The sequence below is a fragment of the Flagellimonas iocasae genome, assembly GCF_042682725.1.
GTDB classification, from domain to species: domain Bacteria; phylum Bacteroidota; class Bacteroidia; order Flavobacteriales; family Flavobacteriaceae; genus Flagellimonas; species Flagellimonas iocasae.
Genome location: NZ_JBHUHU010000005.1, coordinates 576715 through 692057, shown reverse-complemented (window position 1 = coordinate 692057; position 115343 = coordinate 576715). Strand labels below are relative to the sequence as shown.

Genomic DNA, 115343 nt, shown 5'->3' with positions numbered 1-115343 from the left:
TGAACATATCCGTGATTTTTATATTGGTGTGGTATTTCTACAAGAAGAACATCATTATAAAGGTGTAGTCGTCTGTAAAAAAGAATTTCATAGACTTTTGATTGGTCGATAGAGCGTTTTACCAGTTAATCTTTGGCACGTAACCAGTGGATTAATTTCTCTGTTGCAGAATCTTCTTTGGAAGCGTTGATGTGGGTAGTGAGGTCTGCGTTCCTTCCCTTTTTCGTATAGATTCCAAGTGGGAATTCAAGAAGGCTGTCTATTTTGTACCTATCAGCCGGGGCGCCGTCCGCCGAAACCGGGTCTATTACGGTGATGCTCCTTGGAAACAATGACGCCATAAGGTCCGGCAGATCATATTTTTCTAATGCCCCTGGAACGGTAAAAGGAATATAGTCGGTTTTATAAAATTGGGTCGATGTAATGTCTGAATAGCTTAACAAAGATTCAACCATGGCCACTTTTTCAATACGCTTGTCAAAAGCCGCGGCATGAAGCAATTCGCCTCCCAAGGGCCCAACAGCGATTGCTGAAACCTTCCCATCGGGTTTCAGCACATTTTTACTAAAGTGCAAGACCCGTATGATATCCTCGGCCCTAAGTCCCACGAAGGATTTTCCAACGAGCATGGCGCCAAACCATTGGTTGTACGACACTCCTTCAATATAAGAGTCGCCTTTTAAGTATCCCGGTCCCAGACTGCCAATCCCGGGTAAATCTGCCAAGACAATGGTGTAGCCCTCGTTTAAGATTTGGGTAATCGCGCTATCTTGTTTAATGGCATGTTCCATACCTGCACTGTCAAAATAAAGTATGGTCTCATTTTTTTGATTTTCCAATGGTTTGAGCACCAAGGAGGGTATTTTGTAATCTCCGCTTCCCTGCAATAGATATTTTTCCATGGTGTGGTCCGGGTTCACAAACCTTCCAGAAAATATTTCTTTACCAAAATCAGTTGGGGCAGTAAAGCCTGCAATTTCTGCTGCACTTGCCACAACTTCGCTGGCATGGTTGTCAAAATCTTTTCGTGAGCTTTGGCGTGCAGCCTCCTGATCCTTAACCTTGTCCTTGTTCAGTTCATAAATACTTTTTGTTTTGAAGGAAGTGGTCAATTGCCCTGTTTTGGTTACTTGGAGTTCCTTGATGGTGGGAACTTCTACATCGATGTCCTCTGGACTTCCGGGGTTGTTCAGTTCCTTTTGAAAAAAGGCGTACATGGCTTTCCTGTTCTTGGTTGTGGATGAATGGCGATCATCATCCTCAACCATACGCAGGTTTTCTGGTTTTCCTAGAGTAGAGTACATATTTTGGGCTTCTTGGAAGGTTTCCCGAGCTCCTTGAATACTAAAAAAGTCGCGTGTGGTGCTAATAATCAGTATAGGTTTCGGGGCCCTTGCCTCAATAAAATCACCATGATCTAAACCCTTGGCTATCATTTGATATAGATTTTGCTCGGCACATTGCGGCCCTATGGTTCGGTAGATGTACTCATAACTGGTGATGTAGCATTCCGGTGCTGTAGCCAAGATTCTATCGTCCAAGGCACCCACATAAGCAGTTAAATTGCCTCCGCCAGACCTTCCGGTCATACCTATTCGGTTTGGATCCACTTCTTTTCTGGAAAGCATATAATCTATGCCCCTGATAACGTCCCAAATAAAATAATTCCCAGTGGAATACCCAGAAATCAAGCACTGTGCTCCAGCAAAGGAATGTTCGTGGTCAGGATATTTCACTTCGAATCGACCTGCTTTTTTACCCCAATACTCATAACGTTCTCCTTGACCCATGGGGTCGATAGTGAATACAACAAACCCTTTTTTCACCAAGTTTATGATGATATGTTGATAGGTAGGCGATCTAAACCCTTCAAGGCTGTGCCCACACGCATAGAAAATAGCGGGGGCATTTTTCTTTACCCCGTCTGGAACATATAACGCCCCGGTGACATAATACTGGGGAAGCGATTCATAGATTACTTTTTCAATCCGGTAGCCATCTCTTTGCAAAACCTCTGTGATTTGTGGATTTAAAGGCGTCTTTTCGGGAAATGGCCCTGCCATTTCCAGCAGTTTCTGTTTTACGGTCGATTGTCTGTTCAGCCAATCCTGCGCAGTCTTTAATTTGTCGATTTTGTCTCTTCTTTCGTTCAACTGGTCGTAAGCCAGGGTACTGAAATGTTTGAACAGCGAGTTTTCTATATCTGAATACGATTCCCAGTATTCAAAAAAATCTATTTCTTCTTCTTGGGAGTGGGTTTTTGGAAAAAACAGGTTGAAGCATATCCAAAGTATAATGCAATGTTTCATGACGGGATGCTATGGTTCGGCAAACTCCAAATCAAAATTGATCGTAATGTCATTGCCAGTTTTTATTTGGCCAAACATGGCCGTTGGAGGTTCGATGTTGAAGTCACTTAGTTTCATGGGCAACCCACCGGACAAGGATATCTTTCTGTTGTTGTAAAGGGCTTTTACTTGGGTTGATATTGTTTTTTCAACTCCGGCAACCTTCAAAACTCCAGATAGGTTTTTTAGAACAGTGCCATTCATATCAATCAAGTCAAATTCCACTGGGTTGTTTGCTGTAAAAGTGATGGTAGGGAACAATTCCTTTTTAAGGGCTCGGTACATTTTATTGTTCATTGTTTTTCCTTTGCTGCCCTGGATATCGTTAACAAAAAGATTGACGGATATATGGGATAGTTGACCAGCCTTGATCTTATCGTCAGTTACCTTTTTGGCCGTGACTGTCATTTTCCCGGTTTGATTTTTTACATCCACGGTCCAATCATGCAAGGTGGAAGTGCCACTTACGGTTATGGAAGAGGAGTTCTCCAATTCATAATCTTGCGAAAATCCGAGTATGGAGCATAAAATAAATACCAGACTGGTTGCATACTTTACATATTTGGGACTAATTACCATAACCATATTATTTTTTACCGGGTTTTACAATTTCGTATGTGCCATTTTCATTGGGCTTATGAACGGACTCTGAATCCCAACTCATATCTTGAGGGACAATACTCTCTGTGGATTTAAGGAGTTCCTCCATGGTAATACGTTGGCCGGTTTCCGCTGCCAATCTCCCCATAATGGTGGTTAGCGTACTCTTGGCCCCATACTCCGTGTCATTGTAATGGACATCGTTTAAAATAGCATTGATAAACTTGTTCTGTACTTTTTGAGAATCGCCAATGTTCGTCCTGTCCCTATAATTCCAGAAGGTTTTGCCTTTATAATCCTTAAATTGGAATCTTTCATTGGCAATTCCTTTTGTGCCCCTTATTTCCCAACCCATTTTATTGGCACAGTTGTTCATGTTTCTGCATTGGGAGTGCATTTGTATGCCGTTGGCATATTCGTATTCTATGAAGAAATGGTCATAGGTATTGCCTTGTTCAATTCCAGAAAACACCAATCTTCCCCCATTTCCCAAAGCTTTGACTGGAAAATCATCCATGACCATGTTCATTACATCGATTTGATGAATGGCCTGTCCGGCCAATTGGCCGCCCCATAGCCAGGTAAAGTATCTCCAATTTCTAACCTGGTATTCCATTTCGGTCTGTTGTGGCTCTCTAGGGATTATTCTGGGTTCCACCACATTGTAATAGGTGTTTAAAGAAGTGATTTCCCCAATTTCCCCATTTTGAATTCGTTCCACCATTTCCTGAACGGCATTGGAATATCTAAACTGAAGCCCAACAGAAACCACCAGATTCTTTTGATCGGCCAGTTTCCCCACTTCTATTACCTTATGGTATCCGGGGACATCAACGGCCAATGGTTTTTCAAGAAAGGTATGTTTTCCAGCGGTCACAGCTGCTTCAAAATGGGCAGGTCTGAATGGAGGTGGAGTGGCCAGCAAGACAACATCGCAAAGTTCAATCACTTTGGTGTACGCATCAAATCCCACAAATTTCTGGTCCTCGCCAAAATCACATTGATCTGGATAATTTGTTTTGAGTCTTTCGTGCAGTTGATCCACCTTGTCTTTGAACGTATCGCCAATGGCCACTACTTTGGTGGAAGGGGAAACGTTCAACGCCTCAAAAAGGGCGCCGGAACCCCTGCTTCCGCATCCAACAAGTCCAATTTTAAGAACTTTGGAGTTGGCGCCTTGGGCGTGTAGCTGACTGGGCAACATACCAAGTAAGGTGCCTCCAACAGCCGCCGAGGCACTTTTTTTAATAAAATCCCTTCTTCCGTTCAATTTTTCGTCTTCCATTTCCATTCAACCTGATTGTTATAGTCTTTGTTATTCATCCAATACAATTTGCCAAAACTTCTGGGCTTCTTCCTCCGAGGGTTGTTCAACAGGGCTTACCAGTCGAAATCCAATGTATGAAGAGTCTGTGTACCACCAGAAACTTTTTGGGATTTGAGGGTCGTTTTTTTGAAGATATAAGCCCGATTCACCCCTTTTTGTGGGAGAAATGTTTTCTAAGTCATCGTACCAAGATCCTCCTCTGTATACCCTAGGGTGAAGTTTTGTTGGTATGTTCCAAGGATTTTCCGCAATGCTGTCCTGAAACTTTTCATAATATGTTGCATTATACTCGTCCAATGTCCATTCGCATACATTACCCAAAATATCGTATAGACCGAAAGCATTGGGTAGTTTCTCACCAACTTTTGCATACTGATAGTCGCTGTTTTCATAGCTCCATATGTATTGATCCAGCACATCTGTCTTTTCACTAAAAAAATCTTCGGTATCCGCCCCTTTTTTGCACATATACTCCCATTCGGCCTCTGTGGGCAATCTGTAGAATCTTCCAGTAACTGTGGAGAGCCATTTACAAAAGGTGAGGGCGGCATAGGGAGACACATTTACTACAGGAAATCCATCCTTGCCCATTCCCAGACTGGGGTCTTCAAAGGGGGGGCTGGGGCGGGTAATGGCATCCACTTTCTGTAATGTTTCATCGGGGAGGGAATCAAAAACTGTTTTGTTTTCCGCTAAGAAAAGGTCAAAAAGCTCCCAAGTCACCTCATATTTTCCGGCCCATAAACTATCTATTTTTACCAAATGGTCTGGGCTTTCATCAATGTTCAGTGAATCGCTGCCCATAGTATAGATGCCGCCTGGGATGGCCATCATATCAAAAGATACTTCCGTGCCAGGAATTTTCTGGGTGTATACACTGCTGGAATCCAGTTTGGCAATTGTTTGGGAAAAACCATACTGTACAGAAGCAGCAAAGACAAGTGTCAAGATGCCTAAAAATCCTTTTGGAAGAGGTGTCAATTTCAGCATATTTTTTTTGAATCTATATATCAAATATAAGGGAAATAATGAATTTATAAGGTTTTGAAAGTTTTATTTCTTACAAAATACTTAATTACTATACTTTTTGAAATTTGTTTTGTAGTTTTAATTTCGAATACCTTGTCAAATTTTTATTTATAGAAGGATTGTCCCAAGAGGAATGAATATGCTCCGATTGACTCTTTTTGTGCTATGCACACTAACAAATACCAGTGGCCTTAGTGGTCAGGATTTGGAGCAATATAGCTTCAGTAGGCCTGCCATGGGTACCCAGTTGAATATTATTCTGTATACCACAACTGCCCATAAAGCGAATGAGGTGGCTCAGGCTGTGTTTGAAAGAGTGGATCACCTCAATTCTGTATTCAGCGATTATGACCCAGAGAGTGAAGTAAATCTTCTGTGTCAAAAAAGTCAATCGAATACATGGGTTCAAGTCAGTGATGATTTGTTTGATTTGTTGCACTTATCCAAGAAGATTTCCAAATCAACCCAAGGTTCTTTTGATGTGACACTGGGAAAATACACCCGATTGTGGCGGCAGTCCAGAAAGGAAAAGAAGCTTCCTTCAGTGGATAAACTTATTGATCGCAAGGCGTTTGGGTATCAAAATATACGTCTTAGAGCCAAAGACAAGTCTGTAAAGATCAAAAACCCGGAAATCCTCATTGACTTTGGGGGAATTGCCAAAGGCTACACTGCACAGCAACTGTTGATGTTATTGAAACAGAACCATATTCAACAAGCATTGGTGGATTTTGGAGGGGATATCACCACAAGCGCTGCGCCGCCAAATAAGACAGGTTGGCACATTGAGGTCAACTATAGCGAAGGGGAAGGAGAGGTCTCGGAAATTTTGTCGGTTCAAGATTTGTCAGTGGCCACATCGGGTGACAGGTATCAGAAAATCAAAGCAAATGACAACACTTATTCCCATATCATTGACCCAACAACGGGACTGGGAATTACCAAACCTGTTCAGGTCACGGTGATTGCAAAATCTGGGGCATTGGCCGATAGTTATGCGACCGCATTTAATGTTATGGGGCTGGAGCGAATCAAAAAGTTTCTAAGAAAGCCGAAGAACCAAAATGTCCATACCTTGGTTTCGTATGTTGAAAACAACATATTAAAGGTTTGGAAATCTCCAAAGTTTGATACGTTTAAAGCTGCTCACCAATAAATGTCCTAAATCGAAAATACAGGTTTCCCAAAGAGTATTATTCTTTAAAAAGGCTGTTGTAATGCTCTAGTTCAAGGAATATTCCACCACTTTCTTTAAAGAAATCCTCTCCTAAAGTGAACGCCCCATTTTCAACCTGATTCCATGAAGCATTCCCCCTTGGGTGATATCCTATCATGGTTTCCCAGTTTCTGTAGTTTTGGCCACCATTGGTTTCCAGTAAGCCCAAATCTTGTCCGGGAAACGGTTTCAAGCGGGAGGCAATGCACTTGTTCCAATCTACCAAGACTGGGTTTACGGTCAAATCGGTGCAAAAACAAGGGATGTTCCTATCATGGGCCAGCTTAGCTATTTTTATGGTCATGCTCAGTGTTTTTCCCATGGGTTTTAGCGCTATACCGGTATACCCCATTTCAATCCGTTTTAAGGCATCTGTATCGGTATGGGCACTCTCATCCGCTGCTATTCTTACACCCAGGTCGGAAACGTCTACATCAAGCGACTCGGGAAATGGTTCCTCAACAATCGCTATATGGTCCAGAACCTTTATTTTTTTGCAGTGATCCAGCAATCGCTTTAGGGTATCTTTGCTTTCATAGCGCCCGTTTGCATCCAAATAATACACGATTTTCCTGCCCGAATCGGTTTTGGCAGCTGAAGTGCCAAAAATATTGTGGATTTGCTCCATCCTCCGCATATCTTTTTCCAGCATTTCTTGCTGTGAACCTGGTGCCCCAATTTTTATTTTGATGAAAAAATACCCCTCATCCTTTAATGCTTCAATATCAGAAACAGATGTGGAATACGAGATGGAAGGAATACTGGCTATTTCCGTGTTCTTATGGGAAAAAGCGGCTTTATATTTATTGGGAATAAGGTCTATAAATGATGTGATATTGTTCTGTTTGGCATATAACATCCAAGCGGAATTATCAATGGAAGTAAGGGCGTTGAGCGCAAAAGTTGTTCTTAAATCAGCATTATTGGTAATTTTGGTGCCATAGGCCCAGACTTCGTCCAATATATCTTCTACCATATGGATTGGGGTCTCAAAAGACTGCCCCTCTATCATTTGCAATGCCCTGCAGGTTAGATTGTACATAGCAGAATTACTGCCGCTTTCTCCCCACGCAGATGTTACTCTGGAGTCTGACCAAAGTGGGCTGTGTACCCCAAGGCCAATCGTTTTGTTTCCTAAAGTGTCCTGTAATTGGGCAACCACTTGCCATAAACGGGTAATATACCCCCCTTTGAATCCGTATGAATGGATCAAGGGTTCTCTTTCAAAGGTTGTCTTAAAGCTGTCTATGGACAAAGGTCTTTTAAATGTGCTTCCGTGCCCATGTGCTTTCATCAGGTTGGTTAACCCCAAGGAGGCAGCCCCAGTGGCCAATGTGGCTTTCTGTACAAAATCTCTTCTGGTCACATTGTTTTTTTGGTTCATTTTTTGGTGCTTTTGTGATTGACAAAGCCAATCGGATTAATGGTTTTCTTTTTAAGGAGTTGTTCCCAATATATCTTCAATGGCAATCCAATTGCCTTTTTCCTGCTCACTTTTTTGTGCCGCATCCATAAAGGCAAACAATTCTATGGTCTCACTGGGTTCTACGGGTACTTCACCGGTATCAAAATAGTGGAGAATCGCTTCAATCAGCGGCAGTGAGCTCTCGTATTTTCCTAGATAACTGACGCCTTTATCGCCAAAGGCTTGACCACCATATTCTTGCATTTTATTTTTAAGCCCGCAGTAGGTGCCAATTTTTCCATCTCCCCAATCGCCGATCACCATGTGATATTGTTCCGTTACCAAGCTTCTTACCCGTTTGCAGCCTTGTTGCATTGCTGTAAAAAGCAGTTCTGCCCCATGTACGCCATACCAATACAATCTTGGCTGCGTGGGCTCATAACTTATTGGAGCATAAATTTGGGCACCTTGCACGTTGCCGATGGAGCCGTTTCTTACCTCTTTTGCCTTGGTCAAGAATCTAACGGACGATGAAGAGAAGGTAGGCGTGTTGTACTCTTTTGACAATGCAAAGATCTTCTTCACTTCATCTAATGATGCTGCCATGGGCTTGTCTATAAAAACCCGTTTTTTTGCTTTTAAGATTTTTTCTGCCTGCTCCAAATGCAACCTCCCATCAACTGTGCACAGCAGAACATAGTCCACCTTGCCCAAGAGATCGTCAATGGAATCGACAATTTCCACACCCATTGATTTGATTTGGGCGGTAAATTTTTCAACTCTGTCAACACTTGGGGGAAAATCTCGGCTTACTGTGGTAAATGCGGTGGTGACTTTATAATCGCTCCCCAAGCTGTTGATGATTTCTACAAATTGGGGGCTGTGGGACGTATCCATACCCACCAAACCAATAGGTTTACTAGTGTTTGATGTGGGTTTAAAGTTGTTTCCCATCATATTGGGCCCCAATACTAAGGTTCCAGCACTAATAATGGATGTTTTCTTTAAGAAATCCCTCCTTTTTCTTTCCATGGTTCTATATATAGTTTAACTCCCTGATTTTTCTATTTCGGTTACTCCATGTACCGATTAAAAACTCGCTCTCGATGCTAAAAGAATAAACCCCTTGCTCTTTTCGCACAGTTTTTAAGATTCTTTCCAGTACATAAATGTTTCCATTTCCATTGGGAGAACCAATGTGTTGAAATACAGTGTGCCACTAATTGCGAGCAATCTGGTCTGGAATCATTCCTTCATTACATCAGACATGGTTCCGAAATACCTTACGCAACTTATACGAGCTGCATGAAGGTAATAAAATTAATATATTAAAAGATACTTTTCTTTATATACTTACGAAATGAGTAAATATTACTTATATTTGGTTACATATATCAAAAGACATGAGTACAGAAAACAACCATCGGAGGGAATTTATTAAAGGGTTAGGTGTTTTAAGTGTGGGGGTGGCATCTGGATGCATCGATGCGAAAGATGTTGAAGAACCCAAGGCAGGATATACTGCACGGCCCAAAAATGCCCAATACATGGGTGATTTTGCTGCTGCTCCCTTAGACAAAGTACGTTGTGCCTTTATTGGCGTAGGCGATAGAGGCTCGGGTCACGTTGCTAGGATACATCAAATAGACGGTGTTGAAGTAGTTGCCATAAGTGATCTGTATGAAGATTTGGCCAAAAAAGCCAAAGAAAGCTGTAATAAGAATGGAGCCACCAAGCCTGAAGATATTGCCCTGTATTATGGCGGGGAAAATCTTTGGAAGAAGATGCTCCAAGAGGTTACGCCAGATGCTGTTTTTGTTTCCACTCCGTGGTCCTTGCATGCGGAGATGGCGATTGCGTCCATGGAGGCGGGAGCACATGCATTTGTTGAAGTGCCCATTGCAACCACTCTGGAAGATATGTGGAAGATAGTTGATGCTTCAGAAAGAACGCAAAAGCATTGCATGATGATGGAGAATGTCAATTATGGCAGGGAGGAATTGTTGTACCTGAATATGTGCAGGCAAGGTGCCATTGGTGAATTGCTCCACGGAGAAGCAGCCTACATCCACGACTTAAGGTTTCAAATGGAAGATATTGAAAGGGGGACAGGGTCGTGGAGAACCCATCACTATGCAAAGCGCAACGGAAATTTATATCCAACCCACGGATTGGGTCCGATAGCACAGTACATGAACTTGGCAAGGGCCGAGGACAATTTTGCACGACTGGTTTCATTTTCCTCACCTGCGATGGGTAGAAAAATGTATGCAGAGAAATATTACGATACTGACCACAAGTGGAATCAGTTGGATTTTAAAGGAGGGGATATCAATACCGCCATAATTAAAACGACCTTGGGAAGGACCATACTGGTACAATGGGACGAAACTAGCCCAAGACCCTATAATCGATTGAACTTGATCCAAGGCACCAAAGGCATATTGGCTGGATTCCCCACAAGAATTGCCATACCTGAAAAGGTTAAAAAAGTGGGCAACCACCATGCTGAATGGTTCAATGAAGAGGAGATGGGAAGAATTTATGAAAAATATGAGCATCCATTATACAAAAGGCTGGGGGCCTTGGCCAAAAAGCGAGGAGGGCACGGTGGCACAGATTTCATGATGTCCTACCGAATCATAGAATGTTTAAGAAAAGGCACCCCATTGGATCAAAATGTATATGAAGGATGCTTCTGGAGTGCCGTAGGGCCATTGACCGAAGCTTCTGTGTCCCAAGATGGAATGCCGCAAGATTTTCCCGATTTTACAAGGGGTGATTGGAAAAATACCAACCCATTGGACATCATCCTTTAACAAGGCAATATTCCATTGAAATGTCTAAAGCAGTACCAGAGCGCATATTATCCATTGATGTCTTCAGAGGGTTTACCATGTTTTTGCTGATAGGCGAGTTCACTGGGTTCATGGGTTTGCTTTTGGATGATGGTTTAAAGGGCAGTTTTTTATATGCCTTGGGAGAACAGTTTCACCACCATTCATGGAATGGGCTGCATTTTTGGGACTTGATCCAACCCTTTTTCATGTTCATTGTTGGATTGTCCTTGCCCTTTGGGGTTTACAACCGTCAAAAAAAGGGGCATAGTAAGCGGCAAATATTCAAGCACGTACTAAAACGCTCAGTTATATTACTTTTTCTTGGTTGGGCATTGTACTGCATCCCTGCAGGGGAAATCACATTTTACTTTCAGAACGTTTTGGCCCAGATTGGGGTAACATATTTGATAGCTTATCTGATTATTGACAAAAGCACGGTATTCCAGATTTCATTTTCCGTGGGTCTCTTGGTATTGACCGAGGTGATATATAGATTCTTCCCTGTTGAGGGATTTGATCAGCCCTTTGTCTTCATGAAAAATTTTGGCACTTGGCTGGATATGCAATACGGAGGTGCATCAAACGGAGGCTGGGCAGCCTTCAATGCCATGCCAACGGCAGCACACACCATTTGGGGCGTACTGGTAGGAAAACTTCTTATGGGAAGCGAAGAGTCCATGCGTAAACTTAAGATCATGGTGTTGTTCGGCACGGCCATGGTAATTGGCGGGTACTTACTAGACCCTGTCATTCCGATTATCAAAAGAATAGCTACATCATCGTTCGTTATTGTGAGCGGGGGTTGGTCAATCTTGGGGATTGCCCTTCTTTATGGGTTGATTGATGTCCTAAAACTAAAGGGAAAATATACATGGTTTTTCAGTATAGTGGGGATGAACTCCCTCTTTATCTACTTGTTTTCGCATGTGGGTGGAGCTAAACTTGTTGAGCGGGTGTTATTCCCTTTTTCAAATGCAATTTTTACACCTTTTGGAGATTTAGCCGCTCAGATCCTGACCAGCTTCTGTGTCTGGATTTCCCTTTGGGGAATTTGCTATTGGATGTATAAAAAGAGATTATTCATAAAAATATAAACTATGGACCAAAACAAAATAAATCTGGACAGAAGGAGCTTTGTACGTGTAAACGCCAAAGCCGCAGCATTACTCTCATTGGCTCCCTCATTTGCCTTAGCAGCACCTAAAAAGGAAGGGGCAAGATTGCGGGTGGCCATGGTTGGGACCGGGATTAGGTCCTTGAGGGCTTGGGGCATTGAACTGGTGGAACCTTACAAGGAATATATGGAAATGGTGGGGCTTTGTGACATAAACGAGAAAAGGGCAAAGAACTTCGGGGAGATTGTAGGGTTGGATGCCAAAATATACCCTGCTGATAAATTTGATGGGATGGTAGCAGAGCAAAAACCGGACATGGTCTTGGTAACCACTACAGATAGTGCCCATTCCGAGTACATCATAAGGGCTATGGAACTAGGCTGTGATGTAATTTCGGAAAAACCCATTGCCATAGATGAAGTGCAATGTCAAAACATTTTGGATGCCGAGAAAAAGTATGGTAAAAAAGTTTATGTAGGCTTTAACGTCAGGTACATGAACGATTCCGTTGAAATGAAGCGTGTTTTGGATTCGGGGGCACTGGGTAAAATCATTTCGATAGAATTTCAGGAGTATTTGGATACGGACCACGGGGCTTCTTACTTCCGAAGGTGGCATGGGAAAAATAAGTATTCAGGATCATTGTTTGTGCATAAATCATCCCACCACTTCGATTTGGTCAATTGGCTATTGGATGCCGACCCTATTCAAGTAAGTGCCATGGGGAGCGTAAGTTTTTATGGCTCCAATAATGATTTTAGGGGGAAGAACTGCCGCAATTGCAATTATACGGACCAATGTGATTTTTATTGGGATATCACAAAAAATGAGACTTTAAAAAAGCTCTATGTCGATTGTGAAGATGTTGATCAGTACTATAGGGATGGATGTGTTTGGGATGAAAAAATCGACAGTCCAGATTCGGGCTCCGTTTTGGTACAATATGATAATGGTGCATACTTAAACTATACCCTAAATGCCTATTTACCCTATGAGGGGCAATCTATCAGCTTTTCAGGTGAAAATGGAAGACTGGATGTTCGGATATACTACAACCAACCTTGGTCTGATGAGGTAAAGACCGAGTTTAGATTAACAAAGGACAAGAAAACCTTAAAGGCATGGACCATAAGTCCTGATGTGGGCGCACACGGTGGAGCCGATAAAAGGGTCAAGGACAATTTGTTTAAACCCAATACGGAAGATGCCAATGGGCAAAGAGCTGGAAGTAGGGCAGGGGTGCTGTCCAGCTTGGTAGGTATTGCCGCACTAAAATCCATTCAGCAAGGCAAGGCCATAAAAATAGATGACCTTATAACGTTATGATTACCTTAAAGCTTGGTAAGTGGCTATTCGTACTTTGATGAACATTTCCCTCGCTGAATAAGAACTTCTGTCCATAATTAAGCCGTAGAGATTGTTCTTGTGGTCTATCCAAAACAATGTGGCATGGTAACCGCCCCAGCCAAAAATGCCTTTTGGGGATAAGCCCCCATCTCTTACGGGGTCAGTAAGGTTGTACAAGGAAAACCCGGTTGAAGCACCAATAAATGTACCCTTGTCAAGTTCAGGGTTAATAGGTGTATTCATCAAGTCTATTGAACTTGGACTCAATATTTGATGGCCTTTAAAAGTCCCTTTGTTTAGGAGCATTTCACAAAAATTACCATAATCTTTTGTAGTGGACACCAATCCAGCTCCACCAAAATGTAGCTTGGGTTCCTTGGAATATGTTAATTCATTGTACTTGTGCTTATAGAAACCGGTAACTTCGCCCTCTGTCCATAAAAGAGGATGTAAGCGTTTTAGTTCTTCATCGGTAAGGTGGAACTTGGTATGGTTCATTTCCAAAGGAATAAGGATGCGCTCCTTCATGAAATCATATAACGATTTTTTTGAGATCACCTCAATAAGTCTTCCCAAGATGGATGTGTTGATTCCATACAAATAGCGGGTGCCGGGTTCAAATTGTAATGGGATGGATGCCATGGATTTGGAAAAATCCTCCAGGTCTTGGTACCAAAGGTCGCTAAGCAATACATGCTGCCCATCAATATTTCGTGGATAGTACCCCCAACCGGTTTGGTGGGCCAAGACATCAAAAATTGTGACAGATTTTTTACAGGGATAGACCTTACCTTGTTCATCCAAACACTGAAGATTGGCCATTTCCGGAAGATATTTTTCTATGGGGTCATCCAAGAGAAATTTGCCTTCTTCAAACAAAATCATGGCCGCCACAGTGGTAATGGGTTTTGTCATGGACCAAATGGGAAATAAGGTGTCATCGGTTATGTTTTCATCGCCTTTTAGTCCAGAATTGACAATACTGTCATAAATGACTTCTCCATCCTTGAAAATGACCACTTGGTTGCTCCCCACCTGACCCTTGGCGATCAACTCTTTCTGCACATCGGCAATCCTATTTAAACGGACTAAATCATAACCCTTGGAAACCTTTTGTTCTTTCTGTTGTGAGCTATTGCAGGATACAGCTAGCACAAACAGAAAGACCGCCAAAAGTGGGAGTATCTTTATTCGTATCATCTTTCTGAAAAGCGTTTGATGACTATTTTTCGTGCTTTATTCCCATGCGTTTGGAAATACTCTTTTTGCGTTTAAATAATAAATTTTGTCCACTACCTCTTTAGGCAGGGCCAAGCCTTGAACGGGGGTGTTCAACTGGGGCACTGATATCATTTGATCCGTATTGAAATACTTCCAATCATTTTCCCAGACCTCTTTCATATAGGCTTCCAATTCTTCAGGGTCGGTTTTGTCAGATTCTCCAAAATCGGTACCGTACAAAACCCGGTCTTGATATTTGATAAAAAAGTCACGAACCTTTTCCCTATCCCTCTGGGATTGATATTGCGTATGGCTCATACGCTCAGCCAAATCCACGGTGGCATTTGGAAAGCGATCTAAAAATTTAGCAGTCTCATCCACACTCCATTCCAAGCTGGCCATGTGTACCGCAACCAAACTCAGGTCAGGGTTCTTTGCCGCCCTATTGTCACGATGGTCTATTTGTTCTTGGTAGGAAGGTAAGTCCGGGTGGAGGTACATATGGTATTTCGGATTTGCTCTGAAATAGTTCCTATCGTTATTCACGGTCATGGAATCAAGGGGGAGCCAACAATTAAGGGGTTCCCCTGCATGGCTCATCCATATCTTGCCTTCGTTTTTAAGGAAATCAAAAATAGGATCAAATTTTGGATGATCTAAAAAAACCAAGTCTCCATTTTTATCCCTAAAATCCATTCCTATGTTCTTCCAAGTTTTTATGGAATTGGCTCCTTTTTCAAAATCCATCTTCAATTTTGCTATGACTTTATCAGACCAATCTGGGTCGTCCCAACCTTCCAAGGAAAATGTAGAGCCAAATGCAAAAACATCTGGATGGTTTTTTGCGTGTTCGCGACTGATTTCTTGCTTTTCCTCAATGGAAAGTGGACTGCCAGGGTAATCTACTGCTATATTAAGAAGCTTAATATTGTTGGTCCGGGCAAGATCGATCATATGGGAGTTCAAGGTATTTATATGTACATGCACATCAATCTTAGGCAGCGTTTTAAAATCATCAACTCCATAGCTCTTCACTACTTCAACTTCTGTTGCATTTTGTTTTTTGTCTTTGTTCTCTTTGCATTGGGTGAGCACCAAAGAAAGAATAACCAATAAGAGCGTGTGATAGTTTTTCATTTTGATGAAATTTAAGCTATTTGTTGATAATTTTCAGAAAATCTGCAAGCAATAAAAACTTAAAGCTCCCCGAGGATGCCTTAATGGCATCTTCCGCAGATTGGATGGCCTTATTGTTCTTTTCAGCCTTTGCATTGACCCATTGGTAGAATACGTTGATATGGTCTGCCGCTAGTGCCTTTTTCACTAATGCCTGTGCTTTGGCCTGTTCGCCATTTTTTTCATGGACGAGAAACTGTAGGTAGAGGGCTGCATTTTTTTGATCATTGGGGTCAAAACCATGATCAATGAGCAATGCATTGTACTCTTGAGCTTTTTCAGCATTGTTCAACTGCTCATAGGAGTAGGCCAAAATGGCATTTTCCAATCTTTCATCTGGATCATAGGGCTCGCCTGACCCTAGGTTGGTGGGCCATAATTTTGCCTTGCGGGCATGTTCTATGGAAGACGTATAATCTCCTTTTTTTAAAGATACCAAGGCTAATTTAATATGGGCCTCATAGTAAATCTCACGCCCTTCAGTTGCACCTTCGAAAGGAATGATTTCAAACCCTTCCAGAAATTTCAGGCATTGTTCCAATTTATTGGCTTTGAGAAGTGCGCGGGCATAGCGCATTCCCATAATGGAGAGTTCTTTGTTTTTGGAATAGTTGCTTTTTGCAATTTTGGCAGCCTTGTCGTATTCTGCATCCTTTAAATGTTGATCTATCAATGCAAGATCTACCCTCCAGTCTTTAGGAGCGATTTCTTTCGCCTTGGCCAAGGAGTTTTTAACCACGGCATCGTCATCTTGGAACAATTTTGCCTTACTCAGATAAAAACCGACATAATCTGGTTGGACATTGCATTGCAGGAACAGCTGTTTTGCTTCTTCTAGCCGTTCTTTTTTCCATAGAGCCAAGGCCGCATAGTATTTTAGCTTCCAGTGGTCACTCACTTCCATAAGTTGATCTAGGGCAGTATAGGTTTCCGCTCTAAAAGGAAATACTAAAAAAGGAGTCGCCTCAAGGCCTTTATTGAGCCATTCCGTTTGGTTGGATGAGTCCAAATGGGCCAGCAACAATAGAATTTTGGCATTTTCTGGACCGGCCTTCAGTACTTTGATACTTTCTTGGTCCATTCCAAAGGAATTGTATTTCACGGCCAGTTCAATGTATGATTCAGCCGGAAGTTCATTGGTAATCAATGATTTTAAAGAACTTACATTGCTTTCTCCATGAAGTGTTCTCTCAAAGGCTACAAAAGCACTCGTATTATCCAGGTCATATAGTTTTGAGAGTACTTTTTTGGCCTGTTCAGTATTGTTTTGCAAGCGATGGGCCACTGCTTGAATTTCCAGTGCAACCACATTGGCTTGATTGTACATTAATGCCTTTTGACCCAACTCAATAGCTTTTCCATAATTTTTTTCCAAAAGGCTCAGTTTGGCCAACTCTGTGTAGGCCGCACTTCGGTATGTTGTTGATTCAGAGGCTATGGCCAAGCCACTTTTAGCATTGGTGTATTGTTTCAATCTAGCATTTATGATTCCATATAAGTAGTTTGCATCAGGGTCATAGGTGTTTATGGACAATGTCTTTTTTGCATATTCCAAGGCTTTGTCATATTGCATCATCCTATAATAATTAAAGGCAACCCTATTCAGGGCTGGAGCATATGCTGGATCTAGCTCTAGGCTTTTTAGATAGAATTCTTGGGATATCTGTAAGGGACGGGCGCCGTTTTTGAGGCCAGCATATTGCTTTTCGGCCTCTATGCCTTTGGTGTATAGGCCAATGGCGGAGTCCCAATCAAAATCTTCATTGGGATAAATGGGCCGATCAACAACAAGCTCATCATTTTCAGAAGTGTACGTTAAAAGATTGTCACCAAGGGTTATGTTGAAATCCTCACTTTGATGAAGTGCGATGTCCAATGTGTGCAACTCTAGAGGATTAAGCTTAACATCGTCGGAAAGCACTTTTTCTTCCACTTTGATTTTTAGCTCGGTATCCAAAGGGGATAGTGCACTTAACTTAATCCGTACGGAGTCACTGTTCTTTCTGATCACATTTAAGACTGCATGCTCCGTGGCCATGTCCATACCGCCCGTATTTTTTAGCGGGAAGTACAGTTCTGAGGATAGTTCGCTATCGTAGGGAGCAAATTCGCGATGTTTAAAAGGAGTAAGGGTACTACTTTCCATAGCTTGGTTGAATGTGGAACCAGTTTGGTATTCAATGTACTGGCCTTTTGAATCGGTTAAAAGGTCTTCCCAGATCATTCCTTCTTCCGCAAGCCCCCAAATCCATATCTTTCTTCCGGGCATTTTATCGTAATCACGGATATTGCCAAAACCAAAATTGTCGTCGTGCCAGTATCCACCCATAAAATCCGCATAGCTGTTGACTACATGGTATGATTTATAGGTTCCAAAATTATTCTTCTCATAAAAGGAGATTTCTTTGCCATCTTCGCTTGGCCATGAGCCAACCTCCCCAGCGTGGCCCACGTAGTGATTTCCGGGATAAATAAATTCCAGATTCCCACTGGCCTTTGCCGCAGCATTGGAGTAATGGTAATGGGAAACAGGTAAATTGCCCGTGTTGAACCACGAGGACTTTACTTCAACAAAAGCTTTGTCTTTTTGCAGGTTTACCTCAACATTCCATTTGGTGTTGGTGTGCAGGTCCAGGGCACCAATGATACAGGATGCACTTCCATCCGCATTTTCCTTTATGATATAATCCTGAGGGGTTGAGGTTGTGGAAGTATGCCCCATTACCCCAAAATTATACTCCAATCCTCCTGAGGTCCAAGCACCTCTTTGGGCCACATCCCTAAATTTCACAACATCATTGTAATATAGAAATTCGCCTCCTGTTGACTTTTCTATGGCACCCCATATTTTGCCACCAATGTCCGTGTTGATATATACCTTAATATAATCATTCTCCAAAATGACCATGTTCCACTCTTTTTGAGTGCTTTTATCCGTATACCCATCAAATCTAAAATAAGGATAGTTCTTGTTCATATCGGGGATGGGGTTTGGGTCTGAAAACATATAGGTCTTCATAGCGACCTTCTTTTCGGTAATTGTCGCTTTTTGGGCCCAAAGAAATTGTATGAAAGCGGTGCAGATGGTGCAGATAAGGTATCTTTTGATCATAAGGGATTCTAATTAAATGGTTAAAATCTAAAATAATAATAATAAAAAACATTTAACTCATCAAAAGTAAATAAAAATAATATTATATCTTTTGTATTATTACGAAACATAGGGTTGTAAATAATGATTCTGAAGATTTTACACGCTATCTAGATTTGAAAGGTGTTTTTGAAGGAGCCTAGAGAAATGCGAAACGTTTATTATTTTAACGCATGAAGCTGTTCTGCTGGGTTTTGCTTGTTTTTGGTTCCTTTTCGCAGAAGCTGGCGAACAGGAGATAGGAGGTAAGGTTTTATATTTTTTAAACAAACTTTAAAAGCAAGAATAAGTAAGTTAAAAAATTTCATAAACTTTTTAAAAATTATTAAAAAATATCATATAGTTTCTTTTCAATGATTTTTTATATTACTTTCATTGCACTTTTAACTCGATAAAATACAAATTATGAAGATTCATAACACTAAACCATGGTTGCTATATGCATTGATTACTATGATTTTTTGGGGTGTTTGGGGAGCTTTTACGGGCGAGCCCGCCAAAAGTGGCTTCCCCAATACCTTGATTTATTGTGTTTGGGCCCTGACCATGATACCTCCGGCCATATATATTGTTAAGCGCAACAAAGCAAAATTACAAACGGACAAAAAATCAATACTATATGGTTTGGTTATTGGCTTGCTGGGTGCCGGAGGACAGATGATCCTTTTTTATGCGGTGACCATTGGACCAACATACTTAATATTTCCCATAATATCACTTTCTCCCGTTGTCACCATACTCCTTTCATTCTTTTTTCTAAAGGAACGAACTGGTAAATTGGGAGCCTTGGGCATAATTTTAGCTTTGGTAGCATTACCTCTTTTTGAGTATTCTGGGGGAGATGTTGATGCTAAAGCTGAAAATGGAGTCCTGTGGTTTGTATTGGCCATTTTGATTTTGGTTGCATGGGGGGTTCAGGCGTACTTCATGAAACTTGCCAATTACACCATGAACGTTGAGAGTATATTTTTTTACATGATGATATCTGGTATTCTCCTGATCCCTGCGGCGTATTATATGACAGATTTTTCACAAGAAATCAATTGGGGTCTTAATGGCCCTTATTTGGCAGCGGGCATTCAGATACTGAATTCCATTGGGGCTCTTTGTTTAGTTTATGCCTTCAGGTATGGTAAGGCAATAGCTGTATCTCCGATGACCAATGCTGGAGCACCGTTGATTACCTCCATTATTTCAATGGTATTGTTAGGGCTTATGCCCGGCACATACAAAATGACCGGTATTGTACTTGCCATATTGGCTGCCTATTTTTTGGCGATCGACTCCGGCGTTGAAATGGAGGAGCATGATAATGCAGGATAAAGGCATTTCAATTTTTAATTCATCAAGCTATTTCAATAGTATTTGTGCATTTAAGTTTTATTAAGTTGGATGCAAACAAAAGGACATGGAGTTCAATCTAATTTTGGACTGATTGTTGAAAAGAATTAGAAATGAAATCTATAAATTTTATTTCATAACCTTTCGTTTGTGTACAATCAATTTTTCGCTGACAAAAAAAGTTATATTTGACAGCGTATTAATCAAGTGATAATACTTCATAAATAATTAAAAATCAATGATATGTGAAGATAAGAGCAGTAGCGATTATCGGACATCTTTCCCCGAAAAAATTTCAGTAAATTACTTTCAAATAATTATCAAATAGATTTAAAAACTTTCGTATATTTTGTTTTAGAATTAAAAAAGTAGTAAATAAAAGTAGGTTATTTGAAATAACCTTGTTATATTGCTTTTGTTTTAATAAATAACCTTTCATTTTCATGAGTGTTTTAACCAATCAAATTAATTTCTAAACTAACTAACTAATCTAATTATGAAATTATTCTTAAGTTTTATTTTTATTTTGCTTTCTAGCTTTCATTTGGTTGCGCAATTTACGGTGTCAGGAACTGTTGTTGATGCAGCTGATGGGACTCCCTTGCCGGGCGTGAATGTCGTCATTAAAGGAACCTCGATAGGGGTGTCCGCGGATTTTGATGGTAAGTACAAGGTACAGGTCCCGAATGGGGATGCTGTTCTTGAGTTCTCCTACATTGGGTTCGAGGCCCAGTCGTATACTGTGGGTGGACAATCTGTTATCGATGTGGCTCTGTCTGCGCAGGTTGACCAACTCAACGAAGTCGTCGTGGTAGGTTACGGGTCTGTTAAAAAGAAAGATTTGACCGGTTCTGTTGTTTCTCTTGGTGAAGAGGAAATGACATTGGGTGGGGCCGTATCCAACACGGCTCAAATGATTCAAGGTCGTGCAGCCGGTGTTGAGGTTTCGGCCAATGATGGTGAGCCTGGTCAAGGATTAAATATTGTAATCAGGGGTAACACCTCTATTTCCAATAGCAACCAACCTTTATATGTAGTGGATGGCTTTCCATTAGACCCGGGAGTTGCCATTTCTCCGGATGATATTGAGACCATTGATATATTAAAAGATGCAGCTTCTGCGGCAATTTATGGTTCAAGGGGTTCATCGGGTGTTGTAATCATAACAACAAAAAAAGGTAAAAGTGGTAGAACTGAAATATCTGTTGATGGATCTACCGGATTCCAGACTTTGAACGGTGCTCCTGAATATTTAGATTGGAGTGACAGTGCAAGAATAGCCAATGAAATATATGCTTCAGGGCCAAATGATGGAAATCCATTTTATTCGGCCGAGGATTTGGCCTCGCCTTACAATACAGACTGGATTGAAGAAATTACGCGAACTGCCAAGGTTACAAATTATAATGTTAGGGCATCTGGGGGAAGTGACAAAGCACATTTTTCGTTGTCGGCCAACTTATTTGATCAAGAGGGCATTGTCTTGAACAGTGATTTTACTCGGGTATCGGTTCGTCTTAATGCTGATCAGAAATTTGGGAACAGTACCAAGGTGGCGGTTAATCTGTTCACTGCTAGAGTACAGGGCAACGGTATTGTAAAGCAGCCCGGTTCTAGGACTTTATCTCCATTCTTTGTGGCTGTAGCACGAGCCCAAAGAGGCAGGCCTGCCTATAATCCAGACGGCACAATCAATGAAAGTATACAATTCTCTAGGGATCTTCAGCCGTTTAGAAACCCTATTGGTTTTTTTAATACTAGGCTAAACGAAAGGGAGTTTTGGAGAACCTATGGTAACCTTACCGTTGATCATGATATATTGGAAGGTTTGATCGCAAAATTGAATGTTGGATTTGACCACGAGTCAGGGCAGACAGGTATATACGAACCAGCTCCCTATAGCCGAGGTGGGGAAATACCCCTTGGAAGTATTGATGCGAGTAGCTCAACCAATTACTTGGCGGAGTTTACCTTGTCCTACAGTAAAACTTTCGGGGAAGACCACGATTTTAACATATTGGCAGGTGCCTCTTACCAGGAATTTGAGAATTTATTCTATGGATTGAGCGGGCAAAACTTTCCTACTGATAAGACCTTGTACTTTAATTTAGGTTCTGCTGAACAACAATTTGTTTATAGTGGTAAGACGTCAACTAACATTGCTTCATTCTTCACTAGAGCTAGCTATAGTTACAAAGACAAATATTTGTTCAACGCAACCGTCAGGGCAGATGGAGCGTCCCAGTTTGGTGAAAACAACAAATGGGGTTATTTCCCATCGGCATCTGCGGCTTGGAGATTGTCGCAAGAAGATTTCCTGAAAGAATCAAATACCATATCAGATTTGAAACTAAGGGTTTCTTATGGACTTACAGGAAACAACAATATTGCCCCCTACACCTCATTGGCCAGAGTAGGCTCATCGACTGCTTATAGTTTTGATGGCTCTACCAACTCGGTTGGGTTGGGACCTGATGGAGTGACTGCTCCAAATCCAGATTTGCAATGGGAAGAAACGGCAATGTTGAACGTAGGGTTCGATTTTGGTTTTTGGAATAATGGATTGTACGGTTCTGTGGATTTCTATAAATCGGATACGGACAACCTTATCATCGAAAGACCACTTTCATCTGCCTCCACAGGATTCCAGAATATTGTTGATAATGTTGGATCTATGACCAATCAAGGACTCGAAGTGGTCTTGGGGGCAAGGATTGCCAACGCTGGTGACTTCAAATGGGATGCCAACCTTAACTTCGCAACCAACGATAATGAGGTTACACAGTTGGATGGAGATAACCCGATAAATATAGCCTTTGAAAGACAGCCTTATGGTGAGGTTGGTGAGGAAGTTTATAGAAGAATCATTGAAGGAGGTAGAGTAGGGGATTTCTATGGATATAAATTCATAGGGGTTTTGCAGGAAGGTGAGACTTATGATCCGCAACCCAATAGTGTTCTGGCGGGTACCGCTTTATATGAAGACGTGAACAATGATGGCATCATCGATGCTGACGATAGAACTGTAATTGGTAATGCCAATCCAGATTTTACCTTAGGATTTAACAATCATTTTGAATACAAGGGCGTGTATTTGGATATGTTCTGGCAAGGTGTGTTCGGCAACGATCTTTTTAATTTCAAGGCCATTGCAATCGATCAGAGCCTTGGAGTAAATGCGCTGAATCGATATAGTGATTTCAATACATCAGGTACTTTACCAGGAGTCAACTGGTTTCAAGGAGAGTATGGTAACTATGCAAATGATTATTTTATTGAAGATGGTACGTATATAAGGTTGAAAAACCTGGTTTTAGGGTATAACCTTAATACGGATTATATTTCTTGGATCAAAAACATAAATATTTATGCGCAGGGTCAGAATCTTTTAACATTTACCGACTACTCCGGGTTTGATCCAGAGGTCAGTTTTAACTACGGTGGATCGCAAAGTAGCATAAATAGAGGAGTTGATGACTATGGATACCCGAACTATAGAATATATTCATTGGGTTTCAAAGTAACTTTTTAAATTAAAAATTGGTATTATGAAAAAAATGAAAAAAACAATCGCATTCTTAATGGTACTGTCAAGTATGGTTTCTTGTACCGAGATTCTTGAGGAAGAGGTCTACTCCGATTTAGTCGCTGGAAATGCCTATGAAACTGAAGCAGATGCTGAGGCACTGGTTTTGTCGGCGTATGCGGCCCTAAGGGGTACTGACTGGGGAACATACTATGAGTATGACTATTTAAATGTTAGCGAACAGCCAACCGATACTTATGGTAAGGACGGATGGGGACCAGGTACTTCACCACTTGAAATGGGTACCTGGGGCATTAATGAAGGTGAAATTGTCAATCTTTGGGATGGAGCGTACAAAACCATTGGAGCAGCCAATTTTGCCATTTCAGTATTGGAGGGCATGCCAATAGGTGAATCGGTGAAATCTCGATTTATTGGAGAAGCGAAATTCTTAAGGGCCTTGGCCTATCATGACCTTACCTTTAATTTTGGGGATGTTATCTTGAACTTGGGTGAAACTTCGGGCGATTTGCCATTGAGCCCACAATCTGAGGTTGTTGCCCAGATTCTTGCAGATTTAACGGATGCTGCTGCTGCTTTGGGTTCATCAAGCACTCCGGGCAGGGCAAGTGAAGGTGCTGCATTGGCACTACGGGCCAAGACAAACCTTAACGCCAAAAATTGGGCTGCAGCAGCAGAAGATGCTGCAGCTGTTATGAGCTTGGGTGAATATTCATTGCTTCCAAGTATTGAGGAACTTTTCAATGTGTCGAACGTGGCTGCAAGCGAATGGATTTTTGCCGTCATGTCCACAACAGATGCAACTGGATCTCCTTCACAATTACCATGGCATGAATTGTCTGGTGATTATGTGGCCGGTGCATGGGGAAGACTTACCATTTCAGTTGACTTCTACAATTCTTTTGATGACAATGATACAAGAAAGGCATTGTTGGCCAATGGTTTTAGGGATGCTCGGTTACGATTTGATGATGATACCGGATTGCCTATATATTTAGCAGCTGAAGGTACTCCTGAGTATGATGCTTTGGCAGTCGACCCAGAAGTAGCTTTGCGATCTACCGCTTCCACATCAGTGCTGCCCAATAAGTCTTTGGGAGGATACGATCGTTTTAATCACCCCTACGGAGGTGATCTGGCTAGTTCGGGGATTAACTATCCTGTATTACGATATGCTGATATTTTGTTGACAAGGGCAGAAGCCCTTAACGAAACCGGTGACACGGGAGGGGCTCTGGCATTGGTCAATGAAATACGATCTAGGTCCAACGTTGCACCTTTGGAGGGTTTGGGACAAGCAGCATTGAGAGAAGCAATTTTGGAAGAAAGAGCAAAGGAATTCTATATGGAGGGAAAAAGGCGTATGGATTTGATTCGAAGTGGGCAATATATCGATCGATGGAGAGCCAATCTTGATTCTAAATATCCGGGAGAAAACTTTAGTTATCTAAACGAGGGCAAGATTTATTTCCCAATTCCACAAAAAGAAGTAGATGCTAATGATCAAATTGATTAATTAGCGATTAAAAAAAATGAGTTTAGTTTGAATTAGTAGTTAATCTTCAAGAAAGCAATTAGACCTTAATTGGTTTAATTGCTTTTGTTTTTTATGATCCATTACTTCAGTTCAGCCGATTCTTTACTATTTCTTGTAGTATATTTTTATGTATTGTATGGGTGGTGGAGCTATACGTCAAAGTTAAGTGCCTCTTAAAAATTATCCGATGAAAAAGAAAGATTACTCATTAACTAGGTTTAAAAGAAAATATAAAAAGGGTTTGCACTTCATGTGTCTGATCATCTTGCTGTTTCTTGCAAGTTGCTCCAGTGAAGAGGAAACAAGTTCTATTTTACTACAATTGACCGATTACCGGCAAACAGGCATAGATTTTAGAAACGATATCCATGAAGATGTGGAAGAAAATGTATTTACCTATACCAATTTTTTCAATGGTGGCGGTGTCGCTATTGGAGATATTGACAATGATGGTCTGGTGGACATCTATTTCAGTGCCAACCAAAAAACAGGAAAACTCTATCTCAATAAAGGTGATTTTAAGTTCGAGGACATTACCAAAGGTTCTGGATTGGACACCATATCCGGTTGGAAAACCGGAGTTACCATGGTCGATATCAACCAAGACGGTTTTCTGGATATTTATGTATGTAGATCAGGTGATACCAAGCCAAGGTTAAGAAGCAATCTTTTGTTCATCAACAATGGTGACAAAACCTTCGTGGAAAAAGGTAAAGAGTACGGTTTGGACGATTGGAGCAATTCAATTCAGGCCACTTTTTTTGATTATGACTTAGATGGGGATTTGGACATGTTCCTGCTGAACCATGCCGTAAAACCTATAAAGGAGATATTCAGAAACTTTCACGATAAGGATGTGGACCGATTTATAGGGGACAAACTCTATAAAAATAACAACGGACATTATACCCAGGTGAAGGATTTTGTCGGGATTAACCGTTCAAAACTGGGTGATGGACTGGGTGTGGCAATTGTTGATTTCAATCAAGACCTCTACCCAGACATCTATGTATGCAATGATTTTGCCGGAAGGGATTACCTCTACTTCAATAATGGTGATGGAACTTTTAAGGAAAGTGCGCTCACCGCACTGAATCACATCTCTTACGCTTCTATGGGAGCAGATGCTGCGGACATCAATAATGATGGATTACAAGACCTGTTTGTTTTGGATATGAATTCCACAACCAATCTTGGAAGAAAAACTAATATGGGTTCCATGGACCCAGAAGCATTTAATCTTTTGGTGAGTTTGGACGGGCACTATCAATATATGCGCAACACATTACAGCTCAATAATGGCAACGGAACTTTTTCCGATGTGGCTCCTATGGCCGGCGTGTCTAGCACAGACTGGAGCTGGGCTCCGTTATTTGTGGATTTGGATAACGATGGGTTCAATGACCTGTTCGTTACCAATGGCATGAGAAAAAATACAAATAACAAGGATTTTGAACACTTTAAAGATGAAAGAATCCTAGAAGAAACCAACAAACCAGTACCCGATTTTGAGGCTATGGTCCAAGATATTTTGGACAGTATTCCTCCAGAAAAATCAGTTAATTTGGTTTTTAAGAATCAAGGAGGGCTCAGTTTTAGCAAAGCTAATGATACTTGGGGAGTGTCCGCACCTTCCTATTCCAATGGGGCTGCATATGCCGATTTGGACAATGATGGCGACATGGATTTGGTAATCAACAACATTGATGAGGAGGCACACGTATACCGAAACCACGCTACCTCACTAACAGACAACCACTTCATCAAGATAAAATTAAAGGGCAGCCCTAAAAATGTAGATGGGATTGGCGCCAAAGTAAATATCAAATACGGAGAAAACAAACAATACAAAGAACAATATGTGGTGAGAGGCTACCAGTCCAATGTGGATTATATCTTGCACTTTGGGGTGGGGCAATCAAGTGTGGTGGATAAAATAACGGTGACATGGCCAAGCGGAAAAGCGAGCGAATTAAAAGATGTCCCTGTGGACCAACAGATCACAATTGATCATGCCAAGGCTGGTAAAAGCCAAGAAAAAACGAAAACGGACCCTTTACTTTTTACAAATGTTACAGCGAATTACAATGTAAACTATAAACATCAAGAAAACGACTACGATGATTTCAGCAAGGAGATCCTATTGCCCCATAAAATGTCAACGTTTGGACCTGCTTTAGCTGTCGGGGATGTAGACGGTGACGGGTTGGAGGATTTTTATGTCGGAGGGGCCAAAGATTTTGAAGGTGCCATTTATCTTCAAGGCTCAAACAATACCTTTACAAAAAAATACAATCGGAGTATTGTTTCGGACAAATTCCATGAAGATACCGATGCATTGTTTTTTGATGCAGATATGGACGGGGACCTCGACCTGTTTGTTGTAAGTGGAGGGAACGAAATGCCCGAAGGGGATACCTACTATCACGATAGGCTCTATCTTAACCAAGGCAAAGGCAACTTTGTTAGGGCCCTAAATGCTTTGCCTACTATAAATTCCAGTGGGGGTGTGGTGCGTGCGGCAGACTATGATAACGATGGAGACTTGGATCTGTTTGTTGGGGGCAGGCTGCTTCCCGGCCAGTACCCAAAACCTGGCCAAAGTTACCTGTTGGAAAACCAAAATGGCAAGTTTAGGGATGTCACCAAAGAAAAGGCCCCCGATTTGCAGTTTCCGGGAATGGTCACCGATGCGGTTTGGTCCGATTACAACAATAATGGAACCCAGGATTTGATTTTGGTTGGCGAATGGATGCCCATTACCATATTTGAAAACAATCAAAACAAGTTTACCAAAAACACAGATGACCCAGTACTGAACAATAGTGCCGGATGGTGGTTCAGTATCACGGAGGCAGATATAAACAACGACGGAAGAGCAGATTACCTTGTGGGCAACCTAGGGGAAAATTATAAATATAAGACAGCGCCCAATGCACCTTTTAGGTTGTATTCAAAGGACTTCGACAACAATGGCTCCTTGGATATTGTGCTCAGTTATGTTGAAAACGACACCCTCTACCCTCTTCGTGGAAAATCATGTTCATCCCAACAAATACCATCCTTAAAAGAGAAATTCAAGGATTATCGGTCCTTTGGGATGGCGAGTTTGACCGATGTTTATGACGAAGATGCACTCAAAAGCTCAGACTTGTTCGAGGCCAAAACATTTTCAAGCGCTTTATTGATCAACACCAATACGGGATTCCAACTGGAAGCATTGCCCAAAATGGCACAAATTTCCCCGGTATTCGGTTCTGTATATGATGATTTTGACAATGATGATATTAACGATATCGTCATAGCAGGAAACCTTTTCAATTCAGAAATAGAAACACCCAGAGCTGATGCTGGCCAAGGATTGTTTTTGAAAGGAAACGGAAAAGGTGGTTTCAATTCCGTAAATGGATTTGAATCGGGTCTTTTCATTTCTGGTGATGTCAAAAAGTTGAAGCCGATAAGTCTAGGCCCAAATGCAGAAAAGGGACTAATATCGGCCGTGAACAATGGAAACGTAGCACTTTTTAAGGCCTATAATGGCCAAACCAATAAATCAACCAGTTTATGAAACCAAAAACAATTCTAAATTTAAGTCTTGCCATTCTAATGTTGGGTGTAGCACAAATTGAGGCACAAGGTATCCCTTTGCCGCCTAAAACCTTGGTTAAGGTTTATCCCGAAGAAAGTGATGAACTGCTGTTGAATCCCGGTATTGGCTTTACAACCTTTCAGAGGTTCAATGGGGACGATTTAAATTCTGGAATGCTTTGGACAGAAGGCTTTCCCATTGAGTACCAATATTTTGATGGAGACCTTACCAATAAAGATTACCCACAGACCACCATAGCCTATTTTCGGGTAAACTGGCGCTTTTTGGAGGTGGAACCGGGTGTATACAATTGGGAGATGATCGATAAGGCATTGAAAACCGCCGCTGAAAGAGGACAGACATTGATGCTACGCATTTCACCTTACGAGCACGATGATGAAAAGGATGTTCCTGTTTGGTACAGAAAAATTGTTGGAGAAGAAAGTAAGAATAAGATATTGAGTGGCAAATGGAGGATAAATCCTGAAAACCCGGCGTATCTCAAATATTTTGGCGGAATGATCGCTGCCATGGGACAACGTTATGATGGGCATCCAGACTTGGAAGCGGTTGACGTTTCCTTTATTGGGTATTGGGGTGAAGGAGATGGCATGGAATTGTTGTCAAAAAAGGTTAGAGTTGGGCTCATCAACAAGTATCTGGACAACTTCAGGAAGACACATTTAATTTTTCAACCCCTAAATGGAGATGCTACACAACCAGAACTATTGGCAAGGGGAACCAATATAGCGGCATACTGGCCTGATGGCACCCACAATGGTGAGGGACCAAATATGCGTCAATTGGGTTGGAGAATAGATTGTTTAGGCGATATGGGCATTTGGGATGATTTTACCCATATGCTGGATGTTTATCCACAAGATATTGTACGGAGTGGGATGAAGGATGCTTGGAAAAAAGCACCGATAGCCATGGAGATATGCGGTACGTTTTTAACCTGGTTGGAAAGGCAAAAATACAACGAAGAAATTGTTGATTACATATTTGAACAAGCACTAAAGTGGCATGTATCCTCCTTTAACGCAAAGAGTTCGCCAGTTCCTGAGCAGTGGAGTCCCTTGGTGGATGAATGGCTGAAAAAAATGGGATATCGGTTTGTTTTGAGAAGGTTCACCTATCCTTCCCAAGTAAAGCGACAAGGCCAAATACCAATGACTTCATGGTGGGAGAACAAAGGAGTGGCACCCATATACAAAGACTATAAATTTGCCGTCCGATTAAAAAGCAGCAAACACACTACAGTCTTATTTACGGACGCCGACATTAGAAAATGGCTGCCTGGTGATATCGTATATGACGAGAAACTTTACGTCCCCCTAAATACGCCCACCGGGGAATATCAAGTTGAAATAGCGATTGTGGACCACGTTACACAGAGCCCTCGAGTTAAACTGGCAATAGAAGGCGTGAACAGTGAGGGTTGGTATCCCATGGGAAAAATCTTGGTTACGGACTAAGCCCGTTTATTGGTACAACATAACATTCAACTTGAATAAAACTTGTGATATGAATACTTTGGCATCTTTTAAATCGATTCTTTTAATCATGGCCCTTTCTTTGAGCCCTATACTTTCAGCACAAATTGTGAATGTTTGGGCCGTGGGAGATGGAGAGAAAGTTTTTAGATATAACACAGATCATTTCGCAGAGAAGAACAACAGTATCTGGGATGGTGAAAAAGTAAAGTTGAGAGGACTTTACAATGAAGTCTTGGGCTTTCAAGTCATTGTGGAATTGGATAGTTTGGGGGCCAAAAGTTTGGAGATCTCCATGACTCCTCCCGTGAACACGGTTTCAGGAGACATTGTTGGTGGTGATGGAACAATAGCCTATGGACCCCAAGGGAGCATTGATTTATTTTCACAGCACTATTTGAATGTAACAAAACCAACAAAGCCGGCCTGGTACTATGGCTCTGAGAACAGTGCACCGGAAAATATGGTCGGATGGATACCAGATGCACTGATACCTTCAAATGCCCTGGGAAAAGGAGGGTTTCCCCTAACAGTTCCCAAAACCCGAGAGATAACCATTAGAATGCAACACAGGCTCGAGGTTATCGAGAGGCAAGAAACCCAAAACCAAGGCTTTTGGATAGACCTGTACCTTCCACGGGACAGAAATTTTGCTTCTGGCGTGTATACGTCCGAGATTACGGTTTGGGTCAATGGCAAGGCCGCCTCAAAACTCCCCGTGGAAATTGAATTGATCAACGCTTACCTCCCTGACGAAAACCATTCGAATGTATGGATGTTCACATCCAAGAACAGTATGGTGAATTATTTTCGTGATTTGGAATATGATGAAGTTATGGAAATGATGAAGTTTGAGGCCCATAGACATCGTGTGGATTTGGTGGGAGGTTTTGATGTGCACAGTAGCGTATTCAGCCTAGACGCCATGAACCAATACAAACCGTATTTGGATGGATCTGCTTTTACGGCCGAAAACGGATATCAAGGCCCTGGACAAGGGGTTGGGGAAAAACTCTTCACCGTTGGTATTTATGGAAATCCGGTATTGGGCAGAACCAAGGACAGCGTTCAATCCGAATCCAATAAATGGGTTACCTGGTTTGAGGAGAACTCCCCTGATACCCGATACTTTTGGTACATGATTGATGAACCGGGAGAAGTGCAATATCCCTATATCAAACAAAATGCAGAATGGGTGAAATCCAATCCCGGCCCGGGAAAGAGACTCCCTATATTCACCACTACGGCCTATAAAGAAGAGCTCAAAGATGTCATTGATATTTTTAATGGATACCGGGGCATTCAGGATTACGAACAATTTAAATTATTGAAAGAAAGAGGTGGGGACCATTGGTTCTATAACGGAAACCGTCCCTTTTATGGTTCTGTAATCTTGGAGGCCGAAGCTGTTGATTTTAGGGTAAATGGCTGGATCAAACATCTGTTTGGCATTAATACATGGTTTATCTGGCATGGCAGTCACTGGCAACATAACTTCCAAGGACCCAAAGGCAATTTGCAGCAACGTGTGTTCAACGAACCGCTCACATTTATCAACTGGGGCTTCAACTATGGAAATGGTGACGGTGTCGTGTTTTACCCAGGTAGAATGCCCTATCACAAAGAAGAGGACCGAGGTTTGAACAAAGTATTGCCTTCCATTCGGTTAAAAAACATACGACGAGGACAACAGGACCATGAATTGCTTTGGTTGGCAGAACAAAAAATTGGTAAGGCCAAAGTAAGCGAATTGATACGGAAAGTCGTTCCAAAGGCCATGCATGAAGTGGATAAGGATGACCCAGTGGCTTGGTCACAGCGCGGGGATGACTATGATAAAATCAGAAATGAAATACTAAACCTATTAAAATAGAAAAACAGTAAATGGGCACAAAAGTTAAACTTATCGGGATCAATTTGATGGTACTTCTTTGGCTTTCATGTAAAGATTCCAACACCAATGCCGTAGAGGAAGATTCGTTGGGCAAGGAGCAGAGCAATTGGACCCTTATTGGGCCCGGAGGTGGAGGATCTACCTTCATTCCAACGTTCTCTTATGAAAATGAAAAAGATTTCCTGATTCGTTGTGACATGACCGGGGCCTATCACACCAAAGATGGAGGAAACTCTTTTAATGGGATCAACTATCCAAATGGATCTCATGCCTTCGCTTACGATCCTTTGGATCCACAAGTGATGTACATTGGCTCAAATGCGCTCAACAGATCAATGGATGGTGGAAAAACCTGGGAAAGGATTTATCCATTTGAAAAAGATATCGTAGAGGAAAATTATTTGGGAGACCATGCCGAATACTCCATTACAACCACGGAGAACTCTCTGTTCCATGTAGTGGGTGAATCGGGCCGGGCCATAAACCCCGCCATAAGGAATATTAAAGTGGATCCAAACGACTCCAAACAGGTTTATTTTAGTTTAGACAGGTATCTTTTCTATACCCAGGATGGTGGAGCTTCTTGGAACAGATTGAAAGTAAACAACAGGATTGATTTCATATATACCGATACAGGAGAGGCCAAAGACAAAGTTTTGGTGTTTGCCTCATCTGCGGTCAATACAATAGACAAGAAATCTTGGCAAGTTACATCAATGGAATATCCTGATGCAATGCAGCCCGCTTTTTCGATCACGGGAGGAACTGTAAAGGGAGGAAACAGTTCAATATTTTATGGTTTGCACAATGATGAATCTGAAAGAGGAGATGGTAGACCGGCCCCTACCTCATTATGGATATCCAAAGACCATGGAAAGACTTGGCGCCAGAGCAAAGGGGATGTAATCACAAATAAGGCAAATACATTGCCTACCTTTTCCACTATGGCTGCTGCCGAAAATGATGCTGAGCATGTGTATGTGGTGACAAGCAGCTATTTGGAAAAGAAAGATGACGGAACTGATGTCGTATGGTTTGGAACGCTAAAATCGGATGATTCCGGAGATTCTTGGCAATGGGTCTGGAAAGGAGGCGGAGGCTCGGGCAAGTACGGCGTAAAGGATGGCAATGATGTTACAAATTTAGAAGATGCATGGGTAAATGAAGCTTTTGGAAAAGACTTCATCAGATTGATTGATGTGGGAGTTGCCCCGAACAATGGAAATTTGGCCATAGTCACAGACTGGTACCGCAGTATGAAAACAGTGGATGGAGGTAAGAATTGGACATCCATTTATTCAACACGCCAAGATGACGGAAGCTATATTTCCAGCGGTTTGGATGTGACTACCAGTTATGGGGTTCATTTTGATCCTTTTGATTCAACCCATATCGCCATCAGCTATACCGATATTGGATATCACCATTCCCATAATAAAGGCCGTAGTTGGACCAGGTCCACCACAGGAATCCCCACCGAATGGGAGAATACCTGCTATTGGTTGGTATTTGACCCAGAGGTCAAGGACAAGCTATGGTCCGTTTGGTCAAACCTCCATGATTTTCCACGGGGAAAAATGACCAGAAACCCCAAATGGACAGAATATGGCAGGGGAGGTGTCGCCGTTTCCACAGATGGCGGTACAACCTGGGAACCATCAGTGGAAGGTATGGGCTTTGATACGCCCTCCACTTCCATTGCATTGGATCAATACTCTCCAGTGGGGAACAGGACACTGTATATTGCTGCTTATGGAAAAGGGGTTTTTAAATCTGTGGACGATGGCAAAACATGGAAACTTCACAATAACGGAATTGAAGGGAGCTTGGCTGCTTTTGAAATTACCATTCTCCCAGATGGAACCTTGTACCTGATTACCAGTCCAACTCCTCAACACATCAATGGTGAAGTAGGACGGGAAGTGCACATGGGTGCCGTATATAAATCAACAGATGGAGCACTTTCTTGGAAACGCTTGGATGTGGGTGAAAAGACCAAATTCCCAAATGGGCTTGCATATGACCCTGAAAATCTGGACAGACTCTATCTGGGTTCATGGGCAGATACTTTTTTAAGCGATATAGTTGGGGCCGCTGTGGCTAGGGAGACCGGCGGCAATGAATTGATGGATTTGGACGGGGGCATCCTCATGTCCGAAGATGGTGGCGAAACATGGAAACGGATATTTGATGAAAATCAGTTTGTTTATGACGTTACGGTAGACAGTCACCATCCAAGCAGGGTGTATTGCAATACATTCAACAGAGGGGCATACATGAGCAATGATTATGGCAAAACCTGGGACAAAATAAAAAACTATGACTTTCACTGGGGTCACCGGGTAGTGGTCGATGAAAATAATCCAGAAAAGGTATATCTGACCACCTTTGGGTCAAGTGTTTGGCATGGCACACTCGAAACAGAATAAATTTAATTAGTAATAAATCACAAACGCACATCTTAATAACAGTATGGAAAAAATAATTGGAAAGCTATCACTTACCTCAATTTTAGTATCCCTGTTGATGGTATTCTTGTTTATTTCTTGCAAAAATAAAGATGGAAATTCCACAAGCGTGGACACCTCTAAATTGTATTCCAACATAAATGGAAGAAACGATCATTGGCGGTATATTGGCCCTGGTGGAGGTGGAGCTATGTTCAATCCGACCATAAATCCTTTAGATCATGACCATGTATTCGTTAGCTGTGATATGACCGGTTCATTCGTATCCTATGATGCAGGAAAACAATGGCGAATGTTCAATCTTAGGGGTGTTACCAAGTTTTATGATTTTGATTATACGGATGAGAACATTGTTTACACCGGGACTTCAAATATGCTTTTTAAAAGTAAGGACAAAGGCATATCCTGGGAGACAATCTTTCCTAAGCCCGAAGATATTGTAGATATCGTTTCCCAAGGGGATCACGCAAATGAAAAGGTCATAACAAAAGATAGCGTATGGACCCTTGTTGAAAAGCTGGCCATTGACCCGGACAACCCTCAAAAGCTATATCTGTTGACCAGAAAAAGAAAAGTTGACTTTTGGCCGAACGGAAAAAACCAAAGATTTTATATGGCCATTATGGCTTCCAATGATGGAGGTGAATCATGGGAAACCATGGAAAAACTGCGCTTTGACCTGAACAATTTGTTTATAGACCCTTCATCACCGGAAGATGATAGAACCATTTATATCTCCGGTAAAAGCGGTCTAGGTGCAAGACGCAAAGGCACTTGGGTCAATGTTGGACTTCCCGAAGATGCCGAAAATATTACACAGGTTATTGATGGTTTTGATAGGCAGACCAATCGGCATATCATCTATGCAATATCTGGAAAATCATACTTTAATCCCAACGCGAGGGAAAACTCCAATATTTACATGACCAATAACGGCGGGGAAAGTTGGAGCCAGATTGATATTCCATTACAAGCTTTTAAAATGGATGGCGCCAAAGATATGGAGTATAGGAGTATCGCCACCAGTTATTACCATCCGGAAAACATTTACGTATCCTACGCCAATTTAAAAATCAGTCAGGATTCAACCGCTATCGGGGTGGCTAAGAGCTCAGATTATGGAAAAACATGGGAGTTGGTATGGAAGGATGTCAACAATACACCTACGCCCAACATAGACCAAGGCTGGCTAAATGAAAGGTTTGGTCCCGGTTGGGGAGAAAATCCTTTTCATATGGCTGTTGCCGATGATGACCCTAACCTATGTTATACTACGGACTTTGGCCGTACCGTACGGACCAAAAATGGTGGGAAAACTTGGGAACAGCTCTACACCAACAAGGTTGAAGGAGCAGGATGGAGGTCAAGAGGCTTACAGGTGACCACGGGGTACATGCTTGCATTTGATCCATTTGATTCATTGCATGTGCTTATGGCCGATACCGATACCGGGATGATGGAAAGCCATGATGGTACAAAAAGTTGGTCAAGTGCAACAAATAACAATGGAGTTCCGAGACATTGGGTCAACTCCACGTACTGGGTACAATTTGACCCAGAAGTAAAAGATAAGGTATGGGCAGTGATGAGTGCCAATCATGATCTCCCCCGACCAAAAATGTGGCGAAACAGGGATATGTCCACCTACAAAGGAGGTATTTTAAGCAGTACTGATGGAGGCAAGACTTGGGAGGTTCTGAGTGAGGAAATAGGAGAAATGGCACCCACTCACTTGGTCATGGATCCAAATTCTGATCCGAATAGTAGAATACTCTACGTCTGCGCTTTTGGAAAAGGAGTTTACAAATCAATTGATGGTGGCAAAACATGGCACCAGAAGAACAAGGGCTTTGAAGGGAGCCAACCCGCAGCATGGAGGTTGACCCTAAGCAATAATGGAGACTTGTATCTGGTGGTTTTCAGAAAAAGTGATGATGGCAGTATAGGCAATGATAAGGACGGAAGTCTATACAAATCCACCAATGGGGCCGAATCATGGGAGAAAGTACAATTGCCAAATGATGTAAATGGGCCATCCAGTTTGTTGGTGGATCCAGTCAATTCAGATAGGCTACTTCTATCCGCATGGGGCAGATTTGGCCCCAACGAATTTTCCAACGATGTGGGTGGTGGCATTTATTTGTCCACAAATGGCGGTGGCACATGGAAACCCGTGCTCACTGAAGATCAGCATATCCATGATTTGACTATGGACGAAAAGAAGGGAGTGCTCTATGCATCAGGTTTCAATTCCTCTGTCTATCGTTCTGAAGATAGAGGAGAGACATGGCAACGAATAAAAGGATATAACTTTAAATGGGGTAAACGCGTTCAGCCAGATCCCATGGATCCCGAAAAAGTCTATATAATTACATTTGGAGGCGGTATTTGGCATGGGCCGGCCCAAGGGGACGAAAATGCCTTGGAAGATATTGTTACTCCAGAAGCCGCTTATGAATAATAATGTCTATCTTGCTTAAAGAAGGGCAATCTAAGAGTACCAACGTCAAAAAATCACTTTGGGACGGGTGTCTCTAAGCTTTTTAGCCTAACTCTAAAATAATTGTAACGAAAACTTAAAAATTTGAAGGGTAACAATTATATATTAGATTTTTTTAATACTTTTCAAAACTGACCTTCATAATGTTATAAAAACAATTTTTTAGGTTACGAAATAATATAACCATGGCTAAAAAGAAATCTACCGTAGAACGAAGAATGGCGATCATTACGGAACTTGAGCAAAGTGGGAAAGTCAATGTAAGTGATCTGAGCAAAAATTATGATGTAAGCGAGGTCACTATCAGGAATGATTTGGGCCAGTTGGAAAAAAAGAATGTTTTAATAAGGGCCAGGGGAGGTGCAATAAAGGTGGATCCCGTGGGCATTGATTACAATATTTCGGAGAAAAACAAAATCAATATAAAGGCCAAGAAAGCCATAGGGCTTAGGGCAGCTGGTTTTGTCAATGAAGGAGATACCATAATGGTGGATTCTGGAACCACGGTCATGGAGCTTGTTAAGAACCTGAACGAAAGAATGGATCTAACTGTTATAACCAATGCTTTGAATATTGCCAACCAGCTTGTAAAGAATAACAATATCAATGTTATCATACCAGGAGGTTTTTTAAGAAAAAAATCTTTTTCATTGATTGGGACGCCAGCCGAGAAAAGCCTAAGATATTATTTTTGTGACAAATTGTTTTTAGGCGTAGATGGCCTGGACATAGATTATGGTCTATCAACCCCCAACATAGAGGAGGCCCATTTTAACAGCGCAATGATAGAGATGTCCAACCAAGTATTTGTTCTGGCAGATTCCAGTAAGATTTTCAAGAGAAGTCTTGCCTTTATTTGTGACATATCCAAAATTAATGTCTTGGTTACGGATAGTGGAATAACCAAAGACCAGGTAGCAGCGCTTGAAAATGCAGGTGTTGAAGTTGTGGTCTGTTAATTCATATGCCCATATTATCCAAATGAGCCGTTTATAATCCCCCAAATATTTTACGGGTTTGGTTTTGATACAAGCCATTACTCAGTGATTTTACGTTTAAAATCCAACCTATTTTATAAAATAGTATAACCTTGTTCTTTTTCACATCAAAGAATTTCTATGCAAGAATTGACCAATAAAACCATTAAAAGGAAAACCAGTTTACCTATCAGGGTTGTTCAGTTTGGCGAAGGCAATTTTTTACGTGCCTTTGTTGATTGGATGATTGATGAACTCAATCAAAATGCTGATTTTGATTATGGGGTAGCCATAGTACAGCCCATTGAACAAGGAATGGTGGAGATGCTCCAAAAGCAGGATGGGTTGTATCACCTTATGATGAAAGGAACCTTGAATGGTAAGGTGGTTGATGAAAAAAAAATGATTTCCTGTATTGAACAACTAGTAAATCCATTTAAGGATTTGGATGCCTTTTTTGTGTTGGCAATCACAGAAAAGTTAGAACTGATCATTTCAAATACCACAGAAGCGGGAATAGAATTTGGTCAAGACGATAAGCCAACAGAAAACAGTTTGGCCAAAACATTCCCCGGGAAACTGACCCAGTTTCTCTATAAGAGATTTGAACACTTTCAAGGCGACCCGTCCAAGGGTGTTGGAATAATCCCCTGTGAGCTTATTGACCGAAACGGAGATCAATTGAAAGCAGCAATATTGGACTATTGCAGGTTGTGGAGCCTTCCCGCGGAATTTGGGAAATGGATAGAGAACGCCAATCATTTTGGTAACACTTTGGTGGATAGGATTGTCCCCGGGTTTCCTAGCGATACTATTCATGAAGTACAAAAGGAACTCGGTTATAAAGATAATTTTGTCGTGGTTTCCGAGGCCTATCATTTATGGGTCATTGAAGCCTCAAAGGAATTGCAGGAATTGTTCCCGGCGGATCAGCACGGATTAAACGTAAAGTATGTTGGGGATCAAACCCCTTACCGTCTACAAAAAGTAAGAATCCTAAACGGTTCCCACACTTGCATGGTGGCAATAGGGTTACTGAACGGTTTACAAACCATACGGGAAACAATACAAGATGAAAAGGTAGGTTCATACATGAAAGAGATGATGTTCGAGGAAATAATACCCACCATAGACTTGCCCAAAGAAGAAGTGGAACAATTTGCCAATGATGTCATTGAGCGCTTTGAAAACCCTTTTATTAGACATGAATTGGCTGATATTTCCTTAAACTCAATATCCAAGTTCAAGGTTAGGGTGCTCCCTAGCATAGAGGATTATACCACCTCGAACAATGAGGCCCCTGCCAAACTTTGTACTGCATTTGCTGCCTTGATTAAGTTATATACTTCCAGCTTAAATGGAGAGATCATCGGCTTAAGGGATAGTGATGAGGTCATAGACTTTTTCACATCTTTGGTAAATACAGATTGCAATGCAGAAACCATGGTGAAGAAAGTACTTTCCAACAAGGCCTTTTGGGACAAGGATGTTTCCAAAAATAATCTGATTGTATCCCAAGTGATTTTAGCTTTGGATAGAATTAATAGTGGACATACCATCTAATCTGCATTGGAAGGTGCCACCCATGCTTCCATTTTACACAGTACTGATATAATCTGTTAATCTGCTGTACATCACATAAACCAAAATACAAATTACGATGAATCCCAATAAACCGATTACATTTTGAAAAAGAGAGTTTTTGTATTTGCCCATAACGGCCTTATTGTTTATGATCATTAGTAGGCCAATGGCAATCAATGGAACGGACAGCATGGAAGAGGCTTGGGCCAAAATCAGTGAATACACCGGGTCACCCATATAATTGGCCACATAAATGGCAACGAACATGCCAACAACGAGAATTAGTATGGTAAATAGCTTTGGCATTTTTTCGTTCATGGATTTGCCCAAACCAAGACCATCGGACAAAAGACCACCTCCGATCACCGCATTCACCACTAAGGATGAAAAGGCAGCGGAAATAAAGCCCAGAGCGAATATATATTTTGCATAACTTCCGAGAATGGCTTCCAACTGAATGGCCATATCTGCTGCTGAATTTACAGAAATGCCCAAGGGTTTTAAAGTCGCGGCAGCTGTTATGATTACCAGAATGGATATCGTGGCCAAAAGAAAAACACCCAGATTGGTATCCCGTATTCCCTTGGCTTTATCCTTTAATTGCCACCCTTTGCTTTGCACCAAATAGGATTGGTACAAGGCTCCATTGAGTGAAAAAGTTGTTCCAACCAATGCTATAAGGGCGTTAAAACTTTCCATGGGAAATTTATTTGGCACAAACCCCGAAGCCACGGAAGTTAAGTCGGGCTTGATGAAAAAAAGATTGATGGCAAAAGCGGCAATCATCAATATCACCATGACCATCATCATTTTTTCCAAAGCTTTGTATAGATTTTTGCTGAAAAAAATTAGGAGTATGGCCAATGGTGTGAATATGAATAGCCAATACCCATCTTCAATTCCCGTTAGGGTTTCCATGCCCATGCCAGCTCCAAGATTATTACCAAATTGGAAGCTCAAAGCAGCTAAAAAAGAGCTTATCCCAATAACCACGGAAAACCATCTTCCATATTTTTCGGCAATGAGACCTAAAATGGATTGTTTGTGCAATGCCCCAAATCGAGTGCTCATATTGGTATAGCCGATCATAAAAATGGCAGCTATGAGAACAACCCAAAGGAAGCTATAGCCCATTGTGGCTCCTATTTTAGAAGATATTGCAATGCTCCCGGGTCCTAGAACAACTGCGGCCATAATAAAACCGGGGCCAACCATTTTTATAAATCTTTTTAATTGTTTAATCATTGTATTGTTTTTTAAAGTGATATCCCTCTTTTCCACGGGATAAAATCATTTTGGTTTAGTTGCACCGCTTTTGGCACACGCTTTCCGCTGGCTACTTGGATGATGTATTCCAAAATTTCTTCTCCTTTTGTTTCTATGGAATCTTCACCACTAATGATTGTCCCCGCATTGATGTCAATGATGTCCTTCATTTTTTTAGCTAGGCTGGTATTGCTTGAAACCTTGATCACAGGGGCAATTGGATTGCCTGTTGGAGTCCCTAATCCTGTCGTAAAAACAATAATATTGGCACCAGAACCAACCAACGCTGTAGTACTTTCAACATCATTTCCCGGGGTGCAAAGGAGATTTAACCCCGGTTTGGTCACGGGTTCCGTATAATCCAACACATCAGTTACCGGAGATGTGCCCCCTTTTTTTGCTGCACCTGCGGATTTCATTGCATCGGTGACCAGACCATCTTTTATGTTTCCGGGAGATGGGTTTTTCTCGAAACTTGAACCAACATTTAAAGCTTTTTCCGAGTAGGTCTGAATAAGTGAGGTAAATCTCTCGGCGCTTTTGTTTGACACACATCGGTTTATGAGGTCTTGCTCAACACCGTGCAATTCTGGAAATTCTGCTAAAATTGGACTCCCGCCCAAAGCGGCTAATATATCGGAGGCGTAGCCCAACGCGGGATTGGCAGATATTCCCGAAAATCCATCAGACCCTCCGCATTCCAACCCCACGGTCAAATTACTTAGAGGAGCAGGTTCTCGCTCTATTGTATTGGCTTCAATCATCCCCATAAAGGTTTTCTTGACCGATTCCGAAATAAAAGATTCCACACTCTTACTTTGCTGTTGCTCCAAAATATAGATGGGTTTGGAGAATGAAGGGTCTCTTTTACTGATAGCCTCCCGTATCATGGATATTTGGGCATTTTGGCATCCCAAACTTAATATAGTGGCTCCTGCTACATTGGGGTTTGTGATATAACCCGCAAGTAAATTGCACAATGTTTCAGCATCTTCCCGGGTTCCCCCACAGCCCCCTTCATGTTTTAGAAATTTAATACCGTCAACGTTTGGGAATACCCTGTTCTCAATCATTTCTTCGGCATCCAGAATGATGGGTTTTTCCAACAATTCTTGAATGGAGTTTCCAGCCTTGTAGCTGTCAACAAGGGCCTTTGTATTTATGAAGAAATCCCGTTTGGGGAGGTAACCCAATGGTTCCAGTATGGCTTCTTTTATGATATCCAGGTTGTTGTTTTCACAAAATGTAAGTGGCACTACCACCCAATAATTGCTAGTCCCCACTTTCCCATCTGCACGATGGTAACCCATAAACGCCCTATTTTTCCACTTATTAATATTTGGGGGGTTCCACACAAATGTGGACTGCTTGGGCTTATAATCTCCGGCTGCGTGACCAATATTGTCCACTGTGATAGCCGTCCCTTGGGATATGGGTTGATTGGCGACTCCTACCAAAACACCATACATGATGATTTCATCCCCAGTTTTAAGATCATGGAGTGCAAACTTATGCTTGGCCCTTATGTCATTTTTGACTTCAAGCTCGATGTGGTTGATGTGCAGGACACTAAATTTTTTAATATCTCGTAGCGCTACGGCAATATTGTCTTTTGGGTGAATTTGCAAACAGTTTTGATTCATTTCTTTGTTTTTTTGATAATGAGGTCAATGCATTTTTACCTTATCAAAAACCACTTTGCCACCAACTACGGTTTTAATGATGTCCAACTTTCCCTGATCTAGTGTAAAATAAACAAGGTCGGCCCGCTTACCGACCGCGATCACGCCACGATCTTCCAAATCCAAGGCCTTTGCTGGATTCGAAGTGACCATGTGAACAGCTTGTTCCAACGAACATCCGGTAAATTTTATAACGTTCTCAATCCCTCGGGTAATTAAAAAAGAAGCCCCGGCCAACACATTTTCTGAAGGCATCATAATCGCCCCTTCCTCGGTTAGAACAACTTCTTGGTCAAAGTCTTTGTATCGTCCGGGGGGCATTCCGGCCAATCGCGTGATATCAGAGACCAAAATGATGTTATCGGGCCCTTTTGCTTTATAAAATGTTCGTACTTCTTCTTTTGTTAAATGGTGTCCGTCCGCAATAATACAGGTCATTAGGCCATCATTGGACAATTGGGGCCAAATAGGGTTATGGTGCCTGTGGATGGTATTGGCACAACCGTTGCCCAAATGTGTTGAGAGCGATGCTCCCAGCGCAACAGCCTCATTGATTTGTAAAGCATTGGCGTTGGTATGCCCCAAGGCTACCTTGATGTTGTTCTCCCTGCATTTCTTTATAAATTCTGCGGAACCCTCCCATTCTGGAGCTATGGTAACCTCCTTGATTCTTTTGCCCGATGCACCGTGCCACGCTTTGAATTCTTCCCAATCCGGTTTGCGAATGTGGGCTGGGTTATGGGCGCCCCTAAATCCATCCAAGGGGGAAATATAAGGGCCTTCCAAGTGAAACCCCGGAAGGGATTGTGCCAATTCTCCATTCTTGAGGATTTCATTGAGAATCCCAAAGTTTCGTAATAAGACTTGGTTTGACTCTGTGGTCAAAGTAGGATAAAAGGTGGTGATTCCTTTTTTCCAAAAGGCTTTGGTGATTTTTTCCACTTGCTCCTCGTTCAAATCCTCCCCAACAAAGGCGTGAGATAAATATCCATTGACTTGATGGTCTATGAATCCGGGGGCAACATATACGACATTTTCGGAGCTTGTGCTTTTGGTTGGTTTTCTTACAAGTTTGGTTATTCTCCCATTATTAATTTCAATTTTGATTGGTTTGCCATCAGAATATAATACTGTGTCCATTTTAGAATTATCTGAGTGGATACCCGTATTCTGCTGTGATTTAGCTGATACAGCAGTGAGTAAATAAATGATGGTTATGCTATGTGCTATTAATTTGAACATTTTACTTTAGATAAAATCGATAATTGCCAAATAGGTGGTCACCAACCCAAATATCATTACCAATCCAATGCCAACATTCATTAAGTTACTTGCAGTATGCTTTCCCATTATTGACTTTTTATTGATTAGAATGAGTACGGGCAGTGTCACTGCAGGTAGGATACAAGCTTGAAAGGCCTGTGAAAAAACCAACAGTGCAGGGGGTCGCATTTCCATAAATTGTGCCCCAAAACTTAACAGCAATCCCAATCCACCCAAAACCCTGAATAAAGGGGATTTAATATTTCTGGGTTTACCGGCATAATCGCTAATCAACCAAGGTGCAATCAATATAATCGGGAATATGGTTGAAATGGCGGCACTTGTAATTCCAAAAATCAATATAAATGACGCCAGTTTTCCGCCAATGGGTTCAAATAAGGAGATAAGATGTAAGGTGGTTTCGAGTTCTTTTCCTGATGCACGGAGAGTTCCCGCAGCCACAGCCATGATACAACCACTTAAGATCAACATCATGAAGGCCGATACAAAAGCGTCCCGTTTTTCAGTTTTTAGGTTCTTAATGGCCCATTTTTTCTCACTTACCACAATACTTCTCACAATAAATACGGCCGCTGAGCACGTGGTGCCGACCATGGCGGCAATCAACTCAAAAGAACCTGGCTTTTGGGGAATGGAAGGAATCAACCCCTTCCAGATCTCTTGGAAATTGGGTTTTACCATAAAGAAAACAATGATGAAACTTAACCCCATCAATAGAACGATGGTCGTTAACAGTTTCTCAAACATTTCATATTTTCCATAATACAGCAGCACAAAGAGCGCCAAAACAATAATTGCGGTAACTGAGGCGGTGCTGATAACAAATGTTCCATCAATCAAACGGGCACCTTCCTGCAAGAGCTCTGTTGCAATACCCATAATGCCCATTAAGGCAAAAACCTCCCCTACAATCAAGGCGGCCATAATGTAAAGTGCCAGTGATTTGCCGTACCTAATGTTGTTTTTGATATTCAACAGGGCAGTTTTACCGGACACAATGGTGACTTGCCCGTAGGCGACCATGAGGATATAGGTGAAGATGCACGAAAGCACCAAGGCCCACAAAAGAGACATCCCGTTTCCGGCTCCTGCCTTGGCCATGGTAGTGACGCTTCCCGTACCAATGTTGTACCCAATCAAAAACAGGCCTGGCCCAATTAGGCTTAAAAAAGTGATGATTTTTCTTTTGATGGACATCTATGAAATCGTATTAATTAAGCAAAGCAGAGGATTCTTGATCTAAAAATAAATAGGTGGAACCATGCTTTTGAAGTATCGATGCTGGAACTTCCGGGGTTATGGAACCATTGACCACTTTGCTGACCGCGAGACTTTTTCGTTTATCGGGGACACTGCAAATGATGTGTTCGGATTGCATAATTCTATCTACCGACATGGAGATTGCCTTGGTTGGGACTTCGTCCAAGCTATCAAACCATCCTTCTCCCATTTGCTGTTGTCTGCACTCCTCATCCAAAGTTACCTCAAGGTAAGATGCTTTGGTGTCAAAATCTGCAGGGGGGTCATTGAATGCCAAATGTGCATTTTCTCCAATTCCCACAAACGCCACATCAATAGGGTGTTCCAAAATGAGGTTATGGAGCCTTTCACATTCTTTGGCCGTATCTCCTTCACCATTTACATAGTGAAAATCCATGGGCTGAACAATGCTGGCAAATCGGTCTTTAAGATATTTTCTAAAAGAGGCCGGATGGGTTTCGGGAAGTCCAATATATTCATCTAAATGAAAGCATGTAACAACGGACCAGTCAATATTTTGCTTGACCAAGGCTTCTAGCATTTCAAACTGGGAAGCTCCCGTTGCCACGATAATATTTGCCTTTCCATTTTTGGATATTGATTTTTGGATTAAATGGGCGCCTTGCTTTGCAGCTTCCCTCCCTAGAGTTGTTTTGTTTTCTGAAATTAGTATTTCCATTTATTTCGTTTGTAACAAATATCTTATTTAAATTTTATATTTCATTATTATTTTTCATTTAAAACCTTATAATAACTTATTTTTATACTTTGTAAATTATCTAAGAGTATAAATGAAAAACAAAAATTGTTACTATCCGTTATTAGGTTTTTGTCTCACTGTTCTGTTATGGGGGTGTGAGAGTGCACAGAAAAAAGATGAAATAGTATTGGCCGAAACGGAAGGAATCGCTCGATCATTGGAATATGTTGTCGTAAAACGCCCCAGCCAAAGCCAAGGGACTTTGGTCTTGAAAGACAAGGATACTGATGAGATATTCCGTGGTAAAAAATTGATACAGGAGGATTCGAATCAAGATAGCATTTCCTACATTTTTCCAATGTCCATTAATGCCCATCAAAAAAGAACTTTTTTAGTTCTGGATTCAGACTCGGGGCAGGGTCAACAGGAGGAAACATTGAAGATAACTGGGGAGCACCCGGCCATGACTGTGGAAAATCGGTTTTTTATAGCAGATTTCAATACTTCCCCTGCAAAGGTTGAGAGAGGGCTTTATCCAGGACAGTTATCTGGAATCTTCATCAAAAAAAAGCATATCCTACTTAAAAGGGAACTCAATAATATGCATTGGGCCCCTAATTTTCAAAAAGAGTCAGAGGATTACAAAACTATTGGCCATGCCAACGTGGATGATGCCAAAATTAGTCAGAATAACTCTTTCTTCCTTGAAATGGTTAAAAAGGGAAGAGTTAAGGGCTATGAAGAAATCGATTTATGGGAGAAATACAAGTTTTTTGCAGGATTGCCCTATTTTCTTTACGAGTCTACCATGAGTTTTAATAAAGAAGCAAATCTCTTTTTTTTAAGAAACAATGAAATGACAATGGATAAACTTTTTACGCATTTGGTGTATTCAGACTCTTTGGGGAAAACTAAGGAAATACCATTATATGATGATGTGAAGATGGACTCCTTGACAAAAGCTCCGTTGGCAGATGATGTTAAATGGGTTGGTTTTATCAATAAACCTAAAGGCTATGGTTTGGTAAGTCTGCAGTTGGACTATGACAATACGCATATAAATGGTGGGGAATCCACTCTATATAAGCCTCACATGAAAATCACCAAAGCAGGGAATGAGGGGAGATATTGGAACAGAAGGCTTGTTCATGACCACAATACTATAGTTACCAAGGGCAGTAGGTACCATGAGAAAAATGCTTATCTAGTTTTGGATGGTTTAGATAATCTAAATAAACAGATTAATTATTTTTTTAAGGCCATAAACAATCCTATTGCCATTTATTATTCCAGTGAATAGAAATGTAATGGCCATAGAGAAGAGAATCGACACCCAGAATGTAGTCTGAGACAGCAGTGTTACATTTCTTGATTTGACAAAGCAAATATTTCAAAATATACTTCTTGGGTCTTATACTGGAATATGACTTTTATACAGCATTGGTGAAAACCTTTAATTTTTATGATGATAAACTTTTAAAACCAAAAAGGTATGGTAACACTGGAGACTTGGGATCTGGTACTAATATTCGGATTTTTTTCAATAACGCTTAGCATAGGACTTTTTGTGTCCAAAAGCTCTGGAAAGAGCAGTACGGAGTACTTTCTTTCTGGAAGGTCAATGCCTTGGTGGTTGCTTGGTATTTCTATGGTGGCCACCACTTTTTCAACTGACACACCCAATCTGGTCACCGATATTGTGCGAACCAACGGTGTATCTGGAAACTGGGTTTGGTGGGCCTTTTTGTTGACCGGACTCTTAACAGTCTTTGTTTATGCTCGACTCTGGCGAAAATCTAATGTTAATACCGATTTGGAGTTTTATGAACTTCGTTATGGAGGAAGGCCAGCACGGTTTTTAAGAGGGTTTAGGGCTTTATACCTCGGGATTGTCTTTAATGTAATCACCATGTCCGCTGTGACACTGGCAGCCATAAAGATTGGAAGTATCATGTTGGGGCTAGAACCTTGGCAGACTGTTATCAGTGCTGGTCTCATTACGGTCATCTTTAGTGCTGTGGGTGGTTTCAAAGGGGTTGTATACACTGATTTTATTTTATTCTTTGTGGCTATGGGAGGTGCTATCGGGGCCGCCTATTATTTGATTAATATACCAGAAGTCGGTGGTTTGGATGCTTTGCTTTCCCATGAAGTAGTTCATGAAAAGCTAAACATACTTCCTGATACAACGGATACAGAAACCTTAATAACCCTTTTTATTATCCCTTTGGCCGTACAATGGTGGAGCTCATGGTATCCTGGGTCGGAACCTGGAGGGGGAGGATACATTGCCCAGCGGATGCTTTCGGCCAAAAATGAAAAACATGCCATAGGAGCCACATTTTTTTTCAATATAATGCATTATGCCCTCCGTCCATGGCCTTGGATATTAGTGGCCCTGGCCTCTTTGGTTGTGTTTCCTGACCTGGAGAGCCTCAAACAGGCCTTCCCAATCGTAGCAGAGGACAAACTGGGACATGATTTGGCATACTCTGCCATGCTAACAAAACTTCCGACCGGGTTGTTGGGTTTGGTCTTGGCCTCTCTTGTTGCGGCCTATATGTCAACCATTTCCACGCAGCTTAACTGGGGGTCTTCCTATATCGTGTATGATTTTTATAAAGCACGTGTCAATCCAAATGCTTCAGAAAGGCGTTTGGTGGACATGGGAAGGATTTCCACTGTAGGTTTGATGATTTTGAGTGCGGTGTTGGCCCTATTGCTTCAAAATGCACTTCAACTTTTTGAGATTTTACTGGTTTTTGGTGCGGGCACGGGATTGATATTCATACTGCGATGGTTTTGGTGGCGAATCAATGCATGGAGCGAGATTGCTGCTATGCTCGCTTCGGGACTAATTACAATAACACTTAAACTTACACCGATTGGAACGTATTTGTTCGGGACTGATTCTGGAGTTTTATCGCCTTGGATGGAATATCCTTTTGTGGTACTCTCAACCTCTTTGATCTGGCTTGGGGTAACGTTTATGACCCAACCAGAATCTTCGGAGACATTGATTGGATTTTGTAATAAAATCAATCCAGGAGGTCCAGGGTGGAGAAAGGTAATGAAAGCGATGACCCAGAACACAAAAGTCCATCTTGAGAATAAGCAGAAATGGAGTGTGCCAGACGGTATATATGCGATGATTGCGGGTTGCTTTATGATTTATGCTTTGATGTTGTCAACGGGGTATTGGATTTATGGGCAGTATTGGAGGGCAACAATTTTTACCCTGATTGCATTGTTGGCAATGTTTCTATTGATCAAGCTCTGGAAGAGGGTTGAAGATGATATCTTATAATTTGAATTGTTGAATTTGTATAACTGAAAATACAATGAAAAATCATATTGATCGCCCAATTACACTTGGTGAGTTCATTATTGAAAATCAAAAGGATTTTGAATATGCACAAGGCGAGCTTACTGCATTGTTAAGTTCCTTTAGACTAGCTGGAAAAATGGTCAATCAGGCCATCAACAGGGCAGGGTTGTCGAATATCATCGGTAAGACAGGGAATGAAAACGTGCAAGGTGAACATCAGGCGAAACTTGATGTCATGGCCAACGAGGTGTTTATAAATACCCTAAGAAATAGGGGTGTTGTTAGTGGAATAGTATCTGAGGAGGAAGAAGATTTTATTTCTTTTGATAATGAAATCAATGATAGTTCCAAATATGTGGTCCTCATGGATCCTCTTGATGGCTCTTCCAATATCGATGCAAACATTACCGTAGGAACTATTTTCAGTATCTATCGACGGGTTTCAAAACCGGGTACACCGGTTAAACGAGAAGATTTCTTGCAAGCGGGAACAAAACAAGTGGCAGCAGGGTATCTCACCTATGGGTCTTCTACAATTCTGGTTTATACCACGGGTAGCGGAGTAAATGGATTTACCTTTGACCCAGGTATTGGTTCGTTTTTTTTGTCGCATAAAGATATAAGGTTCCCTAATGCAGGATACACCTACTCAATAAATGAGGGGAATTATGGACATTTCCCAAAGGGCATTAAGAAATTTATCAAGTGGGCCCAGAGAATAGAAAAAAATGGAACCCGCCCCTTGACCGCCAGATATACAGGTTCATTGGTGGCCGATATCCACCGTAACATGCTTTTTGGAGGAATTTATTTGTATCCCCAGGGGACATCTGCACCAAATGGAAAGTTACGGCTGTTGTACGAGGCAAATCCAATAGCATTTTTAACAGAACAGGCAGGAGGCAAGGCCAGTGATGGAATCAATAGGATTATGGAGATTGTTCCTAAGGATATCCATCAGCGAGTACCTTTTTTGTGTGGGACAAAAAGTTTGGTGGAATTGGTCGAGAAGTTTATTAAAGAGGTATGACCAATGAGCTGAATTTATGCCAATCCAAACTGATCGATGTCTGCAAAGTAGCCGATGCAAAGCTCATGTATGCCGAAGAACTTTGTTTTGCCCCTAAATATGAACGTTTGAAAGCTTTATTGGATGACGGTGCACTTGGAGAACCTGTGCTCTTCAAACAATCTGAAAAACACGACGGGCCCAATTCCGACCATTTTTGGGATATTGAAAGCTCCGGAGGTGGGGTAACCATGGATATGGGCTGCCATGCCATCCAATTCTTTAGATGTTTGCATCCTAAGAAAAATATCAAATTGGTGTATGCGCAAATCATGACCAGAGTGCACCAGGATAAAACCGAAGGTGAGGACAACTCCATTATTATTCTGAAATTAGAAGATGTTGTAACGGCCATAATGGAAGAGAGCTGGACTAAACTTGGAGACATGGACGACAAAGTCGAAGTACATGGTTCTGAAGGAGTGGCCTATGCAGATATACTCCAAGGCAACTCCATCCAAACCTACAGTAACAAAGGAGTAGACTATGCTGTGGAAAAGATAGGAAACACCATTGGATGGGGCTATACCATGTTTGAAGGGAGTTGGAACCATGGCTTTCCACAGGAATTTAAACATCTTATGGATTGTGTAAAAAATGACAAACAGCCTTTGGTGACTGGAGTAGATGGCAAGACTGTACAGAAATTGATACTTGCCGCCTATGAATCAACAGAGACTGGAAAAAAAGTGCTACTTCCTTTCAAGTCCGATGTGGACATACCCTATAAATTGGTGGAAGAAAGTATAGTGGTTACATTCCAATTATTCTAAAATAAATCAAAACATGGAAAGAAGAGATACTTTAAAACTAAAGGCCACCATTCTGGGAGGAAGTATCATAGGGTCCCAATTCTTTTTATCGGGCTGTGATGCACCTCACAAGAAAAGGTCTGAAATGGTGACCAATGACAATGTTCGCTTCCTTGACGAAATCGGCGAAACAATTCTTCCTGACACGGAGGAATCACCTGGAGCAAAGGTTGCCTATATCAGAGCGTTTATGAAAATAATCGTAAATGACTGTTATAGTAAGGATGATGCCTCAATTTTTGTTGATGGTATAGGTAAAGTCGAAGAAAAGTCCATCGATGAATTGGGGGAATCATTCCTTTCTCTTTCCAAAGAAAAAAAACTAAGAATACTGACCCAATTTGATGAAGGGATCAAAAAAAGTCACATCTTTGGAGAAGCCCCATTTCCTTACCATGCTCAAAGAACTTACCTTCTGGGGTATTTCATTTCTGAAGGTGGTGCGACAGAAGCACTTCGTTACAATTCCGTTCCCGATAGATTCGAAGGCTATATTCTTTATAATGGTAAAAGCGCTTGGATATCATGAATAACCTATCCTTTGATAACTATGGAGAGATGAGTGCATATGCTGGACATATGGTACTTTCAGAACTTAAAAAGAAGAAAGACCTTCGTATATGTGCAGCCACGGGAAACTCCCCAACAGGAACTTATGAGTTTTTGGCAAGGCAATATTTGAATCAGCAGGAGCTTTTCAAAGAGCTCCAAATTGTAAAATTGGATGAATGGGGAGGGCTCCCCAACACACACCCAGGTTCTTGTGAGTATTATTTGCAGGAACACCTTCTGAAACCCTTGGACATTTCGAATAACCGATATACGGGTTTTGGCACCAACCCACAAAATGCTCGGCAAGAATGTGAAAGAATCCAACAAAAGATTGAAAATGACGGTTCAATCGATTTATGTATTTTAGGATTGGGAAAGAACGGACATATTGGTTTTAATGAGCCTTATCACCACTTGCAACCATTTTGCCATGTGGCCCAACTTACAGAGGCTTCACAAAAGCACGGTATGGTAAAAGATTTAAACCAAAAACCATCATTTGGAATGACGCTAGGAATGCAAAACATCCTCTCTGCAAAAAAAATCATCCTCTTGGTTTATGGACCTGGCAAGGAAGAAGCCATTTCAATTTTAAAGGAAAAAATCATAACCCCGCAATTGCCTGCCTCTTTCTTATGGTTACACCCCAATGTAGATTGTTTATCTGTAAAAAACTCCTAGTCAGTCTAAGTATCTTACATTAAACTGTTTTATTGAACTTTTCCGGATTTTTATCTTCTCCATTTATTTAAACGGAAAACTGTTTCAAATGATGATTTAGATGATAAATAGCTAGCTCACCCCATCTGTTATAACTAATATTTCCAAAATAAGGATGTTCTACAAACTGAAAATCCTTGTCAAATTCCGAAAATTCTCGAATATGTTCTTTTAAGATTGCTTTATCATTTTCAAAACTGGCAGGTACAGTTCCCCCTCCTTCGATTTGACCGAAGCCTTTTGGAGCAGGCACGGTTTGTCCTGAACTAGAGCGTTGGAGGATTTCGTTTGGGTGGACGATACCATATTCATCCGATTTCTTATTTCCTTTGGCCATTCTAAAAAAATCAGTACAATGACAAATCATTTGGCAATCATTTATTTTCCCGAATTTAGGCTTTCTGGAAGGGTCTAATTTATCAATTCTTTAAAAAAGTCTTCTATTTGCGCTGTGGTTAAATCCATTTTGCAACTTATAGTCAACAATCTCAGAGCTTCATTGACAACACTCGTTAATGTCTAGTATAAATAATCGTATGTTAAACTTTTCCGAAGCTGAGCTTTCAAATACTAACAAGTCAATACATATATCAATTATACATTACATTTCTTATATCCCTCCAGGTAATCAACTCAATATCGCTTTTTTTAAGCTGTTCTTTACAACTATCACTGGTAAATGAATCGAAGTCGATTTGTCGCCACTCAGAACCAAAGTTTGGATGATTAATTGTAATACCCTTCATTTCAAAAGTGTCATAGGCAGGATGTATCAATATTAAGTTTAATCCGGAAACCAAATCTTCGAAAACTTTTGAATAGTATTCACGTAAACTTTGTGATTTAAAGTAATCGAATATTCCGTAGTGGACCTTTTTGATAAGTAAATCTCCAGTTTTGATATAGTACTTGGGATTTAATCCAACCATTTCCATTAATTGTTCACTGACCATAATGGGCAGTTGATATTTTGTGCCCAAATCCTGATAAATTTTAAAGAATTCCGGGCATGAACCTACACTGTACATGTGTGAATCTATATGGGAAGGGTTCAATCCCAGTTGAAATGCACGTTGTATCTGAGCATCTAGTTCCTTCTCAACATCTTCCAGAGTTGCATTGCTTACAAGTTGTTCCCGTCTCATATAAAAAAATCCATTCTGATCCAGTAAACTGGGTACTTGATTACTTGGTAAGACGGAACCAAACTTGTAGGTCTCCCATTCACATGTCAAGGTTAAGTGTATACCATAATCGAATTGGGGATTCTGTTTGGCAAATTGGCAAATTTCAAAAGACCATGGGCAATTTATCATGATGCTATAAGAATTCACCACTCCATGCTTAAGGGACTCAATGGTGGCCATATTTTCAGAATGTGATAGACCTGCATCATCTGCATGGATTATTAGTAGCTTCGTGTGTTCTTTATACCCTAGGAGTTCGGCTAACTTCATATCTAACTTATGATGACCTATAAATTTAAGTCTTTTCAATTTTTTGTTTGAACTATTGCATCACTTAATTAAAAAATGTTGTTTTTGATTACTTACATCGATTAAATCCATTCACTAAATCGTAACAACCTTTAAGTCTACATCAATAGAATTCACTATTTGAAACTTTAAGAGTTTCTAATGATAAATCCAAAAATAGTTTGTCAAGCTTTTTTCGGATAGAGCTTTTATGAATATTGGGATTCTCCTAATTGTCAATTTGCGGTGTCGAATATGGGGCAACAGGAAAAGTAAGGTTAATAGTGATTTCTTTTGCATAATTAATACTTCCGTTGTAAGAGAACTCAAGAGGACAAAGCTAAACTTTTTGAAAGGCGATTTTGAAATTATTATCAACCAATCATTACATGTTAGGAGGGTTTGATTTTTAATAATAGACCTTCGGGCACATTATCCGAAAGGGGTTAAATATCTTCACTATATCACTGGTCTGGTAAAATTTCATGCCACTTACCTAATGATTCAACGGATTAGATTATGTACGAACTGAGGACAATTATGCAAGATTTGGCAATTTCTATTTTGAATCTTGATTCAAAAATCGCTTTCGGACAATTCTTGCAGTTTGGTGCTCTCCCGTATGACTCCATCCCGGGGGCATGAACAGATATAATATTTTGTTTTTTAGGCCTGGAGCACTGACCACATCTTTGTAGAGTGCTTTGAATTCACCAAAATAGACATCAAAGAAACTTCCCGAATCCATCTCACGGGTTATACCATATTGGATGGGAAGGTGGTCTTCCTCATCTTGATAGGTTCCAAAAACCCTATCCCAAATGTTCAAGAGATTACAGAAGTTGGTATCCATATACAGGGGATTTCTACCGTGGTGAACCCGATGGTGTGAGGGAGTTAAAATAAGTTTTCCAAGGAATCCTAAACGTCCTTTTTGCAGTACATGCTCACCAACATGGATAAAAGTGGCATAGGTAATATCCAGCAGAAGAATGGAAAAGAACAGCTTTGGGTCAACTCCAAGGAGCATGCATGTTGCGGTACGTATAAAATCAGCATACGGGAACTCGAGAAAAAAATGCGCATGGTTTACGGATAAGTTCATGGTCTCCGCCGCATGGTGTGGGGAGTGGAGGCACCAGAGCAAACGAACTTTGTGGCCAAAATAGTGATAGATAAAACTGCCCAATTCCCAGACCATATATCCATAAATAAACCAATACCAAGTGTAAGAGGTCTGAAAAGGTGCATACTCTTGAAAGAAACCGATACACCACACAATGGTGCCCAATGAAAGAATACGGCCAATCACCCTATTAAAGACAATGATGAAGAAATTTACTTTGTACGTCTTTAATTGTTCCCTTTCCCTGAAAAAAACAATGAAGAACTCAACAAAAAGTAAAATGGGAAGCGCTAGGAAGATACAGGACATGATACCATCAAAACTTTTGAAAAAGACGTAGTTTTCTGTTTTTAAGGCTTCCAGTATCCTGGTGAAGCCTAAAAAATTCATTATTTCATCAAAAACTGCATTCAAGAAATCCATAAGTTGATCGTATTTCACTTCGTTCAAATATACTATTTTTTATGTATGAACATATGAACATATTTGTGAGTAAACGATTTACGAAAACGTTTTAATGGTTCTCTTGGAGCGGACCAACGAGAGTTTGCTATAAGTACCATATTTAGGCTATCAATAATTCAGGGGTTACTATAATAATGAATTGACAAAAAAGAAACATTTTTTTTGGCAACATGCAATAAATATCTATATTTGAACATATGTATGAACATATGAACATAACACACCTAATTTTTGATTGGCCAAAGATGGGCTAGGTTGGGTGAAATAGATGATATTTTAATAGAATTATTTGAATTGTTGGGTTTAGTTCTAAAAATGAATGTTGGGAAGAAGGAAGTGTCGATTCAATGCTTTCGGTCTTCCCATTTTCATTTGATGACTTGTTCAACAAAATGTGCCGTTAACTAAACTATCCTTCAAACTATGTATTTATGAAATGTTTGCGATTGATTTTATTACTGTCGGTCATGGCTGTATTAAGTTGTGATGACGACCCAGAACAAAACCCTGATGGGTTTACCGAGTTCGTCACCAACATTGATGGTGACTGGAAGATTGACCAAGTGCTCCAGAATGGGAACGATATCACCAATCTTATAGATTTTCAATCCTTTTCCCTGCAATTATCGTATGAAAATGGGATGCCATCTTCGTATACCCTTTCCAATCTAACAACACCTTTTGCTTTGGAGCAGGCGAGTGGGAGCTGGTCATTTGATGATCCTGTATATCCTACCAAGATTAATTTTTCGGATGGTACAAGCCTGGATATTCAGGGAGCAGTGCTTTCTGGTGGGGATGAGCTTACAGTGACAGTTCCAATAGGCTGTACCTCTAATACGTATACATACCGATTGAGCAAATAACCAGAAACTAACATGCACTGAAATGAAAAACAAACTATACAAACTAAAACGCATCCTGTTTCAGCCAAAAGCACTGTTTCTACTGTTTTTGTTGTTGAGCATGTGCATTACCATCAATAATGTAAATCAACCCTCTTCCATGGGTATTGGAGAGAGAATGGACATCACTATAGATGTTGATGTTGCCCCAGCCGAAGATGCGGCCCACAACATTATATTTGGCGTTTTGGCTCCTGAGGCTTGGGACATAGCTTCCAATGCCACGGCTTCCTATACTTCTGATAATGGAAATGGAACCATGCGACTGGCCAATGGTGCCGACCCGGATTATGCTACTCCCATTATGGATCTTGCCGGAATCGGTGAAAATTATGGTCTGGTAGAGTGGGTGGTGTTTATCTCCGATGAAACGGTATCCGGTGCAAATGGCGTAAACTTCACCGGACAGATCCAACTTTCCATGGATGTCGGGATCGATAACCTTAAAACACAACTGGGATATATTGTGGGAACTTCAGGGTACGGCATCACTTCGGGAGAGACCGATATAAGGTTCACCCCTTGCATGGAAGTGACCGGAGGGTCCAATCCGTTGATAGACCTCTGTGGTCCACTTCCCTTTCCCGTAACCTTTCAACCGGCGGAATATACGTATGATGACATTATCCATATTGGGTTTGATGCCACAAAGGGACCCGAAGGATCACCAACAGCGCTTTCAGGGGCTACTGATGTATATCTCTGTGCCAAAGCTGTTATAGATGGACAAGCTGTTGAGATATGCGATAATGCCAGTATCACCAAAATGCGCAGTACCGGCAATGACCAATGGGAAATATCCATATGGCCCAGACAGCTTTTCAATGCTTTGCCAAGTCAGGAAATTGCGGATATCACTTTCAGTTTTATCAATGAAAATGGAGATGTCGAGGTCAAGAATCCAGATACCGGGGAAGACTTTCAACTAATAGCCAACTGTACGAATTAAAAACATGACGATTATGAAAAACAGAACAAAAGGCCTTGTTGTCATTTTTTTGGTGCTTGGCAATCTTATGGCCTTTGCACAAAATATTACCATTCAAGGGGTGATCACCGCAGAAGACGATGGTCTTCCGCTACCCGGGGCCAATGTAGTGGTGAAGGGTATGGCCATTGGTGCCTCCGCCAACTTTGATGGAGAATATACCTTGGAAGTCCCGAGTGGGGATGTAACCTTGGTCTTCAGCTATCAGGGGTTTAGTTCCCAAGAGGTTCCGGTGGGCGGACAACGAACCATCAATGTGGCCTTGAAAACAGATGTGAACGAATTGGACGAGGTGGTCATCATTGGTTATGGAAGCACGACCAAGAAAGATCTTACGGGGTCTATTGCCACCATTAAATCCGAGGATTTGGAGTCGGTACGTTCCACTACCGCCGATGATTTTGTACAAGGAAGGGTCTCGGGACTGTTATTGACCCAAACTTCGGGTCAACCCGGGGGTGCCACTTCTGTCCGGATTCGGGGAAGTAGTTCCATCAATGCCAGTAATGAACCTTTATATGTAATCGATGGTTTTCCTGTGGACAACAACAGTGACAACCTTTCCGCAGGTGTGGCCGAAGGGCCTTCCATCAATGCCCTTTCTACCTTGAGTGCCAACGATATTGCCTCCATAGATGTGTTGAAGGATGCTTCCGCTACGGCCATTTATGGTTCCCGTGGGGCCAATGGGGTCATCATAATTACCACAAAGAGAGGATTGAACGGGGATGCCCAAATCAATTACGACACCTATTTAGGGGTAAGTGAGGTTATAAAAAAACTGGATGTGCTCAATGCATCACAATTTGCATTTTACGTGAATGAGTCCAGGTACAATGGTTCGGGAGCCCCTAGGTTTTATTCAAACCCAACCTCTTTTGGAGTGGGTACCGATTGGCAGGATGAAATTTTCAGGACGGCCATTACCAAAAGCCACGACCTTTCCATAAAGGGAGGGAACCAAGATATTAAGTATGCTGTTTCCGGGTCGTATTTAGATCAGGAAGGAGTGGTTATTGAAACCGATTTTAAACGATACAATTTTCGGGTAAACCTCGATTTTAAGGCTACGGAAAAATTGTCCATTGAGAACTCCTTGAGTTTGAACAGGACCAACTTCAATACGGCCAGGACCGAGACCACAGGAGGGGTGGAGGTTGCCAGTAGTGCCATAACAGGGGCATATCAATTCAATCCCCTATTGCCTGTTTTCGATCCCGAAGGGAATTATACCAAAGGGAATTTCATTGTTCAGGACGATGGAACCTTTGTGAACGAAGTAAGCAACATCCAAGAACAGATTCCCAATTTCCCAAGCCCGGTGGCTTATCAAAATCTATCGGAAAGCAAGGGTAAGGCCACAAGGATATTGGATAACTTGGCCATTAAATGGGATTTGGCCAAAAATCTACAGTTGAAGACTACCTTAGGGGTAGACTTGAATATCAATGAACAATTCTATTTTAGGACCGAGGAAATCGATTTTGGAAATTCACCAGGGGCTTTTGCGGCCCAAGCCAAGAATACGGCCACCAGCTATTTGGCAGAATCCACGTTGAATTACACCAATACCTTTAACAATAGACATCGTGTGAATGCCTTGGTAGGGGCTTCGTGGCAAGATTTCACCATTGAATCCCTTTCAGGGAATGCCTTGGGATTCCCAACGGAAAATTTTGGTTCCAACAACTTGGGACTTGGATTGAACCCCGGGGTCAGTTCCAACATCATAGAATCCAGATTGATTTCCTATTTTGGAAGGGTCAACTACATTTTGGACAACAAATACATCTTTACGGCTACTTCGCGGGTTGATGGCTCCTCCAAATTTGGGGATGGCAATAAATATGGATTTTTCCCATCAGGAGCTTTCGCATGGAATGTTTCGGAAGAAGATTTTCTTCAGGACTCCGGACTCTATCTAAAACTGCGTTTGGGGTACGGAATCATAGGTAATGAGTCCATTGCACCCTATTCCGCGCAATCCACATTCAAGCCTACCTATCATTCCTTTAATGATAATGAGGTGGTGGGGCAATTGCCCAGTACACCGGCCAACAGTGCCCTTAAATGGGAGCGTACCGAGCAATACAATATTGGTCTGGACCTCGGATTTTTCAATGATCGATTGGGATTCACTATTGATGGATACCGAAAAAATACGGAAGATTTGTTGCTGAACCTCCAAGTACCTTCACAAACCGGATACATCCAAAGTGTGGTCAATGCCGGAAGTGTGCGCAACGAAGGAATTGAATTGGGTATCAATGCACAATTGTTCAAAGGGGAATTTAATTGGGACACAAACATAACCGGAGCTTATAACAAGAACAAAATATTGGATCTGGCCGGTTTGGACAATATTCCCACAGGTTTTGGGATTTTGGGAATTACCAATTGGCAGCTACTGGAAGAGGGTGGTGAGATCGGGGCATTCTACGGTTATGTTTCGGATGGAATCATTCAGCTGGATGATGACCCCGCTACCACCCCGATGTTTGCAACGGACACTTTTACCCCAGGGGAACGAAAGTATAAAGACTTGAATGGCGATGGTGTAATAGATGCCGACAACGATAGGACTTTTATAGGGAACCCTGTCCCGGAATACACATTTGGTATCAACAATACGGTCACTTGGAAGAACTGGGACCTTAATATATTCATGCAGGGGGTTTATGGCAATGAAATTGCCAACTTCAATCGGATAAACCTTGAAAACCTGAATGGGCAGGGCAATGTTTTGTTGGAAGCATTTTCCAATAGATGGACACCGGAAAATCCAAGCAACACCTACACTAGAGCAGCAGATGGCCCTAGAAATATAGTGTTTTCGGATTATTATGTTGAAGACGGCTCCTATTTAAGGTTGAAATCGGCCACGTTGGGATATTCCATACCAACCAAGTTCCTGTCCAGAATGAAAATCAACAAACTTAGGTTTTATCTCACTGGGAAAAATTTGTTCACCATGACCAACTATAGCGGTGTAGACCCCGAAGTAAGTTTTGGAGGACAGAACAACAATTTAAGTGCTGGGGCGGATTTTGGAGGATATCCAACCTCTAGAACTTATCTATTGGGTCTTAACGTAAACTTTTAAAAAATCAAAATCATGAAACAATTCAAAAATTATAGAATTTACTTCGCTGCCCTGATTTTGATCTTGGGTTGTGAAAGCTCCTTGGAAGAAGAAGTGAAGACCTTTTATACTGAGGATACATTTTATCAAACAGAACAAGATGCCAAGTTGGCCATCAATGGTATTTATGGGCACTTGGGGGCCACTTTTGATGAAACCCTGAACTCCAAGGGATTGTACTTTGCCAATTATTGGACTGCCAATGCACTCCTATCCGACGAAGGTGAAACCAGTTTTAATAGAGGGGATGGTTACAACCAGCTCTCTGCGATGGCCCACACACCGGAAAACACCATAGCATTGGAGATTTGGTCCAACCTGTACTTAGGACTCAATGCAGCAAATATGGCCATAATTAATATTCCGGACGTGGATATGGATGAGGGTACCAAGGACGATTTATTGGGAGAGGCGCATTTCTTGCGTGGATTGCTTTATTTTGAATTGGTGCGTTTCTTTGGAGAGGTTCCATTGCAATTGGAACCACAGAAAGTATTTACCTCCAGTGCTTTCCAGGGTAGGGCGGAAATATCTGAAGTATACGCCCAGATTTTTGCAGATTTGACCATGGCCGAAAACAGCCTCCCAACAGAGCAAACAGGCTTGGATAACGGCAGACCCACAAGTTGGTCGGCCAAAGCTTATATGGCCAAAGCGGCACTACAACATGGTGAAGACCTTCAATTGGCCAAAACCAAGTTGGAAGAAATTATGTCCAGTGGTCGGTTTGGACTTTGGGAAGATTATGCGGATGTCTTCAAAATAGCGAACAACAACGGAAAAGAAGTACTGTTTGCCATAAGCTTTTTGGAGGGTACGGATTTGTTCACCACCCTTTGGGAAGGAGGGCATCTTGTATACCGGACACTTCCTGGCGGTGTGTACGGTGGAAGGCCGAATGGTGGCGGACTTGAGATACCCACAATGTCCCTGTACAATTCTTTTGATGATGAAGATAGACGAAAGGAAATCACTTTTATGACCCAAGATATGATCAATGGGGAATTGGTGGAATTTGATACCCCACACATTGTAAAATATTGGGATCGGGAAGCAGAACCTTTGGTGAACAATACGGCCAATGACCTTCAGCTTATCCGTTATGCAGACATATTGCTCATGTATGCCGAAGTGTTGAATGAGCAGAACAATGGGAGCACTCCTGCTGCATTGGATGCCATCAATCAAGTGCGGAAAAGGGCAAGATTTGCTGATGGGGTGGAACGCAATGTACTTCCCGATCTATCGACCATGGGTTACGAAGCTTTTAAGGAAGCTATATTGGAAGAACGCAAAAAAGAGCTGACGTGGGAAGGTCATCGTTGGTTCGATTTGGTTCGATTTGGCAAACTGGAAGAAAAGGTTACCGAGGCCAAGCCCGGGGTTCCCGTGGCGGCCAGACATAATTTACTTCCTATTCCACAACGCGAAAGGGATATCAATCAAAATTTGACACAGAACTCTGGGTACTGATATGGACAAAACATTTTTTCAAGGCCTTAAGATCACATTTATATTTTTGATCATCTTTGGAAGCCCTTCCTTGCTTGCTTCGGATAATATTGCAAGTTATGCCACACTCAAGGTTTCCTCAGAACTACAGGGAAGTGAAGCCTCCAAATTGGTTGATGGTGTAATTCGATTGGACGGTATGGGTGAGTGGGCCAGTAAAGGAGAGCGAAAGGCATGGGGAGCCAACCTATTGCCTTGGCTTCAAATGGAATGGGACAGACCTCGAAGCATTAACACCATAGTCATTTATGATCGGCCGGGTCTGGACGAACATACCGCAGGAGGTGTCCTTAAGTTTAGTGATGGTTCCGTTATTAGGGTAACCACCATCCCAAACAATGGCGATGCCAAAAGAGTGGAGTTTCCTGCCAAGAGTGTTCAATGGGTACGTTTTGAGGTAACCGATGGAGAGGGGCTTAACCTGGGACTTTCCGAAATAGAGGTGTTCGCATCACCAACAGATAGCGAAAACCCTTTGTTTTGGGTAAACCCGTTTATAGAATCCGCCAAAGGACGTTATTTTTTCTTCACACCCGGAGCACATCCCATGGGAATGGTGGCTGCTGCCCCCGTGACTCGAAATAAAAATCAATATGGGGGAGGGTACAACTATAATTCCACAGAGGTGTTGGGGTTCGAACAGATTCATGGTTGGTGTCTTTCCGGAATACAGATCATGCCCACACTTGGTAATATAGAACCTACTTTGGGAGATCAAGGTTGGAAGTCGAGTTTTAGTCATGATGATGAAATAGCCATGCCCGGATATCAACGCCTATATCTTAAAGAGCACCATGTGTGGACAGAGCTTACCAGTACCAAGCGTACTACCTTATATCGGTTTAAATACACAAAAGCGGACAAGGCCGGTATCTTGACCAATTTAGGAGGATATCTAGGGAACTCTACCATGATCAATGCAGATGTTCGCAAGGTCAACCAAAATGAGTTGGAAGGTTCCTTTGATTCAGCGGGTAGGTTTTGGGGTGGTCCGGAAAAGGTCAAGGTGTTTTTTGTGATTCAATTTGATAAATCCTTCAAATCCTTGGATGGATGGAAGGACAAAGAAAGATTCGACAATATCAACTCTATAAAGGGGAGCGATACCATGACCCGTAGAGATTCGGTCGTTTTTGCCGGAATTACCCAGAGCTATTGGGATGCGCCGACTACGGGAATTGCTGCCAATTATGATGTAGAGGCTGGGGACGAAGTTCAAATGAAGATTTCCATTTCATATACCTCTGTGGAAAATGCCCGCAAAAATCTTCAAACCGAAGCTCCACATTGGGATTTTGACCGTTACAAAGAAGATGCCTTCAAAATATGGGAAGAAAAACTGGGTAGAATTGCGGTTAAGGGAGGAACCGAGCAGCAACGTGAAAAGTTTTATACCGACTTATGGCATATACTTTTGGGAAGAAGGATCCTTAATGATGTTAGTGGTGATTATCCCGATTATACCCAAGGAGAACGTCATGGAAACTTTACCAAGGCCGATTTAAAAGTAAGGTCGCTCCCAAAAGGAAAAGATGGGGAGTCTAAGTTCAATATGTACAATTTTGATGCCCTTTGGCTAACCCAATGGAACCTGAACATTGTTTGGGGATTGGCATGGCCCGAAATTTTGGATGATTTTTCGGCCTCCTTGGTCCAATATGCAGATAATGGTGGGTTGCTACCTAGAGGCGCCATAGCAGGGGGGTATTCGTATATAATGACAGGAAACCCGGCAACAAATATGTTAGTGAGCACCTACATGAAAGATTTGATGACAAAAACAAGTCCAAAACACGCGTTTCAGGTCATGAAAAACAATCACATGCCCGGAGGTATGATGAGCGCCTCTGCGGAAGACCTAGAGTTTTACATAGAAAATGGGTATTGCCCAGAAAATGCTGGCAAAACATTGGAGTGGGCCTTTCAAGATTGGTCCCTGTCCCAAATGGCAAAGAAAATGGGTAGGGCGAAGGATCATGCCTATTTTTCCAAAAGAGCGGAAGGATGGACCAAATTGTTTCACTCCGACTCAAAATTACTGTTACCCAAAGACAAATCGGGCAATTGGGTGCATACAGATTTGTTGTCTGGTCATGGTTGGGTAGAATCCAACGCATGGCAAGGAACCTGGTCGGTCTCCCATGGCATATCTAAATTGTCACAGCTTATGGGAGGGAACGATGCCCTTGCCGATAAGCTCAACTTTGCCTTTGAGCAAGCCGCTCCCGAAGATTTTGTATTTGGGTATTCCGATGGCTACGTCAGTTATGCCAATCAACCAGGTTGTTCCAATGCGCATGTTTTTAACCATGTACAAAAGCCATGGCTCACACAATATTGGGTGAGAAGGGTAAATGAGCAGGCTTATGGAGCAACAACTGTAGATCAAGGATACGGAGGCCATGATGAGGACCAAGGTCAGATGAGTGGCGTAAGTGCCTTGATGTCCATGGGGCTTTTTAGCTTAACAGGGAACAATTCCATCACCCCTAAATATGAAATTACCAGTCCGGTTTTTGACGAGATAACCATAAAACTCAATCCAAGCTATTACCAAGGAAAAGAGTTTACCATCAAAACCTTGGACAACAGTAAAGAGAACAGTTATATCCAAAAGGCAAGGTTGAACAATGAGCCGCTCCAAACATTTTGGTTCACCCATGATGTTTTTCAAAAGGGAGGGGAGCTTATCCTGCAACTTGGACCTGAACCCAATACCAATTGGGGAATTCAAGATTGAACGTATAGCAAAGAGGAACCTTCCATCAACAGAAGGAGTGAGCAATGAAAAAAGGGATTGTAACATCTGGGATTTGGTCTTTTGTACTCTTGATTTTGGGTGCGTCGTGCACAGAGTGTACAAAGCGGGGGGAATACCTCTTCCAGCCAGTGGCGGCCAAAGTCTCTGGAATCCATTTTTCCAATGACCTTCCCTTGGATGACGATTTGAATATCCTCAACTACATCTACTACTTCAATGGTGGAGGTGTTGCGGTGGGCGACATCAATAATGATGGATGGGACGATCTTTTCTTTACGGGAAACCAAGTTTCCAACAAATTATACCTGAACCAAGGCAATCTAAGGTTCAAGGATATCACCGAAGAAGCAGGTCTGGAGTCCAAAGGATGGTCTTCTGGGGTGAACATGGTGGATATCAATACAGATGGTTGGTTGGATATTTATGTGTCCCGATCTGGACATTTAGATCCAGAACAACGAAAAAACCTACTCTACATTAACCAAGGTGATGGAACCTTCGAGGAAATGGCCCAGGAATACGGGTTGGCAGATTCTTCGTATTCCACACAATCCGCTTTTTTGGATTATGACAAGGATGGTGATTTGGACATGTACCTGCTCAACCATATGCACCAAATGACCGGGATGAACAATCCTGTGCCACGAAAACTGAATGGGGAATCCGAAAGCAATGACAAACTGTACCGCAACGATGGTGTTGGTCCATTTGGGCACCCAGTCTTTACGGATGTTTCTGATGAAGCTGGTATTACGATTGAAGGGTTTGGTCTTGGGGTAGGGATAAGCGACCTTAATCAAGATGGGTATCCGGATATTTACGTGTCCAACGATTTTATTTCCAATGATATCCTGTATATCAACCAAGGGGACGGAACTTTTAAGGACAGATCTAAGGAGTTTCTCAGTCACCAAAGCCATAATGGTATGGGCAATGACATTGCCGATATCAACAATGACGGTCTTACCGATGTTTTGGTATTGGATATGCTGCCTTCGGATAATCGTCGTAGGAAACTGATGCTGAACAAACCCAACCACAACCTTTTTGAATTCAGCAAAAGTGTAGGCTATCAACCCCAATACATGCGGAACACCTTCCAATTGAACAATGGAGGCCAGGCCCCGTTCAGTGAGGTGGGCCAACTTATGGGTATTAGCAGTACGGACTGGAGTTGGGGAGGATTGATGGCTGATTATGACTGCGATGGTCTAAAGGATATGTTCATCACTACGGGCTACCTCAAGGATATGACCGATTTGGATTTCATTGTGTATCGCAGAAAGCAATTCAAGTTTAGGACCAGGGAGGAAGCGGACAGTATATACTTGGCCAGTATCAACAAACTGCCCGAGGTAAAGCTCCAAAACTATTTTTATAAGAACAATGGCGGGTTGAAGTTCATGAACACTTCATCTACATGGGCCCCTGAATCCCCTAGTTTTTCAAATGGGGCGGTGTACGCAGATCTGGACAATGATGGAGACCTTGACATTGTCACTAACAACATCAATGATAAAGCCAGTGTACTGGAGAACACCTCTTCCCACCGTAAAAATAATGGAGGTCATTCCCTAAAACTCATTTTTAAAGGACCAAAGACCAATCCAAATGGGATAGGGGCAAAAGTATGGGCCTATACTGGGAGTGCGGTTCAGTTTTCAGAGAACTATACCACCAGAGGTTTTCAATCCAGTGTTGCACCCTCACTGTATTTTGCATTTCAGAAGGATCAAAAAATGGACAGCCTTATCGTGGTTTGGCCAGATGGAAAAGGAAAGACCTATTCCAATGGTGGGATGGGCACTACATTGACACTAGAGTATTCCGGTGCTTCTGAGGTATCTGAGCGGATTCGTACGGTTGAAAAAAATCAAATGTTTTCCAAGGTTGATAAGATTATTCCTTTTGAACATCAGGAAATCCCTTTTTCTGATTTTGATATAGAGCCGCTCATTCCACAAAAATTTTCCAGCAATGGACCTTCCCTTGCGGTTGCTGATGCCAATGGTGATGGTTTGGATGACCTTTTCATTGGAGGCTCGCATGGTTTTTCAGGTCAGCTGTATATCCAAGCCAAAGATGGCCGCTTTGAAAACAAAATTTTTGAAGGTACTACCGAGCATGAAGATGTTGGGGCCATATGGTTTGATGCGGACGGCGATGGGGACAATGACTTATATGTGGTCAGTGGAGGGTCCGAATTCTCGCTGATGAAGCCAGGACATTATCAGGATAGATTGTATATAAACGATGGTCATGGGAATTTAACCATGGCCGAAAATGCTTTGCCCACCATGAACACGAGTGGGGGTTGTGTAATTGCTTCTGATTATGACCAAGATGGGGATTTGGACCTTTTTGTAGGCGGAATGGTTGTTCCCGGAAGCTATGGGGTGTCACCTAAAAGCTATGTATTGGAAAACAACCAAGGGAGGTTCACCGATGTCACCCGCTCAAAATTGGGCGAACATGAATTGGGAATGGTTACCGCGGCCCTTTGGACCGATGTGGACAATGATGGTTGGGTAGATTTAGTGGTTGTGGGGAAATGGATGCCGGTAACCCTGTACAAGAATCAAAAAGGAAGTTTTGAAAAAGCTGTATTACCCAATTCATCGGGTTGGTGGAACAGCGTCAATGGCGGGGATTTTGACAATGACGGGGATATGGACTATATCGTCGGGAACCAAGGAACCAATAGCGTGTATATGGCATCAGGGGAATATCCCATGGAACTGCATGTTGGGGATTTTGACAAGGATGGCAGAGTGGACCCCTTGATCACGCAATATGGTCTAAGTCCCGATGGGGCTATGATGAGCTACCCGCTGGCATCAAGGGATTTATTGGCAGAACAAATGGTTTCCATTAAAAGTAGATATAAAAATTATCGTTCCTATGCCGATGTCCAGATTGAGGACCTCCTTTTGAACAATATGGCCGATAACCCTATCAAGAGAACCGTGGAAAATTTGGAGAGCCTATATATTGAAAACAAAGGAGGGGGCAAGTTCAATGTAAAGCCCTTGCCCACGGAGGCCCAATGGGCGCCAATTATGGGAACTACCATCACAGATGTGGACTTGGATGGGAACTTGGACGTCATCCTTATAGGCAACTTTTACGAGTACGAGGTGGGCTATGGACAGAACGATGCCTTTTTGGGACTTGTCCTAAAAGGGGATGGTACGGGAAACTTCAAACCGAAGAATCATAAAAATACCGGTTTTATGGTCAATGGGAATGCCCGTGCCTTGGTCCGGTTACTGGGGAAAGAGGGGGAACTGTTGGTTTCTTCCATCAACAATGATAGCCTTAAGATACATCGAATAAACCAAGGTTTGGAAAACATGATAATGGTCACACAGGATGCGCAATCGGGCATCATCACCTTGGAAAATGGAAAACAACGAAAAATGGAATTCTATAATGGCGAGGGGTATTTGTCCCAATCCACCAGAAAGGTGCAATTGCCCAAGAATGCCAAGATTAAGTTTAACACAAAACAGAAGTAAAGTCCATGCAGGACCAAAACAAATATTATCTGGGGATTGATATAGGAGGTAGCCATTTTGCCCTTGGTATGGTGGATGCATCGCAAATGGGATTGCTCATGGAAACGGTGGAACGTTATCCTGTGGACGGTAATCTACCGGCTCAGGATTTTTTGGACCAATTGCTTTCTGCCATAAGGGATTCCATTCAAAAGTTCAAAAAACCCATAAAGGGCATTGGTCTGTCCGTACCCGGTCCATTTGACTATGCCAATGGGGTTTCCCATATCCGTGGACTCAACAAATACGACGCACTGTTTGGGGTCAACCTGAAACTCTTTCTGTGGACTCACTTACAGGATGCCTTGCCCTCTCCAGAAAGTATTGCCTTTATCAACGATGCGGACAGTTTTGTTCTAGGGGAGACCTATACCAACAATCTCGATAAGGGAAAGGTTTTGGGGGTAACCTTGGGAACCGGAATAGGCTCGGGCTTTGTCATTGATGGAAATGTGGTCACCGAACATGCCAACATACCCAATGAAGGCAATATTTATAACCTTCCCTTTAAAAACAAGAGAGTGGAGGATTGGATTTCCACCCAATGGTTTTTGGAAACTTTTACCAAGACCACGGGCATCACTGTGGGCAATGTGAAGGAAATTGCCGAGCATGCGGAAACTTTGGAAAAGGCCAAGGAAATTTTTGAACAATACGGACAGCATTTGGGTGAAGTAATGACTTCTCTTTCGGAAGTGTTCAAACCAGATGCCCTTGTTATTGGAGGAAGCATATCCAAGAGCTATCACCTTTTCAACGAAGCTTTTGAAGCTTGTTTCCCCGTCCTCCCCAATATTCATATTACAAAAGGCACGGCCCATGCGGCCATTTTAGGTGCCGTCATACATTTAACCATTAAACAGAATAAATTGAGCACAAAAAGAAACACGGAGCAGTATGTGATGCCAATGCAGGCAGATGGGTCAAGAACAGGTGAAGGCTATATGGTGTACCCCTCTTTTGAGATTTCTACGGGGACTGTTTCCATGGGCGTGGAGAGCCTCGTGGATGAACTTCCCAAAACAGGATGTGTTCTCATAGACGGTTATATGGGGGGATACTGGGAAGAATTTATGGCCCGTTTGTCCAGTGAACTCCAAAAAAGAAATGTAAAGCATATCAATTATGCTATGGCTTCTGCGTACAAGGAGGTTTCGGTCATAGAAGAGATGGTGGCTCCCTATTTGGGAGGCGACGACCCTGTTTTTGGAAAGATATTTCCCGGAGATTTAAAGGATTTTTTCGATAAGGAAAAATTGCAATCCATCAAACCGGAGGAGGGTGTCCTAAATATTATCTATGGGCCTGGGGCAGCCTTGAGTGGTTGGAAAGGAACCGTGATTTATATGGATATTCCAAAAAATGAGATACAATTTCGTTCCAGGGCAGGGCAGGTTACCAATTTGGGCAATATTATGGTGGCTGATAAAAAACATCAATACAAGCGCATGTACTTTATTGATTGGCCAGTCTTGAACAGACATAAATACCAATTGCTGAAGGATATGGACTATGTTGTGGACGGGCAGTTTGAAGGTGATGTCTCATGGTGTTCGGGAGATACCTTGCGAACAGCACTTCAGGAAATGTCTGCCCATGCCTTTAGGCCAAGACCTTGGTTCTCACCCGGGATTTGGGGAGGGGATTGGATGAAGGAAAAATTTGATGGCTTGGCACAGAATGTGCCCAACTATGCATGGTCTTTTGAACTCATTGCACCAGAAAATGGGATTGTGATTTCAAAGAACGGTGCACGGTTGGAGGTTTCCTTTGATTTTTTGATGTTCCAGGATAATCAGGCCATTTTGGGCAAAGCTGCAGATATTTTTGGAACGGATTTTCCCATACGGTTCGATTATCTGGATACCGTGAATGGACAGAACCTATCCGTACAATGCCATCCCACCTTGGAATACATGCGGGAAAATTTTGGGGAAAACTTTACCCAAGATGAAACCTATTATATTTTGGATGCCGACGCCGGTGCCCAGGTGTATCTCGGCTTTAAGGAAGGGGTGCAAAAAGAGGAATTCCAAGAGGCCTTGGAGCAGAGCCATGCCCAAGCAAAGCCCATGCCGGTGGAGAATTATGTGCAAACGTTCGATGCCAAAAAACATGACCTTTTTCTTATTCCAAATGGAACCGTGCATTGTTCCGGTATAGGGAACTTGGTTTTGGAAATTAGCAGTACTCCTTACATCTTTACGTTTAAGATGTATGATTGGATGCGCATGGACCTGGATGGAAAACCAAGGCCATTGAATATTGAACGCGGTGTGGCCAACCTGAATATGGAATGTCAGGGAGATAGGGTAGAAGCAGAATACATTTCCAAACCACGAGTGGTACAATCCGGTAATCATTGGAAGAAGGTAAAGTTACCCACCCACCCAAAGCATTTTTATGAAATCCATAGATTTGAGTTCACTGACGAAATGATCATTGATACAGAAGAACAATGCCACATCCTCAATTTGGTGGAAGGCACTAAAATACGGGTGGTGGCTAAAAACAGGAGTATGGACATCCACTACGCCGAAACCTTTGTGGTCCCTGCCGCGGTAGGACGTTACAAGATTGAAAATTTGGGTGAGGGAGAGGCAAAAGTGATCCAATCCAATGTAAAACCAGAATTCTGTAAAACCGGATTTTAATCATTGATAAAAGCATGGAAGCACAAAAGAACAGCTACCTTTTTAAGATTACCGCCATTGGAGCATTGGGGGGATTTTTGTTTGGTTACGACACAGCCGTGATTTCGGGAGCCATTGGTTTTATGGAAACCAAGTTTTCCTTGACCCCTTCACTAAAAGGTTGGGCCGTATCCAGTGCCATTTTGGGTTGCATCTTAGGCGCGCTGACCGCTGGGTATGTGGCCGACCGGATCGGCCGGAAAAAGGCCCTGATCATAACAGCTTTGCTGTTCGCCATATCGGCCATTGGTTGTATGTTGGCCCCAAGTTTTACACTTTTGGTCATTGCGCGGATTATTGGGGGTGTAGGTGTTGGCGCTGCTTCCATGCTTTCGCCATTGTATATATCTGAGATTTCTCCGGCGGAAAAAAGAGGGTCTCTGGTCTCCCTATATCAATTAGGGATAGTGTTGGGGATAATTATTGTGTATTTCTGCAATTATTTGGTGGCACAGGCAGGGGATGAAGCTTGGAACATTGCATATGGATGGCGTTATATGTTGGGGTCAGAGGCTTTGCCAGCCCTATTGTTTTTGGGTGCCCTGTTCTTGGTTCCCGAGAGCCCTCGGTGGTTATCCAAGAACGGGAACAATGCGGCGGCCCTTCACATTCTGGAAAAACTGAATCCGAAGGAGAAAGCCACAGAAATCCATCAAGGCATCCAAAAAGCGTTGCAGCAAGAAAAAGGCAAATTATCCGAACTCTTTGAAAAAGGGTTCCGTACTGCAATCATTATTGGGGTGGTATTGGCTCTTTTTTCACAGATTACAGGTATCAACGCCATCATGTATTACGCCCCTGAAATATTGAAATCTGCTGGTTTTGGTGTGGATTCAGCCCTTATGCAGACCGTTCTGATAGGAGTGATCAATTCAATCTTCACCTTTGTGGCCATTAAGTATATTGATAAGGCAGGTCGGAAAAAACTATTGTTATGGGGAATTTTGGGAATGATCGTTTGCCTGTTGGTCATTGGGTCCTTATATCATTTCGATGCCCTTGAAGGACCTTGGCTGCTGATTTTCATCTTGGGATTTGTGGCTTGCTTTGCCTCTTCCTTAGGACCTATTCCGTGGGTGTTGATTTCTGAAATTTTTCCAACAAAAGTACGGGGAGCGGCCATGTCCATATGTATAATGGTCTTATGGGTAGGGGTTATGCTAATATCACAATTCACTCCCGTATTATTGAGTGACCTTGGATCCTCCTATACATTTTGGTTGTTTATGTTAAATGCCATTTTCCTATGGGTGTTTACGTATAGGATGATTCCAGAGACCAAGGGCAAGACCTTGGAAGAAATTGAAATGGGATGGAAAAAATAAATCTAATCATGAAGAAAATAGCTTTAAAGCTCTTATGTTCCTTTATAGTACTTGTACCCATGTTGGTGTGCGGGCAGATAGAGTTGCCTCCCATTTTTTCTTCCCATATGGTAGTGCCAAGGAATAAGCAAATTCCTCTTGAAGGGAAGGCAGAGCCAAGGACTACATTGACCATTACCATTGGAAGTCAAAGCCATACGGCAAAAGCGGATAAAAATGGAGTTTGGAAAGTGAATCTGCAACCCATGGCTGCCGGAGGACCTTTCGTTCTCCAAATTGAAGATGATCAAGGGAGGGAATTGACATTGGACAACCTATTGGTCGGTGACCTATGGTTATGTGCAGGGCAATCCAATATGCAGTACACCCTGAACATGCTGCGGTATAAGGAAACCCCGGATGACAACTATGATTCTCCCAACCTTCGGTTGTGCTCGGTATGGGTAGACCGGGATTATCTTCCAAGAAAGGATGTACCCAATGCCGTATGGCAGGAAGTGTCCAAGGAAACCGCCCGGAACTTTAGCGCCGTTGGATACTTTTTCGGGAAAAACCTAGCTAGGGAACAAGAAGTTCCCATAGGTCTCATCAGTAGTAATTTGGGAGCTACGGCCATAGAAACCTGGATGGGTATGGACGTTCTCAAGACATTTCCGCAGTTTGATGAGGTTACACAGAAGGTGGGTAAAATCAACAAAAGTTTTAAAACCCTGGATACTGAATTTGAAAAGTTCAGAAAGAAATGGGATGATAAATATTATTTAAAAGGACCTGGAATTGAGGGAAAATGGTACGAGGAAGGGTATGATTATTCCAATTGGGAAGAATGTACCTTGCCCGCTTTCTGGAATGATTTTGGGTACGCTTCACATGACGGCAGCATGTGGTTTAAGCGAACCTTTGATTTGGACTCCGTTCAAATGGAAAGTGATTTCAACATAGTACTCAACCAAATTGATGACTACGACAGGGTTTGGGTCAACGGGGTGCAAATAGGGGAGTCCTTTGGGAAAAGTAATTTCAGGAATTATTCCGCATCCAAAGACATTCTTCGGGAAAAGGGAAATATACTCACCGTACGTGTTTTTGATGTTGGCGGGAAGGGAGGAATCTACACCAATGCCTTTTGGGGCAATTCCATCCTCAACGGAACTTGGAAGTACAAAAAAGGAGTGAGTATAGACAGTAATCGGTTTCCGCAACCTGAAGTGTCCAATGGCAGTCCATTCTCGCACCCCATGCTCTTGTACAATGCCAGTATAGCTCCTTTACATAAATTGCCCATAGCAGGGGTAATTTGGTATCAAGGAGAATCCAATGCGTCCAGAGCAGTGGAATATGGTTCTTTGCTGCCAGCTATGATCCAAGATTGGCGAGAAAAATGGAACCATCCCAAAATGTCTTTTTTGGTAGTTCAATTGGCCAATTACCGACAAGAGGATAAGACACCTACAAATAGTAACTGGGCAGAACTCCGCGAGTCCCAAATGAAAGCTACTGCTTTAGAAAATGTTGACATTGTTACTGCCATAGATATTGGTGAGGCCAATGACATCCACCCTTATAATAAAAAAGAAGTAGGAAGAAGATTGGCATTGTTGGCCAAACATTACAATTATGGGGACATACTTAAAAAAGGCCCTGTTTACAAATCCCATAGTCTAAACGATACATCCATTTTGGTCGAGTTTGAGACCCATGGAGGTAAATTGGTTAGTAAGGACAGGTATGGCTATTTAAGGGGCTTTGCCATAGCTGGGAAGAATGGCGAGTTCAAATGGGCTAAAGCAGAGTTGGTAACTACGAACACGGTAAAGGTGTACCATGAAAATATCAAAAATCCAAAGTATGTAAGGTACGCTTGGTCTGATAATCCCGGACAATTGGACTTGACAAATGCAGAAGGACTGCCCGCGTTTCCTTTCCGAACCGATAATTTTGAGTTGGGCACTTCCAAGAAAACATATCAATACGATCCCCATGCATTTTAAATATAAAATAGGAAGCTTTCTAATTGTATTATTTTTGTCCACTAATCAGATTTCGGCGCAAGAAAAGTCGGTGCAGGATATCGGTTCATATGACTTTCAGGCAGTGCCGGCCCCCGAATGGACAGCGTTAATGGAGCGTACCTCGGGTTGGTTTGGGGCAGATGGGATATTTACCATTCCTTTAGATGGTGTGGAAAATCAAGGAGATGGAGAAAAAGAGACCCTCTTTATTTTTAGCGACACCTATATTGGGGAGGTTGTAAACAATGTGCCAAACCCAGGTAATGTTATGGTGAACAATACCACCGCATGGATGAAGGGGCAGGAACCAAAGAAATCGGCCATTGATTTTGAGTACAATTTGGATTGTGATGGGAAGCCAACATCCTATTTTGTTCCAAATAATAGAAATGCCAAAGCCAATGAGTATTTCTGGTTGGGGGATGGGTTTATAAACCATCATAAGGACAATGCGCTCTACCTATTTGCCTATCATGTACATAAAACCGGTCCTAATGTTTTTGATTTTGAACAGACCAACATAACATTGTTGAAAGTTGATGACCCTACCAAAGAGGGAATCTCCAAGTCAACTCAAATCGCAACCGATTTAGGGTTTGTACACCCAACAGAAGGGCGGGTATATTTCGGTAGCGGACTTTTCGTGAACACTAAACAAGCCAATGCCCCAAACCCAGATGGATATGTTTACATCTATGGTATCATGGAACGGCAAAAGTCCTTGATAGCCGCAAGGGTACTACCTGAAAATGTTGAAAATGTTGACCAATGGCGTTTCTGGAACGGTAGGGAATGGGTGGTGCAAAAGGAAGAGGTCGCGGAAATAACAAATGCGGTTTCCAACGAACTCAGCGTAACTCCAACAGAAGACGGCAATTTTTTACTCACGTTTACGGTTTTGGGCCTTTCCGATAAGGTAGGTATACGTGTGGGGACAAGTCCTGTGGGGCCCTTTGGTGAAATCCATGAGGTGTATACTTGCCCGGAATACAAGGAAAAAGGACTTTTCCCGTACAACGCAAAAGCGCATTATCATTTATCAAAACCCGGGGAACTGTTGATCAGTTACAATACAATTACGCTAAACTTTTGGGAAGATATTCAAAAAGACGCGAGTATATATCACCCTAGATTTATAAAAGTAAAATATAAGTAAACGAGTACTGGACTTAAAAAAAAACATATGAAAAACTGTATAAATGGAATGACAATTAGGGTAAGTATTTTGTCAATTGTCATGACGAGTGTAGGCTGCAAAGACAAAACAAAAGAAACACCAATAGCGGATAATAATGAGGAACCAGAGACTATTGTTGCTGTAACATCCCCTAAATGGAGCCAGCTCTTTATTAAAAATGAAGGATGGTTTGGGGGAGATGGCATTTTTGGAATTCCTATGGATGGCAAAGAATTTGTTGCCGCAACAGATAGCACGGTCACACTTTTTACTTTTGGGGACACCATGATCGGGCATCATGATGGGCAAAGCTTACAGCCGGAAGATTTTTTAATGATCAATAACTCCGTGGGAATCCTGAAAGGCAAAGAACCAAATGCAGATAATATTACGTTCCATTGGAAGGAAAGCGAGGGTCAACAGGCCAAAGCACTTTTTGAGCCCAACACACCAAACTCCAGACCACATGATTATTATTGGTTGGGAGATGGATTTGTAAACACAGAGGGGGATGAAAACCTTTATGTTTTTGCTTACCCGGTTCGGGAAAAGGATACCACGGGTATAGGAGGTTTTAATTTTGAACAAGTTGGAGTAAATCTATTGCAAATACCCAAGAACAGTACCCCTCCGTATTTAGATCATACCCAATTGGAGACTCCATTTTTTGATTCAGCAACCCAAACTTCATTTGGCAGTGCCATTTATGTGAACACGGAATCAGCGGGAGCTCCAGACCCCGATGGCCATATCTATACATATGCGGTGTCCAACGAGGAAGGTACCAAGGGCCTGTTGGTCGCAAGGGTATTGCCCGAGTATTTGACAAAGTTTGATTATTGGAAATTTTGGAACGGTCAAGATTGGGTGACAGAAATGGAAGAAGCGACTATGATAGCCAAGGATGTTTCCAATGAAATGAGCGTATCCCCTTTATCTGATGGCAGAATTGTATTGACCTACCAACGTTTTACCATGGGACCTGAGGTGGCCATACAAATTGGCGAGTCCCTCGTTGGGCCATTTGAGGAGCCTGAAATAGTGTATTTGACCACTGAGAATGATACCCATAAAACCTATTTCACATATAACGCCAAGGCTTACCCGCACCTATCTGAACCTAGTACTCTTTTAGCAAGCTATAATGTGAATTCATTTGATTTTTGGGCAGATATTTTAAAGGACCCCAATCTATACAGACCACGGTTCCTTGAAATCTCTTTGGAATAGTGGCTTAACGTTTAATGTCTATACTATAAGTGAATTGATCGGCCCGGTAATAACCTATGTTGTATTCTATAGGTCTATTGCCAGGGTCGTAGACTACCCGTTTTCTTTGTAGAATGGCCGAATTTACCGGAACTCCCAATTTCTCCGCAAGAAACTTATTGGCTAAAATAGCGCTTATTTGTTCTCTGGAAAGAACAGGGATGGTATGATATTCATGTTCCAAGATATCGTAGAGATGACGTTCAAAATCCTCATTTCCTGTAATGCCTATTCTTGGGTGAAAATAACTCACGAAGTATACAAAAGGACCGTTGTCCAAACCACGAAGTCTTTCTAATCTGAAAAGTTCCTGCCCCTCCTTTACTTCCAATTGTTCCGAAACTTCCGCGCTTACTTTGATTTGGGAAACCTTGATTTCGTAATTTCTAAAGTTAATCCCTTGAGCGTGCATTTCTTGGCTAAAACTAACCCAATTGGATAGCTTGGTTTCGACCTGCTTTTTTGCCACTTTGGTGCCAACCCCTTTTTTTCTTATCAACAGCTTTTCTTGAACCAACCTATTGGTGGCCTGCCGAATGGTATTCCTGGAAATCCCAAGTCGTTTGGATAGGTCAACTTCCTTAGGTAAAAACTTGCCATTTTGGTAATCTGGGTCGTTTATCATATCACGAAGGATTTCCTCAACCTGTAGATGCAGGGGTACTGGACTATCGTGATCGATGCTAAGGGACTTAAGGTTAAGTATGTTCTTTTGTTGAGACATTAAGCAAACTTATAAAATTTGTGTCAAAAATTTGAAAATATTGATAATATGATAGACCAAACTGGAATGATTGTATACAGAGAATAATTTAAAACTAGTGGTTTGAGCCACCGCTGATTTTAATTCAGAAAGTTGTTGTTAAATTGTTAAGTGATTCTTTTTCCAGCCTCAATTTTAACCAACCGGTAGGGTGGTATTCCATATCCAGCTTTTTCAAGATAGTTACCATAACAAACTTGTTCTTTAATTATAATCCTAATAATTTATATGGTACAAAAGCTTTCATCACTTTATTACTTTAATCCATTGTGAATATGTCGATTTAGAAATAAAAAGTACTAATTTTTAATATTCATTAATAGGGTATCCGGTGTTATTCGGATATCCAATAGTTGGCAGAAGTGTGCCAATGGCACCGCAACTAAAACTTTTTGAGGACCAAAACGTTGTCTTGTTTGCTCATTCCTCCCTCCCATGCATACAAACACCTGCACTGAACCCAATCCAACTTTTCGTAAATTCAAACCCTGTAACCAATCCGCCGTGGATCACAACCAAGAAACAGACATCTGCCAACTCCGGTTAAGCGCAAATGGCTAAAGGCTCCACGAGGGAACAAGATGAAATCATTTTTAACCACTCGCTTTAACCATGGGTGGTTGTGTGCCATTTGAAAAAACGAGTGAACTACCAAGAAAAACATAACAAAGGATTTATTTCCAACTTCATAAAGAGCTTTTGGGAGTTTGAAACTTGCGAAAATGAATGTAACCACGAAATACTTCCAGACGGATTTTTCGACCTGATATTTGAAATCAAAAATGGACAAATAACCAACGTTTCACTGACAGGGGTTTGGACAAAACAAATCAAAATTTCCATACCAAAAAACACCAAACTGATTGGTGTTCGCTTCAAACTGATTTCTGCCGAGTATGTTTTTAAACAGTCAATCAAAGAAATTAAAAACACAAAGACTGAACTACCATTAACTCTGTTTGGCTTCGAAAATTTTGACTTTTACGATTTTGAGAAATTTACGGATTCGATAAACGAGAAACTTCAATGCGGACTTAAAAACCTGAAAGAAATCGACAACAGAAAATTTGAGCTTTTCAAGATTCTTTATGAACGAAAAGGCGAAATTTCTGTTCAAGAGCTTTCGGAAAGTGTTTTTTGGAGCAGTCGACAAATCAACAGATATTTTAACAGTCGTTTCGGTTTTTCGCTCAAAATATTTTGCAATATCCTAAAATGCCATTCTTCGCTAAAACACATTGCGAGCGGCAAACTTTTTCCTGAGAATAATTATTACGACCAAGCTCATTTTATCAAGCAAGTAAAGCAAATAACAGGGTCGACACCAACAAATCTGTACTTGAACAAAAACGACCGATTTTTACAATTGACCACCATTCAGGCAACGTAAATTTGTCCATTCAATTAAAAAACAGAGAAATGAAAGCAAACAAATTAACGCCCAATTTTGAAGTAAAAAACATTAGAAAAACTGTAGAATTTTATCAAACAGCTTTAGGGTTTTCATTAATAATGGCAGTGCCCGAAACACAGGACGGAATTGAACAATCATTTGCTAATGATAAAGAATATGTCTATGCTTTGGTAAACAAAGACAATGTGGAAATTATGTTTCAAAGAACGGAAAGTTTCAAAAGAGATGTACTTTTTGCAAAGGAACTTCCTATAGCAGCCAGTGTTTCCTTCTATATTGAAGTTGACGGAATTGACGGTTTTTACGAGCTAATAAAGGGCAAAGGCTTGAACCCGACCGAGCTGAAAACAGCTTGGTACGGAATGCGTGAATTTTACCTAAAGGACAATAACGGTTACATACTTGGATTTGCAGAAAAAATTTCAGAAAAATAGAAAACGGCATCCAACAATGTGTATAAGAAGTAGTGGTTTGGGTTCTAACCTGAACTGCTCTATCATTAAATTAAAATACATAGTAAACCTAAAAGTGGCTGCATAAATCTGCTACTGCTCATCCACAAAACCGTTGGCAGAAATGTGCCAAAGGCACCATAGCCAAACTTGAAAAGCAGGACCTGTTCATACTTGACGACTGATCCCCCAGGCACGGGCGATCTTGGAAAAATATGAGCTGGGTGGCCCAAATGAAGGGTTTTTCCCCATCAGTTCGAACCAAAAGACCAATGCCTATCTAAAGGAAATTTCAAATGAATGTGGTATTGATAAAAACCTGACCTTCCATGTGGCCAGACATACTTTTGCAACTACAGTGATGCTCTCCAATTAATGTCCCCATTGAAACGGTGTCCAAACTCCTGAGACATACCAAACTTTCCACTGCACAAATTTACACCAGGGTAGTGGAGTCCAAGATAATTGAGGATATCGATAATCTTTCGATTCGTTTTAAAAGTAAAGAGGTCGAGAGAAATGCTGGGGGGGTAAGTTTGTACTTAGATAATGGGCAATCTTATTTATCTAATGGAAGTATAGAATTTGGATAAGGTTTTTTGGAAAATATGGGTTCAACTTTAAAGAATGGAAATTTATGGCTCTATTGAGGAAGTTTTCAATGGATAGTGATGCTTGATACTATTTTAATGTAATTAATTGTGTGGTTTTTAATAACGTAAAATACTTTTTACATGTTTAGATGTAATTGTAAATAATATTTTACATCATGTCAAGAAATAGCATTAAAAAATGTCGCAAATATTGACAAAATTTGCATATCACTTTTTTGTAGGGTTTCGATTCAATCCATGGGATAGTACGAAACTATAGTTTTTTAGGGTACCCAATTGATTTGGGTAAAAGTAGCGGCAAAGATATTCTATCCCTGACTTATTGCGGCAATTGTACATCCTATATTTTGAAGAATGTCCAGTTCAGAAGTTAAATGAACCAAATTAACCGACTATTTTAGGCTATAATTGGTACCTGGACCTGATCCAAATTTTTCGATAAGATTTTTGTCTACTAATTCGGATAATATTCTTTTCACTGTTGGATTAGGTATGTCAAGTTTTTTTGCAATTTCTCCTGATTTTGTTCCGGGATGGTCTGTAATAAAAACGAGAATGGATTTTTCTTTTGGTGACAAGCTGGATTCAACACCTTCAACAGTCAACTTGTCCATCAATTGTTGTTGTATGTTCAATAAGGCGTCAAAGAAGAAATATAACCAAGTGGTTACATCCTCATTAGGTCTTTGTGCCTGACATTTTCTTAATTCCTGATAATACTCCGCTTTTCTATGTTCTATCTCATGTTCAAAACTTACATATTGGATCCATTTATAACCATACTTTAGGAGCAGTAATGTTGAAAGTAACCTGCTTAATCTGCCATTGCCATCCTGAAAGGGATGAATGCTGACAAAGTCATAGCAAAAAATGGCAGACTTGACAAGTGGGTGGATTTCAGTATCGTCCTTAAACCATTCGATCAATTTCCGTACCGCATCTTCAGTCTCAATACCTGGTGGTGTGGTTTCAAAAATGATTTGTTTTGCGCCACCAGGAAAGGTTGCTTCCACGCTATTGCTGTGTTGTTTGTAATCACCTTTATGCCATTTGTCTTTCTCACTATACTTCAAGAGTTGGTTGTGTAGATTTTTAAGGGAATTTTCAGTAATGTCAATATCGGCAAAGGATTCAGAAATGAGGTCCAGTACTTCAAAGTATCCAGCAACTTCTTGGGTATCCCTATCCTCTATTTTTTCAATGGACAGATTTTTTAGGAAAACATCAACCTCCTCGTCGCTCATTTTGGAACCTTCAATTCTTGTAGATGCCCCAACACTGCGTACTGTGGCGATAGCTTTTAATTGTTTCAGGCTTTGGCCTTCCTTCTTTTCAATCAAAGTCCATTCAGCATCGAACCTATCTATTTTACTGATGACCGATAAAAGTTTCCAATCCAATGAAACTTTAAGTGTATGTACGTTGTTCATGCCTACAAAACTAAGAAAATCAATTTATATATGATACGTTATGATACGATTATATACGAAATTGATACGATAATGGATATAGTATAAATGATACGTTATGATACGAAAATACACGAAATTGATACGATTCGAAAAGAATTTAAGCTTCAAAATTCAAGTTTAACTGGCACTGTCAGAAATATGCTATTGCAATAAAAGTATTGGAGAAATGGTATTTAGTTGGTTTTATTCTATTAAAAACTTTGAAGTCGCTGAAGAAGTATCATATCCTGGACAAAATACTGATATGGGATTTAACCCAGAAACTTCCAAAAATCTAATCAGATATATTTTTTCTTACCAATATTCCCGAAAGTTAAGCTCGCAATCTTTACTCGGACAAGGGACGGCATAAAGCCGTTCCAACTTGTCACTGTTTATATACTCTATTAAAAACCAAATAAAATCCTGAATATTTCAGTTCAATTGCCTTGGGTCATTACAAATATGGTTCATGTCATATGGTTTTCGACTCTGGATTACACCATAGACAGTTCTGAGCATTTTATTGGATACATTGTTCATAATCAAGAAATAGGGTTTTCCCTCCAGTTTTTTTCGTTCTGCATATAGACTATACTCTTTATTGTGTGTCACGGCTTTCTTGGCAGCAAGGAACAACAGAGATTTCAGCTTTTTGTCGGCCATATGGCTGGTCTTGGACGTCATAGATATTTTCCCGGACGAATTGGGATACGGGCATACCCCGGCAAAGGCAGCAGCCTTTTTGGCTGTATTGATACCTTTGAAATTTTCCGTTTTGATGATCAGATTGTTTGCAATTACAGTACCAATACCTTTGATACTGGTAATAAGCTTGTAGTTATCATTTAAATCGGAATCGTTCTGAACGATTTTTTCAATTTCCTTTTCGATGGCATCAATTTCATTTTCCAGATAAGCTATCGCTCTCTGATAGCTTCTATGGGCCATAATGCTATGGGAAGGACTGTGCTTTCTTGTTTTCTGTCCCAACAAAAGTGATGTCCTGCTCTTTGACAACTGTTCCCACAAACTGTAAAGTTCCTTAAGTTCTTTGACCGATTCCGACCTTGGTTCCATAAAGCGTAATTCTTCCACGAACCTCTCACCATATTTCCTGATACGGTATGCGTCCTTTGAATCGCTCTTTCCCCGTTGCAACCCCAAGCTGTGCTTTATGTTGTAGCCAGGGACCAATGCTATTTTAATTTGGTAATGGTAACAGAGATGAACCATCAGGTCACCATAGCTTCCAGGATGTTCAGCTATCAGGATGCAACTATCTTCCACTTGTTTCAAAAAGTTGCAGATACCTTTAAAGTCATTTCTGACAATCCTCTTTTTCTCTTCACCTGCAACAACATAGCTTACGTCAAATTTATCTTTGGACAGGTCGATTCCATACATTCTCATTAAAAATATTTTTGATGTTCCCCTTGAGCGGCTTAAATCGTTAGTGGGTTATGCCCTTAATGCTCTCTGGCTTAGGCTCAAATTACTTACCGTACTTAATATAAACAGTGGATTTCCTCTATTCAGTTTCTAAAGCTAATGCAGTAAGTGGAACTGTTGATTTAAGGTTAGAACTCTATCTGTTCCAACAATATTATTTCTTACGGCTAAGTAATGATTCCGTTTCCTTCCCACTCTAAAATTTCACCTTGCGTTTACTGGTCTGCCACTATTACTTAATTTAAAACGCAGATCATGGAAAAACAAAACGTAGTGCAACTGGATTTTGGCTTTGAACTGGAGCCAGCGAAAACACCAGCTCAAAACCTAGTCCCCAAGTCTTTTAAAAAGGCCAAATCCGATTTTGTCCTTGACGTTATGGACCTATTGCAAAGTCCCATCATTGTGTATCCATCACAATGGTAGGATGCCGTGCCCAAAGACCTTTTAAACAATATTACCATGGCCCGAATGTTGACCCAGATGCGTGGAGAACACATGTCCTCCTTGACCGAGGTTGTGGCCTCTATGATGCCCAGGACCTTTGAATTTCCCATGCCCAGTGAATGGGTGAACATCTATACCTGGTGTGGGATGCAGTATGCCAAGACCTTTAAGAAGGATGGACAAATCGAGGCCATGGAGGAAGTGGCTCCCCAACAACTGTCCGAATATGAGATGGGTCTTTTGAAAAGGTTAAGGGTCTGGATCTATGAGAAACGAAGACAAACCTTAAAGGATAGCATGAAAACTTCAATGCCCAAGTTGAGCGGACCTTCCCCTAACGATCAGGGAGAGCTGTTCCAGAAAAACTAAAAAGTAACCAAGTTCTAGGATTACTGACCAATTACTATCGCAATAGTTGATGTATTGTCATTTGGCCAATATGGAAGTCGTACAAACGGATTTTTGGTGGGTCCTTCCTTTGCAAGCCCTTCTTGGGGCTTTGCCTTGTAAGGCCGCAAATCTGTCCGTCCGCCGAACAAATTTTAAGGGTCCATAATAAAAGAAGCCCTTGTTGTTTTTCGGGGCATCGAAAAACAGGGCAGGGCCCAAGGACTTCCCATCAGGACACCATCGCCCTCGGTCGCTTAACTTCCCGTACACTCCCTTGTCAATGGGTCAGATGGAATTCCTATGGCCCTCATTGAACCTGTCAAGGCCAAGACAGGTTTTGCCCAGAAATAGGGTTTCCGCTTCCTTGAAAATCCTAGGATTTTACCACGTCGCGGAGCCTCCCCATTTCCGTCCAAAAGCCTTGACAGAACCCCCTTCTTTTATGGTGCTGCGCACGTAAGAAGCAAACAAACGCCCCTTAAAATTTGGGAAACAATGACCAAAAAAACAGAGGGGAAATTTTTAACCCTGTTTGCTGAATTATCCATAAAAGGACAACGGCAGACCTTTAAAACTTTTTATCATGAGTACATTGAGAAACAAAGTGCAACTTATCGGAAACGTGGGGCAGGACCCCGTGATCACAGATCTTGACAAAGGAAAGCGTGTGGCACGCCTGACCATGGCCACCAACGAACATTACAAGAACTCCGAAGGGGAACGGGTGACCAATACCGAATGGCATACCGTCATCGGTTGGGGCAAGCTTGCCGACATCATCGAAGGGTTCGTGACCAAGGGCAAGGAGATTGCCATCGAGGGGAAATTGACCTCCCGCTCCTATGAGGACAAAGAAGGCAACACCCGTTACGTTACCGAGGTTGTGGCCAGTGAGATCTTACTGTTGGGCGGTGGAGAAAACAATACCACCGAGTAAAATGGACAAGGGTGTTCCGCAATCTGTGGGGTGCCCTTTTCTTATCCATCTTAAAAGTAAATGACATGGAACACAAGGTCAACGAAATACAGATCAGCTACAGGGAAAAACTGAGTACCCTACAATCGCTCTCCATTACCAATTCCAATGAGGTGGCACAATTGCTCTTCAAAAATTGGGATTCCGATACCATCGGTCTGAACGAATGCTTCAAGATCCTTTTGCTCAACCAGTCCAACAAGGTCAAGGGAATCTATCCCCTGTCCATTGGGGGCATCACGGGAACCTTGGTGGATATGCGCATCCTTTTCGCCATAATACTAAAGACCCTTTCCGTGGGGATCATCCTCGCCCATAACCACCCATCTGGACAGCTAAAGGCCAGTGAACAGGACAGACAATTGACCCAAAAGATAAAAGAAGCGGCACAGCTTTTTGATGTCAAGGTCTTGGACCATATCATCCTTGCACCCGATGGACGATACTATAGCTTTGCCGATAATGGACTGATGTGAACGTTGGACCAGGGACGATAATTTGACCGCCTCGGGGCCATCAAATGACACCAAAGGGACCCAATCATTATGATTGGGTTTTTCTGTATTCAATGGATTGGTTTTTATATATTTAGGTCGTTTTTATACGGCAATAGATAAGTGCGGAAATTTGATTTGACTTTCCTAAAGTTCGTACTCCGTTCGATTTGACTTTTACTTGAAAATGCAACTGGTCCCGATATCTATCGGGATTGACCCATGTTGTGCGATACTTTTTGGGTCCTTGGCGCGAAAAGGAGAAGCAAGAGGGTAGCACGCTCGCGCGTCCTACCGATCATATGTGCTGCGCAAGGCCCCTGTTTACGGGGTTGACAGAGGTATAAGGAAAAAGGGCAAAACCAGTTTTCACGGAAAACGGCCTTGAGCCCAATAAAATCAATGGATTTTTCACGGAATTATGGAAAATAAAAGCAAAAATGAACGTTTCAAGAGCTTGAGTATCAAGGAACCTGTATTATTGAAATTTAGACGGTTTTCCAAGCTATTTGGAAAGTCCCAATCCATGACCCTTTTGACCATGATGGAGTTTTTTGAACGGCATGGGATTTCCCCGGACCAACACCTAGGAGAGACCATGGCCAGTATGAAGCACTACATAAGGCGACGCTTCAATGCCATGGTCGCCATCATGCGCAGCATCGAAAAGGAACAGACCCTGCCCACTGTCAGTATGATCCAGGCCCTTTTTGAACAGGAACTGGACCCTGAAGAGGGGGACGAATGGGAAGGGGACTTTGAATTTTTTGAAAAACAACTGACCGAGATCAACACGCCCACCAATCCCGAGCTGTTGGATAAAGAGACCACCGTTCCCAAGATCCTGCACGAGCGCTTGAAGGAACAGTTGGAGGACCTTAAAACTGATTTCGGCCAAGTCCTGGACCATGTATCGGTGTCCAAGAACCGCTTCGGGAAGGACCATCTGAGATTGGACCTCAAACTCGGAACCCTAGAACAATACCGCACAAAACTTAAAAATATGTAAGCATGTACATCGCCATCACAAGACAGAAATTTGGAGACAGTTATCAGGGCAGTGCCCGTGACTTTATCAATTACCTCGAAAAGGAGAACCAAGGAAAGGCCCCGGAAGATCAAGAATTGTTCTTTAACCAGGCGGAAAACAATATTGATGCCCAAAGGGTCATTGCTGAGATCGATGCCAATACCTCCAAACTCAGCAAGAAAGATCCCAAGTTCTATTCCATCATGGTCAGTCCCTCCCAAGCAGAATTGAGGCATATCGGAAACAACCCCGAAATGTTGAAAGAGTATACCCGGGAACTGATGAAGACCTATGCCGCCTCATTTTACCGGGACCAGGAAGTAACGGTTAAAGATGTGCTGTATTTCGCGAAGCTGGAGAGGGAACGGACCTATTCCGAAAAGGACAAAAAGGTTAAGGAGAACCAGGCCTATGCCAGCAAGATCTTGGAACTGCAACACCAGATCAGGGCCATCAAAGAGGGTAGGGGGCAGGGGGATGTGGCCAAACTTCAGGTAAAAATCAATGCTTTGGAGTTAGAGGCACCCCATAAACAAAATGGGAAACGTATCGTTCCCGGTATGGCCAAGGAAGGCCACCAGAGCCATATCCATATCATAGTCAGCCGTAAGGATATGACCAATTCCCACAGCCTTTCCCCAGGGTCCAAGTTCCGCACTTCCGAAACCACTCTTAATGGGGAGAAGGTCAAACAGGGCTTTGATCGGGACAAGTTCTATCGGGCATCGGAAAAGACCTTTGACAAACAATTCGGGTACCGCAGAAACTTTGTGGAGACCTACCATGCCCGAAACCTCTTGGACAAGGATCCCAAACAATTTTTTGCGGCACTCTTGGGATTGCCCGCCAATGAAAGGCAGGCGGCCCGGCAATTGTTGTTCAAGGCAGGGGTAAAGGTGCCCAGTATTCCTGTCAACAAGGCGCAGTTGGCCTATAAGGCCATGATGAAACTCAAGAAAGGCATCGGAAAGGCCTTGGAATCCGGATCCATTGGAATTTAAAAACAGGGGTATGGAAAATTTAGGATGGATTGGAATAATATCTGGTATCGTGATCGGGGGAGGGATTTCCTATTTGGCCAATAGATATGTCAAATATGGGTTTGTGATTTGGGTTTTGGGAATGTTTCCTTTGGCTGTGGCCAATGGTTTGATATGGGGATGGGAGGGTTTTTTAAAAGGGTCATTTACGCTTTGGTTGCCCATTTTCTTTGTTCATGTGGTCATCTATGGTTTGGTGGACCACTACAAGGCCGATACCAAACCCTCCAAGGTCTTTGAGGTGAAAATGAAAGTGAAGGGTAGGTCTTTGGTCTTGGGGAATATTCGGCGTGGTGTATCGGTGATGGCCTCTGCGGGAAGTGGAAAGACCGAAAGTATCATCTATAATTTTTTAAGGCATTTTCAAAAGGAGAACTTCTCTGGGGTCATCCACGACTACAAGGATTTTGAGATCACCGAAATGGCCTATCCCTTATGGAATGGTGAACAGATTCCATTTAAAATTGTTTCTTTTGGTCCTATTTATAATCGGGTGAATCCCATTGATCCCAAATACCTGCCCGACGAGGAAAGTGTGCATGAGGTGTCAAGGGTACTATTAGAGAATTTGATGGAACATCGGGACTCTGATGAAAACAGTACCTCCCGTTTTTTTAAGGATGCTGCCGAGGGCTTGATAAGTGGATTGATTTGGCGGTTGAAGACCGATTATCCACACTATTGTACCCTACCCCATCTGATGGCGGTTTTTCAACAATTGGCCACCAAGAGCTTGATCAAGTTTTTAAAAGGGAACATCACTTCGCGGGCCATGGCGGATGCCTTTATAAGTGGCATTGGGTCGGAACGACAGACAGCAGGGGTGCTCAGTACACTGGCCAATGGGTTCAAAAAGATCAGTACCCGAAAGATCTTTATGGTGCTTTCCAAGGATGAGATTTCCTTGGATATCAATAATGAAGACCACCCATCCGTCATTGCCTTGGTGAACAATCCCCAAAAGGATGCTTCCCTTTCCCCAGTAATCGCAACGATCATCCATACGATATCCAAACAGATGAGCCAACGCAATAGGAAACCTTCCTTTATGCTGTTGGAAGAGGCCTCGACCTTACGACTGTTGAACATGCACCGAATACCGGCCACCTTGCGGAGTTATGATATTGTGAGCGTATATGTGTTGCAGGACAAGATCCAAAATGATATGATGTATGGAGAGAAGGCCAGTAAGGCAATACTCTCCAACCTGTCCTATCAATTCTTTGGGAAGGTCAATGACCCGGACACCGCAAGATATTATGAGCGGTTCTTTGAGTTGGTCAAGATTCCGACCCGAAGCGTGAGCAGGAGTTCGGGACTGAACCTGGAGCGACGGATCACGGAAGGGGAGAAAGAGGTGTCCAAACGGAGGGCGGAAGTGTTCTTTCGGCTGAAACAAGGGGAGTTTGTGGTATTTTCGGATGGGAAGGACCGGAAGGTACAGTTTCCGAGACCATCGATTGAAAGGGGGCTGGCGGAGCCGGTGGGGTTTTCAGAATTGGAATTGGAGCAGCATTATCTGAAGGTGCATAGGGAGATTGGCACTATTTTTAAACAGAATAACATTTAAATCAATATGAAATGCGTAGTAATCCGCTATCGGATTATCATAGGAAATAAATTGGACAGTCCAAAAAAATAAGTGGGTTACGTCAAGTTGGGTAACCCATTTAATGTCAATTAACAACTACCCCCGCCTTTGCGTTTCATGTTATTTGATTTGAAATATTTATAATGAGCCAAAATTAGTAGAAAAAAGCTTTATACGAATAAATTCTTTGTTAAAAGGTTATTCTTCTTTGGTGTAGAATATCATTTGAATCATATCCTTGGGAAACAATTGTTCCTTGATGGGAATAACCTTCACTTTTTGATTCAGTTCTTCCCCTTCAAAGATTACCCTTTTTTCTCCAGACTGGTTGTAATGGATTCTAATATCAAAGAACAAACGTAAATCCTCTACCCGATTGCTAAGATCCAAATGGATTTTATTAGTGAACCTTTGATTGGCTATATAGTACCAATTTTCCATTATCAGCTTCTCGCTATTTAATTCCTCCCAAACGGCCCAGGACATTTTTGATTCTGCAATTCCATTGTTTGGGATGACAAAATTATCTATTGGATAAACCACTTTTTTCTTTTGCAATGGTTTGTTGCCCGGACCTGATACGAAAATGAGATCACTTGATGCTCCTTCTCCCTTCACGAGATTTTTTATACCTACATAGCTGATAAAGCCATAGCGGTGTCCAATTTTGTTCAGTGCTTCAATCTTAAAATCGCTATTCTTTAATTCGAAGGCGTCATTGCTGCACATATTCACGATTCTGTTTTCAACATCGCAGAAGACTCTGATATATTTTTTATCGTCCGTAACATCATCGATGGTGATATCGATATTGGTGCTCTTGTTATAGGACAACACGGGCTGTATATGGTTCAATAGATAGGTGACGGCATTGTCGTCAATACCTTTTTTATTTGCAAGAATCGAAACCCTATGTCGTAGGCTGAGGTCCGATCCGTCCCTCAGTGAATAAAAAAAGACCAAGGCCCCCAAGATTCCAAAAAACAACAAATCCTCCGCTAGGGAAGCGGACAAGGAGAGATGGTAATCATTTTTTGGGTAATAGTTCAAAAACCAGTAGAGGTGGATTATCCAGATTGCTATAACAGCGATATAGGCATAGGCAATATATTTGAGATTTCTTCGAATGTACTCTTTGCGAACAAACTTAAAAGAGTCCCGTACTTCTGTCCATTGTTCTTTTATGGTCATAAATGATTGGTTTTAAAAATGTTTTTTGTGGTTCTTTGTGCCAATGTTTTGATTTTTATGATGTTAAACGGGCCAATAGTCCATTTCTAGACAACGATATGCTCGAATTCATTGATTTGGTTCATCCGTAAGCCCATGTGCAGGGATTCTGTGATGCTAGCCATGGCATCCGAATCAAGGATTTCTTTATCAAAGACAAGTCCTGTTTGTTCCTGGACAAAAGCCACCGGTACCTGATAGGTCTCGTACTGGCCAAAGACAAATTCGATATCGTCCAACCATTTCTTTTGGCTGAGTATATAGGCCGTCGAATAGATGCCGTTGTTCCCTTTATTGGCCACCACCAATTTCCAGAAACTTTCCGGTATTTGAATGTCCCGATAGAACATATCTGTATCCGAGAAAATGGGACCGTTGTACACGCAGATCTTCATCCCATTGTCCACGGTCTTGGAAAGGATATATTCTTCAAGCCCCAACCATATCTTTTGATTGAGGTTCTTATGTTGCGGCGCACAGTTGGTATAAAAGAAGGTATCCTCGGAGGCGTCTTTTGCTTTTTGATAGGAGGTTCCCCATGCCGGATCCATCCTCCTGACCAGATGCCCCCGATCGAAATTGTTGTACTTGTAGAGTTCATTGCCCACTTGTTCACTGGGCTTTATCCTAGGGTCATTTGACCATTTGTCCCTGCCCCTGGTGATGTGACGCCATAGGGTTCCGTCAATATTAACGGCCGTCGCTAAAGCAAGGCGTTTCTTTTTGCTCATGACTACGGAATAATTCAGGTAGTCCAGTTTTGTATGTTTGCTGTTCTTTAATTGGGCCAACTCTTTTTCCAGTTCCTTGGAAACCCCTGGAAAGGGTGTTTTTTTGTTGAGGAAGTCTTCATCGAAACCTTTTCGTCCCCTAAGATCTTCTTGCGAGATTTTTTCCAGCTCCATGGAAGAATTGGATTCTCCCTCGGATATAGCAAAGTGCTTTTTTGTCACGATACTCTTGAAGACCCTATCAATGATGATAGCAGGTATGGCAAAATTTCCTTGAAGTTCCCTTCCCGCAAAGTGCAGTCCATATACCTTTTGTGTTTCGATGTCCACAATAGGAGATCCTGAATTCCCGCCTAGGGTGGTACAATCATGGATGAAAAACTGCTTATCGGGGTCCACATAATCAATTTCGCCCACGGCCAGTCTTTTCTTGTCGAATACATCGGAAAAAATACGGATCTGATCTTCTGATATTTTGGTACGGGAGTCCCTGGCAGGATATCCGATGGTCGCAATGGTCTCATCCATTGCCAATTTGTTCGCGAGCTCTAAGGACGGGAACTTTTTATTGTTATCATCCCACACGATCTGTAGGATGGCCATGTCATACCCACTTTCAGGTTCGATATGCAGTACTTTGCCAATTGCATAGCTCCTGGATGTGGGAATGTTGAGTTCTTCCTTAAAATCAATGTAACATGTATAGGCCTCGTTCAGAAAGTTTCTTTTGAAGACAAATTTTTCCCCAAGCCTTTTGGCGAATTCTTGGGCAACGTGCCTATTGGTGATGATATAATCGTCCTGATACAACCAACCGGTCCCTACCCAATCCAAACTGGGATGCCCTTCCAGTTCTATCCTTCCAATCGAAGGAATCACTTTTGTCAACCCTTTCTTGTTCCTCTTTAGAATGTCCTTCCAAAAGTCAAGCTCAGGCTCATTGACATCAAATGAATCGTTTCGGATCTCAAGTACGGGACGACCGATGACATTGATGATGGCCTCCTGTACATCATTCAGGTCAAAATTACGACTGTTGAGCTGCTCCCCCAGTTTTTTAAAATCTACATCGTCATTGTCCCCGATTATTGCGGTATGGCCAAACTGTGGGAATTCCATGTTCCCAAACTTGTTTTCCATTTCGGCCAGGATCTTGTCATTATTGATGATACGCTGTGATAGATTGAATGCTTTCATAATAGTGATTGTTGATTTACATACTCCTTTTTTAGCCTTTGCCCTTGAAATAGGATATTGTTGCTACATGCCCCTTGCCTTGAAATCCTTGATGATGGTATCCATGATCCACTTGGTCATTTTTTTGGATAGCAGGGATATGACAATGCCAAGTCCTATGCGCATTGCCCAGTTCGTAACCTTTCCTTTTAATTCAGCTTTCAATACGGCTTTCAGTCTTTTTTTGATGGGTTTCCTTAGTTTTAGAAACGCCGCTTCCTTGAATTTTGGAAACTCCTGCACCTTATATCTGGAAGGGTTGGAATCGTCATCTTTATCCAGTTTGCCCACATCAGGGATAATGGGTAGATAGGTCTTGCCATCAACCGTCCTTCCGAACTTCGCAATGGTTGTTGGGTGAGCACCATAAAAAAGATTGTTTTTGTCAGTTGCATCATACTGCATAAAGAATACCCCTCTTAAAAAATTTTGGGCATTCTTGCGTCCGAGAAAAAAATCATGGATTCTAAAATCAATATCCAAAAAACCTCCGAATCCACCGATGCCCCCTGTGGCCAAGGGAGGGTGATCAACCTCTTGGGTAGTCCCCAATTTTAGTTTTCGGGGGAAGGCCATCAACTTAAAGAGCCCGATACCGTAGGTGTCCGTTTGCTTGTTTCGGGCTTGATTGAGCACTGTGGGAATCAGGTAGCCCACAATGTCCATTATGCTCGTCAATTTTAAGTCAGTATCTCCGGAACTCTTATCATATTCAAAATTGGGAAACGGGTCGATCAATACCGTGCCGTATTTTGGATTCTTCTTGTTGGCAGTCCCGTGATTGGCTACCAGGGTCCGAAGAATCTCATCGAAGGGTTCGTTATTGATGGCCCCGCCGTCCACTGCCGTGAATTGAAAATCGGAAACCGATGTGGTATCAAGTTCGATGTCCATATTGGCATCAAAGGCCTTGCGTTGGGATAAACTGTGGTTTACGTAAGCAGAAGAAAAGTCATCCGCGAAATAACGGGGTGCCAGTCCTATGGGAAAAGCACCGGTAGCTTTGGTTACGTTGGCCAGAAACTCCCTGTTGCTTCCCTCCTTGTGACCTTTAGCGTTGGGTCTAAAAGGCAGGAATTTGTCGTTGTCCACGATTTCGTCATAATTGAGCTTAAAATGGGCGACAATGTCATGATGGCTTATTTTGTGCCCGGGAGTCGAATCCAGAAACTTGGATTTGAGTTTGCTCAATTTGACCTTGTAGTCCACAGGTCGCAAACTGGTAATCGTCAGTAATAGTCGAAGGTCCTCCGAAATATAACTGGGGAAATTGGCTGTGCCGGCATCCTTTGGAATCTTTTCAAAGACCTTTTCGGCAATGGTATCGATAGGGCTTGAGTTTAATAATGAAGGTGCTCCACGGTCTCCGGTAAGATCGGAAGTGGACAGCATTTTTTCAAAAGTGGTCATTCCCTTTTTTGTTCCGTTGTACAAGCTGTCGTCGTCGTCCAAAAATACCCAACTGTCATAGAGGATATTGCCGGTCTTTGTTTTGGAGACCTCTTTTACCGTTTGATGGTTTCCGGAATACAGTGCCAAGGTGGTGATCATGCTGACCATACCTCCGGCCGAAGCACCCCCTAGGGCATCAATCATGACATTGTGTTTTGGGATGACATTATCGGGATTTGCTTCTTTTTTGGCATTTTCCCAGTTGTCCAAGGCTTCCAAGATGTAATCCATAAAACCTGCCGTATAAGCTCCGGCTGAAACGGCACCGGCCATAGTGAACCCCAAATGGAACGTATTGTTAGATTTTGACATGACTTGATTCTTCTTTGTTTAAGGTTGATTTTAGAATAGGTAATAACCCTCTAATGGGTGTACGATCCGTTTGAACTTTTTGGGGGAATGAGGCTGTAGGAAGTGTACTTGTTTGAGATACTGAAAGATAGGAGATATATGTGAGAATGGATTAAAGGAAATCCTTAATTTTTCTAGGGTTTTCCTGTAGTTATTGACCAAAGGTTTTAAGGAAGATCGTGAGCGTATACCTCATTTTCGTAATCAATTTAATAGCCTGTATTATAAACCTTATGTTGGATGGGTCATGTAGTTATACCAGTCCCATGTACAATATTGATATTGGTATGGTTCACCTGCTTTGGAAGGTTTCTATTACGATGTGAAAATCAATGTAACTTAAGGGTAAGATTGCGACTTCCATGCGCTTCCAACACCTTAACTTGAAGGCGTTCCTTCTCGTTCAAGGTAAACTTGGGATAGACAACCACAAAGCGGACCGTTTCACCTGCGCCGATCTCCTCGGACATATGGAATTCAAATAAGGGAGTGATGGGTAATTCCTGATAGGAGGCTTTGCGTTTGGGGGTTCCCAATACCTTTGATAATTGGAACAACCCGATTTCATATGGAATCATGGAACGGTTCTTCAGTTCATAAACCATATAGACGTTATCATCATGGTATATCTGCCCTATCACTTTGACCCTGATGCCTTTTTGTCTTTTGCTCCTTTTAAGGGTGGATGATTTCTGATCAAGCAATTGGGTACATAGCCGGGTAAAGTCCTTTTCTAGGGAAGAAGGTTGTATTTGGGAGGAACCACTAACTTCTAGCATTTTGGAATCTGGTTGAAAAGGGTTTTTTAAACGTTGATCCGGCGCTATGAAATGGTGCAATTGACGGAGGTGTTCGCGATAGGCGATGATAAAAACATAGAGGTCACCCGTCATGGTGCGGACCAATAGATTGCTTGACTGCCCTTTGTCGGCCTGCAGTAATCCCAAGGTATCCGCTTGCTCTCGATCAAAACTGAAAGCAAAGTTTTGGGACCCGGTGATGCCTGTTTGGATGGGGTCAGGAAAGGAGAGGGATACTACCTGTTGTGCATTGGTATAGATGGTATCCAGAGATTGGGCTGTACTAGGTATAGTGAAGAATAGCAGTATGATGACTGGGAATAGGGTTTGATTTTTCATGATGATTGTTTTTTGATGCGTTACAGATTTGGTTTCAGTAGTAAACGATGGCCATCCAAGACGGTCACCTTTTGTTGGCGTTGTCTCCGTTGGAATAAACTTTTTAGGCCTCTGACTTGGGGCAGTCCCGCAATATTGATATCCTGTACCATATTGTCTACCACCTCATGGGAGGCTTCCTCTTGAAGGGAGTTTTCCAAATAGATGCCCGTTAAGCCGTCTTGTAGGTCGTAGGCTTCCCCTTCGAAGGGAACATGATTTATGTGGGTAATGCGCAATAGGGTCCGATTCGGCTGGAAACGGACTGTACCAAACAGTTTAGTGTACTTTAGAAAGTGATGGCCATTGAAGTTCATGGGCTTAGCTAATCGTAACCGGATACGACTGTTGTTTCGTAAGACCTGTTTGCCATCTACTTCAACCAATACCGTGGAGTTGATTTCGCTATTGACGGTCTTGGGATGTGAAGTAAAGAACAGTTGCTGTTCCACGGCCATTTCGGCAGCCGTGTCGTAGCTGTCAGATATCGGTGCTTCGTTTTGGGCGGGTACGGTTTTAGGTTTCGTTTTTGTTATAGTATTCAGAGATGGAATGGATTCATGTTCATAGCTCAAATTACCCGAGCTATACACACTGTCGATGATGCGCTGTTTCTCATATTCCATATAGTCGGGATTAAAATACCCTTTATCATCCACCATATGGTCTGGGTAGATTTGGGGAGCGGTACGCTCGTGTTCCACTTCGATGGCATCCAAAGCCTCCATCTTGGATTCGTACACCTTTTGGTTTTCCTCTAGGTCGGGCATCGGAATACGATCGGGTTTCAGTTCAGCCTTTTTGTCCTTGCCGAAGGTGAGGATGGAGTAGACCGCTATAAAAAGCACTACCCCTACCAAGACCATGACAAATACGATTTTATTCTTTTGTGGTTTCATAGGATTCTATTTTACGAAGGGAGTTTTCAAAAAAATCAGTGATCAATAAACCGTGGGGGTTATGGGGGAAATGGCGGGCCACTGTGATAAGCTTGCCCGTGGTGGTCAATTCGTAGGTGTCGGTAACCGTGCCTCGATTAATCTGGATAATGGTCCGGGTCTGAAAGGGATAAGGCTCTTGGTCCATATCGATTTGGGAATCGATGCGCTCCACTTGTTGTACGAGGGAGTATTGTAGCAAACGGTTATAAAATCCGTTCGCCTTTTTTTGACGGTAGATGGCATCGACTGAGGCATTGCCCAACCATAGGGCTTTTTCCATGTTCTTTTCATAGCTGTTGGCTTCGACACCATAGAACCAACTGTGGAACTGTTCCAGATGGGCCAGGGCCTCGACTTCCAAGTTTTCCCGTTGATCGGACAATTGGAGGGGGATGACCGCTCCGTCTGAACGGACTACAAAGGCCTTGCTCAAGCTTTCGTTATGTACCTTGGTCACCAAGATGACCGAGGTGATACAGACCAATCCCGACATGATGATCAAAGCCATGACCACGATCCGGTTCAATCTCAAAATCTGTTCAATGTTTTTAAAGGGTGTTTTCATTTTAGTATAACATTAGTTATCCAGTGAACAGACGCAACGTAAAACTCGTGGCCTTCCGATAGAGCTTGAATTTGAGCAAAACGATGAATCCAATGGAACCCAGCTGGATGACCGGAGCAAAGAATTCACTGCCCCAATCCGTACCGAACAGACTGCCCCAAAAGTTGGTGTTGATCTCCGTATAGAGATTGTTGGCAAAGACATTGACCAAAAAGAAGGCAGGCACCAGCATGTAGACCCCTGCATAGAGCTTGAAGTACATATAGGCCAGACCTCGGAACTTCTCGAATACGGCCAAGCTGATGACCAAGGGAAAAAAGGCCTGTAAGATCCCCAATAGAAAATACCGTTCGGCCAAGAAGAGTGGATAAATGAATATATCCAACAGCCACAAAATAACCCCAATGACAAAGGCCACTATTTTCAATCCGTACAGGGGAGTGACCAAAGCCTCATAGAGCATGGCCATGGCTTTCTTGGCGGCTTCCAAGGCACCCACATCCCGTTCCAGGTCCACATCCTGAAGCTGCAATGGGAGGAGTGCCGGAGCCGTGTCCCGGTATTGGGCCTCAATGGCCACCAGAATCCCATCGAACACTCCCAATATCTCTGTTGAAAAGATGACCAGCAGCACAATCAAAAAGTTTTTGGCCAGTTCGGTAGGGGTGAGGCCCCAAGTATGGCCATCGGTAGCTGCGATGCCCTCGTTGTATTTTTTGAGGATATTGACCAAAAAGAACAGGACGGCCAGGGTCTTCATGCCCACTAGGGTATATTGGGAAAAGTCACTGTCCTTTATCGTCTGAAAGACAGCGTCCACATATTCCAACCCTATACCCAAAAAGAAGCCACCCATCAGTAGTTCGTTTCACGGTTATTGATTATATCCTGCATCCTACGGAAGGAGATGATTTCCCGGTAGCGTCTTGTCTTGACCTCCAGCTCGGCCACCATTTCTTGGGACTGTACCTTCTTCTCCATCAAAATGGAAGTACGCTCCGCATCGGTCATTTTTAAAAAGTCATTGGACAGGATCTGGTTGACAAAATCCAAGTCATCAATGGCAGTATCCATTATCTGTTCAAACGAGCGGGATACCTGTTCCACTTCCCCTGCTTTGATATAGGTAGAGTTTAAGATACCCCGCAGATCTTGCTGTACAGTACGGAATAACCGCTCATTGTTCCTGGTCAGCTCCTGTAATGCCTTCAGTTGTTTGATGGCGTTGTTGACTTTGACGATATTCTCCTTTTGCTCCTTTAGGAACTGTACTGTCTTCAATAGCTCTGAGGTCTGTTTGGCCGACTCAACCAGTGACTTGGCCATGCTGATAAAGTTGGTATTGTCATACACCGGCATACCCTGGCAGGCAGCGCCTGCTGGCAGTAATAGGGAAGTGGTTAGGGCTAATAGTAAGGTCAGGGATTTTTTCCTGATGGTTTGTAGAACTCTTGTTTTCATAAGGTTTCTTTTTTAAGGTGAATGAATGCTTTGATGGCTTGCTCCATATCTTGGGTCTCTTCATAGCGGTTCATGATCTCGGTACTTTCGGTGCCATCCGTGAGATAGGCAGCGTGGACCTCGGGCGGGACTTCCAAACGGAAAACGTTGCTTTCCTTCCCAATCTTGATAAAAATTTCAGTGTATTTCCGTTCCCCGGTCAGATTGTTGCGTATGGATTTCAATTGGTTCAGGTCATGGCTGGACAGCTTGAGCCGCCTTTGTAGCGCATCATAGCCCTTTTCATTACGTAGGCTATAGATGACTTGGGTGTTTTCGAGGATACTGGCCGAAGTGGAATTCTCAGGCAATTGGTTGATGGATTGCAGGATGATGCCAATGGCCCCGTTCTGTTTTCGAATGGCTTGATAATAGAACTCCACATTCCCCAAGACATTGGGGAACTTGAGTTGTTTGGCAAACTCATCGAACAGGATAATGCCCCGTTCGGAGCGGTTTCGCCAAATGGTCCGTTGAATGGCAGATTTAATCAATTTTAGCATCACCGAGAGGATTTCCTTGTTGTCCCTGACCTCGTCCAGTTCAAAAATGATAAGGCGTTTGTCCTCCAGGGTGTAGGTCTGGTCGGCACCCGTATTGAACAGAAAACTGTAGGGCCCGTCTTCCACGTATTCCGAGAGGATGTGCAGGAAATCATAGGTGCTGAAGTGAGCTTCCTTGATTTGTAAACCTTGGAGGAGCGTGTCTTTTCTATCGTCCACGAATTGGTAAAGGGAAGCGAGGGAGTGGTCTTGTCGTATGGTCTTATAATACAACAGCAGCACTTTTTTGATCGCCACTTTTTGGGATTTGGAAGCATGATGTTGTGCGAGCAGTTCCAAGAGAAAGACAGTAAGATCTTCCAAACGCTCTGGGGTCAAATCGGAATCCCCTGAAATATAAAAGGGGTTGATGCCCAAATTTTTGCCTTGTTCATAGCGTAGGATGATATATTGGTCGGGATAAAGCTTGGCGAACTTGGCATAGGAACCACCCAGATCAATCAGGATCAGCCGAACCCCTTGCTCAAAATACTGACGTAAAATGTTGTTGGCCAAAAAGGATTTGCCTTCCCCGGTCGGGGCAAATATGGCAAAGTTCCTAGCCTTGATGCGACACTTACCTTCATCCCAGACGTCCTTTAATACAGGAATATTGTGTTGTCGGTCATTGAAGATGATACCTATGGCATCCGAGGTATAGTTGGTGCTGTTGATATAGAGGCATAGGGCATGCTTCAAATCGGTTACATAAAGATCTTCATTGGAAAAGTTGGTGGCGTGACAGGGATGGGAGTTCAGGAAATAATGCTTGCCCTCCTCCCCATTGGGGTGATAGGGCATAATATCCAATTCCTTAAAACTTGCCTTGATCTGGGATGCGATCCGTTTAAGGTACTCGGCCTCCGAATGCCAAAAAATGACATTGAGATGGCCCCTGATGATGCAAGACGAATCATCAGAATTGATTTGGTCCAGAATATGCTGGACTTTTTTGAGGACGACCTTGTTCTGCGAACCAAAATTGGAACTCTTGCTCAATTCCTCCACTTTCTTGTCCAGAAGTTTGCGCCATTTGTGTTTGTCATCTAGATAGAGGATGTGGTTCACGATATGGTTTTCGTTTAGCTCCAATCCCAATCCATCAATAAACCCTTGATGAAAAGTGAAATCATCCGAGGTGAATTTTTCATTGTTCTTGCTACTTTGGACTTTTCCTCCAAAACAATTTTCATTATTGACAGCGATAACATCGAAAAAATGGTCACCAATTTCGATGTGTTTGTTGTCCAACAACACATCCGTGTCGAAATCTTGGTTGAAGCCATTGTAGTAGTAGTCCGTATGGGCTAGAATGTCATCAGACATCATTGGACTCAAGGAAACGCGTTGACTATTGTTGATATAGGAGACAGCATCGTTGACAGAAGTAATAAACTCTGCTACTTGCACATCCAATTTTCGATGGAACCCCTTTTCCGTTTTCCGGAAGGGATTGACATATTTGGTCGCGTTCCAAATTTTGTCCAAGGGCAGTACAAAGAACAGATGGCTTTGGTGGCTGAGGTATTCCCTTCCCTTAAAATACTTATAGGTGGCCTTTTCCAAAAAGGTTTGATTGGGCAATTGTTGGCCATCGTACCCCACTTTTTGGTAAGTCTCCTGTTTGTGGATGGCCGTACCCGTAGGCAGGGATTTAAAGGCCTGGAACCACATACTGTGCAGTTCCTCAAAATCTTGCTCTGAGAGGGAGTGGATTTCAGGAAGGGCTACCTTAAAGAATAGCAGCACATTGCCATTGTTGGCAAAGACCACATGGTTTTGAATGTCCAAAATGGGATGATTGGAATTCAGGTTGATTTTATGCATAGGAAAAGGGGCTTAGTTTTTTGTTGCTGATCATGTTGGGAAAGACCTTTGGAACAAAAAGTAAATGAGGGTTTTTGGCCCACTGTGCCAATGCCCCGAAAAGAAGGGCATTGAACAACAGCAGGGCAACGATGACACCAAGACTGAATGAAAAGATGATAACTAACATAGAGCCAATAACGGACACCATTAATAGGGCAAATAGCGAAATGGGCAGTCCCATGATCATGGCCCGTTTGCGGATATTTCGATAGACCTCGTACTTTTTCATCTTACACCACGATTCCGATGAGATAGGTAAAGATGCCCACAACGGCCCCAGCAATCAGCACAAAGACCAAGACCCGGGTAATGCCTTTCTTCAGGTCGGCATTCTCGCCGAAAAAGTGTCCGGCATTGAACAGGAACCCCACCAAAAAGATCACCCCAAGGATGATGGGAAATATGGCCCGTATGGTATTGGAAATATCATTGACGGAATCCTCGATGCCGCCGATCTGGGCCAAAATCGAACTGGAAACAAATAAGAAAAGAATGGTGATGAAATGTGATTTTCGCATATCGCAAACGCTTTTGGATTAGACGATTTTTGATATGTGAAAAGTACAATAGAAATATCTTCAAATGATTGATATTCAATTATTTGTGTATAAAATATTGTTTGGTATGGGATTGGGGTTTTTACCGGGGTTTGAGTACAAATTTCATGGAAAATTAACAGGTAAATGTTAAATAAAGAAAAATACAAGTATGCTCAGGGTCGTGAAAAATGTATTTTATGACTTGAACCCAAGGGTAGATTATGATTTATTTTTTAGTTCCAAGGTTTTCCACCAATAAAAAAAAGCTTCAGGATTGGTTTTCTTTAGTTTGTTCAATCTTGTTTCATCAGGTTGGTCAATTGTCCAATCCACAATATCTTCTGGATTTGAAAAGCGATGAATTTCTTTGGCTTCCGTTTTTATCAGTGCAGATAAATATGCTGCCTTGGCCGCAGGAACCATAGCTCTCTCAAGATGAAAGTTTTCTGAAAAAATGTAGTTCTTGATGTTTTGAATGCCTTTTTGCAGCTCTTGAAACTGACCTATACCCGATTTTCCTCTTGTTGCTATGACCATTGCGGTTTCAAATATATCCTCCAAGACTGCATCGTTAGATTCCATTATATTCCTGTAAGCAAGTTCGGTTTGGGCAAATCGATTAAAAACTGCCGCAACTACTTCGATATCGCGTACCATATCAAATAAGTGACCGACATCGAATAATTGCTTGATAATTTCCACTTCCTTACCCCTACCGTAAGGAACGCCGGTAGTATTTGGTGCAAAGGCAGTCAATTTATCTCCTAGAATAGCTTCGGGGGTGGGCACTTCTACATTTAAAGGATTATCTTTTAGTTTTAGAAAAGGGGAATCTATTGGGAGCATTTCTGTGTATCCCTCATAATGGCTGTCTTCAAAAAGTATGTCCAATAAAATATACTCTTGGTCTGAAGGTGCTTTCGTTACTGGTTTATAATAAAACTTAAAATGGGCTTTTTCTATATCCGACTTAGTTTTCCGGACGTCCTCTTCATAACCAATGAAATCAGAGCTTTGGATCAGGGCATCAAAAATAGTGTTCAAAACCTCTGGCTTGTTTTCAACTATAATATCGATATCAATGGAGAATCTTTTTGGCTCAGGAAGTAGAAGCGTCAAGGCGGTACCTCCCTTAAAAAGGAATTCCAAGTTACTTTTTTTTAGTTGTTCCAGTAAATAAAGTGCCCACACTACTTTTTCCACCAAAATGGGATCTGACCGGTACTCTCCAGCCTTCTGATTTATCCATTCTTTAGTTAGCGACTCCGTATCTATCATTTATCTATGATTTGGCAGTAATTAATGTTAACTGCCGTTTCTTTGTTGGTTTATCAGCAATTCTACTTCAGTTTTTTTTGTTCTTCTATCTGCATATCTGAGCATTTTGGCTTTATTAATATCATATCGATCAAAAGCCGCTTGGTAAATTCTTTTCAATTCCGCGCCTTGAAACGTAGAAAACAATTCTGGGTCACAATAGATATCCACCAACATTTTTTCCAAGGAACAAGTAGTCACCTTATTTATTTTATGAATTGGAGCTTCTGTAATAAGTGGTATAATGATAATGGGGCTTTTGGAATGAGAAACGTATTTGCTTATTATGTCTTGGGAAGGATTCAGAAAAACTTCCTTGCCCAAATCATTTAGAGCGTAGAACACCGATTCGGTAGCATCCCTCTCCACCTCTAGTATGGTGTAAAACCTTCCTGGTTGGTGCAACATGAATTCGTTAAGCCACTTTGTTGTCCACAAACAGGTTTCAATATATGGAAATTGATTATGAATTTTACCGGCTAGGACTTTAAGTGATCTCGTAATTTCAGGTGTGTATGTTTTCTTTTTTTTCTCTGAAAGAGAATAGACTCCTCTAGACTGTCTATGAAGAATACCTTCCTGAGTCAGTTTATACAACCTCCAATCAATTGTAGAACGCTTTACCCTCTCCTCAAATTGGCCATAAAACTCAATAATATCAGAAACAGTAATTTTTTGTCCCTCGTCGAAACTATTCTTTAGTGCATTGATATGTAGTGATTTATTGGCGATTTCCATATCTTTTATACAAATATACTAAAAACTAAGATTCGGCAGTAAATTCATATAATTGCCAAATCTTAGTTTAAAAATCAAACTCGTTTATCCTTACTCTTTTTATCAAAGGCTACCAAATTAAACAACTCCCGCATCCGAGAACGTACACGATTACCATAACGTTCTTCCAGTTCCTTCGCATTGAGGTTGGTGGTGGCATGGGTCTTGCGTTTTTCATTGATAAATAGCTCGTGGCGGGAGAGCAGTATTTCCCCTATGACATTGCAGTCTTGTCCAAAATGGCGTCCTGTGGGTTCCACGCCGAGGTCATCAAAACAAAAGAATTGGGAATTGCCATAGTCCTCGATAATTTTATAGCCGATATGGTTAAAGCCAAAAACAATGTTCCTGCAAGGTATGACATCATAAGGTCGTTGATGGGGGACGATGTATTTCAATAGTTTCATAAGACTGGTCTTGCCACAACCTACAGGTCCAGAAAGAAGAAGGCCTTTTTGGATGTCGATGCCCATTTGTGCACATCTGGCCTTATCCTGGATAAAGTAGAGACAGAGTTTATAGAGAATTTCCCTATCCTCTCGATAGATCTTGAACTTTTTGCCAAATAGTAGCTTGCCTTTGGCATCGAGGTAGGTCAGGATTTTTTTAAAATCATAATGGATTTCCCTACCCTTGAGAGTGCCGAGCGGATAGTGTACAGCTCCCTCGGTGATGATATGTGGAGCGCTGTATTTCACAAAGGTTCATTGTAATTTTTTTGTTTCGTGGTCTTTAGGTTGTCCTCAAATGGGACACTGGCCTGCAGTTTGCTTCTCTCTTCCAAACCGTCAAAATCCAAATTTTTGAAATTTCGCGGTTTGCTATAGTTTTTTTTGTTTTCCAAGGTTTGTATATGTTTGTTTATAGGTACCACTGCTTGTCCATTGCTTGTCCCGATATGGGTACACCTTGGGTCCACCACTTGTCCACCACTTGTCCCAAAATCGAACATCTTGATTCGGCTTCCCTTAAAAGGATTGTGGGATGGCGTGTAGATGATATAGTGCCAATGGTGGAGTTCCTTGATGCATCTGTGGTAGGTGGATTTTGACCCTATTTTGGCATACTGCATGACCTCGTCCCGGTTGATAAAGAATTCCTGTTTGAAGTAGTTGGTGTTCCACAATTGGAACAGGGCCACATAGAGGCTGATGTGGGTGGGATTTAGTCGACTGTCCTTGGAGAATTGTTCAAATACCCCATTGAGATGCTTGATATAATTGACCTCTTCCAAAACTAGATACGGTTATGGATCTTGTTCTGCTCCAATACTTCCATAATCTCATTGTACTCGTAATAGAGAACTCCACCTATCTTGGTGTAAGGCAATGTGCCATTGATGCGCAAATTTTGCAACGTGCCCGGAGAAATGCCCAAGAGTTCCCGGACCTCATTGGATTTGAGCCATTTTTTGTTGGTTTGCTTGTTTTGGTTTTCCAATAAATCCTTGATGTCCTCCAAAAGTTCGACTTTGAACTCCATCAGATCTTCTGTAGTAATAATGGTCGCTCCCATAATCTTGTGTTTTAAAGAAAGGACCACCGCATTACTCACATTTCATTTGATGGCCCTTCCACTGATTTGACTTTCATGGGCAAAACTCAAAAAGCTTTTTGGAAAAAATTCCACAGTTGGTACCAAGGTGGGTACTTTTTTTGCTAATACGATTTGCTGCCCTTTAGACCATAATGGACCATGAGGTGCCATAAAACAGTTCAAAAAATCAATGAATTTGAATGAAAGACTACACAATACCAAAATTCCCAAGTTGGTACCAACTTGGGAAAAACATACGTTACTCATCAAGGGACTCCATCCGCTGCTGAAGCATTTCAATGAGCTTGTCCAAGAATCGGGTCTTACTGCCCTTGCGCGAACGTATATCGATAAAGGTGTGGTAGTAGTTCCCTAGGTCCACATTGTAAAAGTGTTCAAAATGGGAGGCCAGTTCCTTGATGTCCACTGTTCCACTGTTGATGGAACTGCTGGCATGCAGTGCATAAAGCAATTCGATAAGGTCCGTCTTGTTGCCGGTCCAGAATAATTTAGAAGGTTTTTCCATAGTTGTGTTCTTTTGGGGTTCGAGGGAATTGTTCAGGTCGTCCACTTCCTTCCTCAGATACACGATGAGCATATCATAGGCCATTATGGTGGCCACCGTCCCGTCCTGACAGGTCGAGAACTGGTCATCAATCAAGAAATGGAAGGATTCAAGGGGCAGGCGAAGGTCGCGGTTGCCCCTTACAAAATACCGTTCGTCCAAGGACATGGCCCCACGGCGGTAATAGTTATAGAATTCCAGGTTGTCGTTGAAAAAGGTCTGGAACTTATCGATCTGGTGTTGGAGGTATTTGGTCTGGGCGGGGTTCTTCCCACGGGGACGCTTGCTCTCGATATTGAAGAGCTTGACATAATAGATCAGCTTGCTGAATATCTGGGGCTTGACGTGCTTGAAGAAATAGATCTCATCTGCTTGGGTGTCAAAAGTCTTCCCCGTAATCTGTTTTTGCAGCTTACGGATGCTCTTCTCCACCAGCACAATCCCCTTTTCAGCTTTGAAGAGGACATCCCCGTTCCCACTTTCCAGGGCATCCAATTGCGCCTCAAATTCCGATAGCAGCTTTTGGTATTTCATGGCGGGCCTCCTCTCAATGTTGGCCCTCCATGACTCCGATCAATTCCAGGATGAAATTGTCATCGGTCTGGAGATAGGCATATTTTTCATGGACCATCGCTCCCAGTTTTCTTTTTTCAAAGGAAGCCGTCATCCCAAAATCGATTTTGGGAAGTTTAAGTGCAATGGCCCGCTCAATGGTTCGATACAGTAATTGCCGGTAGGTGGCATACGTTTCCAAAAGGTCATACTCCATGCCCACAAAAGCAGGAACATAGACAGTCTCCTGATTGGTATAACAAAACATTGCCCCCAGTATCTGATTGGGTTTCTCTTTAGGGGTGAGGACAATGAATTCCCAAAGTTCATTTTCGTTCATCTCTTCAAACAGTTTATCCGGAAATGAAAAGGTATTGAGACCAAGGTTCCGTTTTTGCACTTCCCCAAAAAGACGTTTGAATTCTTGGATTTGAAACACATTGGCCTTGGAAATAGTTTTGGATTGTGTCAATTCCAAAAAGGGTTTGATATCCTTCCGGAAATGCCTTCGGTTCCGGGATGACAATTGTTCAATATAACTTTTAATTGAATCAATCCCTGCCAGTTCAACGCTGCAGGAGTTGGGCATCTGCACCCGCAAAAAACCATTGCCATAGAGTATTTCATGCCATGATGTGTTTGTTTCAAAGTCGCGTAATACGGTCATTTTTGCTCCTAATTGGTGTTCCATTTTTTCCAGAAGCTCCAACAGGCCATCCCTTACAGCACCTCCCAGTTCATGGGATTTGTCCCAATACAGATGATTCCCCTCCGTGAACAGGCAACCCAAGGACAGGACCATGGACGATAAATGATAAGGGTCTTCTTTCCGCTCTTGTTCAATGGCAGCCGATATTTCAGCTTGGGCGAGCATATCATCCTTCCAAAGTGAAAGGGTCAGAAAGGTCATAAAGATGGGGTTCCCACCAGGATCTTTGATGATCACATATCGGAACGACCAATTGTGTTCCTTTTGCGAGTTTCCTTGAAAAGTCTTTTCCAAAAATTGTAGTCCCTCCCAATCATAGACGCCTTGTCCTCCCATAAAGTGGTTCCATTGTGTCTTATCAACCTGTTCGATGGTTTCCAAAACTTCGATGGTCAGTTCGGATGACGTTTGAAGTTTTCTTTGGGTGTTGTGTTCCAATTTAAAGGCATGGAAGACCCTTTCAGAATTTGTTCCGGTCTCTTCCAGGGTCAATGGAAAATGATGTTCCATTGCGTCTACCAGTCCTTTGATTTCTTCCTTTTGGTTATGCCTTGAAATGGTAATCCGTACCCCGGTGTTCTTTACGGGTACAGCAGGGAAAATGCCCAGATTGACATAATATCCCTCACGCATCAATCGGTTCACAAAATTATAACCGGTCTTGGGCATCCCTGTGCCAATGTAAAATACTGGGGATTCGTTCTGGTCGATCAAAGGCAGTTCGGTAGCCGACAGGCATGCATTGAAATAATCGATGCGCTCCCGCAATTCGTGTTGGAGCTCATAAATTTCATTGGAAAGATGTATTTGAGCGGACGCTATGGCAGCAGCTACAGATGCTGGTTCCAACTGGGCTGAGAAGGTCAAGGGACCACCGAAGGTCTTGATCTTGTCATATAGTTTGGGGTTGGAGCAGGCCAGGACCGCACCACTGGCCCCAAAGGTTTTGCTTAAGGTGCCGAAGAGCAGCACGTTTTCCGGTAGTTCCTTTAGCTGTTTGAGTATGTGCCCCGTTCCATTTTTGCCAGTCCAACTCATCCCGTGCACATCATCAAAATAAAAGTGCAGCTGTGGATACTTCTCGGACAACTCCATTAACTCTTTTACTGGGGCATTGTCCCCATACATGGAATAGATGCCATCGGCCATATACCAGATGTGCCTTTTGGAATGTCGGTACTTTTTGATCTTGTCCTCCAGCATTTCCAAATGATTGTGCCGTATCATTTCTATGGGAACGCTTCGTGTCTTGAGCATCTTGGCAGCATTCTGCACGCTCCAATGCACCTGATGGTCCAAAATGATCACATCATCATCGTCCACCGCACTGGGGATGACCCCTATGTGCCCAAGGGTGCTGTTCTTGGTAATGACAATGGGATGCCCGTACATTGTACTGATATGGCTTTCCAGTTCTTTGTAAAGTGGGTTGGAGATATAGGATTTAGAGAGGGGAAATTGGGTGCCGTATTTTTCTATGGCATTCATGGCTGCGGTTTTCAATCTTGTATCCTGTTCCAGTCCCAAATATCCTGTGGTCCCAAAATGATATAATTCCCTGCCTTCAATTTCAATGGTCCTACCAGAAAATGATTTCCCCCCGGCATATAGATGAAGCACCCCGGCCTGTTTGGCATCGGTGAACACCTCGTGTACGGTGTTCAAAAAATTGTGGTGTTTAATCTTTGCCATATCGTTTAATTTAAATTGTCATAAAAAGTACTGGCAATTGTAAGATTAACTATTATTAAACAATGATATAATCCTTTTGAGATAACATATACTCCTTCTTAGATAACTCTATAACCCTTTTAAAATAGGGTAAATCCATTTCAATTTACCCAATTACAATATTTTTGTAAATTCCAGTTGCTAACCAGTTTTCTTCCAATGAAAAGAACACATGAAAACAACTACACGATTTATTTCCTGAGCAATGAGCTGTTACATATCATTTATAAAAAGGTGCCGCTCATCGACCTGAAGGCGGCCCAGTTAATTGTCCGGGATAGGATGCATTTGCAGGAAGGTAGGGAAATGCCAGTGCTCTGTGATATCCGGGAAGTCTGGAATATCAATAAGGCGGCCCGGGATTATCTGGCCCGGGAGGGTTCGCTTTGGATCAAGGCCCTGGCCTTTTTGATCGACCCGCCTGTTACGGACGATCTCAGTATCTTTTATATGGATACGCATCCTTCAAAAATTCCCATGGCATCCTTTGTCAGCAAATCAGAAGCCTTGGCCTTTTTGGCAAAGTATATAGCTTAATACATACAATAAGTTGATATGCCGTATAACGATGACTTTAGGGTAAAACGAATCAAGAAAATGCTTTTGGAAATGGCCAAGGGCAACTTCTTCTATGCTCTTGAGCCTTTCGAGAAAAACGACAATATCGCCTCTTTAGTGGTCCTGCTGAACATGGTAAATGAAGAAATCAGGGCAGCTTTTGTGCACCAAGGTTTTGCCAATGCCCATACCACCCCACAATGTATCATTCAACTTTCCCTTATCTTGGATGGTAATGGTCAAATTGAACTGGTCACCAATGGCACATGCTCCCTGTTGTCCTATCTCCCAAAGGATTTAATTGGTAGGCCTGTCACTGAATTTATGACCGAAAAATCCAAGGAAAAATATACCAAAAAGTTGTACAAACATTTGAAGAGAGAAAGGTCGGAAACGGTTATTTTCCTAGAATTTGTTACAAACGAAGGCCTTGTGTTGGCAAAGGATTGTCAAATATCGGTTTACCAAGCATTGGATGGGAGCGGTCAAAAAATCTTGTTGAACACCGTTTTCTTTTCCAAAGGGGAACCTTTTGAAACAGGACTTCCCAAAAAGACACTCAAAGTAACCAAGGGCATTAAGGAACACAAGGTCACCTTGACCCCAAAGGACATTCAAATAATCCGTGATGTCCATGACACCATCATCAACAACTTGGCCCAGGATCTTCCCTCCTTGAAGGAGTTGGCGCACCAAAAGGGCACCAACGAGTACAAGTTGAAATATGGATTTAAGCAAGTGTACGGTACGACCATTTTCCGATTTTTAATCCAGGAACGGCTGAGAATGGCAAAGACCCTTATCCTGCACAGCACCCATACCATAAAGCAAATTGTACAAATGACCGGCTTTAAGAGCAAGACCCATTTTTCCAGGGCATTCAAGGACAAGTATGGGCGTTCCCCAAGCGAATTACGATCATAACATCCTCAAAAACATTGTTTTAATCCGTTTTGGATAACAATTGCTCCCTTAGGGATAAACCAGACTCCCGAACTTTGTTCTATCAAATCAAACGATATGTCAAACAAGGGGATCCACTCCAAACTTCTTATCCTGTTCAGCCTTTTACTGACCCTTCTTTTTGTTTATACAGCGGTAGGTAAACTGATTGATCTGGATACCTTTCAATGGCGCTTGGCACGGATGCCCTACATTTCATCCTTCACCTCTTTGATCTCATGGGGATTACCCTTTTTGGAATTGGTAATCGCTGGCCTGTTGTGGTTGCCCAGATATCAAATCATAGCCCTTTACGGCAGTCTTTTCCTCTTGGCAAGCTTTACCCTTTACATCGCTTTGGTTTTAAGATATAGTGATTCCATTCCATGTTCCTGTGGTGGCGTCATATCGGCCCTGGGATGGACTGACCACATACTGTTGAATGTCTTTTTTATGACCCTTTCCCTGTTGGGAATCCTGTGGTCCAAGAAGCGCTATAACATCGAAACCCATTAAAATACTGTGCAGTGAGAGGGGAAGCCGAAAACCTAAAAAAGAGTAGGCATTCACATTTAATACTGAATTATATGAAAACTAATTTTTTTAAATTATTGTTACCGGCCTTCGCCATCCTTATGGCGGTTGGCCTGGCCTTTGCCACCGAGGAAAGTCCTGTGGTCCAACAAGGCTATTATTTCCATCCCATCAATGGATGGCAGTCCACCACAGTGGATCCAAATTGCCTTGATGGCAGTCAGATTGCATGTACTGAAGATGGGTATCAATTGTATGAAGCACCTTCACATAGCAGTAAGGAACTTCGTAAGGATTGATTCCTTTGCTCATTGAGCATGCAAACAAAAGGTGCCTTGCAAAAGGCACCTTTTTTCGACTAACTCAAATAAACGCCATGAAACTTAGGTAAGACCTGCAATTCATGGCATATTTTCACTACTTCCTACCATAGAACTTCCATCTTTTTGAGGCATAGTTGCCAATGTCCCAAGGTTGGGGCATCCTTGTTGCGTTTGATTCCTTTTTCAATATCCTTTTTTAAATCCATCAATCGCTTTAGCATAATACCCTTCTCATAATCTGTATAATCCGCTTGGGTTTCGATGGCATTGAATCCTTTTCTTTGCTTTTGCAGATTACTGACGGCCAAATCAATGTAGGTCATCTGGAGTTCCTGTCTCCTGCGGTCCACTTGGCCAAAATGCCCCCTAAGTTCCCTGAAAAGTCCATCTTGGACCCGTATCAGATAGGCATCTACCAATCCTTTCTTTTCCCATTTGGTTTCCATATGCTCCATTCGTTTCAATCTCACGGCACTGATCAATTCCGCAAGCAGAAACTGTTGGTGTCCAATGAGCTTGTCAGCATATCTGGTATAATTGATTTCCAAATGGAATTGTGGGTCGGTCAACCATTGGGGTGTATCCATGGCGTTTTCCATCAGGAAATCCAAGGCTTCCATCTGTTTATTCCAGGGTATCAATTCATAAGGGTCTCCCGGTCGATCTATGGGTTGATGGTGTATGGTATGCCCACCTACCATGGAAAGAGTATGTCGCATATGGTCGTACCATAGTTTTGCTGTCTTTTTATAGAGCCTTTCCAGACGTACGTTGTCGGTATCGCCTTCAACAACCTTGGGCAACAGGGCCATGACTCTTTTGATGTTTTTCAAGGCCAATTCGGTGCTCCGTACCGGATTATTGGTTTCGGTCACTTCATCGACTTGGTCAGGTCCTCCCTTTTCCATTTTACCATAATTGAAACGGTACCAAGGCACTGAGTCCTGCCAATGGATCATTTCTTCGAGTTCAGCCGCTTCCACTTCCGGCGTGGTACCTTTCGGAAACTCCCGATACCCCCATTGGATCTGGTAATGGTCGGCAGGGCCGACATGTTGAATTAATAGGTCTGGAGGGATGCTGTCCTCGGGCTGCGGAATATTGGTGCTTCGGGTATAGTTCATTGCACTGGGGGTATGTCGCATTTTTCGCAGCCATAGACTGTCGTTCATTTTATCCCATGGATAGGCATGTTCTCCGAAATTACCGTCCATCAAGCCGAACACATGTCCTGCCTCATGAGAAGCCAATCGTTGATAAAGTGCCCCGACCAGCTCATCTGGAAAAGGAAATTGCTCTGCCCTTTTATCCAATGGAGCTGCACGTACGAAATATTGCTCCGACATATCACGGACAGGTGCTTCCAATAGGATATCGCAACGAAGGATTTCTCCTGATCTCGAATCGGCCACAAATCGCATGGAACCGCCCAGTCGTTCATTTTCATAACTTCGCATATCCCTTTTAGGGGTCCAGTAGACAATATTGGAATGAATGCTATGGGCCTGCCATTCATCCAAACTATCCAGTTCTTTTACGATCAGGGCATTCTTGAACCCAGCTGTCTCAAAGGCCGGCAACCATTGCTCTATTCCTGCCTTGACATAAGGTCTCCATTTTTTTGGGATTTCTGGGGACAATAAAAGGGTAATGGGTTCGATTGGGACACTGAGCTTTTGATCCTTGAACTTTTTCTCCAAGCGCCATCGAAGAATATTGCCTCGTACGTTTTGAAGGCCTCCATGAGCGCCTGCACTGGCTTCATCGTCAAAGAATCCCATCCGATAATCGAACCGTCTCCCCTTCATGGGTGCTTTCAGGGCACAAAAGCCATAGAATAAGGGGACGGCCACCTTGGATTCGTTCATGATCATTCCGCGGCGGACCTTGATCAAGGTCTCCCTGTCAAGGTTCTTGGTGTCCAAGACCAAGGATATCTGGGGAACGGATGGCCCAAATTTCACGCCAAACCACTGCGGCCATTCAATCTCTTGTCGCAACAAAAGGTCGGTGACCTTGACCACATGGCTGCCATCCCCACTGAATTCTTTTTCAATGGGGAGTATGGCCAGGATATTTTCCTTAAAGGGAAACTTTTCGTGGAAAGTGATCGTGATGCCCGCCGTGGACTCAATGCTCTGCTGTTTGAACAGGATATTGTCCCCATGCACCGACCAGGCCACCTGCATAAAACTGCGTTGCCGCCAATCATAGCATACAAAAAGCATAGAGCGGTCGAGCACTTCCCTGGGGATGTTCAGGTACACATCGTTCCCTTGCTTAAAAGAGGTCAAAAAGGGTTCGGTTTCGACCGATGGGATGGATTGATCCAAGGAATCGGTCTCTTGTACGTTCACCATTGCTTTAGTCAACGAACTCCACAGAAGGAGCAACAAAAGCACATATTTTTTTATAGCGGATTGTTTTAAAGTAGTATGTATCATAGCAGTCTTAATAGCCTGGGTTTTGTGGTAATAGATTTAGATTGTTCTCCAGTTCGGTCTCTGGGATGGGCAACAGCAAGTCGGAGGGCCTCCAATTGGGTTTGACTGGGTCCAAAACCTGATCGGCCCTGCCCGATCGTTTAAGATCGAACCATCTATGGCCCTGTTCCGTGAAGAGTTCCACCCTACGCTCCTGAAAGATGGCATCGAAGATAGTTTCTGGTGTATTGGCATTACTATCAGGAAGACCGGCCCTATTGCGAATGGTATTGATATCTGCCAAGGAGCCATTTAAATCACCCAAGTATGCTCGCGCTTCGGCTCGGATCAGATATTGCTCGGCCACCCTGAAACGAATGGAATATTCCAAAGACTGCGCCTCATTGATATCGGCCTTGTACTTATGGGCGTAATGTAATGTGACGGTGTTATCCGCATCGGAAATGCTGGAGACCCATTGATCAAAACGTAAGTCACCATTTTCAAATGCATCGAGTAGTCCATTCGTAAGGGCATACCTCTGACCTGGAATTGCTTGAATGATCAATTCGATGGCCTCACGGGTGTTTCTGATATTTTCTGTATCCGCTTTGAGCTGCCATATAGTCTCTTGTGAATCTTTGCGGAATACTTGGGCCAAGTCGGTTCCCAAAGGAAAGGTATTTATTAATTCCGTGGCCAAGGAAGTAGCCTGGTCCCATTGCTCCACGTAGAGGTACATCCGTGCCAAAAGGGCCTTGGCGGTATGGACATCCACATGGACACGTTCCGAGGAAATGGGATCGCTATCCTCCAACAGGGCCATGGCTTCCTCCAAGTCGGTAATGATACGATCGTACACCTCTGTTTCTTCCAAGCGGGAAACGGTATTGTTCACCGTATAATCTGTGGTTGTGACATAGGGTACATCCCCATAGATCGATACCAACAAACTGTGGATGTAGGCACGGATAAAAAGAGCCTGTCCCTTGAACAGTCTTTTTTCTGCTTCAATGAGATCTAGGGATGCATCCACGCCCGAAATGATATCGTTGGCTCCATAGATGAGTTGGTAGGCCTGGTTCCACCATGCCCGTATCAACTCATTCCCGGGCAGTACATTATGGTTGTACAATTGGGTATAATCGGAATTGAACCCATAATAATCGAGTTCATCGGCATAGATGCCCATGGCGGTGGTCAGGCCAAAAGAACCTGATACCATACCTTGTTGGTCACGCATGCCAAAGTACAGTTGGGCCAAGGCCGATTCTACTGTGGCAGGATCTTCAAAAACGGTCTTAGAGACCAAGGTGTTCTTGGGTGGTTCCACGCTCACAAAGTCCGAGCAACCGATAAGGTTCAATGCTAGGGCCATAAGGAACAAGGCAGTTGGTACCAGTAAAGTACGCCCACGTTGAGGGCTACCGTCCATATTGGTATATGTTGTTATATTCATGATTTTCATGCTTCTGGTTTTAAGGTTAAAAACTGAGTTGAAGTCCCAATGAAATCTGTCGCAAAGGGGGCAAACGCGTATTGGAGGGCTGTTCGGGATCGGGACCCCTGTAATCGGTCAATGTCCAAAGATTCTGCCCCTGTAGGTACACATTGACATCCAAACCGTTCTCCAATTTGGGAAGCTTGTAATTAAGGGATATGTTCCGTAGGCGTACAAAGGAAGCGTCCGATACGGCCGCATTGCTTTCTTGTTGGAACTGGCCCAATCCCCCAGTGGGTGCTAAGCCGCTGTAGGCCCTTTGGATATTTGTAACATCACCGGGCTCTTGCCAACGGTCAAACAGTTCCACGGGCACATTGCCCCTGAATCCAGGGGTCGATTGAAACCGTAAGGTGTTGTAGGCTTTTTGTTTTTTAAACTGGAAGAAAAAGTCCAAGGACAGGTTGCCCAAACTCAGGGAGTTGCCCAGCCCTCCATAGTATTGCGGGGCCAGATCTTCGATCCATTCCCGGTCTTCGGTGCTGGTAATGGCCCCATCATCATTATAGTCCTCGAACTGGTAGGACCCTGTTTCGGGGTCTACACCCAACGAATGATATAATCGTACGATGGTCAAGGGTTCACCGATGACATATCGGTTGGCAAATGTAGAGGTCTCCAATCCTTCAAATTCCACCAACCTGTTCTTGGGAATCGTTAGGTTAAACCTGGTGGACCATCTGAATTTTTTGGAACGGATGTTGACCGTTTGAAGATCGATCTCCCATCCCGTATTCTCCACAAGGGCATCAAAATTCCCGGTCAGTTCTGAAAAGCCTGTCGTGGCTGCCAAGGGTATTCCCACCAACTGATTGGTGGAACGGTTCCGGTACCAGACC

The 115343-nt window shown here is 42.3% G+C and carries 87 protein-coding genes (2 of these 87 only partly in view); 46 read left to right on the top strand and 41 right to left on the bottom strand.

Going from position 1 to position 115343, the window contains the following annotated elements; genetic code table 11:
* A protein-coding gene (locus ACFSJE_RS17035; RefSeq protein WP_379832072.1) for an acyltransferase family protein crosses the window boundary here: on the top strand, positions 1 to 68 show its final stretch. The gene continues 1054 nt to the left of window position 1, outside the view; 68 of the gene's 1122 nt are visible here — the last part of the coding sequence; its start codon lies beyond the left edge, outside the window; its stop codon occupies positions 66 to 68.
* Positions 69 to 125: 57 nt separating this feature from the next.
* Here the strand turns inward: ACFSJE_RS17035 and ACFSJE_RS17030 are convergent, their stop codons facing one another.
* From ACFSJE_RS17030 to ACFSJE_RS17015, 4 genes are read right to left on the bottom strand one after another with little or no spacing between them, the layout of a single operon-like run.
* The gene (locus ACFSJE_RS17030) at positions 126 to 2309 is read right to left on the bottom strand and encodes an alpha/beta hydrolase family protein (protein ID WP_379832071.1); all 2184 of its coding nucleotides are present in this window, start codon (positions 2307 to 2309) and stop codon (positions 126 to 128) included.
* A gap of 9 nt (positions 2310 to 2318) precedes the next feature.
* Entirely contained in the window at positions 2319 to 2927 is a 609-nt protein-coding gene (locus ACFSJE_RS17025) for a hypothetical protein (RefSeq protein ID WP_379832070.1), read from the bottom strand.
* Positions 2928 to 2934: 7 nt separating this feature from the next.
* Complete coding sequence (locus ACFSJE_RS17020) at positions 2935 to 4239, bottom strand: Gfo/Idh/MocA family protein (protein ID WP_379832069.1); 1305 nt, start codon at positions 4237 to 4239, stop codon at positions 2935 to 2937.
* A gap of 24 nt (positions 4240 to 4263) precedes the next feature.
* The gene (locus tag ACFSJE_RS17015) at positions 4264 to 5265 is read right to left on the bottom strand and encodes a formylglycine-generating enzyme family protein (RefSeq protein ID WP_379832068.1); all 1002 of its coding nucleotides are present in this window, start codon (positions 5263 to 5265) and stop codon (positions 4264 to 4266) included.
* 178 nt (positions 5266 to 5443) lie between these two features.
* Here ACFSJE_RS17015 and ACFSJE_RS17010 point away from each other — a divergent pair, with 178 nt between their 5' ends.
* Positions 5444 to 6460: an FAD:protein FMN transferase gene (locus ACFSJE_RS17010; RefSeq protein WP_379832066.1), complete on the top strand. Its 1017-nt coding sequence runs from the start codon at positions 5444 to 5446 to the stop codon at positions 6458 to 6460.
* Positions 6461 to 6497: 37 nt separating this feature from the next.
* On the opposite strand, the gene ACFSJE_RS17005 is transcribed toward ACFSJE_RS17010, so the two are convergent.
* Both ACFSJE_RS17005 and ACFSJE_RS17000 read right to left on the bottom strand, forming a co-directional pair.
* A complete protein-coding gene (locus ACFSJE_RS17005) occupies positions 6498 to 7904 on the bottom strand; it encodes an enolase C-terminal domain-like protein (protein WP_379832065.1) in 1407 nt (468 codons plus the stop codon).
* A gap of 51 nt (positions 7905 to 7955) precedes the next feature.
* Positions 7956 to 8957 (bottom strand): Gfo/Idh/MocA family protein, encoded by a 1002-nt coding sequence (locus tag ACFSJE_RS17000; RefSeq protein ID WP_379832064.1) that lies wholly within the window; start codon positions 8955 to 8957, stop codon positions 7956 to 7958.
* 371 nt (positions 8958 to 9328) lie between these two features.
* On the opposite strand from ACFSJE_RS17000, the gene ACFSJE_RS16995 reads away from it, so the two are divergent.
* Genes ACFSJE_RS16995 through ACFSJE_RS16985 form a run of 3 tightly spaced genes read left to right on the top strand, consistent with a single transcriptional unit; the run spans position 9329 to position 13206 of the window.
* Positions 9329 to 10744, top strand: a complete 1416-nt coding sequence (locus ACFSJE_RS16995; protein ID WP_379832063.1) for a Gfo/Idh/MocA family protein — start codon at positions 9329 to 9331, stop codon at positions 10742 to 10744.
* A 20-nt stretch (positions 10745 to 10764) separates the two neighbouring features.
* Positions 10765 to 11859, top strand: a complete 1095-nt coding sequence (locus tag ACFSJE_RS16990; protein WP_379832062.1) for an acyltransferase family protein — start codon at positions 10765 to 10767, stop codon at positions 11857 to 11859.
* 3 nt (positions 11860 to 11862) lie between these two features.
* Positions 11863 to 13206: a Gfo/Idh/MocA family protein gene (locus ACFSJE_RS16985; protein ID WP_379832061.1), complete on the top strand. Its 1344-nt coding sequence runs from the start codon at positions 11863 to 11865 to the stop codon at positions 13204 to 13206.
* On the opposite strand, the gene ACFSJE_RS16980 is transcribed toward ACFSJE_RS16985, so the two are convergent.
* The 3 genes from ACFSJE_RS16980 to ACFSJE_RS16970 are packed head-to-tail and all read right to left on the bottom strand — an operon-like array spanning position 13207 to position 18736.
* Positions 13207 to 14427 carry a serine hydrolase domain-containing protein gene (locus ACFSJE_RS16980; protein ID WP_379832060.1) on the bottom strand — a complete coding sequence of 407 codons (1221 nt, stop codon included), beginning with the start codon at positions 14425 to 14427 and terminating at the stop codon, positions 13207 to 13209. It lies immediately after the preceding gene.
* 36 nt (positions 14428 to 14463) lie between these two features.
* Complete coding sequence (locus ACFSJE_RS16975; protein WP_379832059.1) at positions 14464 to 15585, bottom strand: amidohydrolase family protein; 1122 nt, start codon at positions 15583 to 15585, stop codon at positions 14464 to 14466.
* 16 nt (positions 15586 to 15601) lie between these two features.
* The gene (locus ACFSJE_RS16970; protein WP_379832058.1) at positions 15602 to 18736 is read right to left on the bottom strand and encodes a DUF5107 domain-containing protein; all 3135 of its coding nucleotides are present in this window, start codon (positions 18734 to 18736) and stop codon (positions 15602 to 15604) included.
* 444 nt (positions 18737 to 19180) lie between these two features.
* Here ACFSJE_RS16970 and ACFSJE_RS16965 point away from each other — a divergent pair, with 444 nt between their 5' ends.
* The 10 genes from ACFSJE_RS16965 to ACFSJE_RS16920 all read left to right on the top strand — a co-directional run bounded on the left by ACFSJE_RS16965 (position 19181) and on the right by ACFSJE_RS16920 (position 39687).
* Positions 19181 to 20098 (top strand): EamA family transporter, encoded by a 918-nt coding sequence (locus tag ACFSJE_RS16965; protein WP_379832057.1) that lies wholly within the window; start codon positions 19181 to 19183, stop codon positions 20096 to 20098.
* Between the two features lie 514 nt (positions 20099 to 20612).
* The gene (locus ACFSJE_RS16960) at positions 20613 to 23648 is read left to right on the top strand and encodes a SusC/RagA family TonB-linked outer membrane protein (protein ID WP_379832056.1); all 3036 of its coding nucleotides are present in this window, start codon (positions 20613 to 20615) and stop codon (positions 23646 to 23648) included.
* 25 nt (positions 23649 to 23673) lie between these two features.
* Positions 23674 to 25179, top strand: coding sequence for a RagB/SusD family nutrient uptake outer membrane protein (locus ACFSJE_RS16955; RefSeq protein ID WP_379832055.1), 1506 nt, complete (start codon positions 23674 to 23676; stop codon positions 25177 to 25179).
* A 271-nt stretch (positions 25180 to 25450) separates the two neighbouring features.
* Positions 25451 to 28768 (top strand): VCBS repeat-containing protein, encoded by a 3318-nt coding sequence (locus ACFSJE_RS16950; RefSeq protein ID WP_379832054.1) that lies wholly within the window; start codon positions 25451 to 25453, stop codon positions 28766 to 28768.
* The gene (locus tag ACFSJE_RS16945) at positions 28765 to 30267 is read left to right on the top strand and encodes a DUF4832 domain-containing protein (protein ID WP_379832053.1); all 1503 of its coding nucleotides are present in this window, start codon (positions 28765 to 28767) and stop codon (positions 30265 to 30267) included. Before ACFSJE_RS16950 ends, ACFSJE_RS16945 begins: the two co-directional genes overlap by 4 nt.
* A 49-nt stretch (positions 30268 to 30316) precedes the next feature.
* Complete coding sequence (locus ACFSJE_RS16940; RefSeq protein ID WP_379832052.1) at positions 30317 to 32158, top strand: hypothetical protein; 1842 nt, start codon at positions 30317 to 30319, stop codon at positions 32156 to 32158.
* An 11-nt stretch (positions 32159 to 32169) separates the two neighbouring features.
* On the top strand, positions 32170 to 34608 hold the full coding sequence (locus ACFSJE_RS16935; protein ID WP_379832051.1) for a beta propeller repeat protein: 2439 nt from the start codon (positions 32170 to 32172) through the stop codon (positions 34606 to 34608).
* Between the two features lie 43 nt (positions 34609 to 34651).
* Positions 34652 to 37108: a WD40/YVTN/BNR-like repeat-containing protein gene (locus tag ACFSJE_RS16930; protein WP_379832050.1), complete on the top strand. Its 2457-nt coding sequence runs from the start codon at positions 34652 to 34654 to the stop codon at positions 37106 to 37108.
* A 224-nt stretch (positions 37109 to 37332) separates the two neighbouring features.
* Positions 37333 to 38106, top strand: coding sequence for a transcriptional repressor AgaR (agaR, locus tag ACFSJE_RS16925; RefSeq protein WP_379832049.1), 774 nt, complete (start codon positions 37333 to 37335; stop codon positions 38104 to 38106).
* 159 nt (positions 38107 to 38265) lie between these two features.
* Positions 38266 to 39687, top strand: a complete 1422-nt coding sequence (locus tag ACFSJE_RS16920; RefSeq protein WP_379832048.1) for a tagaturonate reductase — start codon at positions 38266 to 38268, stop codon at positions 39685 to 39687.
* 33 nt (positions 39688 to 39720) lie between these two features.
* On the opposite strand, the gene ACFSJE_RS16915 is transcribed toward ACFSJE_RS16920, so the two are convergent.
* From ACFSJE_RS16915 to ACFSJE_RS16895, 5 genes are all read right to left on the bottom strand, one after another.
* A complete protein-coding gene (locus tag ACFSJE_RS16915; protein WP_379832047.1) occupies positions 39721 to 40953 on the bottom strand; it encodes an Nramp family divalent metal transporter in 1233 nt (410 codons plus the stop codon).
* 11 nt (positions 40954 to 40964) lie between these two features.
* A complete protein-coding gene (locus ACFSJE_RS16910) occupies positions 40965 to 42617 on the bottom strand; it encodes a UxaA family hydrolase (RefSeq protein ID WP_379832046.1) in 1653 nt (550 codons plus the stop codon).
* Between the two features lie 24 nt (positions 42618 to 42641).
* Entirely contained in the window at positions 42642 to 43796 is a 1155-nt protein-coding gene (gene nagA / locus ACFSJE_RS16905; protein WP_379832045.1) for an N-acetylglucosamine-6-phosphate deacetylase, read from the bottom strand.
* Between the two features lie 108 nt (positions 43797 to 43904).
* Positions 43905 to 45137 (bottom strand): NRAMP family divalent metal transporter, encoded by a 1233-nt coding sequence (locus tag ACFSJE_RS16900; RefSeq protein WP_379832044.1) that lies wholly within the window; start codon positions 45135 to 45137, stop codon positions 43905 to 43907.
* Positions 45138 to 45150: 13 nt separating this feature from the next.
* Positions 45151 to 45879, bottom strand: coding sequence for a glucosamine-6-phosphate deaminase (locus ACFSJE_RS16895; RefSeq protein ID WP_379832043.1), 729 nt, complete (start codon positions 45877 to 45879; stop codon positions 45151 to 45153).
* Positions 45880 to 45991: 112 nt separating this feature from the next.
* Here ACFSJE_RS16895 and ACFSJE_RS16890 point away from each other — a divergent pair, with 112 nt between their 5' ends.
* The 6 genes from ACFSJE_RS16890 to ACFSJE_RS16865 all read left to right on the top strand — a co-directional run bounded on the left by ACFSJE_RS16890 (position 45992) and on the right by ACFSJE_RS16865 (position 52342).
* Positions 45992 to 47200, top strand: a complete 1209-nt coding sequence (locus ACFSJE_RS16890) for a hypothetical protein (protein ID WP_379832042.1) — start codon at positions 45992 to 45994, stop codon at positions 47198 to 47200.
* Between the two features lie 192 nt (positions 47201 to 47392).
* Positions 47393 to 49207: a sodium:solute symporter family protein gene (locus ACFSJE_RS16885; RefSeq protein WP_379832041.1), complete on the top strand. Its 1815-nt coding sequence runs from the start codon at positions 47393 to 47395 to the stop codon at positions 49205 to 49207.
* Positions 49208 to 49241: 34 nt separating this feature from the next.
* Positions 49242 to 50258, top strand: a complete 1017-nt coding sequence (gene fbp / locus ACFSJE_RS16880; RefSeq protein ID WP_379832040.1) for a class 1 fructose-bisphosphatase — start codon at positions 49242 to 49244, stop codon at positions 50256 to 50258.
* Positions 50255 to 51070, top strand: coding sequence for a Gfo/Idh/MocA family protein (locus tag ACFSJE_RS16875; protein WP_379832039.1), 816 nt, complete (start codon positions 50255 to 50257; stop codon positions 51068 to 51070). Before fbp ends, ACFSJE_RS16875 begins: the two co-directional genes overlap by 4 nt.
* Positions 51071 to 51083: 13 nt before the next feature.
* A complete protein-coding gene (locus ACFSJE_RS16870; RefSeq protein ID WP_379832038.1) occupies positions 51084 to 51638 on the top strand; it encodes a gluconate 2-dehydrogenase subunit 3 family protein in 555 nt (184 codons plus the stop codon).
* A complete protein-coding gene (locus ACFSJE_RS16865; protein WP_379832037.1) occupies positions 51635 to 52342 on the top strand; it encodes a galactosamine-6-phosphate isomerase in 708 nt (235 codons plus the stop codon). The genes ACFSJE_RS16870 and ACFSJE_RS16865 overlap by 4 nt, the downstream gene beginning before the upstream one ends.
* A gap of 67 nt (positions 52343 to 52409) precedes the next feature.
* Here the strand turns inward: ACFSJE_RS16865 and ACFSJE_RS16860 are convergent, their stop codons facing one another.
* The 3 genes from ACFSJE_RS16860 to ACFSJE_RS16850 form a co-directional block, all read right to left on the bottom strand.
* Entirely contained in the window at positions 52410 to 52718 is a 309-nt protein-coding gene (locus tag ACFSJE_RS16860; RefSeq protein WP_379832036.1) for a DUF1569 domain-containing protein, read from the bottom strand.
* 253 nt (positions 52719 to 52971) lie between these two features.
* A complete protein-coding gene (locus ACFSJE_RS16855; protein ID WP_379832035.1) occupies positions 52972 to 53877 on the bottom strand; it encodes a polysaccharide deacetylase family protein in 906 nt (301 codons plus the stop codon).
* Between the two features lie 538 nt (positions 53878 to 54415).
* Positions 54416 to 55423 (bottom strand): sterol desaturase family protein, encoded by a 1008-nt coding sequence (locus tag ACFSJE_RS16850; RefSeq protein ID WP_379832306.1) that lies wholly within the window; start codon positions 55421 to 55423, stop codon positions 54416 to 54418.
* A gap of 455 nt (positions 55424 to 55878) precedes the next feature.
* Here ACFSJE_RS16850 and ACFSJE_RS16845 point away from each other — a divergent pair, with 455 nt between their 5' ends.
* Genes ACFSJE_RS16845 through ACFSJE_RS16795 form a run of 11 tightly spaced genes read left to right on the top strand, consistent with a single transcriptional unit; the run spans position 55879 to position 76749 of the window.
* Entirely contained in the window at positions 55879 to 56313 is a 435-nt protein-coding gene (locus tag ACFSJE_RS16845) for a DUF5004 domain-containing protein (protein WP_366590710.1), read from the top strand.
* A 22-nt stretch (positions 56314 to 56335) separates the two neighbouring features.
* Positions 56336 to 57301: a DUF4961 domain-containing protein gene (locus ACFSJE_RS16840; protein WP_379832034.1), complete on the top strand. Its 966-nt coding sequence runs from the start codon at positions 56336 to 56338 to the stop codon at positions 57299 to 57301.
* Positions 57302 to 57314: 13 nt separating this feature from the next.
* Entirely contained in the window at positions 57315 to 60443 is a 3129-nt protein-coding gene (locus tag ACFSJE_RS16835) for a SusC/RagA family TonB-linked outer membrane protein (RefSeq protein ID WP_379832033.1), read from the top strand.
* A 12-nt stretch (positions 60444 to 60455) separates the two neighbouring features.
* The gene (locus tag ACFSJE_RS16830) at positions 60456 to 61955 is read left to right on the top strand and encodes a RagB/SusD family nutrient uptake outer membrane protein (protein WP_379832032.1); all 1500 of its coding nucleotides are present in this window, start codon (positions 60456 to 60458) and stop codon (positions 61953 to 61955) included.
* A gap of 1 nt (position 61956) precedes the next feature.
* Positions 61957 to 64734: a GH92 family glycosyl hydrolase gene (locus ACFSJE_RS16825; RefSeq protein WP_379832031.1), complete on the top strand. Its 2778-nt coding sequence runs from the start codon at positions 61957 to 61959 to the stop codon at positions 64732 to 64734.
* A 44-nt stretch (positions 64735 to 64778) separates the two neighbouring features.
* Positions 64779 to 68273, top strand: coding sequence for a VCBS repeat-containing protein (locus ACFSJE_RS16820; RefSeq protein WP_379832030.1), 3495 nt, complete (start codon positions 64779 to 64781; stop codon positions 68271 to 68273).
* A 5-nt stretch (positions 68274 to 68278) separates the two neighbouring features.
* Positions 68279 to 70966 (top strand): ROK family protein, encoded by a 2688-nt coding sequence (locus ACFSJE_RS16815; RefSeq protein WP_379832029.1) that lies wholly within the window; start codon positions 68279 to 68281, stop codon positions 70964 to 70966.
* A 14-nt stretch (positions 70967 to 70980) separates the two neighbouring features.
* On the top strand, positions 70981 to 72330 hold the full coding sequence (locus tag ACFSJE_RS16810) for a sugar porter family MFS transporter (protein WP_379832028.1): 1350 nt from the start codon (positions 70981 to 70983) through the stop codon (positions 72328 to 72330).
* Positions 72331 to 72338: 8 nt separating this feature from the next.
* A complete protein-coding gene (locus ACFSJE_RS16805; RefSeq protein ID WP_379832027.1) occupies positions 72339 to 74321 on the top strand; it encodes a sialate O-acetylesterase in 1983 nt (660 codons plus the stop codon).
* A gap of 34 nt (positions 74322 to 74355) precedes the next feature.
* A complete protein-coding gene (locus ACFSJE_RS16800) occupies positions 74356 to 75498 on the top strand; it encodes a DUF4185 domain-containing protein (protein WP_379832026.1) in 1143 nt (380 codons plus the stop codon).
* A gap of 27 nt (positions 75499 to 75525) precedes the next feature.
* On the top strand, positions 75526 to 76749 hold the full coding sequence (locus ACFSJE_RS16795) for a DUF4185 domain-containing protein (protein ID WP_379832025.1): 1224 nt from the start codon (positions 75526 to 75528) through the stop codon (positions 76747 to 76749).
* A gap of 4 nt (positions 76750 to 76753) precedes the next feature.
* Here the strand turns inward: ACFSJE_RS16795 and ACFSJE_RS16790 are convergent, their stop codons facing one another.
* Positions 76754 to 77512 (bottom strand): GntR family transcriptional regulator, encoded by a 759-nt coding sequence (locus ACFSJE_RS16790; RefSeq protein WP_366590695.1) that lies wholly within the window; start codon positions 77510 to 77512, stop codon positions 76754 to 76756.
* 682 nt (positions 77513 to 78194) lie between these two features.
* Here ACFSJE_RS16790 and ACFSJE_RS16785 point away from each other — a divergent pair.
* The 3 genes from ACFSJE_RS16785 (at position 78195) to ACFSJE_RS16775 (ending at position 79793) form a co-directional block, all read left to right on the top strand.
* Positions 78195 to 78941, top strand: coding sequence for a DUF6597 domain-containing transcriptional factor (locus ACFSJE_RS16785; RefSeq protein WP_366590693.1), 747 nt, complete (start codon positions 78195 to 78197; stop codon positions 78939 to 78941).
* 29 nt (positions 78942 to 78970) lie between these two features.
* Positions 78971 to 79399, top strand: a complete 429-nt coding sequence (locus ACFSJE_RS16780) for a VOC family protein (protein WP_366590692.1) — start codon at positions 78971 to 78973, stop codon at positions 79397 to 79399.
* A gap of 223 nt (positions 79400 to 79622) precedes the next feature.
* Positions 79623 to 79793: a site-specific integrase gene (locus tag ACFSJE_RS16775; RefSeq protein WP_379832024.1), complete on the top strand. Its 171-nt coding sequence runs from the start codon at positions 79623 to 79625 to the stop codon at positions 79791 to 79793.
* Between the two features lie 630 nt (positions 79794 to 80423).
* On the opposite strand, the gene ACFSJE_RS16770 is transcribed toward ACFSJE_RS16775, so the two are convergent.
* Both ACFSJE_RS16770 and ACFSJE_RS16765 read right to left on the bottom strand, forming a co-directional pair.
* Positions 80424 to 81461: a Fic family protein gene (locus tag ACFSJE_RS16770; protein ID WP_379832023.1), complete on the bottom strand. Its 1038-nt coding sequence runs from the start codon at positions 81459 to 81461 to the stop codon at positions 80424 to 80426.
* Between the two features lie 456 nt (positions 81462 to 81917).
* Positions 81918 to 82895, bottom strand: coding sequence for an IS110 family transposase (locus ACFSJE_RS16765; protein ID WP_379832022.1), 978 nt, complete (start codon positions 82893 to 82895; stop codon positions 81918 to 81920).
* A 294-nt stretch (positions 82896 to 83189) separates the two neighbouring features.
* On the opposite strand from ACFSJE_RS16765, the gene ACFSJE_RS16760 reads away from it, so the two are divergent.
* The 7 genes from ACFSJE_RS16760 (at position 83190) to ACFSJE_RS16730 (ending at position 88881) form a co-directional block, all read left to right on the top strand.
* On the top strand, positions 83190 to 83360 hold the full coding sequence (locus tag ACFSJE_RS16760) for a hypothetical protein (RefSeq protein WP_379832021.1): 171 nt from the start codon (positions 83190 to 83192) through the stop codon (positions 83358 to 83360).
* Between the two features lie 36 nt (positions 83361 to 83396).
* Positions 83397 to 83750: a hypothetical protein gene (locus ACFSJE_RS16755; protein ID WP_379832020.1), complete on the top strand. Its 354-nt coding sequence runs from the start codon at positions 83397 to 83399 to the stop codon at positions 83748 to 83750.
* Between the two features lie 604 nt (positions 83751 to 84354).
* A complete protein-coding gene (locus tag ACFSJE_RS16750) occupies positions 84355 to 84708 on the top strand; it encodes a single-stranded DNA-binding protein (protein WP_379832019.1) in 354 nt (117 codons plus the stop codon).
* 65 nt (positions 84709 to 84773) lie between these two features.
* Positions 84774 to 85223 carry a JAB domain-containing protein gene (locus ACFSJE_RS16745; RefSeq protein WP_379832018.1) on the top strand — a complete coding sequence of 150 codons (450 nt, stop codon included), beginning with the start codon at positions 84774 to 84776 and terminating at the stop codon, positions 85221 to 85223.
* A 439-nt stretch (positions 85224 to 85662) separates the two neighbouring features.
* Complete coding sequence (locus ACFSJE_RS16740; RefSeq protein ID WP_379832017.1) at positions 85663 to 86250, top strand: BfmA/BtgA family mobilization protein; 588 nt, start codon at positions 85663 to 85665, stop codon at positions 86248 to 86250.
* A 2-nt stretch (positions 86251 to 86252) separates the two neighbouring features.
* The gene (mobB, locus tag ACFSJE_RS16735) at positions 86253 to 87272 is read left to right on the top strand and encodes a MobB family relaxase (RefSeq protein ID WP_379832016.1); all 1020 of its coding nucleotides are present in this window, start codon (positions 86253 to 86255) and stop codon (positions 87270 to 87272) included.
* Between the two features lie 10 nt (positions 87273 to 87282).
* The gene (locus ACFSJE_RS16730; RefSeq protein WP_379832015.1) at positions 87283 to 88881 is read left to right on the top strand and encodes a type IV secretory system conjugative DNA transfer family protein; all 1599 of its coding nucleotides are present in this window, start codon (positions 87283 to 87285) and stop codon (positions 88879 to 88881) included.
* Positions 88882 to 89100: 219 nt separating this feature from the next.
* Here the strand turns inward: ACFSJE_RS16730 and ACFSJE_RS16725 are convergent, their stop codons facing one another.
* From ACFSJE_RS16725 to ACFSJE_RS16640, 18 genes are all read right to left on the bottom strand, one after another.
* Complete coding sequence (locus ACFSJE_RS16725; RefSeq protein ID WP_379832014.1) at positions 89101 to 90093, bottom strand: hypothetical protein; 993 nt, start codon at positions 90091 to 90093, stop codon at positions 89101 to 89103.
* Between the two features lie 86 nt (positions 90094 to 90179).
* Positions 90180 to 92060: a DNA/RNA non-specific endonuclease gene (locus tag ACFSJE_RS16720; protein WP_379832013.1), complete on the bottom strand. Its 1881-nt coding sequence runs from the start codon at positions 92058 to 92060 to the stop codon at positions 90180 to 90182.
* 63 nt (positions 92061 to 92123) lie between these two features.
* Positions 92124 to 93863, bottom strand: a complete 1740-nt coding sequence (locus ACFSJE_RS16715) for a patatin-like phospholipase family protein (protein ID WP_379832012.1) — start codon at positions 93861 to 93863, stop codon at positions 92124 to 92126.
* A gap of 368 nt (positions 93864 to 94231) precedes the next feature.
* The gene (locus ACFSJE_RS16710) at positions 94232 to 95041 is read right to left on the bottom strand and encodes a DUF4138 domain-containing protein (protein WP_379832011.1); all 810 of its coding nucleotides are present in this window, start codon (positions 95039 to 95041) and stop codon (positions 94232 to 94234) included.
* Between the two features lie 20 nt (positions 95042 to 95061).
* A complete protein-coding gene (gene traM, locus ACFSJE_RS16705) occupies positions 95062 to 95979 on the bottom strand; it encodes a conjugative transposon protein TraM (protein ID WP_379832010.1) in 918 nt (305 codons plus the stop codon).
* The gene (locus ACFSJE_RS16700) at positions 95960 to 96586 is read right to left on the bottom strand and encodes a conjugal transfer protein TraK (RefSeq protein ID WP_379832009.1); all 627 of its coding nucleotides are present in this window, start codon (positions 96584 to 96586) and stop codon (positions 95960 to 95962) included. Before ACFSJE_RS16700 ends, traM begins: the two co-directional genes overlap by 20 nt.
* A 16-nt stretch (positions 96587 to 96602) precedes the next feature.
* A complete protein-coding gene (locus ACFSJE_RS16695; protein ID WP_379832008.1) occupies positions 96603 to 97442 on the bottom strand; it encodes a hypothetical protein in 840 nt (279 codons plus the stop codon).
* Positions 97442 to 98047 (bottom strand): conjugal transfer protein, encoded by a 606-nt coding sequence (locus tag ACFSJE_RS16690; protein WP_379832007.1) that lies wholly within the window; start codon positions 98045 to 98047, stop codon positions 97442 to 97444. The genes ACFSJE_RS16695 and ACFSJE_RS16690 overlap by 1 nt, the downstream gene beginning before the upstream one ends.
* Complete coding sequence (locus tag ACFSJE_RS16685; RefSeq protein ID WP_379832006.1) at positions 98044 to 100455, bottom strand: TraG family conjugative transposon ATPase; 2412 nt, start codon at positions 100453 to 100455, stop codon at positions 98044 to 98046. The genes ACFSJE_RS16690 and ACFSJE_RS16685 overlap by 4 nt, the downstream gene beginning before the upstream one ends.
* On the bottom strand, positions 100448 to 100726 hold the full coding sequence (locus tag ACFSJE_RS16680) for a hypothetical protein (protein ID WP_379832005.1): 279 nt from the start codon (positions 100724 to 100726) through the stop codon (positions 100448 to 100450). Before ACFSJE_RS16680 ends, ACFSJE_RS16685 begins: the two co-directional genes overlap by 8 nt.
* 1 nt (position 100727) lies before the next feature.
* Positions 100728 to 101015, bottom strand: coding sequence for a hypothetical protein (locus ACFSJE_RS16675; RefSeq protein WP_127142144.1), 288 nt, complete (start codon positions 101013 to 101015; stop codon positions 100728 to 100730).
* A 240-nt stretch (positions 101016 to 101255) separates the two neighbouring features.
* Positions 101256 to 102314, bottom strand: a complete 1059-nt coding sequence (locus ACFSJE_RS16670) for a nucleotidyl transferase AbiEii/AbiGii toxin family protein (protein WP_379832004.1) — start codon at positions 102312 to 102314, stop codon at positions 101256 to 101258.
* A 27-nt stretch (positions 102315 to 102341) separates the two neighbouring features.
* Positions 102342 to 103091 (bottom strand): DUF6577 family protein, encoded by a 750-nt coding sequence (locus ACFSJE_RS16665; RefSeq protein ID WP_379832003.1) that lies wholly within the window; start codon positions 103089 to 103091, stop codon positions 102342 to 102344.
* A gap of 74 nt (positions 103092 to 103165) precedes the next feature.
* Entirely contained in the window at positions 103166 to 103828 is a 663-nt protein-coding gene (locus ACFSJE_RS16660; protein WP_379832002.1) for a P-loop NTPase family protein, read from the bottom strand.
* A complete protein-coding gene (locus tag ACFSJE_RS16655; RefSeq protein WP_379832001.1) occupies positions 103825 to 104364 on the bottom strand; it encodes a hypothetical protein in 540 nt (179 codons plus the stop codon). Before ACFSJE_RS16655 ends, ACFSJE_RS16660 begins: the two co-directional genes overlap by 4 nt.
* A gap of 2 nt (positions 104365 to 104366) precedes the next feature.
* A complete protein-coding gene (locus tag ACFSJE_RS16650; protein ID WP_379762352.1) occupies positions 104367 to 104645 on the bottom strand; it encodes a helix-turn-helix domain-containing protein in 279 nt (92 codons plus the stop codon).
* Positions 104646 to 104925: 280 nt separating this feature from the next.
* Positions 104926 to 105765: an RteC domain-containing protein gene (locus tag ACFSJE_RS16645; RefSeq protein ID WP_379832000.1), complete on the bottom strand. Its 840-nt coding sequence runs from the start codon at positions 105763 to 105765 to the stop codon at positions 104926 to 104928.
* 13 nt (positions 105766 to 105778) lie between these two features.
* Positions 105779 to 108184 (bottom strand): aminotransferase class I/II-fold pyridoxal phosphate-dependent enzyme, encoded by a 2406-nt coding sequence (locus tag ACFSJE_RS16640; RefSeq protein WP_379831999.1) that lies wholly within the window; start codon positions 108182 to 108184, stop codon positions 105779 to 105781.
* A 198-nt stretch (positions 108185 to 108382) separates the two neighbouring features.
* On the opposite strand from ACFSJE_RS16640, the gene ACFSJE_RS16635 reads away from it, so the two are divergent.
* The 4 genes from ACFSJE_RS16635 to ACFSJE_RS16620 all read left to right on the top strand — a co-directional run bounded on the left by ACFSJE_RS16635 (position 108383) and on the right by ACFSJE_RS16620 (position 110556).
* Positions 108383 to 108760 carry a DUF7793 family protein gene (locus ACFSJE_RS16635; protein WP_379831998.1) on the top strand — a complete coding sequence of 126 codons (378 nt, stop codon included), beginning with the start codon at positions 108383 to 108385 and terminating at the stop codon, positions 108758 to 108760.
* Positions 108761 to 108778: 18 nt separating this feature from the next.
* The gene (locus ACFSJE_RS16630; RefSeq protein WP_379831997.1) at positions 108779 to 109705 is read left to right on the top strand and encodes a helix-turn-helix domain-containing protein; all 927 of its coding nucleotides are present in this window, start codon (positions 108779 to 108781) and stop codon (positions 109703 to 109705) included.
* 96 nt (positions 109706 to 109801) lie between these two features.
* Complete coding sequence (locus ACFSJE_RS16625; protein ID WP_379831996.1) at positions 109802 to 110239, top strand: MauE/DoxX family redox-associated membrane protein; 438 nt, start codon at positions 109802 to 109804, stop codon at positions 110237 to 110239.
* 71 nt (positions 110240 to 110310) lie between these two features.
* Positions 110311 to 110556: a DUF6520 family protein gene (locus tag ACFSJE_RS16620; RefSeq protein ID WP_379831995.1), complete on the top strand. Its 246-nt coding sequence runs from the start codon at positions 110311 to 110313 to the stop codon at positions 110554 to 110556.
* A gap of 125 nt (positions 110557 to 110681) precedes the next feature.
* Here the strand turns inward: ACFSJE_RS16620 and ACFSJE_RS16615 are convergent, their stop codons facing one another.
* The 3 genes in view from ACFSJE_RS16615 to ACFSJE_RS16605 are tightly spaced (at most 16 nt apart) and all read right to left on the bottom strand, a layout consistent with a single transcriptional unit that may run on beyond the window.
* Positions 110682 to 113024 carry a zinc-dependent metalloprotease gene (locus tag ACFSJE_RS16615; protein WP_379831994.1) on the bottom strand — a complete coding sequence of 781 codons (2343 nt, stop codon included), beginning with the start codon at positions 113022 to 113024 and terminating at the stop codon, positions 110682 to 110684.
* A gap of 7 nt (positions 113025 to 113031) precedes the next feature.
* The gene (locus ACFSJE_RS16610; RefSeq protein WP_379831993.1) at positions 113032 to 114471 is read right to left on the bottom strand and encodes a RagB/SusD family nutrient uptake outer membrane protein; all 1440 of its coding nucleotides are present in this window, start codon (positions 114469 to 114471) and stop codon (positions 113032 to 113034) included.
* Between the two features lie 16 nt (positions 114472 to 114487).
* Positions 114488 to 115343, bottom strand: partial view of a SusC/RagA family TonB-linked outer membrane protein gene (locus ACFSJE_RS16605; protein WP_379831992.1) — the 3' portion only. It continues 2177 nt past the right edge of the window; only the last 856 of its 3033 coding nucleotides appear in the window; its start codon lies off the right edge, out of view; its stop codon occupies positions 114488 to 114490.

What these genes read in the sequence shown, in the direction of transcription:
- ACFSJE_RS17030 (WP_379832071.1), bottom strand. Translation starts at nt 2,309, where the DNA reads ATGAAACATTGCATTATACTTTGGATATGCTTCAACCTGTTTTTTCCA.
- ACFSJE_RS17025 (WP_379832070.1), bottom strand. Translation starts at nt 2,927, where the DNA reads ATGGTAATTAGTCCCAAATATGTAAAGTATGCAACCAGTCTGGTATTT.
- ACFSJE_RS17020 (WP_379832069.1), bottom strand. Translation starts at nt 4,239, where the DNA reads ATGGAAATGGAAGACGAAAAATTGAACGGAAGAAGGGATTTTATTAAA.
- ACFSJE_RS17015 (WP_379832068.1), bottom strand. Translation starts at nt 5,265, where the DNA reads ATGCTGAAATTGACACCTCTTCCAAAAGGATTTTTAGGCATCTTGACA.
- ACFSJE_RS17010 (WP_379832066.1), top strand. Translation starts at nt 5,444, where the DNA reads ATGCTCCGATTGACTCTTTTTGTGCTATGCACACTAACAAATACCAGT.
- ACFSJE_RS17005 (WP_379832065.1), bottom strand. Translation starts at nt 7,904, where the DNA reads ATGAACCAAAAAAACAATGTGACCAGAAGAGATTTTGTACAGAAAGCC.
- ACFSJE_RS17000 (WP_379832064.1), bottom strand. Translation starts at nt 8,957, where the DNA reads ATGGAAAGAAAAAGGAGGGATTTCTTAAAGAAAACATCCATTATTAGT.
- ACFSJE_RS16995 (WP_379832063.1), top strand. Translation starts at nt 9,329, where the DNA reads ATGAGTACAGAAAACAACCATCGGAGGGAATTTATTAAAGGGTTAGGT.
- ACFSJE_RS16990 (WP_379832062.1), top strand. Translation starts at nt 10,765, where the DNA reads ATGTCTAAAGCAGTACCAGAGCGCATATTATCCATTGATGTCTTCAGA.
- ACFSJE_RS16985 (WP_379832061.1), top strand. Translation starts at nt 11,863, where the DNA reads ATGGACCAAAACAAAATAAATCTGGACAGAAGGAGCTTTGTACGTGTA.
- ACFSJE_RS16980 (WP_379832060.1), bottom strand. Translation starts at nt 14,427, where the DNA reads ATGATACGAATAAAGATACTCCCACTTTTGGCGGTCTTTCTGTTTGTG.
- ACFSJE_RS16975 (WP_379832059.1), bottom strand. Translation starts at nt 15,585, where the DNA reads ATGAAAAACTATCACACGCTCTTATTGGTTATTCTTTCTTTGGTGCTC.
- ACFSJE_RS16970 (WP_379832058.1), bottom strand. Translation starts at nt 18,736, where the DNA reads ATGATCAAAAGATACCTTATCTGCACCATCTGCACCGCTTTCATACAA.
- ACFSJE_RS16965 (WP_379832057.1), top strand. Translation starts at nt 19,181, where the DNA reads ATGAAGATTCATAACACTAAACCATGGTTGCTATATGCATTGATTACT.
- ACFSJE_RS16960 (WP_379832056.1), top strand. Translation starts at nt 20,613, where the DNA reads ATGAAATTATTCTTAAGTTTTATTTTTATTTTGCTTTCTAGCTTTCAT.
- ACFSJE_RS16955 (WP_379832055.1), top strand. Translation starts at nt 23,674, where the DNA reads ATGAAAAAAACAATCGCATTCTTAATGGTACTGTCAAGTATGGTTTCT.
- ACFSJE_RS16950 (WP_379832054.1), top strand. Translation starts at nt 25,451, where the DNA reads ATGTGTCTGATCATCTTGCTGTTTCTTGCAAGTTGCTCCAGTGAAGAG.
- ACFSJE_RS16945 (WP_379832053.1), top strand. Translation starts at nt 28,765, where the DNA reads ATGAAACCAAAAACAATTCTAAATTTAAGTCTTGCCATTCTAATGTTG.
- ACFSJE_RS16940 (WP_379832052.1), top strand. Translation starts at nt 30,317, where the DNA reads ATGAATACTTTGGCATCTTTTAAATCGATTCTTTTAATCATGGCCCTT.
- ACFSJE_RS16935 (WP_379832051.1), top strand. Translation starts at nt 32,170, where the DNA reads ATGGGCACAAAAGTTAAACTTATCGGGATCAATTTGATGGTACTTCTT.
- ACFSJE_RS16930 (WP_379832050.1), top strand. Translation starts at nt 34,652, where the DNA reads ATGGAAAAAATAATTGGAAAGCTATCACTTACCTCAATTTTAGTATCC.
- agaR (WP_379832049.1), top strand. Translation starts at nt 37,333, where the DNA reads ATGGCTAAAAAGAAATCTACCGTAGAACGAAGAATGGCGATCATTACG.
- ACFSJE_RS16920 (WP_379832048.1), top strand. Translation starts at nt 38,266, where the DNA reads ATGCAAGAATTGACCAATAAAACCATTAAAAGGAAAACCAGTTTACCT.
- ACFSJE_RS16915 (WP_379832047.1), bottom strand. Translation starts at nt 40,953, where the DNA reads ATGATTAAACAATTAAAAAGATTTATAAAAATGGTTGGCCCCGGTTTT.
- ACFSJE_RS16910 (WP_379832046.1), bottom strand. Translation starts at nt 42,617, where the DNA reads ATGAATCAAAACTGTTTGCAAATTCACCCAAAAGACAATATTGCCGTA.
- nagA (WP_379832045.1), bottom strand. Translation starts at nt 43,796, where the DNA reads ATGGACACAGTATTATATTCTGATGGCAAACCAATCAAAATTGAAATT.
- ACFSJE_RS16900 (WP_379832044.1), bottom strand. Translation starts at nt 45,137, where the DNA reads ATGTCCATCAAAAGAAAAATCATCACTTTTTTAAGCCTAATTGGGCCA.
- ACFSJE_RS16895 (WP_379832043.1), bottom strand. Translation starts at nt 45,879, where the DNA reads ATGGAAATACTAATTTCAGAAAACAAAACAACTCTAGGGAGGGAAGCT.
- ACFSJE_RS16890 (WP_379832042.1), top strand. Translation starts at nt 45,992, where the DNA reads ATGAAAAACAAAAATTGTTACTATCCGTTATTAGGTTTTTGTCTCACT.
- ACFSJE_RS16885 (WP_379832041.1), top strand. Translation starts at nt 47,393, where the DNA reads ATGGTAACACTGGAGACTTGGGATCTGGTACTAATATTCGGATTTTTT.
- fbp (WP_379832040.1), top strand. Translation starts at nt 49,242, where the DNA reads ATGAAAAATCATATTGATCGCCCAATTACACTTGGTGAGTTCATTATT.
- ACFSJE_RS16875 (WP_379832039.1), top strand. Translation starts at nt 50,255, where the DNA reads ATGACCAATGAGCTGAATTTATGCCAATCCAAACTGATCGATGTCTGC.
- ACFSJE_RS16870 (WP_379832038.1), top strand. Translation starts at nt 51,084, where the DNA reads ATGGAAAGAAGAGATACTTTAAAACTAAAGGCCACCATTCTGGGAGGA.
- ACFSJE_RS16865 (WP_379832037.1), top strand. Translation starts at nt 51,635, where the DNA reads ATGAATAACCTATCCTTTGATAACTATGGAGAGATGAGTGCATATGCT.
- ACFSJE_RS16860 (WP_379832036.1), bottom strand. Translation starts at nt 52,718, where the DNA reads ATGGCCAAAGGAAATAAGAAATCGGATGAATATGGTATCGTCCACCCA.
- ACFSJE_RS16845 (WP_366590710.1), top strand. Translation starts at nt 55,879, where the DNA reads ATGAAATGTTTGCGATTGATTTTATTACTGTCGGTCATGGCTGTATTA.
- ACFSJE_RS16840 (WP_379832034.1), top strand. Translation starts at nt 56,336, where the DNA reads ATGAAAAACAAACTATACAAACTAAAACGCATCCTGTTTCAGCCAAAA.
- ACFSJE_RS16835 (WP_379832033.1), top strand. Translation starts at nt 57,315, where the DNA reads ATGAAAAACAGAACAAAAGGCCTTGTTGTCATTTTTTTGGTGCTTGGC.
- ACFSJE_RS16830 (WP_379832032.1), top strand. Translation starts at nt 60,456, where the DNA reads ATGAAACAATTCAAAAATTATAGAATTTACTTCGCTGCCCTGATTTTG.
- ACFSJE_RS16825 (WP_379832031.1), top strand. Translation starts at nt 61,957, where the DNA reads ATGGACAAAACATTTTTTCAAGGCCTTAAGATCACATTTATATTTTTG.
- ACFSJE_RS16820 (WP_379832030.1), top strand. Translation starts at nt 64,779, where the DNA reads ATGAAAAAAGGGATTGTAACATCTGGGATTTGGTCTTTTGTACTCTTG.
- ACFSJE_RS16815 (WP_379832029.1), top strand. Translation starts at nt 68,279, where the DNA reads ATGCAGGACCAAAACAAATATTATCTGGGGATTGATATAGGAGGTAGC.
- ACFSJE_RS16810 (WP_379832028.1), top strand. Translation starts at nt 70,981, where the DNA reads ATGGAAGCACAAAAGAACAGCTACCTTTTTAAGATTACCGCCATTGGA.
- ACFSJE_RS16805 (WP_379832027.1), top strand. Translation starts at nt 72,339, where the DNA reads ATGAAGAAAATAGCTTTAAAGCTCTTATGTTCCTTTATAGTACTTGTA.
- ACFSJE_RS16795 (WP_379832025.1), top strand. Translation starts at nt 75,526, where the DNA reads ATGAAAAACTGTATAAATGGAATGACAATTAGGGTAAGTATTTTGTCA.
- ACFSJE_RS16790 (WP_366590695.1), bottom strand. Translation starts at nt 77,512, where the DNA reads ATGTCTCAACAAAAGAACATACTTAACCTTAAGTCCCTTAGCATCGAT.
- ACFSJE_RS16780 (WP_366590692.1), top strand. Translation starts at nt 78,971, where the DNA reads ATGAAAGCAAACAAATTAACGCCCAATTTTGAAGTAAAAAACATTAGA.
- ACFSJE_RS16770 (WP_379832023.1), bottom strand. Translation starts at nt 81,461, where the DNA reads ATGAACAACGTACATACACTTAAAGTTTCATTGGATTGGAAACTTTTA.
- ACFSJE_RS16765 (WP_379832022.1), bottom strand. Translation starts at nt 82,895, where the DNA reads ATGAGAATGTATGGAATCGACCTGTCCAAAGATAAATTTGACGTAAGC.
- ACFSJE_RS16760 (WP_379832021.1), top strand. Translation starts at nt 83,190, where the DNA reads ATGGAAAAACAAAACGTAGTGCAACTGGATTTTGGCTTTGAACTGGAG.
- ACFSJE_RS16755 (WP_379832020.1), top strand. Translation starts at nt 83,397, where the DNA reads ATGGCCCGAATGTTGACCCAGATGCGTGGAGAACACATGTCCTCCTTG.
- ACFSJE_RS16750 (WP_379832019.1), top strand. Translation starts at nt 84,355, where the DNA reads ATGAGTACATTGAGAAACAAAGTGCAACTTATCGGAAACGTGGGGCAG.
- ACFSJE_RS16745 (WP_379832018.1), top strand. Translation starts at nt 84,774, where the DNA reads ATGGAACACAAGGTCAACGAAATACAGATCAGCTACAGGGAAAAACTG.
- ACFSJE_RS16740 (WP_379832017.1), top strand. Translation starts at nt 85,663, where the DNA reads ATGGAAAATAAAAGCAAAAATGAACGTTTCAAGAGCTTGAGTATCAAG.
- mobB (WP_379832016.1), top strand. Translation starts at nt 86,253, where the DNA reads ATGTACATCGCCATCACAAGACAGAAATTTGGAGACAGTTATCAGGGC.
- ACFSJE_RS16730 (WP_379832015.1), top strand. Translation starts at nt 87,283, where the DNA reads ATGGAAAATTTAGGATGGATTGGAATAATATCTGGTATCGTGATCGGG.
- ACFSJE_RS16725 (WP_379832014.1), bottom strand. Translation starts at nt 90,093, where the DNA reads ATGACCATAAAAGAACAATGGACAGAAGTACGGGACTCTTTTAAGTTT.
- ACFSJE_RS16720 (WP_379832013.1), bottom strand. Translation starts at nt 92,060, where the DNA reads ATGAAAGCATTCAATCTATCACAGCGTATCATCAATAATGACAAGATC.
- ACFSJE_RS16715 (WP_379832012.1), bottom strand. Translation starts at nt 93,863, where the DNA reads ATGTCAAAATCTAACAATACGTTCCATTTGGGGTTCACTATGGCCGGT.
- ACFSJE_RS16710 (WP_379832011.1), bottom strand. Translation starts at nt 95,041, where the DNA reads ATGAAAAATCAAACCCTATTCCCAGTCATCATACTGCTATTCTTCACT.
- traM (WP_379832010.1), bottom strand. Translation starts at nt 95,979, where the DNA reads ATGAAACCACAAAAGAATAAAATCGTATTTGTCATGGTCTTGGTAGGG.
- ACFSJE_RS16700 (WP_379832009.1), bottom strand. Translation starts at nt 96,586, where the DNA reads ATGAAAACACCCTTTAAAAACATTGAACAGATTTTGAGATTGAACCGG.
- ACFSJE_RS16695 (WP_379832008.1), bottom strand. Translation starts at nt 97,442, where the DNA reads ATGGGTGGCTTCTTTTTGGGTATAGGGTTGGAATATGTGGACGCTGTC.
- ACFSJE_RS16690 (WP_379832007.1), bottom strand. Translation starts at nt 98,047, where the DNA reads ATGAAAACAAGAGTTCTACAAACCATCAGGAAAAAATCCCTGACCTTA.
- ACFSJE_RS16685 (WP_379832006.1), bottom strand. Translation starts at nt 100,455, where the DNA reads ATGCATAAAATCAACCTGAATTCCAATCATCCCATTTTGGACATTCAA.
- ACFSJE_RS16680 (WP_379832005.1), bottom strand. Translation starts at nt 100,726, where the DNA reads ATGAAAAAGTACGAGGTCTATCGAAATATCCGCAAACGGGCCATGATC.
- ACFSJE_RS16675 (WP_127142144.1), bottom strand. Translation starts at nt 101,015, where the DNA reads ATGCGAAAATCACATTTCATCACCATTCTTTTCTTATTTGTTTCCAGT.
- ACFSJE_RS16670 (WP_379832004.1), bottom strand. Translation starts at nt 102,314, where the DNA reads ATGATAGATACGGAGTCGCTAACTAAAGAATGGATAAATCAGAAGGCT.
- ACFSJE_RS16665 (WP_379832003.1), bottom strand. Translation starts at nt 103,091, where the DNA reads ATGGAAATCGCCAATAAATCACTACATATCAATGCACTAAAGAATAGT.
- ACFSJE_RS16650 (WP_379762352.1), bottom strand. Translation starts at nt 104,645, where the DNA reads ATGGGAGCGACCATTATTACTACAGAAGATCTGATGGAGTTCAAAGTC.
- ACFSJE_RS16645 (WP_379832000.1), bottom strand. Translation starts at nt 105,765, where the DNA reads ATGAAATACCAAAAGCTGCTATCGGAATTTGAGGCGCAATTGGATGCC.
- ACFSJE_RS16640 (WP_379831999.1), bottom strand. Translation starts at nt 108,184, where the DNA reads ATGGCAAAGATTAAACACCACAATTTTTTGAACACCGTACACGAGGTG.
- ACFSJE_RS16635 (WP_379831998.1), top strand. Translation starts at nt 108,383, where the DNA reads ATGAAAAGAACACATGAAAACAACTACACGATTTATTTCCTGAGCAAT.
- ACFSJE_RS16630 (WP_379831997.1), top strand. Translation starts at nt 108,779, where the DNA reads ATGCCGTATAACGATGACTTTAGGGTAAAACGAATCAAGAAAATGCTT.
- ACFSJE_RS16625 (WP_379831996.1), top strand. Translation starts at nt 109,802, where the DNA reads ATGTCAAACAAGGGGATCCACTCCAAACTTCTTATCCTGTTCAGCCTT.
- ACFSJE_RS16620 (WP_379831995.1), top strand. Translation starts at nt 110,311, where the DNA reads ATGAAAACTAATTTTTTTAAATTATTGTTACCGGCCTTCGCCATCCTT.
- ACFSJE_RS16615 (WP_379831994.1), bottom strand. Translation starts at nt 113,024, where the DNA reads ATGATACATACTACTTTAAAACAATCCGCTATAAAAAAATATGTGCTT.
- ACFSJE_RS16610 (WP_379831993.1), bottom strand. Translation starts at nt 114,471, where the DNA reads ATGAAAATCATGAATATAACAACATATACCAATATGGACGGTAGCCCT.